99 protein-coding genes, 1 pseudogene and 2 riboswitches (1 of these 102 cut by a window edge) are annotated in these 111,844 nt (G+C 73.7%); of the genes and pseudogenes, 44 read left to right on the forward strand and 56 right to left on the reverse strand.

Annotation, left to right across the window (positions count from 1 at the left end; genetic code table 11):
- Positions 1-80: 80 nt before the first annotated feature.
- Positions 81-1,727, forward strand: a complete 1,647-nt coding sequence (gene abc-f / locus ACX9I7_RS11505; RefSeq protein ID WP_459387240.1) for a ribosomal protection-like ABC-F family protein — start codon at positions 81-83, stop codon at positions 1,725-1,727.
- 13 nt (positions 1,728-1,740) lie between these two features.
- On the opposite strand, the gene ACX9I7_RS11510 is transcribed toward abc-f, so the two are convergent.
- From ACX9I7_RS11510 to ACX9I7_RS11530, 5 genes are all read right to left on the reverse strand, one after another.
- A complete protein-coding gene (locus ACX9I7_RS11510; protein WP_387567597.1) occupies positions 1,741-2,937 on the reverse strand; it encodes a cytochrome P450 in 1,197 nt (398 codons plus the stop codon).
- Positions 2,938-2,984: 47 nt separating this feature from the next.
- Positions 2,985-4,205, reverse strand: a complete 1,221-nt coding sequence (locus ACX9I7_RS11515; protein WP_459387241.1) for a cytochrome P450 family protein — start codon at positions 4,203-4,205, stop codon at positions 2,985-2,987.
- Positions 4,202-7,336 (reverse strand): amino acid adenylation domain-containing protein, encoded by a 3,135-nt coding sequence (locus ACX9I7_RS11520; protein WP_459387242.1) that lies wholly within the window; start codon positions 7,334-7,336, stop codon positions 4,202-4,204. The genes ACX9I7_RS11515 and ACX9I7_RS11520 overlap by 4 nt, the downstream gene beginning before the upstream one ends.
- Positions 7,337-7,421: 85 nt before the next feature.
- Positions 7,422-7,901 carry a pyridoxamine 5'-phosphate oxidase family protein gene (locus ACX9I7_RS11525; protein WP_387567603.1) on the reverse strand — a complete coding sequence of 160 codons (480 nt, stop codon included), beginning with the start codon at positions 7,899-7,901 and terminating at the stop codon, positions 7,422-7,424.
- Positions 7,902-8,021: 120 nt separating this feature from the next.
- Positions 8,022-9,566: an MFS transporter gene (locus tag ACX9I7_RS11530; protein ID WP_387567605.1), complete on the reverse strand. Its 1,545-nt coding sequence runs from the start codon at positions 9,564-9,566 to the stop codon at positions 8,022-8,024.
- A gap of 158 nt (positions 9,567-9,724) precedes the next feature.
- Between ACX9I7_RS11530 and ACX9I7_RS11535 the strand changes: the two genes are divergently transcribed.
- From ACX9I7_RS11535 to ACX9I7_RS11545, 3 genes are all read left to right on the forward strand, one after another.
- Positions 9,725-10,243, forward strand: a complete 519-nt coding sequence (locus tag ACX9I7_RS11535) for an EF-hand domain-containing protein (protein ID WP_387567607.1) — start codon at positions 9,725-9,727, stop codon at positions 10,241-10,243.
- A 95-nt stretch (positions 10,244-10,338) separates the two neighbouring features.
- A complete protein-coding gene (locus ACX9I7_RS11540; RefSeq protein ID WP_459387243.1) occupies positions 10,339-11,145 on the forward strand; it encodes a MerR family transcriptional regulator in 807 nt (268 codons plus the stop codon).
- Positions 11,142-12,359, forward strand: coding sequence for a glycosyltransferase (locus ACX9I7_RS11545; protein WP_459387244.1), 1,218 nt, complete (start codon positions 11,142-11,144; stop codon positions 12,357-12,359). Before ACX9I7_RS11540 ends, ACX9I7_RS11545 begins: the two co-directional genes overlap by 4 nt.
- Before the next feature lie 119 nt (positions 12,360-12,478).
- Here ACX9I7_RS11545 and ACX9I7_RS11550 read toward each other — a convergent pair whose 3' ends face one another.
- Genes ACX9I7_RS11550 through ACX9I7_RS11560 form a run of 3 tightly spaced genes read right to left on the reverse strand, consistent with a single transcriptional unit; the run spans position 12,479 to position 16,713 of the window.
- Positions 12,479-12,982, reverse strand: coding sequence for an AAA family ATPase (locus ACX9I7_RS11550; protein WP_459387245.1), 504 nt, complete (start codon positions 12,980-12,982; stop codon positions 12,479-12,481).
- A gap of 39 nt (positions 12,983-13,021) precedes the next feature.
- Positions 13,022-14,887 (reverse strand): ABC transporter ATP-binding protein, encoded by a 1,866-nt coding sequence (locus ACX9I7_RS11555; RefSeq protein ID WP_387567614.1) that lies wholly within the window; start codon positions 14,885-14,887, stop codon positions 13,022-13,024.
- On the reverse strand, positions 14,884-16,713 hold the full coding sequence (locus ACX9I7_RS11560; protein WP_459387246.1) for an ABC transporter ATP-binding protein: 1,830 nt from the start codon (positions 16,711-16,713) through the stop codon (positions 14,884-14,886). The genes ACX9I7_RS11555 and ACX9I7_RS11560 overlap by 4 nt, the downstream gene beginning before the upstream one ends.
- Positions 16,714-16,895: 182 nt before the next feature.
- Here ACX9I7_RS11560 and ACX9I7_RS11565 point away from each other — a divergent pair, with 182 nt between their 5' ends.
- Positions 16,896-17,846, forward strand: coding sequence for a phosphotransferase family protein (locus ACX9I7_RS11565; protein WP_459387247.1), 951 nt, complete (start codon positions 16,896-16,898; stop codon positions 17,844-17,846).
- 34 nt (positions 17,847-17,880) lie between these two features.
- Here the strand turns inward: ACX9I7_RS11565 and galE are convergent, their stop codons facing one another.
- Positions 17,881-18,843 carry a UDP-glucose 4-epimerase GalE gene (galE, locus tag ACX9I7_RS11570; protein ID WP_459387248.1) on the reverse strand — a complete coding sequence of 321 codons (963 nt, stop codon included), beginning with the start codon at positions 18,841-18,843 and terminating at the stop codon, positions 17,881-17,883.
- Positions 18,840-19,403: a D-glycero-alpha-D-manno-heptose-1,7-bisphosphate 7-phosphatase gene (locus tag ACX9I7_RS11575; RefSeq protein WP_459387249.1), complete on the reverse strand. Its 564-nt coding sequence runs from the start codon at positions 19,401-19,403 to the stop codon at positions 18,840-18,842. The genes galE and ACX9I7_RS11575 overlap by 4 nt, the downstream gene beginning before the upstream one ends.
- Before the next feature lie 73 nt (positions 19,404-19,476).
- Between ACX9I7_RS11575 and ACX9I7_RS11580 the strand changes: the two genes are divergently transcribed.
- Positions 19,477-20,613: a glycosyltransferase family 4 protein gene (locus ACX9I7_RS11580; RefSeq protein WP_459387250.1), complete on the forward strand. Its 1,137-nt coding sequence runs from the start codon at positions 19,477-19,479 to the stop codon at positions 20,611-20,613.
- A gap of 74 nt (positions 20,614-20,687) precedes the next feature.
- Here the strand turns inward: ACX9I7_RS11580 and ACX9I7_RS11585 are convergent, their stop codons facing one another.
- The 13 genes from ACX9I7_RS11585 to ACX9I7_RS11645 form a co-directional block, all read right to left on the reverse strand.
- The gene (locus ACX9I7_RS11585; RefSeq protein ID WP_387567626.1) at positions 20,688-21,548 is read right to left on the reverse strand and encodes a galactose-1-phosphate uridylyltransferase; all 861 of its coding nucleotides are present in this window, start codon (positions 21,546-21,548) and stop codon (positions 20,688-20,690) included.
- A 29-nt stretch (positions 21,549-21,577) separates the two neighbouring features.
- On the reverse strand, positions 21,578-22,594 hold the full coding sequence (locus ACX9I7_RS11590) for a zinc-dependent alcohol dehydrogenase (RefSeq protein WP_459387251.1): 1,017 nt from the start codon (positions 22,592-22,594) through the stop codon (positions 21,578-21,580).
- A 10-nt stretch (positions 22,595-22,604) separates the two neighbouring features.
- A complete protein-coding gene (locus tag ACX9I7_RS11595) occupies positions 22,605-23,219 on the reverse strand; it encodes an SIS domain-containing protein (protein WP_358624872.1) in 615 nt (204 codons plus the stop codon).
- A 65-nt stretch (positions 23,220-23,284) separates the two neighbouring features.
- Positions 23,285-24,061, reverse strand: coding sequence for a phytanoyl-CoA dioxygenase family protein (locus ACX9I7_RS11600; RefSeq protein ID WP_459387252.1), 777 nt, complete (start codon positions 24,059-24,061; stop codon positions 23,285-23,287).
- Positions 24,062-24,077: 16 nt separating this feature from the next.
- Positions 24,078-25,229, reverse strand: coding sequence for a DegT/DnrJ/EryC1/StrS family aminotransferase (locus ACX9I7_RS11605; protein ID WP_387567630.1), 1,152 nt, complete (start codon positions 25,227-25,229; stop codon positions 24,078-24,080).
- Complete coding sequence (locus tag ACX9I7_RS11610) at positions 25,226-26,167, reverse strand: NAD-dependent epimerase/dehydratase family protein (protein WP_459387253.1); 942 nt, start codon at positions 26,165-26,167, stop codon at positions 25,226-25,228. Before ACX9I7_RS11610 ends, ACX9I7_RS11605 begins: the two co-directional genes overlap by 4 nt.
- A complete protein-coding gene (locus tag ACX9I7_RS11615) occupies positions 26,167-27,138 on the reverse strand; it encodes a radical SAM protein (RefSeq protein WP_459387254.1) in 972 nt (323 codons plus the stop codon). The genes ACX9I7_RS11610 and ACX9I7_RS11615 overlap by 1 nt, the downstream gene beginning before the upstream one ends.
- Complete coding sequence (locus ACX9I7_RS11620; RefSeq protein ID WP_387567636.1) at positions 27,135-28,034, reverse strand: glycosyltransferase family 2 protein; 900 nt, start codon at positions 28,032-28,034, stop codon at positions 27,135-27,137. Before ACX9I7_RS11620 ends, ACX9I7_RS11615 begins: the two co-directional genes overlap by 4 nt.
- A complete protein-coding gene (locus ACX9I7_RS11625) occupies positions 28,031-29,026 on the reverse strand; it encodes a GHMP family kinase ATP-binding protein (RefSeq protein ID WP_459387255.1) in 996 nt (331 codons plus the stop codon). Before ACX9I7_RS11625 ends, ACX9I7_RS11620 begins: the two co-directional genes overlap by 4 nt.
- Positions 29,019-30,281, reverse strand: coding sequence for a 2-deoxy-scyllo-inosose synthase (locus ACX9I7_RS11630; protein WP_387567640.1), 1,263 nt, complete (start codon positions 30,279-30,281; stop codon positions 29,019-29,021). Before ACX9I7_RS11630 ends, ACX9I7_RS11625 begins: the two co-directional genes overlap by 8 nt.
- A 5-nt stretch (positions 30,282-30,286) precedes the next feature.
- Complete coding sequence (locus ACX9I7_RS11635) at positions 30,287-31,120, reverse strand: DNA methyltransferase (RefSeq protein WP_387567642.1); 834 nt, start codon at positions 31,118-31,120, stop codon at positions 30,287-30,289.
- Between the two features lie 68 nt (positions 31,121-31,188).
- Entirely contained in the window at positions 31,189-32,433 is a 1,245-nt protein-coding gene (locus ACX9I7_RS11640; RefSeq protein WP_459387256.1) for a DegT/DnrJ/EryC1/StrS family aminotransferase, read from the reverse strand.
- Between the two features lie 365 nt (positions 32,434-32,798).
- The gene (locus tag ACX9I7_RS11645) at positions 32,799-33,680 is read right to left on the reverse strand and encodes a peptidoglycan-binding protein (protein ID WP_459387257.1); all 882 of its coding nucleotides are present in this window, start codon (positions 33,678-33,680) and stop codon (positions 32,799-32,801) included.
- 216 nt (positions 33,681-33,896) lie between these two features.
- On the opposite strand from ACX9I7_RS11645, the gene ACX9I7_RS11650 reads away from it, so the two are divergent.
- From ACX9I7_RS11650 to ACX9I7_RS11660, 3 genes are read left to right on the forward strand one after another with little or no spacing between them, the layout of a single operon-like run.
- Positions 33,897-34,787: a CAP domain-containing protein gene (locus ACX9I7_RS11650; protein WP_459387258.1), complete on the forward strand. Its 891-nt coding sequence runs from the start codon at positions 33,897-33,899 to the stop codon at positions 34,785-34,787.
- Positions 34,788-34,818: 31 nt separating this feature from the next.
- Complete coding sequence (locus tag ACX9I7_RS11655; RefSeq protein WP_459387259.1) at positions 34,819-35,730, forward strand: peptidoglycan-binding domain-containing protein; 912 nt, start codon at positions 34,819-34,821, stop codon at positions 35,728-35,730.
- A 38-nt stretch (positions 35,731-35,768) separates the two neighbouring features.
- The gene (locus ACX9I7_RS11660) at positions 35,769-36,818 is read left to right on the forward strand and encodes a basic secretory protein-like protein (RefSeq protein WP_459387260.1); all 1,050 of its coding nucleotides are present in this window, start codon (positions 35,769-35,771) and stop codon (positions 36,816-36,818) included.
- A 33-nt stretch (positions 36,819-36,851) separates the two neighbouring features.
- Here ACX9I7_RS11660 and ACX9I7_RS11665 read toward each other — a convergent pair whose 3' ends face one another.
- Complete coding sequence (locus ACX9I7_RS11665; RefSeq protein WP_387567654.1) at positions 36,852-37,337, reverse strand: hypothetical protein; 486 nt, start codon at positions 37,335-37,337, stop codon at positions 36,852-36,854.
- A gap of 42 nt (positions 37,338-37,379) precedes the next feature.
- Here ACX9I7_RS11665 and ACX9I7_RS11670 point away from each other — a divergent pair, with 42 nt between their 5' ends.
- From ACX9I7_RS11670 to ACX9I7_RS11685, 4 genes are all read left to right on the forward strand, one after another.
- Positions 37,380-38,099 carry a response regulator transcription factor gene (locus ACX9I7_RS11670; RefSeq protein WP_459387261.1) on the forward strand — a complete coding sequence of 240 codons (720 nt, stop codon included), beginning with the start codon at positions 37,380-37,382 and terminating at the stop codon, positions 38,097-38,099.
- Entirely contained in the window at positions 38,096-39,502 is a 1,407-nt protein-coding gene (locus ACX9I7_RS11675) for a sensor histidine kinase (protein WP_387567658.1), read from the forward strand. Before ACX9I7_RS11670 ends, ACX9I7_RS11675 begins: the two co-directional genes overlap by 4 nt.
- Before the next feature lie 88 nt (positions 39,503-39,590).
- The gene (locus tag ACX9I7_RS11680) at positions 39,591-40,583 is read left to right on the forward strand and encodes a lytic polysaccharide monooxygenase auxiliary activity family 9 protein (protein ID WP_459387262.1); all 993 of its coding nucleotides are present in this window, start codon (positions 39,591-39,593) and stop codon (positions 40,581-40,583) included.
- A gap of 169 nt (positions 40,584-40,752) precedes the next feature.
- On the forward strand, positions 40,753-42,972 hold the full coding sequence (locus ACX9I7_RS11685) for an NADP-dependent isocitrate dehydrogenase (protein ID WP_459387263.1): 2,220 nt from the start codon (positions 40,753-40,755) through the stop codon (positions 42,970-42,972).
- Between the two features lie 124 nt (positions 42,973-43,096).
- On the opposite strand, the gene ACX9I7_RS11690 is transcribed toward ACX9I7_RS11685, so the two are convergent.
- Entirely contained in the window at positions 43,097-43,414 is a 318-nt protein-coding gene (locus tag ACX9I7_RS11690; RefSeq protein ID WP_189448138.1) for a hypothetical protein, read from the reverse strand.
- Positions 43,415-43,604: 190 nt separating this feature from the next.
- On the opposite strand from ACX9I7_RS11690, the gene ACX9I7_RS11695 reads away from it, so the two are divergent.
- The gene (locus ACX9I7_RS11695) at positions 43,605-46,286 is read left to right on the forward strand and encodes a SpoIIE family protein phosphatase (RefSeq protein WP_387567664.1); all 2,682 of its coding nucleotides are present in this window, start codon (positions 43,605-43,607) and stop codon (positions 46,284-46,286) included.
- A gap of 3 nt (positions 46,287-46,289) precedes the next feature.
- Here the strand turns inward: ACX9I7_RS11695 and ACX9I7_RS11700 are convergent, their stop codons facing one another.
- From ACX9I7_RS11700 to ACX9I7_RS11710, 3 genes are all read right to left on the reverse strand, one after another.
- The gene (locus ACX9I7_RS11700) at positions 46,290-47,150 is read right to left on the reverse strand and encodes a TauD/TfdA dioxygenase family protein (RefSeq protein WP_459387264.1); all 861 of its coding nucleotides are present in this window, start codon (positions 47,148-47,150) and stop codon (positions 46,290-46,292) included.
- Positions 47,151-47,188: 38 nt separating this feature from the next.
- Positions 47,189-48,202 carry an L-tyrosine/L-tryptophan isonitrile synthase family protein gene (locus ACX9I7_RS11705; RefSeq protein ID WP_387567668.1) on the reverse strand — a complete coding sequence of 338 codons (1,014 nt, stop codon included), beginning with the start codon at positions 48,200-48,202 and terminating at the stop codon, positions 47,189-47,191.
- Positions 48,203-48,384: 182 nt separating this feature from the next.
- The gene (locus tag ACX9I7_RS11710) at positions 48,385-48,525 is read right to left on the reverse strand and encodes a hypothetical protein (RefSeq protein ID WP_358624821.1); all 141 of its coding nucleotides are present in this window, start codon (positions 48,523-48,525) and stop codon (positions 48,385-48,387) included.
- Positions 48,526-48,693: 168 nt separating this feature from the next.
- Here ACX9I7_RS11710 and ACX9I7_RS11715 point away from each other — a divergent pair, with 168 nt between their 5' ends.
- Positions 48,694-49,662 carry a LysR family transcriptional regulator gene (locus ACX9I7_RS11715; RefSeq protein WP_387567670.1) on the forward strand — a complete coding sequence of 323 codons (969 nt, stop codon included), beginning with the start codon at positions 48,694-48,696 and terminating at the stop codon, positions 49,660-49,662.
- 7 nt (positions 49,663-49,669) lie between these two features.
- On the opposite strand, the gene ACX9I7_RS11720 is transcribed toward ACX9I7_RS11715, so the two are convergent.
- Positions 49,670-50,521: an alpha/beta hydrolase gene (locus tag ACX9I7_RS11720; RefSeq protein WP_387567672.1), complete on the reverse strand. Its 852-nt coding sequence runs from the start codon at positions 50,519-50,521 to the stop codon at positions 49,670-49,672.
- A 169-nt stretch (positions 50,522-50,690) separates the two neighbouring features.
- On the opposite strand from ACX9I7_RS11720, the gene ACX9I7_RS11725 reads away from it, so the two are divergent.
- Together ACX9I7_RS11725 and ACX9I7_RS11730 are read left to right on the forward strand one after the other, a co-directional pair.
- Positions 50,691-51,251, forward strand: coding sequence for an NADPH-dependent FMN reductase (locus ACX9I7_RS11725; RefSeq protein WP_358215017.1), 561 nt, complete (start codon positions 50,691-50,693; stop codon positions 51,249-51,251).
- A gap of 301 nt (positions 51,252-51,552) precedes the next feature.
- Positions 51,553-52,383: a hypothetical protein gene (locus tag ACX9I7_RS11730; protein ID WP_459387265.1), complete on the forward strand. Its 831-nt coding sequence runs from the start codon at positions 51,553-51,555 to the stop codon at positions 52,381-52,383.
- 33 nt (positions 52,384-52,416) lie between these two features.
- On the opposite strand, the gene ACX9I7_RS11735 is transcribed toward ACX9I7_RS11730, so the two are convergent.
- Positions 52,417-52,779: a helix-turn-helix domain-containing protein gene (locus ACX9I7_RS11735; protein ID WP_387567677.1), complete on the reverse strand. Its 363-nt coding sequence runs from the start codon at positions 52,777-52,779 to the stop codon at positions 52,417-52,419.
- A 439-nt stretch (positions 52,780-53,218) separates the two neighbouring features.
- On the opposite strand from ACX9I7_RS11735, the gene ACX9I7_RS11740 reads away from it, so the two are divergent.
- From ACX9I7_RS11740 to ACX9I7_RS11750, 3 genes are all read left to right on the forward strand, one after another.
- Entirely contained in the window at positions 53,219-53,872 is a 654-nt protein-coding gene (locus ACX9I7_RS11740; RefSeq protein WP_387567679.1) for a DUF4360 domain-containing protein, read from the forward strand.
- Between the two features lie 240 nt (positions 53,873-54,112).
- Positions 54,113-54,700 (forward strand): ATP-binding protein, encoded by a 588-nt coding sequence (locus ACX9I7_RS11745; protein WP_387567681.1) that lies wholly within the window; start codon positions 54,113-54,115, stop codon positions 54,698-54,700.
- 162 nt (positions 54,701-54,862) lie between these two features.
- Complete coding sequence (locus ACX9I7_RS11750; RefSeq protein ID WP_459387266.1) at positions 54,863-56,971, forward strand: SpoIIE family protein phosphatase; 2,109 nt, start codon at positions 54,863-54,865, stop codon at positions 56,969-56,971.
- On the opposite strand, the gene ACX9I7_RS11755 is transcribed toward ACX9I7_RS11750, so the two are convergent.
- The 3 genes from ACX9I7_RS11755 to ACX9I7_RS11765 all read right to left on the reverse strand — a co-directional run bounded on the left by ACX9I7_RS11755 (position 56,943) and on the right by ACX9I7_RS11765 (position 58,420).
- The gene (locus ACX9I7_RS11755; protein WP_387567685.1) at positions 56,943-57,428 is read right to left on the reverse strand and encodes a DUF2267 domain-containing protein; all 486 of its coding nucleotides are present in this window, start codon (positions 57,426-57,428) and stop codon (positions 56,943-56,945) included. The two genes, ACX9I7_RS11750 and ACX9I7_RS11755, sit on opposite strands and share 29 nt — an antisense overlap.
- A gap of 65 nt (positions 57,429-57,493) precedes the next feature.
- On the reverse strand, positions 57,494-57,889 hold the full coding sequence (locus tag ACX9I7_RS11760; RefSeq protein WP_387567687.1) for a DUF2267 domain-containing protein: 396 nt from the start codon (positions 57,887-57,889) through the stop codon (positions 57,494-57,496).
- 99 nt (positions 57,890-57,988) lie between these two features.
- Positions 57,989-58,420, reverse strand: coding sequence for an Hsp20/alpha crystallin family protein (locus ACX9I7_RS11765; RefSeq protein WP_459387267.1), 432 nt, complete (start codon positions 58,418-58,420; stop codon positions 57,989-57,991).
- A 126-nt stretch (positions 58,421-58,546) separates the two neighbouring features.
- Between ACX9I7_RS11765 and ACX9I7_RS11770 the strand changes: the two genes are divergently transcribed.
- Complete coding sequence (locus ACX9I7_RS11770) at positions 58,547-59,179, forward strand: type III effector protein (protein ID WP_387567691.1); 633 nt, start codon at positions 58,547-58,549, stop codon at positions 59,177-59,179.
- A gap of 83 nt (positions 59,180-59,262) precedes the next feature.
- Entirely contained in the window at positions 59,263-59,679 is a 417-nt protein-coding gene (gene panD / locus ACX9I7_RS11775) for an aspartate 1-decarboxylase (protein ID WP_459387268.1), read from the forward strand.
- 9 nt (positions 59,680-59,688) lie between these two features.
- Here panD and ACX9I7_RS11780 read toward each other — a convergent pair whose 3' ends face one another.
- Entirely contained in the window at positions 59,689-60,462 is a 774-nt protein-coding gene (locus ACX9I7_RS11780; protein WP_387567693.1) for an alpha/beta hydrolase, read from the reverse strand.
- Entirely contained in the window at positions 60,459-60,908 is a 450-nt protein-coding gene (locus tag ACX9I7_RS11785) for a helix-turn-helix domain-containing protein (RefSeq protein WP_189448109.1), read from the reverse strand. Before ACX9I7_RS11785 ends, ACX9I7_RS11780 begins: the two co-directional genes overlap by 4 nt.
- A 266-nt stretch (positions 60,909-61,174) precedes the next feature.
- Here ACX9I7_RS11785 and ACX9I7_RS11790 point away from each other — a divergent pair, with 266 nt between their 5' ends.
- Together ACX9I7_RS11790 and ACX9I7_RS11795 are read left to right on the forward strand one after the other, a co-directional pair.
- Positions 61,175-62,173, forward strand: coding sequence for a ParB/RepB/Spo0J family partition protein (locus ACX9I7_RS11790; RefSeq protein ID WP_387567695.1), 999 nt, complete (start codon positions 61,175-61,177; stop codon positions 62,171-62,173).
- 10 nt (positions 62,174-62,183) lie between these two features.
- Positions 62,184-63,086, forward strand: a complete 903-nt coding sequence (locus ACX9I7_RS11795) for an AfsR/SARP family transcriptional regulator (RefSeq protein WP_459387269.1) — start codon at positions 62,184-62,186, stop codon at positions 63,084-63,086.
- Between the two features lie 191 nt (positions 63,087-63,277).
- Here ACX9I7_RS11795 and rbsK read toward each other — a convergent pair whose 3' ends face one another.
- The 4 genes and pseudogenes from rbsK to ACX9I7_RS11815 form a co-directional block, all read right to left on the reverse strand.
- Positions 63,278-64,192, reverse strand: a complete 915-nt coding sequence (rbsK, locus tag ACX9I7_RS11800) for a ribokinase (RefSeq protein WP_459387270.1) — start codon at positions 64,190-64,192, stop codon at positions 63,278-63,280.
- A 10-nt stretch (positions 64,193-64,202) separates the two neighbouring features.
- Positions 64,203-66,103: pseudogene (locus tag ACX9I7_RS11805) on the reverse strand (ABC transporter permease/substrate-binding protein).
- Positions 66,093-67,643 (reverse strand): sugar ABC transporter ATP-binding protein, encoded by a 1,551-nt coding sequence (locus ACX9I7_RS11810; RefSeq protein ID WP_459387271.1) that lies wholly within the window; start codon positions 67,641-67,643, stop codon positions 66,093-66,095. The pseudogene ACX9I7_RS11805 and the gene ACX9I7_RS11810 overlap by 11 nt, the downstream one beginning before the upstream one ends.
- Positions 67,644-67,674: 31 nt before the next feature.
- On the reverse strand, positions 67,675-68,664 hold the full coding sequence (locus ACX9I7_RS11815) for a LacI family DNA-binding transcriptional regulator (RefSeq protein ID WP_392755318.1): 990 nt from the start codon (positions 68,662-68,664) through the stop codon (positions 67,675-67,677).
- Positions 68,665-69,062: 398 nt separating this feature from the next.
- On the opposite strand from ACX9I7_RS11815, the gene ACX9I7_RS11820 reads away from it, so the two are divergent.
- Both ACX9I7_RS11820 and ACX9I7_RS11825 read left to right on the forward strand, forming a co-directional pair.
- On the forward strand, positions 69,063-69,851 hold the full coding sequence (locus ACX9I7_RS11820) for a sigma-70 family RNA polymerase sigma factor (protein WP_459387336.1): 789 nt from the start codon (positions 69,063-69,065) through the stop codon (positions 69,849-69,851).
- Between the two features lie 78 nt (positions 69,852-69,929).
- Entirely contained in the window at positions 69,930-70,109 is a 180-nt protein-coding gene (locus tag ACX9I7_RS11825; RefSeq protein ID WP_459387272.1) for a hypothetical protein, read from the forward strand.
- A gap of 63 nt (positions 70,110-70,172) precedes the next feature.
- Here ACX9I7_RS11825 and ACX9I7_RS11830 read toward each other — a convergent pair whose 3' ends face one another.
- Positions 70,173-70,412: a chaplin gene (locus ACX9I7_RS11830; RefSeq protein ID WP_189448090.1), complete on the reverse strand. Its 240-nt coding sequence runs from the start codon at positions 70,410-70,412 to the stop codon at positions 70,173-70,175.
- A gap of 344 nt (positions 70,413-70,756) precedes the next feature.
- On the opposite strand from ACX9I7_RS11830, the gene ACX9I7_RS11835 reads away from it, so the two are divergent.
- Positions 70,757-72,310 (forward strand): SDR family NAD(P)-dependent oxidoreductase, encoded by a 1,554-nt coding sequence (locus tag ACX9I7_RS11835; RefSeq protein ID WP_387567708.1) that lies wholly within the window; start codon positions 70,757-70,759, stop codon positions 72,308-72,310.
- 25 nt (positions 72,311-72,335) lie between these two features.
- Here the strand turns inward: ACX9I7_RS11835 and alaS are convergent, their stop codons facing one another.
- On the reverse strand, positions 72,336-74,984 hold the full coding sequence (gene alaS, locus ACX9I7_RS11840) for an alanine--tRNA ligase (protein WP_459387273.1): 2,649 nt from the start codon (positions 74,982-74,984) through the stop codon (positions 72,336-72,338).
- Between the two features lie 42 nt (positions 74,985-75,026).
- A complete protein-coding gene (gene tsaD / locus ACX9I7_RS11845) occupies positions 75,027-76,100 on the reverse strand; it encodes a tRNA (adenosine(37)-N6)-threonylcarbamoyltransferase complex transferase subunit TsaD (RefSeq protein ID WP_459387337.1) in 1,074 nt (357 codons plus the stop codon).
- Between the two features lie 140 nt (positions 76,101-76,240).
- On the opposite strand from tsaD, the gene cbiE reads away from it, so the two are divergent.
- Both cbiE and cobM read left to right on the forward strand, forming a co-directional pair.
- Positions 76,241-77,455: a precorrin-6y C5,15-methyltransferase (decarboxylating) subunit CbiE gene (cbiE, locus tag ACX9I7_RS11850; protein WP_387567714.1), complete on the forward strand. Its 1,215-nt coding sequence runs from the start codon at positions 76,241-76,243 to the stop codon at positions 77,453-77,455.
- Between the two features lie 106 nt (positions 77,456-77,561).
- The gene (gene cobM / locus ACX9I7_RS11855) at positions 77,562-78,341 is read left to right on the forward strand and encodes a precorrin-4 C(11)-methyltransferase (protein WP_387567715.1); all 780 of its coding nucleotides are present in this window, start codon (positions 77,562-77,564) and stop codon (positions 78,339-78,341) included.
- Here cobM and ACX9I7_RS11860 read toward each other — a convergent pair whose 3' ends face one another.
- Complete coding sequence (locus tag ACX9I7_RS11860) at positions 78,342-78,935, reverse strand: TetR/AcrR family transcriptional regulator (protein ID WP_387567717.1); 594 nt, start codon at positions 78,933-78,935, stop codon at positions 78,342-78,344.
- 70 nt (positions 78,936-79,005) lie between these two features.
- Here ACX9I7_RS11860 and ACX9I7_RS11865 point away from each other — a divergent pair, with 70 nt between their 5' ends.
- Positions 79,006-79,920 carry an NADP-dependent oxidoreductase gene (locus tag ACX9I7_RS11865; RefSeq protein WP_459387274.1) on the forward strand — a complete coding sequence of 305 codons (915 nt, stop codon included), beginning with the start codon at positions 79,006-79,008 and terminating at the stop codon, positions 79,918-79,920.
- On the opposite strand, the gene ACX9I7_RS11870 is transcribed toward ACX9I7_RS11865, so the two are convergent.
- Positions 79,917-81,062 (reverse strand): cobalt-precorrin-5B (C(1))-methyltransferase, encoded by a 1,146-nt coding sequence (locus ACX9I7_RS11870; protein WP_387567721.1) that lies wholly within the window; start codon positions 81,060-81,062, stop codon positions 79,917-79,919. The two genes, ACX9I7_RS11865 and ACX9I7_RS11870, sit on opposite strands and share 4 nt — an antisense overlap.
- Before the next feature lie 77 nt (positions 81,063-81,139).
- On the opposite strand from ACX9I7_RS11870, the gene ACX9I7_RS11875 reads away from it, so the two are divergent.
- Positions 81,140-81,913 carry a cobalt-precorrin-6A reductase gene (locus ACX9I7_RS11875; RefSeq protein WP_387567722.1) on the forward strand — a complete coding sequence of 258 codons (774 nt, stop codon included), beginning with the start codon at positions 81,140-81,142 and terminating at the stop codon, positions 81,911-81,913.
- Positions 81,914-82,005: 92 nt separating this feature from the next.
- Here ACX9I7_RS11875 and ACX9I7_RS11880 read toward each other — a convergent pair whose 3' ends face one another.
- The 3 genes from ACX9I7_RS11880 to ACX9I7_RS11890 are packed head-to-tail and all read right to left on the reverse strand — an operon-like array spanning position 82,006 to position 85,597.
- Positions 82,006-83,556 carry a precorrin-2 C(20)-methyltransferase gene (locus tag ACX9I7_RS11880; RefSeq protein ID WP_387567723.1) on the reverse strand — a complete coding sequence of 517 codons (1,551 nt, stop codon included), beginning with the start codon at positions 83,554-83,556 and terminating at the stop codon, positions 82,006-82,008.
- A complete protein-coding gene (locus tag ACX9I7_RS11885; RefSeq protein ID WP_189448071.1) occupies positions 83,553-84,206 on the reverse strand; it encodes a precorrin-8X methylmutase in 654 nt (217 codons plus the stop codon). The genes ACX9I7_RS11880 and ACX9I7_RS11885 overlap by 4 nt, the downstream gene beginning before the upstream one ends.
- A gap of 47 nt (positions 84,207-84,253) precedes the next feature.
- The gene (locus ACX9I7_RS11890; protein WP_459387275.1) at positions 84,254-85,597 is read right to left on the reverse strand and encodes a cobalamin biosynthesis protein CobG; all 1,344 of its coding nucleotides are present in this window, start codon (positions 85,595-85,597) and stop codon (positions 84,254-84,256) included.
- A gap of 92 nt (positions 85,598-85,689) precedes the next feature.
- Positions 85,690-85,821: riboswitch (cobalamin riboswitch) on the forward strand.
- A 33-nt stretch (positions 85,822-85,854) separates the two neighbouring features.
- Here ACX9I7_RS11890 and cobN point away from each other — a divergent pair.
- Positions 85,855-89,538 (forward strand): cobaltochelatase subunit CobN, encoded by a 3,684-nt coding sequence (cobN, locus tag ACX9I7_RS11895; protein WP_459387276.1) that lies wholly within the window; start codon positions 85,855-85,857, stop codon positions 89,536-89,538.
- A 69-nt stretch (positions 89,539-89,607) separates the two neighbouring features.
- Here cobN and rox read toward each other — a convergent pair whose 3' ends face one another.
- Entirely contained in the window at positions 89,608-91,077 is a 1,470-nt protein-coding gene (gene rox / locus ACX9I7_RS11900; RefSeq protein ID WP_459387277.1) for a rifampin monooxygenase, read from the reverse strand.
- A 191-nt stretch (positions 91,078-91,268) separates the two neighbouring features.
- On the opposite strand from rox, the gene ACX9I7_RS11905 reads away from it, so the two are divergent.
- Both ACX9I7_RS11905 and ACX9I7_RS11910 read left to right on the forward strand, forming a co-directional pair.
- The gene (locus tag ACX9I7_RS11905; RefSeq protein WP_459387278.1) at positions 91,269-92,522 is read left to right on the forward strand and encodes a VWA domain-containing protein; all 1,254 of its coding nucleotides are present in this window, start codon (positions 91,269-91,271) and stop codon (positions 92,520-92,522) included.
- On the forward strand, positions 92,522-93,235 hold the full coding sequence (locus tag ACX9I7_RS11910; RefSeq protein WP_387567733.1) for a hypothetical protein: 714 nt from the start codon (positions 92,522-92,524) through the stop codon (positions 93,233-93,235). The genes ACX9I7_RS11905 and ACX9I7_RS11910 overlap by 1 nt, the downstream gene beginning before the upstream one ends.
- Before the next feature lie 154 nt (positions 93,236-93,389).
- On the opposite strand, the gene ACX9I7_RS11915 is transcribed toward ACX9I7_RS11910, so the two are convergent.
- A complete protein-coding gene (locus ACX9I7_RS11915; protein WP_459387279.1) occupies positions 93,390-94,364 on the reverse strand; it encodes a trypsin-like serine peptidase in 975 nt (324 codons plus the stop codon).
- A gap of 268 nt (positions 94,365-94,632) precedes the next feature.
- On the opposite strand from ACX9I7_RS11915, the gene ACX9I7_RS11920 reads away from it, so the two are divergent.
- The gene (locus ACX9I7_RS11920; protein WP_459387280.1) at positions 94,633-95,019 is read left to right on the forward strand and encodes a hypothetical protein; all 387 of its coding nucleotides are present in this window, start codon (positions 94,633-94,635) and stop codon (positions 95,017-95,019) included.
- Positions 95,009-97,129: a hypothetical protein gene (locus tag ACX9I7_RS11925; protein WP_459387281.1), complete on the forward strand. Its 2,121-nt coding sequence runs from the start codon at positions 95,009-95,011 to the stop codon at positions 97,127-97,129. The genes ACX9I7_RS11920 and ACX9I7_RS11925 overlap by 11 nt, the downstream gene beginning before the upstream one ends.
- 30 nt (positions 97,130-97,159) lie before the next feature.
- On the opposite strand, the gene ACX9I7_RS11930 is transcribed toward ACX9I7_RS11925, so the two are convergent.
- Positions 97,160-97,777: a TetR/AcrR family transcriptional regulator gene (locus ACX9I7_RS11930; RefSeq protein WP_459387282.1), complete on the reverse strand. Its 618-nt coding sequence runs from the start codon at positions 97,775-97,777 to the stop codon at positions 97,160-97,162.
- Positions 97,778-97,843: 66 nt separating this feature from the next.
- On the opposite strand from ACX9I7_RS11930, the gene ACX9I7_RS11935 reads away from it, so the two are divergent.
- Both ACX9I7_RS11935 and ACX9I7_RS11940 read left to right on the forward strand, forming a co-directional pair.
- Entirely contained in the window at positions 97,844-98,365 is a 522-nt protein-coding gene (locus ACX9I7_RS11935) for an SRPBCC family protein (RefSeq protein ID WP_459387283.1), read from the forward strand.
- Positions 98,366-98,373: 8 nt separating this feature from the next.
- On the forward strand, positions 98,374-99,036 hold the full coding sequence (locus ACX9I7_RS11940) for a hypothetical protein (protein ID WP_387567745.1): 663 nt from the start codon (positions 98,374-98,376) through the stop codon (positions 99,034-99,036).
- Here the strand turns inward: ACX9I7_RS11940 and ACX9I7_RS11945 are convergent.
- Positions 98,922-100,688: a hypothetical protein gene (locus tag ACX9I7_RS11945; protein WP_459387284.1), complete on the reverse strand. Its 1,767-nt coding sequence runs from the start codon at positions 100,686-100,688 to the stop codon at positions 98,922-98,924. The two genes, ACX9I7_RS11940 and ACX9I7_RS11945, sit on opposite strands and share 115 nt — an antisense overlap.
- Positions 100,689-100,975: 287 nt before the next feature.
- Here ACX9I7_RS11945 and ACX9I7_RS11950 point away from each other — a divergent pair, with 287 nt between their 5' ends.
- The 4 genes from ACX9I7_RS11950 to ACX9I7_RS11965 all read left to right on the forward strand — a co-directional run bounded on the left by ACX9I7_RS11950 (position 100,976) and on the right by ACX9I7_RS11965 (position 104,753).
- Positions 100,976-101,464, forward strand: a complete 489-nt coding sequence (locus tag ACX9I7_RS11950; RefSeq protein WP_189448053.1) for a helix-turn-helix domain-containing protein — start codon at positions 100,976-100,978, stop codon at positions 101,462-101,464.
- Positions 101,461-102,111: a hypothetical protein gene (locus ACX9I7_RS11955; protein WP_358621821.1), complete on the forward strand. Its 651-nt coding sequence runs from the start codon at positions 101,461-101,463 to the stop codon at positions 102,109-102,111. Before ACX9I7_RS11950 ends, ACX9I7_RS11955 begins: the two co-directional genes overlap by 4 nt.
- Positions 102,104-103,324: an MAB_1171c family putative transporter gene (locus ACX9I7_RS11960; protein WP_459387285.1), complete on the forward strand. Its 1,221-nt coding sequence runs from the start codon at positions 102,104-102,106 to the stop codon at positions 103,322-103,324. The genes ACX9I7_RS11955 and ACX9I7_RS11960 overlap by 8 nt, the downstream gene beginning before the upstream one ends.
- A gap of 214 nt (positions 103,325-103,538) precedes the next feature.
- Entirely contained in the window at positions 103,539-104,753 is a 1,215-nt protein-coding gene (locus tag ACX9I7_RS11965) for a cytochrome P450 family protein (protein ID WP_459387286.1), read from the forward strand.
- 112 nt (positions 104,754-104,865) lie between these two features.
- On the opposite strand, the gene ACX9I7_RS11970 is transcribed toward ACX9I7_RS11965, so the two are convergent.
- Positions 104,866-105,456, reverse strand: coding sequence for a YIP1 family protein (locus ACX9I7_RS11970; RefSeq protein ID WP_387567753.1), 591 nt, complete (start codon positions 105,454-105,456; stop codon positions 104,866-104,868).
- A 72-nt stretch (positions 105,457-105,528) separates the two neighbouring features.
- The gene (locus ACX9I7_RS11975; RefSeq protein WP_387567755.1) at positions 105,529-107,148 is read right to left on the reverse strand and encodes an APC family permease; all 1,620 of its coding nucleotides are present in this window, start codon (positions 107,146-107,148) and stop codon (positions 105,529-105,531) included.
- A gap of 148 nt (positions 107,149-107,296) precedes the next feature.
- Positions 107,297-107,507, forward strand: a riboswitch (cobalamin riboswitch).
- Between the two features lie 31 nt (positions 107,508-107,538).
- On the opposite strand from ACX9I7_RS11975, the gene nicT reads away from it, so the two are divergent.
- Positions 107,539-108,705 carry a Nickel transporter NicT gene (gene nicT, locus ACX9I7_RS11980; protein WP_387567757.1) on the forward strand — a complete coding sequence of 389 codons (1,167 nt, stop codon included), beginning with the start codon at positions 107,539-107,541 and terminating at the stop codon, positions 108,703-108,705.
- On the opposite strand, the gene ACX9I7_RS11985 is transcribed toward nicT, so the two are convergent.
- From ACX9I7_RS11985 to ACX9I7_RS11995, 3 genes are all read right to left on the reverse strand, one after another.
- Positions 108,659-108,871: a hypothetical protein gene (locus ACX9I7_RS11985; RefSeq protein WP_126916992.1), complete on the reverse strand. Its 213-nt coding sequence runs from the start codon at positions 108,869-108,871 to the stop codon at positions 108,659-108,661. The two genes, nicT and ACX9I7_RS11985, sit on opposite strands and share 47 nt — an antisense overlap.
- Before the next feature lie 160 nt (positions 108,872-109,031).
- Positions 109,032-110,162 carry a sensor histidine kinase gene (locus ACX9I7_RS11990; protein WP_459387287.1) on the reverse strand — a complete coding sequence of 377 codons (1,131 nt, stop codon included), beginning with the start codon at positions 110,160-110,162 and terminating at the stop codon, positions 109,032-109,034.
- Positions 110,155-110,841, reverse strand: a complete 687-nt coding sequence (locus ACX9I7_RS11995; protein ID WP_387567761.1) for a response regulator transcription factor — start codon at positions 110,839-110,841, stop codon at positions 110,155-110,157. The genes ACX9I7_RS11990 and ACX9I7_RS11995 overlap by 8 nt, the downstream gene beginning before the upstream one ends.
- 97 nt (positions 110,842-110,938) lie before the next feature.
- Here ACX9I7_RS11995 and uvrA point away from each other — a divergent pair, with 97 nt between their 5' ends.
- A protein-coding gene (gene uvrA, locus ACX9I7_RS12000) for an excinuclease ABC subunit UvrA (protein WP_459387288.1) crosses the window boundary here: on the forward strand, positions 110,939-111,844 show its 5' end (the start). 1,500 nt of this gene lie beyond the right edge of the window; 906 of the gene's 2,406 nt are visible here — the first part of the coding sequence; its start codon is at positions 110,939-110,941; its stop codon lies off the right edge, out of view.

The raw sequence follows: 111,844 nt of genomic DNA on the forward strand, positions 1-111,844 counted from the left end.
CGCCGCCGTCAGTGGTTTCGTTGTCGTTCCGCTTTTCCACTTCCCCTTGTCTGTCACTGCGCTCTCACGAGGTCACCTTCATGTCCGGCGTCTCCGGCGTTTCCGTCGTCTGCTCGAACCTGTCCTTCGCCTGGCCCGACGACACCCCCGTCTTCCAGGACCTGTCCTTCACCCTCGGCCCCGGCCGCACCGGTCTCGTCGCGCCCAACGGTGCCGGCAAGAGCACCCTGCTCAAGATCGTCGCCGGTGAACTGCGCCCCGCCACCGGGTCGGTCTCCGTCACCGGCACCCTCGGCTACCTGCCGCAGAGCCTCCCCCTGACCGGCGAGCTCACCGTCGCCGAGGTGCTGGGCGTCGCCGCGATCGTCCGGGCCATCGACGCGGTGGAGTCCGGGGACGCCGACGAGAAGCACTTCACCACCATCGGCGACGACTGGGACATCGAGGAACGCACCCGCGTCCAGCTCGACCGCCTCGGCCTGACCGACGTCACCCTGGACCGCACGCTGAGCACCCTCAGCGGCGGACAGGTGGTCTCCCTCGGCCTCGCCGCCCAGCTGCTGAAGCGCCCCGACGTGCTGCTGCTCGACGAGCCCACCAACAACCTCGACCTCGACGCCCGGCACAAGCTCTACGACGTACTGGCGAACTTCACAGGCTGCCTGCTCCTCGTCAGCCACGACCGCGCCCTGCTCGACCGCATGGAACGCATCGCCGAACTCGACCCGCGCGGCGAACTCCGCTTCTACGGTGGCAACTTCACCGAGTACGAGGACGCCGTCCGCGCCGAGCGGGAGGTCGCGGAGAAGAACGTCCGCAACGCCGAACAGGAGCTCAAGCGGGAGAAGCGCGAGATGCAACAGGCCCGCGAGCGCGCCGAACGCCGGCAGAGCAACGCCGCCCGCAACCTCAAGAGCGCCGGCCTGCCCCGCATCTTCGCCGGCAACATGAAGCGCGGCGCGCAGGAATCCGCCGGACGGGCCGGCCAGATGCACGCCGGCCGCGTCAGCGAGGCGAAGGCCCGGCTGGACGAGGCCGGGCGCGCGCTCCGCGACGAACAACGCATCACGCTGGACCTGCCCGACACCAACGTGCCCGCCGGACGCAACCTGTTCCTCGGCGAACAGCTCCGCGTCCGGCTCGGCGGCAAGGACGTCTTCGCCGGGAACGGCCTCGACCTGACCATCCGGGGCCCGGAACGCATCGCGCTGACCGGCCCCAACGGCGCCGGGAAGAGCACCCTGCTCCGGCTGCTCGACGGCGGCCTGGCCCCGGAGAGCGGCGCGGTCAAGCGGGCCGACGGGCGCGTCGCCTATCTCTCGCAGCGCCTCGACCTGCTCGACCCGGACCGTACGGTCGCCGAGAACTTCGCCGAGTACGCCCCGGAGCGGTCCGAGGCCGAGCGGATGAACCTGCTCGCCCGCTTCCACTTCCGGGGCGCCCGCGCCCATCTGCCCGTCGGGGTGCTCTCCGGCGGCGAGCGGCTGCGCGCCACCCTGGCCTGCGTCCTGTGCGCCGAACCGGCCCCGCACCTGCTGCTCCTGGACGAGCCGACGAACAACCTCGACCTGGTCAGCGCGGGCCAGCTGGAGAGCGCGCTGAACTCCTACCAGGGCGCGTTCGTCGTGGTCAGCCACGACGAACGGTTCCTGTGGGAGATCCGCGTCGACCGGTGGCTGCGGCTGGCCGACGGCGAGCTGACGGAGACGGGGGCTCCCGAGGTGTGAGCCCCCGGCCTCGCTACCAGGTGACCGGCAGCCCCGCCAGCATGATCGCCATGCGGTTGGGGTGCCAGGGCACCTCGTCCACCGGTACCGCCAGGCGGATGCCCGGCAGCCGGTCGAGCAGGACGCCGAAGGCGGTCTCGGACTGCCGGCGGACCAGGTGGGCGCCCGGGCAGTGGTGGCGGCCGTAGCCGAAGCGGAGATGGGGGTTGGGGGAGCGGGTGGGGTCGAAGGTGCCGGGGTCGGGGAAGGCGGCGGGGTCGTAGTTGGTCGCGTCCAGCGAGAGCAGGACGAGGTCGCCCCGCCGTACCTCCGCCGTGTCCAGTTTCGTGTCCTCGGTGACGAAGCGGGGGATGGCGTTGCCCAGGACGACGCTGTGGCGCAGCAGCTCCTCCACGCACTGCGGCATGGTTTCCGGGCGGGCGCGCACGGCGTCCATCGCCTCGGGGCGCTGGAGGAGGGTGAGCGCCGCGACGCCCAGGAAGCTGGCGAAGTCCTCGTAACCGCTGACGAACAGGACGGAGACGATGTTCGACAGCTGCTTGTCGGTGAGCCCCTGCCGCTCCGCGTTCAGGTCGGCGAGGCGGTCGGCGAGGCCGCGGGGCCGGCCGGGGCGGCGGGCGGCCATGTGTTCGTGCATGTAGACCCGGATCTCCTCCCAGTTGCGGGCGAGCTCCTCGTGGGTGGGTGTCACCATGGTCAGGTCGAGGTCGGCCCGTACGGCGAGCCACTCGTGGTCCTCGAAGGGCAGCCCGAGGACCCGGCACATGCACTGGGCGGCGACCCATTCCGCGAAGTGGCGCTGGAGGTCGCCCGGGCTGCCCTGCCGGACCATGGCGTCCAGGCCCTCACGGGTGACCTCGGCGACCCAGTCGGCGGGGAGCTCGGGCTGGTTGCGGCCGAGCGCCTTGAGGACCTCGTCCCGCAGTCCGGCCTGCTGGAGGTGGTTCATGGCGTCCAGCAGCTCGGGTGCCAGGATCGGGGTGTCCTGGGTGGGGCCCTCGGGGTCGGCCAGTACGGACCGGGCGAACTTCCGGTCGCGCAGCACGTGCTGGGCGGTCTCGTAGCCGGTGACCAGCCACGCCTCGCCGCCGGAGTTGGTGCTGACCCTGGCCACCGGGCAGCGGCTCCGCAGCTCGTCGAGTTCGGGGGCGAGACGGACGCCCTCGGTGCTGAAGGGGTAGTGGGGGAGCTCCGCGTTCGGTGCGGTCACTGTCTCGGGCCTTTCTCGTCCGGTCGTCACTTCGTCGGAGGGGTGCGTCACCAGCGCACCGGGAGCCGGGCGGGGGCCCGCAGCGGGGTGGACTCGTCCCAGGGGATCGACTCCGCCGGCACGGCGAGCTCGATGCCGGGCAGCCGCTCCAGCAGCACCTCGATGGCGATGGAGAGCTGCAGCCTGGTCAGGTGCCCGCCGGTGCAGGCGTGCGGCCCGTGGCCGAAGGCGACGTGCGCGTTGGGGGCGCGGGTCAGGTCCAGGCGGTCGGGGTCGGTGAACGCGGCGGGGTCGCGGTTGGCGGAGGCGGGCACCGGGATGACCGCGTCCCCGGCCCGGATGTGCTGCCCGTGGAGGGTGAAGTCCTCCTGGGCGACCAGGATGTTGATGGCGTTCATCAGCGGGACGTGGCGCAGCAGTTCCTCCACCGCCGTGCCCATCCGCTGCGGCGACTCGCGCAGCTCCGTCAGCTGGTCGGGGTGGGTGAGCAGGGTGAACAGCGCGTTGCCGGTGTGCTGGATGTTGGTCTTGTAGCCGGCCATCAGCATGGTGACGACGAAGCTGACCACGTCGTCCCGGGTCATCCCGCCGTCCGGGCGGCGGCTCTCCGCCAGCAGGAGGTGGATGTAGTCCTCGCCCTCGCCCTCCTTCTCCTTGCGGGAGATGAGGTCCTCGGCGTAGTCCTGGAGCGCGTACAGGGCCGCCAGCACCTCGTCCATCGACAGCCCGGCGGCGCCCAGCAGGGTGAGGGTGTGGGGGAGGTAGATCCCGTGGTCCTCGTGCGGGATCCCGGTGGTCTCGCACAGCACGCGCAGCGGCAGCGGATCGACGTAGGCGGCGACCAGGTCGGCCGTGCCGCCGTCGGCGGACGCCACCATGGCGTCGATCAGCTCCCCGGCCATGGCCCGGATCCGGGACTCCATGAACTCCAGGCGGCGCCTGCCGAAGAGCGGCAGCACGGTGCGCCGTACCCGCTCGTGGTGCTCGCCGGTCATCTCCAGGAACGTCGGCAGGCACGGCGGCGGGGCGTCGGGGCCCTCGCGGGGCGGCCAGGCGGAGAGCAGCGGCCGGACGAGCCGGGGGTCGGCGAAGGCGGCCCGCACGTCCTCGTAGCGGCTGAGCAGCCATCCCGTCTCGCCGTTCGGCAACTCCGCCTTGACCACGGGCTGTTCGGCGCGCAGCCGGGCGTAGCCGCACGGCGGGCCGGCGGTGCCCGGCTCCACGGCCGGGACCTGGACGAGCGTGGAGAGGTCCTCGGGCTCGGTCATGCTGTGTGCTCCGTTCCGGGAAGCGACGGGTGTCCGGGGGTGGGGCGCGGGATGTAGCCGGACGAGAAGAAGAACTCCAGGTACCGGTCCAGCAGCGCGGTGTCGACGGGCGGGCAGTCCAGCCCGCTGCCGTCCAGGGCCTCCTCGGCGTTGCGGCGGCCCAGGACCGGGAAGACGCCCTTGAGGTACATCTCCTTGACCGACATGTCGGCGTTGCGGCTGCGGTCCACGCACAGGGAGACGAACGGGGCCGTCGCGCTCTTCGGGTTGCGTGCGACGTGGCGCACCAGCTCGCCCACCCACTGGTCGTAGGGCAGCGTGCGGATCGCGAAGCCCGCCGCGCGCATCCGGTCCAGGACGTCGGAGAGCATGGCCGGGCGCGGGTTGGTGAGGTGGTGGACCCGCCAGCCGGCCGGGCGGCGGGTGGCGATGTGGACCACGGCCTCGGCGAGGTGGTCGACGGGCACGAAGTCCATCGGCAGCTCGATGTCGGGGGCCAGGCCCGTCTCGGCGATCGTCTTGAACAGGGAGCAGATGGCCGTCTCGGTGTTGCACGCGCCGGTCACCCGGTCGCCCGTCACCTCGTACGGCCGGTGCACCGCCACCGGCAGGCCCTGTTCGGCCGCCCGCCGCAGCACCTCCTCGGCGACCCACTTGCTCTCCGCGTAGCCCATGGTGAGCCCGTCGGCGTGCGCCAGCGGCATGTCCTCGTCGACCTTGTCCACCCCGGCCGTGCCGAATCCGGCGACGACGGCGACGGTGGAGATGAAGTGGACGGGCACGCGGCGGGGTGCCGCCAGCTGGACGACCCTGCGGGTGCCCTCGACGTTGGCCGAGCGCAACTCCTCATACGGGTAGAGGAAGTTGACGCGGGCCGCGTTGTGCACGATCAGGTCCAGGCTGCCGGACAGTTCGGCGGCGTGGTCGGGGGAGAGGCCGAGACCGGGTTCGGACAGGTCGGCGGGGAAGCACTCCACTCGCCGCCAGGCGGCCTCGTCGAGGCTCAGCCCGTAGCGGGCGAGGGTGTTGCGCACCCGCCGGTCGGCGTGCGCGGCGCCGGACGCCCGTACGGGGCAGTGGACGCGCGCGGACGTCATGCGCAGCAGCCGGTCGAGCAGGAAGGCGCCGACGAACCCGGAGGCGCCGGTGAGCAGGACGTTCCGGGGGTCCTCGGGGCGCGGGGCCGGGCCCTGGGCGGGCGGCAGCTCGAAGCCGAGCTCGCTCTCGCGCTCGAAGTCGACCGCCGGTTCGTTCCGCGCCGGGCCGCCGGCGCCGCCGCGCAGTTCGCGGACGGCCGTGGCGAAGCCCTCCAGGGTGGGCGCCGCCAGCAGGGCCCTGATGAGGGCGGAGCCCAGCGCGGCGTCGAGGCCCAGCACCGCGAGGGTGCGGGTGACGGTCTCGGAGGCGAGCAGCGAGTCGCCGCCGAGCCGGAAGAAGTCGTCCTGGGGGGTGGGGCGTACCCGGAGCACCTGGTGCCACACCTCGGCGAGGGCGTCGAGCACTCCCTCTACCTTGGACGGGTCGGCCTCGCCGGGCTCCCCGGTTCCCCGGGGCCGGGGTGCGAGGGCCTTCAGCCGGGCGCGGTCGACCTTGCCGCCGCTGGTCACCGGCAGGTGGTCCATGGCCACCAGCGTCGGGACGGTCTGGGGCGGCAGCCACTCGGCGCAGTAGGCGCGGATGCCGGGCAGGTCCAGGGGGCCGCCGGGCGCGGCGGCGGTGACATAGGCGGTCAGGGCGCCGGATTCGAGCTGGACGACGGCCTCGCCGACCTCGGGGTGGGCCCGCAGCCGGGCCTCGATCTCGTCCAGCTCGACGCGCACACCGCGCAGCTTCACCTGGCGGTCCAGCCGTCCCCGGTACTCCAGCAGCCCGTCGGCGTGCCGGACGACCAGGTCGCCGGTCCGGTACAGCGGCCCGTGCGGCTGGTGGGCGGGCAGGTCGACGAACCGCTCGGCGGTCAGGCGGGGATCGCCGAGGTAGCCCAGGGCCAGTCCGTCCCCGCCGACGTACAGCTCCCCTTCCTCGCCCGGTGCCGCGGCCGTGCCGTCGGGGCGCAGGACGTGGCAGACGGTGGCGCCGAAGGGGCGGCCTATGGGGACGTGCGTGGCGTCGGCGGGCAGTTCGCGCACCACGTGCGCGGTGGAGACGACCGAGTTCTCCGTCGGGCCGTAGAAGTTGACGACGGTGGTGCCGGGGCAGGCGGCCAGTACCTCGTTCGCCAGGCGGGGGTCCATCGCCTCGCCGCCGGCGGAGGCGAAGCGCAGGGGCGCCAGGGCCTGGGGGCGGGTGCGGGCGACGAGGTGGAAGACGCTGGTCGTCAGGTAGGCGACGGTCACGCCCCGGGCGCGGAACAGTTCCTCCAGGGCGGTGGGCGAGAGGAGTTCCTCGCGGTCCGCCAGGACCAGGCAGGCGCCGGTCAGCAGCGCGCCCCAGATCTCGATGGTGGAGGCGTCGGAGGACAGTCCGTAGGCGTGCAGCACGCCGTCGCCGGGGCCCGGCGGGGGTAACTCGCCGTCGGAGAGGACGAGACGGGCCACGCCCCGGTGGGGTATCGCCACCGGCTTGGGGCGGCCGGACGAGCCGGAGGTGAACACCACGTAGGCGCAGTCGGCGGGGTCCGCGGCGTGCCGGGTGCCCCGGGGACGGTCGACGGCGTGCTCGACCGTGTCGGACGTGTCGAACTCCACGCGGACGGGCAGCCCGCGCACCGGGTCGGCGCTGCCGGGCAGGACGACGGCCGCGCGCAGCCCGGCGTCCTCGGCCATGGCCCGCAGCCGGGCCGGCGGGAGGTCCTCGTCGAGCGGGACGTAGGCGCAGCCCGCCTTGAGGATGCCCAGCAGCGCGACCAGCGCTTCCAGGGAACGGCTGCCGCACACGCCCACCGGCGTGCCCGGCTCGACGCCCCGGTCGAGCAGGTGGGCGGCCAGCGCGTCGGAGCGGGCGCCGAGTTGCCCGTAGGTCAGGGTGCGGTCCCCGTGCCGGGCGGCGAGGGCCTGTGGCCGGGCCGCCGCCTGTTCCTCGAAGAGCTCGGGAAGGCTCCGGTCACGCGGGTAATCGCGCGTGCCGCTCGCGCCGGCCGCCCCGGGGCGGGCGGTGGGAGCCGGCCGGGCGGAAACGTCGATGTCTGTCATGGAGACCTGTTCGTTCTGTTTCGGGGGGTGTGGGTGTCATGTCGTCCGTGCCGTGTGAGGTGTGTGGTGGGTGGGGGAGTGGGGCTCAGCCGTCGGAGTCGCTCTTGCCCTGTTCGGCGAAGTCGGCGGCGAAAGCGGCGAAGTTCGCGGTGCGCCAGTGCCGCGGGCGCATGCGGAAGGTGATGTCGCCCTGGAGCTGGTGCGCCGTCGCCTTGAGGTAGGCGCGCGCCTCCTCGGGGTCCAGGTAGCGGTGGGCCATGGCCTCGCGCATCTCGGGGTCGGCCGGGTCGGTGACCGAGGTGACGGGCCCTTCGACGCTGACGTACCGGTAGGGGCGGTTGTCGTCCTGGGCGCAGAGGCTGAAGCGGCCCGCCTCCAGCAGGAGCTTGGTCTTCACCATCTCCCGGCCGGTCTGGACCACGACCTCCCCTCCGGGCTCGTAGTGGTACCAGACCGGCACCAGCAGCGGGGCGCGTTCGCCCCGGGGGTCGGTGACGCCCAGCACGCCGACGCGCGGCTCGGCGAGGAAAAGTTCACGTTCGTGGTGCGGCATCGTGGGCAGCATGAAGCGGCTCCCTGTGTCGTAAATCGACCATAATCAAGAGGTTTTGCGGGACTTAACGCCAATAGTCAGGCTATGGCTGGCTGTTCGGCTGAACGAGACTGGACGGTTCTCTTCCGTCTGTCAATCACCAACATCATTTCCGGTCAGCCGACCGGTCGGGGTTACGCCCGGTTCGGCGGGGAGGAGGAAGGACGCGACGAGTGTGATCGCGAGCAGCCCGGCTTCCGCGCCCAGAGTGATCTCCATGGCCCGTGACCAGTCGAGGCGGGCCGCCGTCCCGGAGGCGTCCGTCCCCGTCGCGCCCGTGCCCCGGCCGGCGAGCGCGGAGAAGAAGACCGTGCCCAGCACCGCGCTGCCCAGCGCGCTGCCGAACTGCTGTACCGCCGTCAGCGTCCCGGCGGCCGAGCCCGTCTCGTGCGGCTCCACAGTGCCCAGCACCGTCTCGAAGAACGGGCCCATCACCAGACCCAACCCCAGCCCCACGACCGCCAGCGCGGGCGCGCCCTGCCACACCGTGACGTGCGCGCCCGCCCAGCGCAGCGCGCAGGCGAACGCCCCGGCACCCAGTGCCATCACCACGACGCCGGTCCGCACCAGCGCGCGCCCGTACCGGCGCAGCGACCCCGCGCTGTCCAGCACCTGCACCACCACGAAACCGATGACCGTACCGGCCGACCAAGGCAGCACGGCCAGCCCCGCCTCCAGCGGCGAAGCACCCAGCCCCGACTGGAAATAGAGGCTGAGCGCCAGCGAGAACCCCGCCACCGCGGCGAACAGCGCCGCGCCGGTCACCAGACCGCCCGAGAAGGCCCTCTTGCGGAACAGCCCCGGCACCACCAACGGGTCACCGCCACCGCGTGACACCCGGTCCTCGTACCAGCCGAAAGCCCCGAACAGGGCCACTCCGGCCGTCATCGACACGAACGCCCACATCGGCCACCCCAGTTCGCGCCCCTGGACCAGCGGGAAGACGACCGCCAGCGCGGCGGCCGAGGCGAGCGCGGCACCCACCAGATCCAGCCTGGTCCTCGCCGTGGGGGCCGACGCGGGCAGGAACCGCCACCCGCCGAGGAACGCCAGCCCCCCGAGCGGCAGGTTGACCAGGAAGACCATGCGCCAGCCGGCCCCGAACCAGTCGGCGCCCACCAGCCAGCCGGCCAGCACCGGACCGCCCACATAGGACAGCGCCATCACCGGTCCGTACATCCCCAGCGCCTTGCCCAGCTCCCGGCCGTGAAACATCTCCTTGATGATGCCGAGCCCCTGCGGGATCATCACCGCCCCGAACAGCCCCTGGAGCCCGCGCGCCCCGATCAGGAACCCCGGCGACACGGCCACCGCGCACAGCAGCGAGGCGCCGGTGAATCCCGCCGTGCCGATCAGGAACGTCCGGCGACGCCCCACGACGTCCCCCAGCCGCCCGCCCGTGATCAGCCCGACGGCCATGGCGAGCGCGTAGGCGGCCGCCAGCCACTGGGTGACGCCGGCCCCGCCGCCCAGCTCGGCCCGGACCGACGGCGCCGCGATGGTGGCCACCAGCGAGTCGAGCATGTCCATCGCCTCTCCGGCGAGGATCACCCACAGCGCCGCCCAGCGCCACCTGTAGGGCGGCGGCGCGGGGGAGTCGGACAGGACCACGTCATCGGCGCGGGGGACATCGGACATGGAAAGGATCTTTCCCAGAAGATCGGGAAGCGAGTCCGGCACGGCGACGGTTGGCGGGAAAACGAGCCCGGCCGCGGCCGCATGGGACACGCGGTTCGCTGGGTATGCACGACGGGACGAACTCTCGTCGCTCCGCAGCGAGCAGGAGGAAGACCGCGTTGGACCGTACGACCACCACAGCCGCCGCCCCCACCCCCACGTGGCGCGTCTTCGCCATGATGGACGCGGACGGGGACGGCGTCATCTCGGCGCACGACTACCTCTCCCGCATCGACCGGGTGGTCGAGGCGACCGGACGCTCGGAGGACGACCCGCTCGTCGTCACCGCCCGCGCGAAGGGGCACAAGGCCTGGGAGGTGATGGACGCCGACGCGGACGGCCGGCTGACCTTCGACCAATACGACGCGTGGGTGGACGGCGACAAGTTCGACAACGTCTGCCAGTACGCCCTCGGCTCGCTGTTCGACCTCGTCGACGCTGACGGGGACGGCGCCCTGGACCGGCCCGGGTTCACCACCCTGCGCACCGCGCTCAACAACCCGCCCGGCAACGCCGAGGCCGCGTTCGACGCGCTCGACACCGACGGCGACGGGCGGATCACCCGCGCCGCGTACCTGGCGGCGATCCGCGCCTACGTCGTCGGCGAGGACTCCCCGATGGGCGACGCCCTGTACTGACCCGCGAGCGCCGGCCGCTCCAGGGCACCACCCACCCGAGTTGACCCTCCCCCTACGTCAGGCCCGAGGCTGGACGCCGACGAAAGGGCAGGTGGATGAGTTACTCCGTGGGACAGGTCGCGGCATTCGCCGGGGTGACGGTGCGGACGTTGCACCACTACGACAAGGCGGGGCTGCTCTCGCCCAGCGAGCGCAGCCCCGCCGGGTACCGGCTCTACGGCGACGCCGACCTCGCCCGGCTCCAGCAGATCCTGTTCTACCGCGAGCTCGGCTTCTCCCTCGACGAGATCGCCACGATCCTCGAGGACCCGCAGGCCAACGCCCTGGAGCAGTTGCGGGCCCGGCAGCGGCGGCTCGGGGAGGAGATCGAGAGGCTGCGGCGGCTGGCCGAGGTGGCGGAACGGGCCATCGAGGTGCAGCAGACCGGGGTGGCCCTGACCCCCGAGGAGCGCTTCGAGGTCTTCGGCGAGATCACCTTCGATCTGAGCTACGCCACACAGGCGGAGCTGAAGTGGGCCCACTCCGACGGCCGGCGCGAGGCGATGGCGCGCGCCGCCGCCCACACCAAGGACGACTGGCGGCGGCTCATGGGCGAGGCCGCCGCCTGGCGCGCGGAGCTGCTCGCGGCCTTCGACGAGGGGGAGCCGAGCGACGGCGAGCGGGCCATGGACCTCGCCGAGGAGCACCGGCTGCACATCTCGCGCTGGTTCACCTCCTGCCCCGTCGACATGCACCGGCGCATCGCGGACGACTTCGTCAGCGAGCCGCGCGCCTTCGCCCTGGTCGTACCGCCGTCACAGCAGCGCCCCGGGCTGGCCGCCTACGTGGGCAGGGCGGTCCACGCCAATGCCGCCCGTCACGACGGCGGCCGTACCCCCTCCCTCTCCGAGGAGCATCGATGAGGATCCTGATCGCCGCGGCCGGATCGCGCGGCGACGTCGCCCCCTACACCGGCCTGGGCGCCGAGCTGCGCCGCGCCGGGCACGACGTCACACTGGCCGCCACCGACGCCTACGCCCACCTCGTACGCGCCGCCGGGCTGGAATTCCGCGGCCTCCCCGCCGACACGCGGGGGCGCGGCGCCGGTACGGGCAGACGCGATCTGATGCGCACGGCCGCCGCGTTCGTCACCGAACTGGGCCGGGGATTCGCCGACGTGGTGGGCGACGACACGGACCTGCTGCTGCTCTCGGCCACCACGGCCCCGCTCGGCTGGCACCTCACCGAGGCCACCGGCACCCCGAGCCTCGGCGTGTACCTCCAGCCCACCGCGCCGACCGGCGACTTCCCGCCCGCCGTCACCGGCACCCGCTCACTGGGCCGCCTCGCCAACCGCGCCGCCGGACGCTTCGCCCTCCGCATGGTCGACCGCCTCTACGAGCAGGCGGCCGGCGAACTGCGCGACCGCCTTCAGCTGCCGCCCCTGTCCCCCTCCGCCATGCGCCGCCGGCAGGAACAGGCCGACTGGCCCGTCCTCCACGGTTTCAGCACGGCCCTGGTGCCACGCCCCGCCGACTGGCGGCCCGGGTTGAAGGTCGTGGGGACCTGGTGGCCCCACCACGAGCCCGCCGAACCGCTGCCCACCGAGCTGGAGGACTTCCTCGACGCCGGATCCCCGCCCGTCCTCATCGGCTTCGGGTCCATGGCGAGCGGGGACGGGGAACGGCTCAGCGAGATCGCCGTGCGCGCTCTGCGCCGCGCCGGGCTGCGCGGCATCCTCCAGTCCGGCAGCGCCGGCCTCGCGGCCGACGGCGACGACGTCCTGACCATCGGGGACGTGCCGCACGCCCCGCTGTTCCCACGGCTGGCCGCCGTGGTCCACCACGCCGGGGCCGGCACCTCGGCGGCCGCGCTGCGCGCCGGGGTCCCGGCGGTCACCGTGCCCGTCACCGGCGACCAGCCGTTCTGGGCCGGACGGCTCGCCGCCCTCGGCGCCGCCACGGGGCCGATCCCCTTCCCCTCGCTCACCGCCGAGCGGCTCGCCGACGCGCTCTCCCGGGTGACGAACGAGGGGGCGTATGCGCGGGCCGCGGCGTCGGCTGCGCGGCTCATGGGGAGCGAGGACGGAGCCGGGGAGGCCCTCAAGGCGATCGAGGAGCTGACGGGGTCCGCGTGACGTCGTGTGCGGGCGCGTCGTGGCTGGTCGCGCCCACGCGGCGGTAGCCGCAGATCGACACTGCCCCGCGCCCCTTTGGGGCGCTCAGCAGCCGATCCATTCCCGCCCCTTCGGGCCGCTCAGCAGCCGACCCACTTCGCCAGGGCCGCCGCCGTCCCCGCCGCCGAGTGGCCGCTGGTGGTGAACTCCCGGTCGACGGCGCGGCGGAGTTCCGCCGCGTCCTCGACCGCGTCCTCGATGCGGCCGTCGTCCCAGCCGCGCGCGGCGAGGCGCGCGCGCCGGTCGGTGTCGGAGCAGTCGAGGCGCGCCCAGGCGGCGGCCTCCGGCACGGCCGCCGAGGCGGCCGAGGCCGCGCGCCGCCATTCGTCCGGTGCCAGCGGGCACATGACCAGCACGGGCCGGTCGCCGCGCAGCAGCAGGGCGACGATCTCCGCCCACAGCTTGTTGTAGCCGGGCCACACCCGGCTCGCCGCCGAGGACCTGACGTCCACGCCCAGCAGCTCGCCGATGGGCTCGATCAGCTCGTCGAAGTCGACGGCGACCAGCGGATACGCCGTCAGGTGCGCGATCAGCGTGGACTTCCCCGCGCCCGGGGCGCCGGTCAGGAGGTGGAGCGTCGGCATGCCGGGCATCGTATGCCCGGCATGCCCGCTCCGGCAGCGTCAATCCTCGCCCACCGCCGCGATCCACGTGCGGTACATCCGGCTGAACGGCCCCGACGCGTCGATGAGCCGCGCGGGCGGCCCGTCCTCCACGATGCGGCCGGCGTCCATGACGAGGACGCGGTCGGCGGCCAGGACCGTCGAGAGCCGGTGGGCGATGATGAGGGCCGTGCGGTCGGCGAGCACCTTGGCCATGGCGGCCTGCACGGCGCGTTCGGTGGGGATGTCCAGGCTGGACGTGGCCTCGTCCAGCAGCAGCACGGTGGGGTCGGCCAGGAAGGCGCGGGTGAGGGCCACCATCTGGCGCTGGCCCGACGACAGCCGGCTGCCGCGCTTGCTGACGTCCGTGTCGTAGCCGTCGGGCAGCGCCTCGATGAACGCGTGGGCGCCGACCGCGGCCGCCGCCGCGCGGATGTCGGCGTCGGTCGCGTCGGGCCGGGCCAGCGCGACGTTCTCCGCGACCGTGCCGCTGAACAGGAAGTTCTCCTGGGTCAGCAGTGTCACCTCGCGGCGCAGGTCGCCCTCGGCGAGGTCCCGCAGGTCCACCCCGTCCAGCAGCACCTCGCCGGCCGTCGGGTCGTAGAACCGGGCGAGGAGTTTGGCCAGGGTGGACTTCCCGGCGCCCGTCTCCCCGACGAGGGCGACGGTCTGCCCGGCGGGGACGGTGAGGTCCAGGCGTGGGAGGACGAGCCGGCCCGTCGGGGTGTAGCGGAACTCCACGGCCCGGAGCCGGAGCCGGCCGCGGCCCGGCCGGTCGGCGTCGAGGGCGGCGGGAGCGGCCGGTTCGGGCACGGAGGACCGTACGGCCAGGAAGCCGGAGATCTTCTCCAGGGCCGCGGCGGCCGCCGCGTACTTGTTGGTGAACGTCGCGAGCTCGTCCAGCGGGTCGTAGAACTTGCGGAGGTAGAGGACGAACGCGGTCAGCACGCCGAGCTGGAGGGTGTCGTTCGCCACCCGCCAGCTGCCGATGGCGAGCACCAGGGCCAGGCAGACGTTGCCCACCAGCCGGACGCCCGCCGTGTACCGGGCCACCACGTGGAGGGCGTCGGTGTGGGCGTCGCGGAAGTCGTCGTTGAGCCGGTTCATCCGGTCGGCCGCGCGGGCTTCGGCGCGGAACGCCTGGACGGCCCTGATGCCGCCCAGCGTCTCGCCCAGCTCCACGAGGATCTCCGCGACGGTGTTGCGGGCCCTGCGGTACGCCTGCCGCGACCGCTCGCGGAACCAGCGGGTCATCAGGACGAGGGGGACGGACGTCCCGAGGACCACCAGGGCCAGCGGCAGGTCCAGCCACAGCAGCAGGACGGCGATGCCGCCCACCGACAGCAGCGAGGTCAGCAGGCCGTCCAGGCTCGTCTCCACCAGGTCGCGCACCGCGTCGACGTCCGAGGTGAGCCGGGAGACGACGCGACCGGAGGTGTAGGCGTCGTGGAAGGCCACCGGGAGCCGCTGCGCGTGCTCGAAGATGCGGGTGCGCAGGTCCAGCAGGACGGCCTGGCCGACGCTCCCGCTCAGCCGGAAGAAGCCGTAGCGCGCCCCGGCGGCGACCAGGGCGCACGCGGTGAAGCCGGCCACGCACCACACGAGCGCGCCGGGCCGCCCCGCGACGGCCCCCGGCACCCCGACGTCGATGGCCCGGGCGATCAGCAGCGGCCCGGCCAGCTGGCCGAGGTTCTCGGCCACGAGGGCGGCCAGCGCCAGCAGGGACCGGCGCAGCCAGGGGCGCAGCAGGGAGCCGAGGAGCTTCCGCGAACGGGCGTGGACGCGTGCCTGGGTGGCCTTGTCGAGGACGGGGGCGTCCTCGGCGGAGAGGGCGCCGGTGAAGTCCGGGGCCTGCTCGTCGGGCTTGGCGTACGTGGTGTCGCTCACGGGGTCACCGCCTTGCCGGCCGGCCGCGGATCGGCCCCTACCGCTTGCGCGGCGCCGGGCTCGCCGGGGGTCGCCATCAGGGTGCGGTAGTGGGGGCAGGAGCCCAGGAGCTCCTGGTGGGTGCCGACGGCCAGGACGCGGCCGTCGGCCAGGACGGCGACCCGGTCGGCCATGCGCGCGGTGTTCGGCCGGTGCGCCACCACGAGCGCGGTGGCGTCGCGCAGCACCTCGCGCAGCGCCCGTTCCACCTCCGCCTCGGTGTGGAGGTCGAGTGCGGAGAGCGGGTCGTCGAGCACCAGCAGGGCGGGCCGGGGCAGCACCGCGCGTGCGAGGGCGAGCCGTTGCCGCTGTCCGCCGGACAGCGACATGCCGCGCTCGCCGATCCGGGTGCCCGGCCCGTGGGGGCGGAGCGCGTCGACGAACCCCTCGGCGCCGGCCACCCGCAGCGCCGCGCGGATGTCCGCGTCGGAGGCGGCGGGGACGCCGAGGGCGACGTTCTCGCGCACGGAGGCGGAGGAGAGCAGCGCGTCCTCGAACGCGCAGCCCATCATCGCCCGCAGCTCGGCCAGGGGCATGTCCCGGACGTCCACGCCGTCGACGGTGACGCGGCCCGCGGTGACGTCCGCGAGCCGGGGGACGAGGGCGGCCAGGGTGGTCTTGCCGGATCCCGTCGCGCCGACGAGCGCCATCGTCTCGCCGGGGCGCACCTCCAGATCGACGCCGCGCAGCAGCGGGCGCGGCTGGTCCGGGTACTGGAAGTGGACGTTCTCGAAACGCAGTCGGCCCCGCGCGGGGCGGGCCGGGGAGACGGGCCGGGCGGGGTCGGTGACCGTCGGCGGGCAGTCCCTGATCTCCCAGTAGCGGTCGCAGGCCGCGGCGGCCGTGCTCGTCTCCGACAGCGCCCAGCCGATGCACTCGGTGGGCCAGCGGAGATAGGTGCTGATCGTGATCGCGGCGACGAGCTGACCCAGCGTCAGCCTGCCCTCGGCGATGCCCCAGCCGCCCACCGCGAGCTGACCGGCGATGCCGAGTTCGGGCAGGATGAGCAGGCCGGTCGACAGCCCGCCGAGGATGCGGACGATGCGCAGCTCGGTCGACCGCAGCCGGCGGGCCTGGGCCACGAACTGCCGGGTGCGCTCGGCGGACCGGCCAAACGCCCTGATGACGCGGGTGCCGAGCATCGTCTCCTCGACGATGGTGGTGAGGTCCCCGGACTGGTCCTGCGCCCGGCGGGCCACCTTCTTGTAGCTCGTCTCGTAGAAGTATGTGATCAGCAGTAGTGGCGCCGCGCTGATCAGCCCGACCAGGGCGAGTTCGGGCGCGATGGTGAACAGGATGCCCAGGCCCACCACGAGGGTGAGGGAGTTGACGACGAGGAAGACCGCCGCGAAGGCCAGGTACTTGCGGAGCGTCACCAGGTCGTTGACCGCGCGGGACATCAACTGGCCGGATTGCCACCGGTCGTGGAAGGCGACGGGCAGCCGGAGCAGATGGGCGAAGAGGTCGGCCCGCATCCGGGACTCCACCAGCGCGGTGGGGCGGGCGATGAGCTTGCGGCGGGCCCACAACAGGCCGGCCTCCGCCGTGCCGAGCACGGCGACGAGGGCGATCAGCCAGGGCAGCCGGCCGAAGTCGCCGGAGCCGAGCGGGCCGTCGATGACGCGCTGCACCACCAGGGGAATGCCGAGCCCGCACAGCAGGGCTCCGAATGTGGCGGCGGCCGCCCCGGTGACGGGGAGCCATACCGGCCGTAAATACGGGCCGAGCCGGCGGAGTACGGCGAGAGAGGAAGCGTTCGTCGGGATCGGGGCGCCCTCGACGTTCAATGCGCACACCTCGCAATGACGGGTCGAATGGCCGGGCTTCACCGTTGCCCGGCAGGCCGACCATGTTATCCTGAACCGAATTCGATAGGGCATCACCACACGCAGAGAATCGCCACACGCGGAGAAATCGGGGACCTGCCGTGCCTGAGAATGCTGTGCCCAATAAATACCCCGCACAGCCGATGGAAATTACATCGGACGAAACCTACGCGAAACTCCGGAACGACCTGGAATTCTGGGAGCCCTGGGGCCGGCGGGCGCTGGCCGCGGTCGGCCTCCCCGCCCCGGGGGCCTTACGGGTCCCGGGGGAGAGCACCAACCCCGTACTGATCGCCGACACCGGCGCGGTCGTCAAGCTCTACGGCGAGCACTGGTGCGGCCCGGAGAACTACGCCTCGGAAGCCGAGGCGTATGAAGTGCTGGCGGGCCAAGGTCTGCCGGTTCCCCCGCTGTTGGGGCGAGGCGAGCTGTTCCCCGGCGGTGACGGCTGGCCGTGGCCGTACCTGGTGATGGCCGCGGCCCCCGGGCTGACGTGGCGGGAGGCGACGGCGCGCGCGGACCGGCCGACGCGGCTCGCGCTGGCCCGGCGGTTCGGCGCGGTACTGCGCCGGCTGCATTCCGTTCCGCTGACCGGCGGCGGAGCGCTGCGACCGGATTCCCCGGTCTTCGCCGAACTGCTCGAGGAACGCCGCGCGGCCACCGTCGAGGACCATCGGGAATGGGGTTACCTCTCCCCGCGACTGCTCGACGCGGTCGATGACTTCCTGCCCCCCGTCGACGCCCTGCTCGACGGCGTCGAACCCGTATTCGTGCACGGCGACCTGCATGGCACCAATCTTTTCGTCGATGCGGGGAACGTGTCGGTGACCGGTCTGATCGATTTCACCGACGTATACGCGGGCGACCCCCGGTACAGCCTCGTCCAATTGCACCTCAACGCGTTCCGTGCCGACCGTGGACTGCTCGCCGCGCTGCTCGAAGGGGCGGAATGGCAGGTGACCGACACCTTCGCCGAGGACATGCTCCGGTTCACCTTCCTCCATGACTTCGACGTCCTGGAGGAAGTGCCCCTGGACCTCTCCGGCGTCGACGACATCGGGGAGCTGGCCCGGCTCCTGTGGGACGTACGGTAGCGGAAGCGGAACCCCTCCGTCGGGCGCGCGGCCGTCATGGGCGCGCCCGGCGGAACCGCGACGCGTCCTCGATCATCCCGTCGAGGCCCGGGCGCGCCGGCTTCCAGCCCAGTTCGCGCAGGATCCGTTCGCCGGAGGCGACCAGCACGGCCGGATCGCCCGGGCGCCGAGCCGCCGGCCGGGTGGGTACGCGCCGGCCGGTGACCCGGGCCACCGCGTCGAGCACCTCCCGCACCGAAAAGCCCCTGCCGTTGCCGAGGTTGTAGGCACGGTGCTCGCCCGGGACCGCGCCGGCCAGCGCGGCCAGGTGGGCGTCGGCGATGTCCGCGACGTGGATGAAGTCGCGTACACAGGTGCCGTCGGGGGTCAGGTAGTCGTCGCCGAACACCGCGAACTCCCCGCCCCCGCCCAGCGCGGCGTCCAGGGCCAGCGGGATGATGTGCGTCTCCGGCTCGTGCCGTTCGCCCGAATCGCCCAGCGCGCCCGCCACGTTGAAGTAGCGCAGGCTCACGGAGGCGAGACCGTGGGCCCGGGCGTACGCCTCCAGCGCCAGGTCGACGGCGAGCTTCGACGCGCCGTACGGGTTGGTGGGCACGGTGGGCGCGCTCTCCTCGATCGGCACCCGCTCCGGCTGGCCGTAGACCGCGGCCGTGGAGGAGAAGACGAGCCGTCCCACTCCCGCGCTCAGGACGGCGTCCAGCAGGGTCAGGCTCTCCACCGTGTTGTTGCGCCAGAACCGCTCCGGGTGGCGCACCGAGTCGTCGATGAGGGCCCGCGCGGCGAGGTGCAGCACCGCGTCGAACGGGCCCCGGTGGCCGGTCAGGACGTCCAGCGCCCGGGCCATCGTGCCCCGTACGAGCTCGGCGCCGCGCGGGACCGCGTCGGCGAAGCCGGTGGACAGGTCGTCCAGGACGACGACCCGGTGCCCCTCCTCCAGGAGCCGGCGCGTCACCACGCTGCCGATGAAACCGGCGCCGCCGGTCACCAGGATCTTCACACGCGACCGCCTTTCGAGACGCAACCGTTTTTCGACGACATGAGCAGAAGCCCCACGGCCGTTCGTAAATCCGTTGCGACAAGGTCCGCCGAGGTATTGTCCGGCGGTTTTCCCGGGCCCTGGAGAAGAACCGTTCCGGTGCCGGCCGCCCGGCCCGCCAGAACGTCCGACTCGGAGTCGCCGATCGTCACGGAATCCGCCGGGTCGATGTCAGGGAAATCCCGCATGGCCGCCTTGAGGAGCCCGGGCAGCGGTTTTCGGCAGTCGCATGCGCCCACCTCGTGCGGGCAGACGTAAACGGCGTCCAGGAACGCCCCGTGCGCGCGCAGCAGCGCGGCGAGCCGCGCGTGCACGGCGGTCAGGTCCGCGCTGGTCATGAGGCCCCTGGCCACGCCCCGCTGGTTGGTCACGAGCACCACGCGCCGTCCGCTCGCGTTCAGTTCGCGCACGGCCCCGGCGGCACCCGGCAGCAGGACCAGCTCCGCGGGATCCGTGATGTAACGGCCTTCGGGCGGCTTCGCATTCAAGGTGCCGTCCCGGTCCAGAAAGAAAGTGCGCACTTCTGCGTGACCCGCTTTCACTGTTATGGTCTTTTCGGCTCCCCAAGGGGGCCGGAATGGAGGCAATGCGAGAATGGGCACCGCCGATCGAGCACGACTCCGTATTCTTTTCGTCTCCGCGAACGAGACGGCGCCATGGGGTCCCAGCGAGACGAACTGGGCGCTGGCCGCGCGGCACTGGACGGACCGGGGCGCCGAGGTCCACGCGAGCGTCAAGGGCTGGGACGAGGTCCCCGCCGAGCTGGCCGCCGCCGAGCGGGCCGGGGTCGTCGTCCACCGCCGCTGGGAGCAGCCCCCCTACGACCTGCGCCCCGTCCATCAACTCCCCTGGTCCGAACACCGGTCGAGCACCCTGGACAAGGTCCGCCCCGACCTCGTCGTCGTGTCCCAGGGCGACAACTACGAGGGGCTCGGCTGGATGGAGGAGTGCCGGACGCGCGGCTACCCGTACGTCGCCTACTCCAACTCCGCCGCCGACTTCGAATGGCCGGCGGACGACGTGGCGCAGCGCCTGGCCGTGGCCTACGGCGCGGCCCGCGCGTCGTTCTTCGTGTCCGAGGCCAACCGGGAGATCACCGAACGCCAGGTCGGCACGCGCCTGCCCAACGCCCGGGTGGTCCGCTGCCACTTCAAGGTCGACTACGACGCGGCCCCGCCGTGGCCGGGGGACGCCGAGCCGCTGCGGCTGGCCTGCCCGGCCCGGCTCGACCCCATCAGCAAGGGCCAGGACGTGCTCTTCGAGGTCCTCGCCCGCCCCAAGTGGCGCGAACGCCCCCTGACCGTCTCCCTGTTCGGCTCCGGGAGCCACGCGTGGGTGCTGCGCAACCTGCGCGACCGGTTCGCCCTCGACAACGTCGAGTTCGCCGGGTACACCACGGACGTCGAGGCGATCTGGCGCGAGCACCACGGCCTGGTCCTGTGCTCGCGGGCCGAGGGCCTGCCCACCGTGATCATCGAGGCGATGCTCTGCGGCCGGCCCGCGATCGTCAGCGACGTGGCGGGCAACGCCGAACTCCTCGAGGACGGGGTCACCGGCTTCGTCGCGGCCGCCCCGGCCGCCGCCTGCCTCGACGAGGCCCTCGAACGGGCCTGGCGGGCGCGCGGCGAGTGGCAGGAGATGGGCCGCCGCGCGGCCGTGGCCGTCCGCAAGCAGATCCCGCCGGACCCCATCGCGGTCCTCGTGGACCAGCTGACGGAACTGGCCTCCTGACCCCGCCGTCCCCGGGCGCCCGGCGCCCGGGGACGGACGCCGGCCCGGCCGGGGCGGGCGCCGCCGCCGGGCCATCACACCCCCCTCAGCGTCTCGGCGGCCCGCTCCGGCTCCAGCGGCGTGAAGTACATCCCGCTGCCCAGTTCCCCCGCCGCGATGTACCGGGGCGTCCCCGGAGCCCGCCAGACCACGTTGATCTCCAGATACAGATGCGCCCACGGCCACTCCCCGCCGTCGACGGGCCGCTGGTGGACCCACAGCAGATACGGCGCCGGGCGCCCGAACAGCGCGTCCACGCCGCCCAGGACCCTCGTCAGGAGCGCGGCCAGCTCCCGCCGCCCGGCCGCGCCCGCGCCCGGCAGGTCCGGCAGGTGGACGCGCGGCGCCAGCCGCAGCGCGTACGGGAACAGCGGCGCCTCGGGAACCCACGCCCGCCAGCCGCCCTCCTCCGCCACCACCAGCTCCTTCGCCGGCCCCTCGCACAGCGCGCAGCGGCCCAGCGCGCGGCTGCGCTCCAGCTGTGTCGCGGGGGCGGGCGGGACACCGGGCAGGCCGAAGGCCTGCCCGTGCGGATGGTCCACGGTCGCGCCCGCGTCGGCGCCCCGGTTCTCGAAGAGCAGGACGTACCCCACATCGGGCCGCGCGCCGAGCTCCTCGGTGCACCCGCTCCACAACTCCACCGCGTGGACCGCCTGCTGGATTCCCATCGTCGCCCAGGAGGCGCCGTGCTCGGGCGCGTACAGCAGCACCTCGCACCGGCCCCCGTCCAGCGCGGGCCAGCGGTTGGGGAACCGCCGCACCCGGTACTCCTCCGGCGCCTCCAGCCCGCCCGGGCAGAACGGGCAGTCCGCGCTCCGCGCGCGGGGCCGGGCCTGGCGGCGGCCGTCGACCGCCACCGTGAGGCCGGTCAGCGGATCCGTGCGCAGCTCAGCCACCCCTGCCGCCCTCCCCTCCCGCCCCGTGCTCAGCCGTCGGCACGGATCGCCACCCGGATCACGTCCGGGCCGGGCTGGTCGGCGAGCCGGAACGCCTTGTCCGCCTCCGACAGCCCCAGGACGTGGGTGATGACCCGGTCGGTGCGCACGGCACCGTCCGCGAGCAGGTCCGCCGCCCGGCGCATGAACCGGCCCGGTCCCATCACCCCGATCGTCGACATCAGCTTCAGCGGCCACTGCGCGGCCGGCATCTCGACCCGCTTGCCGACCTTGTAGCCGATCAGCCCGACCCGGCCCCCGGGCCGCACCAGCTCGGTGGCGAGCCGGATCGCGTCCGGTTCGCCGCAGGCGTCCAGGACGACGTCCGGCAGCCCGGCGGGTCCCACGTCCTCGATCCACCGGGCGACCTCCTCGGCGTCCGACAGCGCGGTCCGCGCGCCGAGGGATCCGGCCACGGAGGCGCGCCGTTCGACCGGGTCGACGGCGAGGACGACCCGGCCGCCGGACGCCCGGGCCGCCTGGAGCACGTTCAGGCCGATGCCGCCGCACCCCAGCACGGCGACACTCTCCCCGGCCTCCAGCCGCACCCGGTCCAGCGCGTGGAGGGCCACGGCCAGCGGCTCCGTCTGCGTGGCCGCCAGCAGGTCGAGCTCCGGGGGGAGCCGCACCAGGTTCGTCGCGGGCACGGCGATGAACTCGGCGCAGCCGCCCGGGTCGGTGAACCCGAACTCGCGCAGCTCCGGGCACATCACCACCTGCCCCGCACGGCACCACGGGCAGTGCCCGCAGGTCAGCGCGATGTCCCCGGCCACCGTGTCCCCGGGGGACACCAGGGGGCTGCGGGTCTCGGCGACCGTACCGCTCCACTCGTGGCCGGGTACGGCCGGGAGGGCGGCGCCGTGCCACACGTCGTTGTACAAGGAGACGTCGCTGCCGCAGATCGCGTTGTAGGCGACGCGGACCAGGGCCCACCCCTCGGGGAGCACCGGGTCGGGTACGGTCCCGACGGTCAGGTCGCGGGGGCCGTTGAGCGTTGCTGCACGCATGGGAGACCTCTCAGCCCTGGTGGGAGTGGGGGGTGCTGCCGCTGTTGTCCCGCAGGGACTGGGTGACGAAGTGGAAGATCATGCTGTGCATGGCCTCGGCCATGCCGACGTCCTTGGTGGGGGCGTTGACCTCCGCGTCCGCCAGGTCGCGCAGGATGCCTCCGGTGCCCGCGGTCACCGCGATCACCCGCAGCCCGGCCTCCTTGGCCCACCGGGCCGCGGCCACCACATTGGGGCTGGTGCCCGAGCAGCTGATCACCAGCAGCCGGTCGCCGGGGCGGGCCATCAGCCGCAACGGCTCGACGAACACCCTCTCGTACCCGCAGTCGTTGGCGTAGGCGGTGAGCATGGACAGGTTGTCGGTCAGGGCGATCGCGCGCAGCGGCGGGTTCTGCTCGGCGGAGGTGCCCTTGAGGAGGTCCTGGGCGAGGTGGGAGGCGGCCGAGGCGCTGCCGCCGTTGCCCGCCAGATAGACCGTGGCCCCGTCGCGCCGTACCTCGTCGAGTTCGCTGATCAGTCGGTGCACCTGGTCGCCCATGGCCTGGAGGAGGGGGCCCGCGGTGTCCAGGTACTCGTCCCACGGGCCACGGGCCGGTCGGCCGGCGGCGGTGGAGTCCTGCGTCATCTCTGCGTACCTGCAATCGTGTCGGGGAGCGCCGGGGTGCGGTGGACACCACGGTCGTTAAGGGGTCAGCGGACGAAGTCCTCTTCGACGTCGTGGTCGACGTATCCGGTGCCGCGCAGGTCGCCGGTCTCGCCGTTCCACTCGCTCCAGTCGGCCATGTAGGTCGGCCCGTACCCGAAGGCGGCCAGGAGGCGGTCGCCGGGGGTGCGCTTGCGGCGGGTGCCGTGCATCAGCGCCTCGTTGAGGATCAGCAGGTCGCCGGCGCCGACGAAGACGTCGGTGAGAGTCGGGAAGCCCTCGTCGATCAGCGAGGCGCGCTCGCCGCGCTCGGCGCGGTGGCGCAGCAGGGGGTAGTTGGCCTTGTGCGAGCCCTGGATGTAGCAGAACGAGCCGTCCTCGGGGGAGCGGATGTCGCTGAGGTAGATCAGGGCTTTTACATAGGGGCAGAACAGTTTGCCGTCGTGGTAGGTGTGGGTGATCGACAGGTCGCGGCCCACGGTTCCGCCGTCGAGGTCGAGGAGTTCGGAGTTGCCGCCGTGGAGGTAGAGCACGCTGTCCCGGCCGCGGCGCAGCGCGTAGCCCTCCAGGATGCGCAGCGGCTGGTTGACCACTTCGCGGACCCGGCCGACGATGCGCTCGTCCCGGCCGAGTTTCGCGAAGAGCTCGCTGGTGGTGGGCAGGTCGTCGTAGCGCCGGGTGTTGGCGAAGCCGGGGTCGACGGGGTGGAGCCGGTCGAGTTCCGCGCGGAGGCCGGTGACCTCCGACGGGTCGAAGGCGCCCGGCACGACCAGGAATCCGGTGGTGTCGAAGAGGTACAGCTCTTCCGGTGACAGGGCGGGCACAGGGGTTCCCTTTCCGTCAGTGCCTCGGGGGCAGGGTCACGTCCTCCTCGGCGAGGGCCTTGTCGAGGGCGCGCAGCACGGTGTCGGTGTCGTCGTCGCTCATGCGGGTGTGGAGGGGCAGGCAGATGTGCCGGGCGCACAGGTCCGCGGCCACGGGGTGCTCCCCGGGCGGGAACCGGCCCTCGAACACCGGCTGGGCGTCCAGCGGCATCTCGTAGATCTCGCCACCGAGTTGCACCCCGGCGTCCCGCATCCGCTCCCGCAGCCGCTGCCTGTTCACACCGGGGTCCAGTACGACGACGTACTTGTACCAGCTCGCCGGCGAGTGCCCGGGCAGCAGCGGGCGGACGCCGCGCATCCCGGCCAGGCCGTCGGTGTAGCGCCGGGCGAGCCGGTCGCGGACGGCCAGGAACGCGTCCAGGCGACGGAGCTGGGTGCGGCCGACGGCGGCGTGGAGCTCGCTCATCCGCGCGTTCTCGCCGAGCACGGTGTGGATGCTGCGCCAGGGTTCGGGCTTGCCCAGGTTGCGGTACAGGCGGACGAGCCGGGCGAGTTCGTCGTCGTCGGTGGTGACCATGCCGCCCTCGGCGGAGGTGATGACCTTGGTGGCGAAGAAGGAGAACGCCCCGGCCGCGCCGAACGTCCCGGCGTGGCGCCCGTCCAGGCGGCTGCCGTGGGCGTGGGCGCAGTCCTCGAACAGCCACAGCCCGCGCCGGGCGCACCAGTCGGCGATGTCCTCGACGTCCGGGGTGACGATGCCGCCCATGTGGACGATCAGGACGCCCGTGGTGGCGTCGGTGACGGCCTGTTCCAGCTCGCGGACGCCGGGCGCGAGGGTGGCGGCGTCCACGTCGGTGAGCCGCACCCGCAGCCCGGCGAGCAGGGGCGCGGCGGCCGTGGAGTAGAAGGAGTTGGCCGGTACGAGCACCTCGCCGCCGGCCTCGCCGGCCAGCGCCCGCAGCCCGCAGACCAGCGCGGCCGTGCCGGAGGCGACGGCGACCGCGTGCCGGGCGCCGGTGTAGGCCGCCATCTCCGCCTCGAAGGCCTCGACCTGCGCGCCCTGGGTGAGCTGCCCGGTCTCCAGGCCGGTGCGCACGGCGGCGAGCACCTCGGCGATGTCCTCGGCCGGGAAGTCGGGCTTGACGGGCACCACCCGCGCCTCGGTCATCGGCCGCCCACCTCCGCCGTGCCGCTGCGGTCGGTGCGGTGCTCCAGCTCCATGCGCAGCCCCTCGTCGATGGTGATCCTGGGGGCCCAGCCGAGCTGGGCGCGGGCCTTGGCGGTGGAGACGAAGCGCTGGGAGTAGACGAGCTCACCGCGCCGGGTGGGCTCCTCGCGGTAGGTGATGGGCACCCCGCCGAACAGCGCGGAGACCCGCTCGGCGAGCTCCCCGGTGGTGAGGATCTCGGGCCCCTCCAGGTTGTAGACCTGGCCCGCGGCTATGGGCGCCGTGGCCCGGTGGAAGGCGTCGGCGAGGTCGTGGACGTGGAGGAACGCGCGGCGCTCGGTGCCGTCGCCGAAGACCGTCAGCTCCCGGCCCTCGGCCGCCGCGCGCAGGAACGCGGAGACGACGAGGCCGGGCCACATGCCGGGGCCGTAGATGGGGCTGTAGCGCAGGACGGTGGAGGCGAGGCCGTGGAGCCGGGCGTAGTCGCGGGCCAGCAGCTCCTTGGCGATCATCGATGTGGTGTAGAAGTGGCCCGCGCCCGTGGGCAGGAACGGTTCGTCCTCGTCGATCGCCTCGATCCGCATGGCGTTGTACACCCAGCAGCTGCCCGCGAGGACGACGCGGGAGACACCGGAGGAGGCCGAGGCGTCGAGCACCGCGGTGGTGCCGGTGACGTTGACGTCCATCGCGGTCACCGGGTCGGCCAGCACGGCGCGGGCGTCGGCGACGCCCGCCAGGTGGAGGACCACGTCCGGCCGCCAGGAGGCGAACAGGTCGGTCAGCTCCCGCCGCGCGGTCACGCTCAGCGCCGCACCCGGGAACGGGTCGTCGGGCGTCCACCGCGTGTCGACGACGAGGACCTCGTGGCCCTCCTCGTGGAAGCGACGGGCCACATGGCGGCCGATGAAGCCGGAGCCGCCGGTCACCAGAGCTCGCATCAGGTCCCCTCGGGGGTGTGGTGGGTGGTGGAGGCGGAGGCCGGGCCCGCGGCGGTCCCGCTCAGCCGGGAGCGCCATTCCGCCGCGCTGTCCACGGCGCAGCCGTCGTCCGCGTCGGGGGTGCGGTCCAGCAGCTCCAGGAACGCGCGGTCGGTGAGGTCCTCGGTGGGGTGCCGCTGCGGCAGCCGGAAGTCGCGCCGGGTGCGCTGCTCGTGCGGCATCAGCCGCCCGGCGCTGCCCAGGCAGTTGCGGCAGGCCCGCAGGGGCTCGGGCGACCGGAGGTAGGCCAGCAGCCGGTCCGCGAACCCCGGGTCGTCCGTGATCTCCAGCGCGTCCTCCCACGGGTCCGCGACGTCGTCCAGGACCCGGGGGAGGAACACGGACTGCGGGCACTTGAAGAAGTGGCCCTCGAACACGGTGTGGCAGCGCCACACGTGCGCGATCTGGCACGTCGAGTAGATCCGCCGCACCAGCCGCTCGTCGCCGGTGCCGAACTCCGAGTAGGAGTAGCGGAAGTGCGAGTAGTGGAGGAGGGTCAGGGTGACCCCGTGGTCCGCCGCGAGCTCGCGGACGCGGGCCATCTTCTCCTCGGGGATCTCCTTGCCGGGGTAGACGGAGATCTCCACCTCGTCCACCGCCGCCCAGAAGTCCTCGCGCATGCGCGGCAGCAGCATGCCGTTGGTGCACACGACGATGCGCGGCGCGATGCCGCTGGCGCGCACCGAGTCCAGGATGGTGACGAGCTCCCGGTGGAGCAGGGGCTCGCCGCCCAGGACCTTCACGAACTGGGCCCGGAAGGACTTCGCCAGCAGGGCCAGGTCGCGGGCCGCCGTCTCGGGCGCGATGAAGGACCTGGTGAAGACGGGGGAGAGGTGGCTGCACGAGGCGCAGCCGAGGTTGCAGTGGTGGGCGACGTTGAGCTCGCACCCCTCGGGGGTGACCACCCTTCCGTTCTCGATGTGGTACGTCATCGGACCGCCTCGGGTTCCCCGGAGTCCCGCCAGGAGAAGGTCGGGTCGAAGGGGAGGGAGAAGTTGTTGGAGTAGCCGCCGAGGTAGTAGCGCAGGGTGGCCCTTCCCGTGCAGGACACCGGCTCGGCGCGGGTGCGGAGGTCCATGGCGAGCTTGTCGTCCTCGCCGATGGACTCGGCCTCGTCGTGGGCGTCGTAGACGTCCCGGAAGGGCACCTCCAGGAGCAGCTCGCGGGCCAGCAGCCACTCGCCGGTGTCGACGGAGACGACCGGATCCTCCGTACCCGGCGGGTCGAGGCGGTCCCGCCGCACACAGTCGCCTGGGGACACGACGCCCTTGGCGCGCATCCGCGCCCACTGGGCGCGGCCCTCCACCGGGTCGCGGGCCCAGGGCTCGCGCGGCTCCAGATAGGGGCTGCCGTCGGCGTTGAGCATCCGCAGGTGGGAATGGACCGCGCGGTGGCCGGTCCGCCCGGCGCACTCCAGCAGGCTGCTGAGGTGGTCCGGTTCCCATTCGTTGTCGTCGTCGAGGAAGCCGATCCAGGGGGCGCGGCTCGCGCGGACGGCCATGTTGCGCAGCCGTGCCGAGCGTCCCGGCCCGGAGACGTCACCGGGGCCGCGCCCGGCCAGCAGCCAGCGGACGTTGGCGGGCAGCGGCTCGCGGGAGCGCAGGAACGTATAGGTCTCGTGACAGTCGTCGATCACGACGAGGTGCCGGAAGGGGGCGTCGAGGTCCTGCCGCTGGACGCTGCGCAGGGCGCGCTCCAGCAGGTGGGGCCGGTTTCGGGTGAGGGTGACGACGGTGACCAGCACGGCTGGATCGCCCTTCGCTCGGTGTGCGTTCGTGTGGCCGATGGGGGCGGTGGGAGCGGTGGTGTGGTGGTGGGCGTGGTTCACAGGGGCAGGGCGACGGCCCGGGAGCCGTGCTCGGTGAAGCGGAAGCGCAGTTCCACAAGGCCCGCGCCCGTCATGGCCCGGCGCACCGCCTGCCGCCGGTCGGGGGCGCAGACCAGCAGCAGGAACCCGCCGCCGCCGGACCCCAGCAGCTTCCCGCCGGCGGCGCCGGCCGCCAGCGCCCGGTCGTGGAGGCCCTGGAGCCAGGGGCTGCTGACACGCGTGCCGAGCCGTGACTTCAGCCGCCAGTGCTCCTCGACGAGGGGGCCGACGCCGTCGAGGTCGCCCTTGCGCAGGCAGTCGGCCATGTCGTCGGCGATGCGCCGGATCGCGTGGAGGCGCTCCAGCGCGTCGCCGTGGCCCGCCAGGGTACGGCGGTTCTGCTCGGAGAGGATGTCCCCGGCGTCGCGGCTGATGCCGGTGTAGAAGAGCAGCAGCCGCTCCTCCAGCTCGGCGCGCACGCCCGGGTCGAGGTCGAGGCGTTCGGTCTCCACCTGCCCGGAGGGGGCGAAGCGGAGCAGCCGGACGCCGCCGTGGGCCGCCATGTAGTGGTCCTGTTTGCCGACGGCCCGGCCCAGGTCCTCGATCTCGATCCGGCTCGCCGTCTCCGCGAGCGCGTCCGCCTCCGGGGCGTGGGGGTGGGAGGCGGCGTGGAGCACGGAGACGGCCAGGGCCGCCGAGCCGCCCAGCCCGCTGCCGCTGGGCACGTCGCCGAAAACCGTGACCTGGCGGTCCCGGAGCAGCCCCGCGCGCGTAAGGCAGGCCCGCAGCATGGGGTCGGGGTGCCGCGCCGCCTCCGCCACGGTCTCGCAGGAGTCCGTGGCGGTGCGCAGCCGGCCCCGGAACTCCCGGGGGTGGACGGTGACGCCGACGTAGCGGTCGATGGCACAGGCGATCACCAGTCCGCCGTGGCGGGCGGAGTAGCTGGGGATGTCGGTGCCGCCGCCCGCCAGGGAGATCCGCAGGGGGGCGCGGGCCGTGACGATCTCAGCCATGGGCATCGTGCCCCCGGTCGTGGCCCCCGCCGCACTCGCGGCCCCGGCGCAGCAGTTCGTCCACGGCGGCCCGGACCTCCCGGCGGGGGACGGGGGTGAGGTAGTGCTGGCCGAGGCCGAGCGGGACGCCCAGCGCGCCCAGCAGCACCATCGGCACGTCCGAGGAGGTGTGGGCCTCGTAGCCGCGCTTGTTGTCGAAGCCGATGTGGTGCATCACCGTGTCCGTGTCCAGCCCGGCGGTCAGGCAGCGGCACACGCCGACGCGCTCGATGAGCTCCTCGTGCGTGGCGACGGCGTCCGTGCCCAGCGCGCCGAGCCGGTGGGCGACGTCGGCCGCGACGGCCATGCCGAGGGCCACCGCCTCGCCGTGCTTGACGGGGACGGCCCCCGAGCCGGGCGCGGCGCTGGCGAGTTCGAGGGCGTGGCCGACGGTGTGGCCGTACTCCAGCAGCACGCCCGAGTACTTCTCGTGGGGGTCCTCCAGCAGCAGCCGGCTCTTGACCGCCAGGCTCAGCTCGAAGATCTCCTCCAGGTCGGAGGCGGTGTAGTCGGCCCGGGGGCGCAGCAGCCGGCGCAGGGTGGGGATCTGGCCGGGGTCGATGGCGAGCGCGTTCTTGACGGTCTCACAGGTGCCCGACCGCATGTCGCGCGGGGACCCCATGGCCACCACGCCGAAGTCGACGACGATCAGCTCGGGCGGGTGGTACAGCCCGACGGTGTTCTTGGCGTGCGCGGTGTTGACGGCCTGCTTCGCCGAGATCACCGAGTCACAGGCGGCGATGACGGTGGTGGGGACGTGGACGAGCCGGATGCCCCGGAAGAGCAGCCCGGCCAGCAGCCCGGCGATGTTGCCGGGGATGCCGCCGCCGACGGCCACCACGACGGAGCGGCGGGTGACCTTGAAGTCCAGGGCGAGGTCGATGAACCGGGAGAGCGTGGCCAGGTTCTTGTGCGCCTCGCCGGGCGGGTGGGAGAGCAGCAGGGCGGGCGCGGTCTGCTCGACGACCCCCGCGAGCTTGCTCGCCACCACGCCCTGGACGGTGTCGTCGGTGACGAACACGAAGCGGTCCGCGTCCAGTCCGGTGAGCGCCTGGGCCACGTCGTCGAGGCAGTCGTGCCCGAGCAGCACCCGGACGCGCCGGTCCCCGAGGGAGAAGTGCCGTTCGGTCAGGGGCGGCGGGGAGTCGTGGGAGCCGTGGGGGCCATGAGGGTCGCGGGGGTCGGCCGGGGCCGGGGGAGGGAGCTGGGAGTCCATCACCATCACCTTCGTAAAGCGTCGATGCGCCGCTCGGCGATCCCGGTCGCCTCGTCCGAGAAGTCGTTGCACGCCCAGGCGCGGCCGGTGGCCTCGGCGGCCAGGGCCGTGGCCCCGGTCCCGGCGAAGGGATCGACGACGAGTTCGCCTTCCCGGGTGAGCAGGCGGATGAAGTACTCGGGCAGCGCCACCGGGAAGCGCTCGGCGTGGGCCCGTTCCCGCTCGCCGGACGGATCGCCGGACGCGTCGCCGGGGCCGCGGTCGTCGGCCGCGGAGTCGCCCAGGACGAGGAAGTTGCCGTACGCCCGGGTGAGGTGGTTCTGGAAGCCGCGCACCCCCCGGACGTCCACCGGTACGTCGGGTGTCCTGGCCAGCCAGAACCACGTGCTCACACAGTCGTCGAAGCGCTCCCGGCGCCGGTCGGACCACGCCACGTCGGTGTCCAGGAAGCCGGGGTTGTACCAGTAGAACTCCTGGAGCAGGTGCCAGTCGCCGCCGGCGAGCAGGCCGGCGATCGCGGAGAAGTTCTGCACGGTGCGCACCGGGGCGTCCTTGGCCCAGCAGCAGCCCAGCTCCAGCACGAGACTGCCGTCGGGCCGGAGCACCCGGGCGATCTCCGCCACGAACGGGTCGAGCCACTTGGCGAAGCCGGGGCTGGTGGGGTCGGTGGAGGAGGGCGTGAAGGGGCCGGTGAACCAGGGGGAGGTGACCACCAGCCGGGCGGTGGCGTCGGGCAGGGTGTGCAGGAAATCGACGGCGTCGCCCTGGGTGAGGGTGCCGCTGCCGGTCGCCGTCACCGTGCGCACGGCGGCGGCGCCCGGCGCTGTACGGGAGTTCATGGCGTGCCCTTTCTACGTGGGGCTGCTGCGTGGGGCGGGGCTGCCGGGGACGTGGACCCCGCGCGGCGTCAGACGACGCCGAGCCGGGTCCGGGCCGTCTCCAGCGCCGCGGCCACGAGCTCCATGCGCTCCGGCGGGGCGAGGAACATCCAGTGCGGGAGGACGACGGCGTTCTCCCCCGCGGCCTCGGCGACGGGCAGCTCGAACCGCGCCGGGTCCAGCTCCCGGGCCCGCCGGGGGGCGGCCCCGGCCCTGACCCAGCCCGAACTGAGCGGCTGGTAGAGGTCGTTGCGGTTCAGTGCCGAGTCGACGGGCTCGATGTGCGCCCCGAGCTGCTGGGAGAGCAGCGCGGCGACCTTGTGCTTGGCCCCGTGGCCGAACACCTCGGGACGCAGCCGGACACAGAACTGGTAGGCGGCCTCGGCGGTCAGCGAGGCGGGCCGGACGAGCGGGTACACGCCCTCGATGTCCTTGATCAGCTCCTCCAGTCGCCGCATGGAGGCTCTGCGCCGGTCGTTCTCCTCGTCGAGCCGGCCGAGCCCGTCCAGCGCGACGGCCGCGTTGAACTCGCTCATGCAGTAGTTGTACCCCTGCACGCCGGGCAGCTCCTCCAGCTCCAGCTCACCGGGCGGGGTGCCCGTCCGGTGCCGGCGGCCGTCGGCCCGTTTGCGGTAGAGGCGGGAGTGGATCTCCGGGTCGGAGGTCACCGCGACGCCCCCCTCGCCGGAGGTGAGGAGCTTGGTCTGCTGGAGGCTGAACGCCGCCGCGTCACCGAAGCTCCCCAGGCGACGCCCGTCCCAGGTGGCGCCGTGGACGTGGGAGCAGTCCTCCAGCAGCGCCAGGCCGTGCCGGCGGGTCAGCTCCCCCATGGCGTCGAGGTCCACGGCCGACCCGTACAGATGCACCGCCATGACCACCTTGGTCCTGGGGGTGAGCGCCGCCTCGGCCGCCGCGACGGACATGCACAGGGTGTCCGGATCGACGTCGACGAGCACGGGGGTCGCGCCGACGCGCAGGACGGAGGAGGCGCAGGCCACCCAGGTGATGCCGGGGACGAGCACCTCGTCGCCGGGGCCGACGTCCAGCGCCTCCAGGGCGACGGTCAGCGCCGCCGAGCCGTTGCAGGTGGGGACCGCGTGGGCGGCGCCGAGATACTCGGCGAAGGCCCGCGCGAAGGACTCCTCGAACGACCGCTCGCCGGTGTAGGCGCCGCTGACCGTCCAGCGGCCCGACCGCAGCGCCGCGAGCAGGCGCTCCTCGGTCTGCGGGGTGTACCTGGGCCACGCGGGCCATGAGTGGGTATGTGTCTTCAAGCTGCCGGACCTCCGTGTTCACCGGGCCACGAGCGTGGGGAGTGGGCCGAACGCCAACGGTGTCGCGCGCACGCCGGTCCGCTGAAGCGGAACGGGATTATTGAGAAGCGTACGCATGTGCGTGTGGCAGGCGTCAACGACCAGTAGGTGGTTGGCGCATTGACTCGCCTCGGCTCCGATGGCCCCGGGACGTGCGGGAAGCTTGATTGTCCTGCGTATGGTTGAGGGAGGGGACAGTTGACGCTTGTCTCAACTGGACTACGGCTATTGGACCTTGACCGGAATTGTGCACCGGCGCCGGTGATCCGGCGGGGTGCCGCGGCGGGCGGGGCGCGTCGCCTCGCGGCGATGCCCCGCCCCGCGGCTCAGCGGCCGTACTCCTCGATCAGCCGGGCCAGCTGCCGGGGGCCCGGGACGCCGTCCGCGTCGGCCCCCGTGTCACCGATCATCCGCTGGTAGCGGCGCACCGACTCGGTGTCGGCCTCCGTCCACTCCGGGCCCGGCCCCACCCGGTAGGCGCCGCAGCCGGCCCGCACCAGCATCTCTCCCAGGCGGGTGATGTGCTCGCCGCTGCTCCCCGGGCCGTAGGCCAGGCCGTCGATCACGACCTGGCGGGGGTCGGAGTCGGTCGGCTCCCGCTGTTCCTCTTCCCGGTCCTGCTGTTCCTCTTCCCGGGCCTCCTCGCGGGGCGCGGGGGCGCCGCCGCCGGCCGGGATGTCGGACTCGTCGGCCTGCTCGCCGAAGTGGACGATGCCGGGGCGCCCCTTCCAGTCGGGGTCGGCCACGACGGCTCCCTCGGGGAACTCCGGGACGCCGTACCCATAGACGTAGGAGGACTTGCGCGGCCGGGTCTTGAGGTAGACGCCGTCGCCCTCGGCCGAGCCGGAGTCGTTGGTGTTGCCCTCGATGGTGGTGATCTCGTCGTCGGTGTAGCCGACGCAGATGCCGGTGTGGTTGCCGCCGCCGGGGCCGAAGAAGACCACACTGCCGACGGCCGGGTACTCGCTCCAGCGACCGCGCTCCTGGAACCACTCCACACCCGCCGGGCACCACGCGTAGCGCGGCACTATGTCGCCGTTCCCGCTGCGGTCCGCGACCCAGCTCACGAACATGCCGCACCACGCCTCTTCGTTCATGCCGTACCAGCGGCCGAACTTGTTGTCGTTGTCCCAGTGCCCGTCGGAAAAGCCCTCCTGGTATCCGATCTCTTCCCGGGCGACGCTGATGAATTCCCTGGCTCCGGCCATGGTTTATCTCTCCTGGATTCGGTGAATGCTCGCCGACACGCCCTGACGTGGGGTGACGCGCTGTTGATCACCATGCCACACAAAAAATCGACGAATCGTGAACGTGTCGTCGAGCATTCTCCTATTTCCTGTCGATCGGCCGTTGATCCGCCCTCGGCAACATGAGTGGAGCAGAAACGCAATTCACCGCGACAAAGATCGGTTGGCACAGAGAAAATGTCTCCGCAGAACGGTCAGATATACGTCCTCCGCTCGGCGACCGGCGTGGTCGCCGACGTCGACCACAGCAGCACGGCGCCGGGCACGAGGATCCAGGGCTGGTCGGCCAATGGCTCCCGCGCCCAGAGCTGGGTCTTCTGGGCCAAGGCCGACGGCTCGTGGCTGCTGGAGACGGGCCTGACGCAGGGCACCCACGGCCCCGGCGAGGCGATGGTCCTCGACTACGACTTCTCCAACTGGCGGGCCCACCTGGTCAAGGAGCACGGGCAGGCCAACCAGCTGTGGCGGCTGGAGGACGCCGGTGACGGCTGGGTACGCCTCAAGAGCCTGCGCACGGAGGACGGCGACGCCTACCTGACCGCCGACGGCGCCGGCCGCTTCCTGGGCGTGTGGAAGTCCGACTCCGGCAGCGACGCGCAGCGGTGGCGGCTGGAGAGCGTCTCGTCCTCCGGCCAGGGCGGGCAGGCCGGCGGGCAGCCGCAGCCGCAGCCCCAGCCCCAGCCCGGCGGTGGTGGTTCCGCCGTCGAGCTGATGCTGAGCCTGGTCAACCAGGAGCGGGCGAGGGCGGGCGTGCCGCCGCTGCGGCTCGACGACCGGCTGTCCCTGGCGGCTCAGCGGCACTCGGAGGACCAGGCGCGCAACAACTTCCTCGGCCACAACGGCTCGAACGGCAGTTCGTTCTTCGACCGCTTCCGGGAGGCGGGCGTCCAGAACCTCTTCGGCGGAGCCGAGAACGCGGCGCCCGTGACGGACGTGCGCCAGGCCATGGACATGCTCATGAAGAGCGAAGGTCACCGCAACAACATCCTGGGCCGGGGATACAGCCGCTTCGGCGCCGGCTTCGCCCCCGGCAACGGCGGCCGCTGGACCCAGGCCTTCGCCAACTGACACGCCCGCGAGCACGAGGAGCACACCCCCCATGGGCATCACCTGGATCCCCGGTGCCGAACGCCTGGGCGAAGGCGACATCGGCGGCGACATGGACACCCCCGACGAGCCGGCCCGCGTCGTCTGGCACACCACCGAAAGCGGCGCGGGCGACGCGGAGTTCGACTCCACGGCCGACTACCTGATCGAGATCGGCGCCGAGCCGCACCTCCTCTACGACCCCACGACCGACCGCCTCGGCCAGTTCGGCCCGCTGGACCAGAGCGCCCGCGCCCTGCGCAACGACGGCGACGACCGCACCAACCGCACGGGCCGCGTCTGCGTCCAGGTCGAGGTGCTGGCCCGGGCGGGCGAGCCCTTCACCGGCTACTGGCAGCCGGGCCCGAACTTCGCCGCGCTGCTGGAGGCCGTCCGCTCCTGGGGCGTCCCGGACGTCTGGCCGGCGGGCGACCTCGCCTCCGACGGCTCGGAGGCCACCAGCCGCGACAGCGACACCTGGCACGACGAGGGCGGCCACTACGGGCACGCCAACGTCCCCGGCAACGACCACTGGGACCCGGGCGCCATCTCGCGGTCCGCGCTCCTCGCCGCCGGTCCGGGCGAGGGTCTTGTCGCGCGCGACGACGCCGACGATGCCGATGACGCCACCGACGTCCCCGACGTCAGCCTCGCGAACGTGATCGCCGCCGCCGGGACCGACCCCGACGCCCCGCAGGGCGCGACCACCCACCGCGACGACGTCCTCGTCGTCGAGCGCGCCCTGCGCGCGGAGGGCCTGCTGGCCGCCGAGTGGCTGGACGGCTCCTTCGGCACCAGCACACGGGACGCCTACGCCGAGTGGCAGAGCCGCTGCGGCTACGAGGGCGACGACGCCGACGGCGTCCCCGGCCGGACCACCCTCGAGAAGCTGGGCGCGGAGCACGGCTTCCGCGTCACCGACTGAATCCCCACCAACCCCCCATTATCGAAAGGCACGGAAGCATGCCCGCCACACCGCAGAACGGCCAGGAGTTCACGCTCCGGTCCGGCAACGGCCTGACCGTCGACGTCAACTCCAGCCAGATCACCACCGGCAACCGCGTCCAGGGCTGGAAGCCCAACGGCTCCAAGGCCCAGAGCTGGGTCTTCTGGGCCAAGGAGAACGGCTCGTGGCTGCTGGAGACCGCCCTGACCCGGGGCACGCACGCCCCCGGCCACGGCATGGCGCTCGACTACGACTTCAGCGCCGGGGTCACCCACCTGTTCCCCGAGCACGGCGACGCCAACCAGCGCTGGCTCTTCGAGGACGCCGGCGACGGCTCGTACCGCGTCAAGACCGCGCGCGGCGACGAGGGCGACCGCTATCTGACGGCCATCGGCGAGGGCATCGCGCTGGGGCTGCGGAGCCCGGACGGGCGGGACCCGGGGCAGCGCTGGGAACTGGTGCCCGTCGGCACCTCCCGGCCGCAGCCGCAGCCGGGCCAGGACGTGCGGATCACCCTGGACGCCGGGCAGGCCCCCGACCTGGCCGGCTGGCTGGAGGAGCGGAAGCCGGTCCTGGAGGCGTGGTTCCCCAAGACGGTCGCGCTGATCATAGGTGACGCCCACGCGGCCCCCGCCGGGTACCGGATCGTGTTCGACCGGTCCAACACCGGGGTGGCCTACGCCATGGGCGACATGGTCAGCGTCAACCCCGACTATGTCCGCCGCAACCCGGGCGACACGGGCTTCCTGATCCACGAGCAGGTCCACATCATCCAGCAGAACCGCGTCCTCCCGGGGCACTTCGTGGAGGGTGTCGCCGACTGGGTGCGCAACTACCACTTCGAGAACGGCGGACTCGCCTCCGTCGGGTCGTCCGACAAGTACACCGACGCCTACCGGACGACGGCGTACTTCCTCAACCAGGTCGCCACGCGCTACGACGGCGACATCGTGCGCAAGCTGAACGTCGCCGGGCACGACGGCTCGTACGACGGCGACGACCAGTGGTGGCGCGCCCGCACGGGGAAGACCGCCCAGCAGCTGTGGGACGAGATCCCCAAGCGCTGAGGCCGTACCGCGCCCCGCAAGGGGCGCGGGCGCCTAGTTCTCCACCGTGCGGACCAGCGGAGGGTGGCCGTTCCAGGTGACGAAGAGCGAGCTGGCGCGTGGGCCGGCCGTGAAGTCGACGCGGATCCAGCCGTCCTGCTTCCACACCCGCATCCGCCAGCCCTCGTCCGGGGCGGCGGAGACCAGCGCCGCCGAGGTCTCCCCGAGGGCGAACACCGCCCGGCCGCCCCGCACCGGAAAACTCCGCACCGCGCCGCCGGCGGGGGAGGCCGCGACGGGCGGAGGAGCGGGCGGGGACGGGGACGGCGGGGACGGCGAGGGCCGAACGGCCGAGGCGGCCGGCGGCAGCGGCGGGAGCGGCGGGGGTGACGGGGGCGGGGTGGGGTCCGGGGCCGGGAGGGCGCGGGGCGGCTCGTGGGCCGTGTCCGTCAGCACCGTGCGGACCCCGTACCAGGACAGCGCCATGGCGACCGCCGTCGCCAGCGCCCACGCCAGGAAGTGCAGGATGCCTCGCCTCATCCGGCTCATGCTGCCTCACCCGTATGGCGTACGGTGCGGCCCATGGCAAGACTGCTCGTCGTCGAGGACGATCCGTTCGTGCGCTCCGCGCTCATCCGCCAGTTGACCGAGGCCGCGCACACCGTGCGCAGCGTGGGCACGGCCCTGGAGGCGTTGCGGGAGGTGGCGCAGGTCGGCTTCGACGCCGTCGTCCTCGACCTCGGGCTGCCGGACCTCGACGGGGCGCAGGCGCTGAAGATGCTGCGCGGCATCACCGACGTGCCGGTCATCGTGGCCACCGCGCGGGACGACGAGGCCGAGATCGTCCGCCTGCTCACCGACGGCGCCGACGACTATCTCGTCAAGCCCTTCTCCGGCGCCCACCTGACGGCCCGGATCGCCGCCGTGCTGCGCCGGGCGGGCGGGGGCGGTGGCGGCGGGGCGGGCGAGCCCGAGCCGCCGAGGGTGCTGCGGGTGGGCGGGCTGACGGTCGACCCGTTACGGCGCCACGCCGAACTCGACGGCGTCGTACTCGACCTGACCCGGCGGGAGTTCGACCTGCTGGCCTACCTCGCCGGCCGGCCGGGCGTCGTCGTACCCCGCAGGGAACTCCTCGCCGAGGTGTGGCAGCAGTCCTACGGCGACGACCAGACCATCGACGTGCACCTGTCCTGGCTGCGGCGCAAACTGGGCGAGACCGCCGCCCGGCCGCGCTACCTGCGCACCGTCCGGGGCGTCGGGGTGAAGCTGGAGGCGCCGCCGGCGGCCGTGGAGCACGCGTGAGATGGGCGCTGATCCGGGTCTCGCTCGCCGTCACCGTGATGGTGGTGCTCGCCTTCGCCGTGCCGCTCGGGCTGGTGGTCAGGGAGCTCGCGCGCGACCGGGCGTTCGCCGACGCCGAGCGCCGCGCCGCCCAGATCCGGCCCGCGCTCGCCATCACCACCGACCGAGGCCAGCTCGAACGGGCGGTCGCCAGCTCGCAGGCCGGGGGAGAGGGCCGGCTGGCCGTCCACGTGCCGGGCGGCACCGCCGGCGCGGGGGCCCGTGAGGCGTACCGCATAGGCCGCGGCCGCGCAGCCGCGCGCGATGTGGAGACGGCCCGGAGCGGCCGGTCCGCCGTCGCGCCGGTGCCCGGCGGCTACGTCCTGCTCCAGCCGACGGCCCTCGCGGCGGGCGAGTTCGCGGTGGTGGAGGTGTACGTGCCGCACGAGGCGGTGGGCGCCGGTGTCACCGGCTCCTGGCTGATCCTCGCCGGGGTGGGCCTCGGCCTGGTCGTCGGCTCGGTCGCCGTCGCCGACCGCCTCGGGACGCGCCTGGTGCGCCCGGCCGAGCGGCTCGCCGAGGCGGCCGGCGCGCTCGGGGAGGGGCGGCTGGAGGTGCGCGTCCGCGAGGACGGCCCCGCCGAACTGCGGGCCGCCGCCGCGTCGTTCAACTCCATGGCCGACAAGATCGAACGGCTCCTGGAGGACGAACGGGAGTTGGCCGCCGACCTCTCCCACCGGCTGCGCACCCCGCTCACCGTCCTCCGTCTCAACGCCGCCTCGCTCGGCGACGGCCCGGCCGCCGAACAGACCCGCTCCGCCGTCGCCCAGCTGGAACGCGAGGTCGACCAGCTGATCCGCACGGCCCGGGCGCGGGGCGAGCGGCAGGCGCGGCCCGCGCCCGGCTGCGACGCCTGCGAGGTGATCCGTGACCGGATGGCCTTCTGGTCCGCGCTCGCCGAGGACGAGGGTCGCACGGTACGGCTCGCCGGCGCCGGCGCGACGGCCCGGGTCCCGGTGCCCCGCCCCGAACTCGTCGCCGCGCTCGACGCGTTGCTCGGCAACGTCTTCCGCCACACCCCCGAGGGCACCGCCTTCGCGGTCGACGTCCACCACGGCGAGGACGCCGTGATCGTGCTCGTCTCGGACGCCGGCCCGGGCATCGCCGACCCCGGCGCCGCCCTCCGCCGGGGCCACGGCGCGGGCGGCCCCGGCTCCACCGGCCTCGGCCTGGACATCGTCCGCCGCGTCGCCGAGTCGACCGGCGGGGACATCCGCGTCGGCCGCTCGGTACTCGGCGGCACGGAGGTCCGCATGTGGCTCGCCCTGAACGACGGCCACCCGCGCCGCTCGGCCCGCCGCCGGCGGCGGGGCCGGGGCGCGCGGCCTGAGCGCCGTCTCAGGGGCGCCTTAAGAGGGCCATAAGGATCGGCCGTCACCGCCTCTGGCGGGCGTTTGCGCAGGCCGGCGCGGCTAGCGTGCGGGGCGTTCCGCTTCACGAAGGAGACCCCCCATGCATGTTCGTCGTACGACCGCGCGCCGTGCCGCACGGGTCGGTGTGCTCGCCGCCGGGCCGCTCGCGCTCTCGCTCCTGGCCGGCGGCCCGGCCGACGCCCACGGTTCGATGTCGGACCCGGTGAGCCGGGTGGCGGCCTGTTTCGCGGAAGGGCCCGAGCATCCGCGCTCGGCCGCGTGCAAGGCGCTGGTGGCGGCCGGCGGTACCCAGCCGCTGTACGACTGGAACGAGGTCAACATCGGCACCGCCGCCGGCCGGCACCGGCAGATCATTCCCGACGGCAAACTGTGTAGCGCCGGACGCGCCAAGTACCGGGGGCTGGACCTGCCGCGCGCGGACTGGCCCGGGACGCGGCTCGCGCCCGGCGCGCACACGTTCCGCTACCGGGCGACCGCGCCCCACCGCGGCACGTTCGAGCTGTACATCACGAAGGACGGGTACGACCCGAAGAAGCCGCTGAAGTGGTCGGACCTGGAGGCGAAGCCGTTCGCCAAGGTCACCGACCCGACGCTGCGGAACGGGAGCTACGTCTTCGGCGGGACGCTGCCGAAGCGGTCGGGCCGCCATCTGATCTACAGCGTCTGGCAGCGCTCGGACAGCCCCGAGGCGTTCTACACGTGCTCCGACGTGGACTTCGGCCGGTCCGCGAACGCGAAGACGCCCCTCGCCGCCGCCCCCGGCGAGCAGCAGATCGCCGCCGACGCCCACAAGTCGACCGTCTCCCATGCCGGGCACGGTGGTGACGGTGGGCACGCGGCCGCCGCCCCCGCCCCGCACACCGCCGCGGGGGACGGGAACCCCGGCGCCGCCGCAGCGCCCGCCGCCGTGAAGGCCGCGAACGCTCCCGCCGCCCAGGGCGGGCAGCTCGCCGAGACCGGCGGCGACGACCGCACCGCCCTGATGGCCCTGGCGGGCGCCGGCACCCTGGCGGCCGGCGGCACCGCGATCGTCCTGGCCGCGCGCCGCCGGCAGGCCCGCGACCGGGCCTGACCTCCCGGGCGGCGGGCCGGCGGCGTACCGCCGGGGTGGGCATCGGTGCCGCCCCGGCGGTACGCCGCGTCCCGTCCCGGTGCTCCGGGGACGGGGTCCTGTCGAAGAGACGCCCGGTACGAGATATCTTGATGTCAAGCAATGTTATAGACGTGGAGCGGAGCACCCGGTGACTGACTCGACCATCATCTATACCCACACCGACGAGGCCCCGGCCCTGGCGACGCATTCCTTCCTGCCCGTGGTCAAGGCCTACGCCGCGCAGGCCGGGGTCACTGTGGAGACCCGTGACATCTCCCTGGCGGGCCGGATCATCGCCGGGTTCCCCGAGTACCTCGAGGAGGGCCAGCGCGTCGCCGACGCCCTCGCCGAGCTCGGCGAGCTCGCCAAGACGCCCGGCGCCAACATCATCAAGCTGCCGAACATCTCGGCCTCGATCCCGCAGCTGAAGGCCGCGATCGCCGAGCTCCAGGAGCAGGGCTACGCGCTGCCGGACTACCCGGACGACCCGAAGACCGACGAGGAGCGCGACATCCGCGCCCGCTACGACAAGGTCAAGGGCAGCGCCGTCAACCCGGTCCTGCGCGAGGGCAACTCCGACCGGCGCGCCCCCGCCTCGGTGAAGAACTACGCCAAGACCCACCCCCACCGCATGGGCGCCTGGTCCGCCGAGTCGAAGACGAACGTCGCCACCATGGACGCCGACGACTTCCGCTCCACCGAGAAGTCCGCGATCATCGCCGAGGACGGTGCCCTGCGCATCGAGCTCGCGGGTGACGACGGCTCCACCACCGTCCTGCGCGAGTCCGTGCCGGTGCTCGCCGGCGAGGTCGTCGACGCGTCCGTCATGCGCGTCGCCGCGCTGCGCGAGTTCCTCACCGCCCAGGTGGCCCGCGCCAAGGCCGAGGGCGTGCTGTTCTCGGTGCACCTCAAGGCCACGATGATGAAGGTCTCCGACCCGATCGTCTTCGGCCACGTGGTCCGCGCCTTCTTCCCGAAGACCTTCGCCGCGCACGGCGGCGCCCTGGCCGCGGCCGGCCTCACCCCGAACGACGGCCTCGGCGGCATCTTCAAGGGCCTGGAGGCGCTGCCCGAGGGCGACGCGATCAAGGCGTCCTTCGAGGCCGAGCTCGCCGAGGGCCCGGCCCTGGCGATGGTCGACTCCGACCGCGGCATCACCAACCTCCACGTCCCCAGCGACGTCATCGTCGACGCCTCCATGCCGGCCATGATCCGCACCTCCGGCCACATGTGGGGCCCGGACGGCCAGGAGGCCGACACCCTCGCCGTGCTGCCCGACAGCAGCTACGCGGGCGTCTACCAGGCCGTCATCGAGGACTGCCGCGCCCACGGCGCCTTCGACCCGGCCACGATGGGCAGCGTGCCCAACGTCGGCCTGATGGCCCAGAAGGCCGAGGAGTACGGCAGCCACGACAAGACCTTCGAGATCCCGGTCACCGGCACCGTCCGCCTGGTCGACCAGGCCGGGAACGTCGTCCTGGAGCAGACCGTCTCCGCCGGCGACATCTTCCGCGCCTGCCAGACCAAGGACGCCCCGATCAAGGACTGGGTGAAGCTCGCCGTCACCCGCGCCCGCGCCACCGGCGACCCGGCCGTCTTCTGGCTCGACGCGACCCGCGCCCACGACGCCAACCTGATCGCCAAGGTCGAGCAGTACCTGGCCGAGCACGACACCGAGGGCCTGGACATCCGCGTCCTGTCCCCGGTCGAGGCGACCAAGCTGTCCGTCGAGCGCATCCGCCGCGGCGAGAACACCATCTCCGTCACCGGCAACGTGCTCCGCGACTACCTCACGGACCTGTTCCCGATCCTGGAGCTGGGCACCAGCGCCAAGATGCTGTCGGTCGTCCCGCTGATGGCGGGCGGCGGCCTCTTCGAGACGGGCGCCGGCGGCTCCGCCCCCAAGCACGTCCAGCAGCTGGTCAAGGAGAACTACCTGCGCTGGGACTCGCTCGGCGAGTTCTTCGCGCTGGTCCCCTCCCTGGAGCACTTCGCGAAGACCACGGGCAACCGGCGCGCCCAGGTCCTCGCCGACGCCCTCGACCGCGCCACGGCGACCTTCCTCAACGAGGACAAGTCCCCGACCCGTCGCGTCGGCGGCATCGACAACCGCGGCAGCCACTTCTTCCTGTCCCTGTACTGGGCCCAGGAGCTGGCCGCGCAGACCGACGACGCGGACCTGGCCAAGGCCTTCGCCCCGCTCGCCGAGACGCTCGCCGCGAACGAGCAGAAGATCGTCGACGAGCTGAACTCCGTCCAGGGGCAGCCGGCCGACATCGGCGGCTACTACCAGCCCGACGTGACCAAGGCCGCGGCCGTCATGCGCCCGTCCGCGACCTTCAACGAGGCCATCGCGACCCTGGCCTGACGCGCCCGGCCCGGACGGCTCACCGCCGTCCGGCCGTACGCACGCCACACCGCCCCGACCGGCACCTGCCGGTCGGGGCGGTTTTTCACGCCGTTTCCACGTCGGCTGCTACATCGGCGTCGGCTCAGCGCGGGTTGAAGATCACGCTCTGGAAGCCGACGCCCTGCGGCGCCTGCTGCCCCGGGGCGATCCGGGTCGCGTCCCCCTTGCACTTCTTCTTGGAGTAGACGACGAGCGGCGACTTCGTCTCGTTCCGGGCGGCGCGGGCCTCCTGGCCCATGTCGTAGCACTTGTTGTCCGGCGGGTTCTGGATGGAGTAGGCCTTCCCCTTCGGGCCCACCCAGAGGAACTGGCCGTTCGCGGCGAACGCCGTGCTGCCGGGCAGCGCGACGGCGAGGAGGAGGCCGGCGAGGGCGGCCACTGCGGTGCGGATGAGGCGCATCACGGATCCTTGGTCTCGATTGCGGGACAGGAGGGCGATTGGGCCCAATACGGTCAACGACGCTCGGCGCTTCCCGACACGCGCCGGGGCGCGCCTGACCGCCTCCGGACCGGCCGGTACGTGGCCGGTGGGCGCCCGGCGTGGCCGCGTACCGTTCGCGCGGCGGGGGGCGGCAGGGTAGACATGGGGTATGGCCCGAAGCCAGGGCCGCTCCTGGAGGCCCTCGGGCCGCTGGTTCGCCGTGGCGAGCACCCGCAGCGTCGCCGGACAGATGTTCGTGCTGCAGGTGCTGATCGTCGTGCTGCTCGTCGTGGCCGCGGCGGTCACCCTGCTGCTCCAGGCGCGGAGTGACAGATTCCAGGCGGCGCGCGACCGCTCGCTCGCCGCCGCCGAGGCATTCGCCCACGGCCCCGGCATGGTGTCCACGCTGCGTGGCCCCGACCCGGCCGCCGTGCTCCAGCCGCTGGCCGAGGACGCCCGCCGCGAGGGCGGCGTCGACTTCATCGTGGTCATGAACCGGCAGGGCATCCGCTATTCCCACCCCGACCCCCGGCTCATCGGGAAGAAGTTCGTCGGCACCATCGGGCCCTCCCTCCAGGGCCACGTCACCGTCGAGGAGGTCAACGGCCCCCTCGGAGAGGAGCTCCAGGTCGTCGTCCCGGTGACCGACCGGGGCCGGGTCGTCGGCATGGTGGCGTCCGGGATGAAGGTCAGCCGTGTGAGCAGTGCCGCCGACCGGCTGCTGCCCGTGGTGCTGGTCGCCGGTGCCATCGCGCTGCTGCTGGCCACGGGCGGTACCTGGCTGGTGAGCAGACGGCTGCGACGCCAGACCCATGGCCTGGGCCCGGCCGAGATGACCCGGATGTACGAGCACCACGACGCCGTGCTCCACGCCGTGCGCGAGGGCGTGGTCATCGTCGGCGGGGACGGCCGGGTCATGCTCGCCAATGACGAGGCCCGCCGTCTCCTCGGCCTGCCCGAGGACGTCGAGGGCCGGGCCGTAGACGGCCTCGGCCTCGACCCCCGGATGGCGGAACTGCTGGTCTCCCGCCGGGTCGCCACCGACGAGGTGATCCCCGTCGGGGAGCGGCTGCTGGCCGTCAACAACCGGCCCACCGACCGCGGGGGCGGCCCGCCCGGCAGCGTCGCCACGCTGCGTGACTCCACGGAGCTGCGCGCGCTCGCCGGCAAGGCCGAGGTCGCCCGTGAGCGGCTGCGGCTGCTCTACGACGCGAGCGTGGCCATCGGCACGACCCTGGACGTGCGGACCACCGCCGACGAGCTCACCCAGGTGGCCTCCCCGCGCTTCTCCGACTACGCCACCATCGATCTCGCCGAGCCCGTCCTCCACGGCGAGGAGCCCCGCCCCTCGACGGCCGGCGCCCCGGAGCTGCGCCGGGTCGCGCTCAGCGGCGTCCGGGACGACCACCCCCTGTACGGGGCGGGCGAGGTCCACCGGTTCGCGGCGCCCACCCCGCAGGCCCAGGGCTTCATGAGCGGGCGCCCCGTGCTCGTGGCGGACCTCTCGGAATCCGTGGGCTGGCGCACCCAGGACCCCGCGCGGACCCAGCAGATCCTGGACTACGGCTTCCACTCGCTGATCACCGTGCCGCTGAAGGCGCGCGGCGTGCTGATGGGCATCGTGAACTTCTGGCGCGCCGAGGGCAGCGAGCCCTTCGAGGAGGAGGACCTGTCCCTGGCCGAGGAGCTGGCCGCCCGTGCGGCCGTGTGCATCGACAACGCCCGCCGCTTCACCCGCGAGCACGCGATGGCCGTCACCCTCCAGCACAGCCTGCTGCCGCGCGGCGTCCCCGAGCAGGGCGCCCTCGACATCGCCTACCGCTATCTGCCCGCCCAGGCCGGCGTGGGCGGCGACTGGTTCGACGTCATCCCGCTGCCCGGCGCCAGGGTGGCCCTCGTCGTGGGCGACGTGGTCGGCCACGGACTCCACGCAGCCGCCACCATGGGGCGGCTGCGCACGGCCGTGCAGAACTTCTCCTCCCTCGACCTGCCCCCGGACGAGCTCCTCGGGCACCTCGACGAGCTGGTCGCCCGCATCGACCAGGAGGCGGCCGAGGCGGCGGAGGCCGGCGGGGAGGCCGCGATCGCGGGTGCCACCTGCCTGTACGCCATCTACGACCCCACCTCCGGCACCTGCTCCCTGGCCCGCGCGGGCCACCCCCTGCCGGCCGTGGTCGGCCCCGAGGGCGACGTCACCTTCCCCGAGCTCCCCGCCGGGCCGCCGCTCGGGGTCGGAGGCATGCCCTTCGAGGCCATGGAGCTGACCCTGCCCGAGGGCAGCAGCCTGGTGCTCTACACCGACGGCCTCGTCGAGGACCGCCGCCGCGACTTCGACGCCGGCCTGACCATCCTCGCCCACACCCTGGCCCGGCCCGGCCGCACGCCCCAGCAGACCTGCGAGGCCGTCCTGGAGGCGCTGCTGCCCGCCGAGCAGACCGACGACATCGCCCTCCTCGCCGCGCGCACCCGGATCCTGGAGCCCGGGCAGTCGGCCGAGTGGGAGCTGCCCGCCGACCCGGCCGTCGTGGGCCGCGCCCGCTCCGACGTCACCCGGCAGCTGGAGGAGTGGGGGCTGGAGGAGGCGCTGTTCACCACGGAGCTGATCCTCAGCGAGCTGATCACCAACGCCATCCGGCACGCCTCCGGCCCCATCCGGGTACGGCTGCTGCGCGAGCGGGCCCTGATCTGCGAGGTGTCCGACACCAGCAGCACGGCCCCGCACCTGCGGTACGCGGCGGCGGAGGACGAGGGCGGCCGCGGCCTGTTCCTCGTCGCCCAGCTCGCCGAGCGCTGGGGCACCCGCTACACCCCCGAGGGCAAGGTCATCTGGGCCGAACTGCCGCTGACCTGAGCACTACCCGTACACCAGCGCCGTGTTCTCCAGCGGCGGGGTGCCGAGCACGTGGACGCGCCGCAGATGGCGCGGCGAGCGGCTGGTGAAGGCCTCCCGGCCGTGCAGCAGCGTGTAGTTGTCGGCGACGACCACGTCCCCGTCCCGCCAGGCGTGCGCGTACAGGTGGCGCGGGTCGTGGAGGGCCGCCTGCAGCGTGCGGTGGAACTCGGGCAGGAGCTCCCCGGGCACGCCGGTGAACTCCAGGTCCGGGTGGTTGAGGAAGACCTCGCCCGCCGGGACCGGCTCGTTGTAGCGGATCACCGCACGGCCGCCGGGGCGCGTGGTGACGACCGGCGAGACGCACTCGCCCGCGTACTCCGCGGCCGCCCGGCGGTAGCGGCCGGTGACCCGCTCCCACAGCTCCCGGTGCTCCGGGGCGGCGTCGCGGAGCACGGCCTCGGTCTGCGAGAACGTGGTCCGGCCGCCGTCGCCCTCGCCGGGTGCGGAGACGCACTGGAAGATCTGGAACTCGGCGATCTGCTCGCGGTACATGCCGTCCCAGTGGAGCGGTACGTAGCGGTGGTCGAAGATGTGGTCGTCGGGCTCGTCGTGCTCGACGAGTTCCAGCACGGGCCCGTAGGGCCACATGCCGATCTCGCCCCAGCGGGCGCTCCACCCGGTGAGCGCCCCGGCGTCCTCGAAGGCGTCGAACCCGCGCAGCACCACCAGGTGGTGACGGAGGGTCAGCTCACGCAGCCCGGCTATCGACAGGTCGGTGACATCGGCGCCGGGCGAGGCGGCGTCGACGCGGACCCCGAACGGCTCCAGCGCGGTGACGGGGTGACCGGAGAGGCGGTCGGTGGCGTGGGGAGTGCTGGTCATGACGGGCCCTTCGGTGGATACGGGGGTGGGGTGCCCGGTCAGGCGGCGGAGGCCGCTGGGGCGGGCGCGGCGGCGGTGACGGGCCTGGCGGCGGTGACGGGCGCGGGCTGCGCGTAGTGGCTCGGGCGGCCGTCCACCAGGACCGGCTCGGCGCCCCGCTCCTCGGCCTCGCTCCGCTTGACCAGGACGTACCGGCCGCCGCCGGTGTCCAGCGCCACGCTGTGCCAGGGCGTCAGCCAGTTGTCCGGGGTGTCCACGAGGTGGATGCCGAGCTTCTCCGCGCCGCAGGGCTGCGGGTGGATGGACAGCCGCACGGCTCCGGGGAACCGCTCGGCGAGCAGGTCGCCCCATGCCTTGCTGCGCTGCATCACGGTGTACGCGCGGTTGCGGGCGTCGCGCTGGAGGGCGGCCCTGCTGCCGGTGCGGCCGGGGGTGTCGGCGTCCTCGAACAGGAAGCGCGTCATGGCCCGGTAGAGCGCGACCTCCTCGCCCGCCCGCACCCGCTCCCGGAGCGAGTCGAGGGGCTCGGCGTACCGCTCGGCGAGGAGCTCTCGCATCCGGTCGTGGCCGAGCCCGGCGAACTCGGGGACGTCCTCCAGGTTGAACAGGCCGATGCCGCTCGGCTCCGGAAGCGCGTCGATGAGTCGCTGCATCTCCCGCTGGTAGCCGGTGATGTGGGCGTCCGGGATGCCGACCGCGTCACTGAAGACCCGGCCGTCGGAGCAGATGAGGATCTCGGCCCCCGGCGCGTACACCGCGCGGATCCGCGCGGTCAGCCCGGCGAGGAAGCCCAGCGCCAGCCGCTCCGCCATGTCGGGCAGCGTCCCGAGCACCTTGGCGGTGTTGGGGGACTTGCCGGGAAAGGCCGGCAGCACGAACCGCACCGGCTCGCCGGCCTCGACGTACCGGGTGACGCGGGCGAGATGGGCGTCCCGGCAGTCGGGACAGGGGGTCCGCGCGCAGCCGCCCGTCCGCTGCCCCTTGCGCTGATGACGCAGGACCAGCTCCATGACTCGGCGCGCGATGAGCGCGTCGTCGCCCCTGTCGGCCATCGGTGTCCTCCCAGGATGTACGGATCCACGGATCCGTGTTCGGTGCGGGTGCGAGGTCACCCATCCTGGCAAGAGCTAGAACTTTCAAGTAATCACATTCGGGCATAGGGCAGGGGTTATGAAAGGAGATGCGTCAGCGGTCCAGCGGTGCGAGGGTGGAAAGGCAAGGGAAAGGCGTGATGTCAATGCCTGCCGATTCTGAGATCTTCGCCGAGCTGGACGAGGCCGAGGCGCGTCTTCGAGAGGTGCACGAGAAGGCCCGCCTGCAACTGCCGGGGGACGATGGTGGCGGCGACGGGAGCACTCGCTGCTTCAAGTGCCACTGCCCCTTCTTCGAGCAGCCTGCCTCCGGGCACTCGATCTTGTGCTCTCGTTCCACGTGCCGTCATAGTTTCTTCTCCCATGACGTTTTCTAGGTGAGCTGTGCGGGCCTCGCGGCCCGGGCGGGAGACCTGGAAGGGGGCACGTTCCCGCGCCATAAGATGCGGGTTATGGACCTCGAAGTGCGCCACCTCAAGGTGGTCTGCGCGATAGCCGACGCCGGCAGCATCACCCGCGCGGCCGCCGCGCTCGGTGTCTCCCAGCCCTCCCTCACCGCCCAGATCCGGCGGATCGAACGGGTCCTGGGCGGCGCCCTGTTCGCGCGGTCCAGGCAGGGCGCCGCGCCCACCGCGCTGGGTGAGTTCGTGCTCGCCAGGGCGCGTTCGGTGCTGCCGTCCATCGAGGCGATCCAGCGCGAGTCCGCGCTCCACGCCGGCTCCACCGAGGGCCGCCGGCCCCTGCGGTACGTGGCCACGCCCGGCCCGCTCGCGGTGGGTCTGGTGCGCGAGCTCCAGGAGCTCTTCCCCGGGGCCCTGCCCACCCTGCGCACCGAGCCCAACCTCGCCACCGCCGCCGACCTCGTGGTCAGCGGCCAGCAGGACCTGGCCGCCGTGGCCGAGTACGTCCGGCCGTCCTCCGAGCTGCCACCCGGCCTGGGCTCGGCGACCGTCGCCACCGAACCGGCCTTCGTCCTGCTGCCCCAGGTCCACCCCCTGGCCGCCCGGCCGGAGCTGCGGCTGGCGGAGCTGGCCGAAGCGGAGTGGACCCTTCCGGCCAGTCAGGGCAACGGCCTGTTCGACTCCTTCACCGCCGCCTGCGCCCGCGCGGGCTTCACCCCCAAGGTCCGGCACGACGCCGAGGCCGGGGCGGCCCGCGAACTCATCGCCGACGGCCAGGCGGTGGGCCTGGGCCAGGCCACCTTCCGCGCCACCCCGGGCATCGTCCCGCGCCCCCTGGCGGGCACCCCGCTACGGATCCGCCACCTGCTGCTGTGGCACCGGCAGGGCGCGCTCAGCGCGCACGCCCCCGCCATCGCCGCCCGCGCCGACCGCGTCTACGCCACCGCCGTGCGCCGCAGCCCCCACTACCTCGACTGGCTGGCCGAGAACCCGCCGCTGGAGGAGGGACAGCCGCACTGACGGCGCCCTATCGCGCCGGCTCCGCCAGCCCCGCCAGTGCCGCGAGGACCTCCGGCCAGGCGGCCGAGCGCGGGTCGATCAGCGCGAAGTGCTCCACGCCCGGCAGTTCGACCAGCGACACCGGATCCCCCAGCCGCCGGGCCCGGGCGGTGAACGTCCGGCTCATCGCCACCGGAATCTGTTCGTCCGCCGTGCCGTGCACCAGCGTCACCCGCACCCCGGTGGGCAGCAGCCAGCCCGGATCGGCGGCGGCGTAACGTTCCGGTACGCCCTCGGGCGTCCCGCCGAGCAGTGCCCGGGCCGCGCCCTCGTCGAGGTCCCACAGCGCCGCCAGGGTCGGCGAGGCGCAGCCCGCCAGGCAGAGCACGGCCGCCTCCGGGCGTGCGGCGTGCCACGGCGAGCCCCGCGGCAACCGATGCCGCGACGCCGCCCACAGCGCGAGATGGCCGCCCGCCGAGTGCCCGACCCAGACCTGCCGGCGCGGATCCGCGCCGAGGCGCGCGGCCAGCCCGGGCATCGCGTCCGCCACCGCCGCGATGTCGTCGAACGTGCCCGGCCAGCCCCCGCCGGGCGTCCCGGTGCGCCGGTACTCGGCCGCGGCGACCGCGTACCCCGCCGCGGCCAGGGCGTTGGCCATGGGACGGACGTGCCGGCGGTCGTACGCGGCCCGCCAGAAGCCGCCGTGGACGATCAGCACCAGGGGGGCGCCGTCCCGGGGCGCGGGCCACAGATCGACGACCTGGTCCCGGTGGGTGCCGTAGGCCAGGGTGCGATACGGGCGCGGGGCCTGCCGGAAGAGCACCTCCCGGCTCATGGCGCGCCCCGGCTCACGGCGCACCCGCCGGACCGTCCCATTCATGGCACTTCACCGCATTCCTCCCGGTCGTCGCGGCCGTTGCGGAGCAGGTCACGGCCCATCCGAGGCGGGCCGCGGCCGTGCGGGTGCTACGTTCCCTGGTTGACAGATCCTCAGTACGTCAAGCCGTCGTCCAGGCGGCGTTTTTGTCACTTCAGGAGAACTTGTTTACATGACCGCCATCACCACCGAGCCCGTCCGCGTCCTCGCGATATCCGGAAGCACCCGTACCGCCTCCGTCAACGCCGCCATCCTGCGCGCGGCCGGCGAACTGGCGGGCGCCGAGGTGAAGCTGGAGCTGTGGGACGGCCTCGCCGCCGTCGAGCCCTTCAACGAGGACGACGAGGCCGCGCCGGGCGCCGGTGTGCGCGCCATGCGCGAGGCCATGCTCGCCGCCGACGCGCTGCTGTTCGCCACCCCCGAGTACAACTCCTCCCTGCCCGGCCAGCTGAAGAACGCCCTCGACTGGGCCTCCCGCCCCTACCAGGCCAGCGCGCTCCACGGCAAGACCGCCGCCGTCATCGGCGCCAGCCCCAGCGGCTACGGTGCCAAGTTCGCCCAGGCCGAGCTGCGCAAGGTGCTGACCGCCTGCGGCAGCGACGTCGTCGGCGACGAGCTGTGCGTGGCCAAGGCCCACACCGCCCTCGGCGAGGACGGCCTGCCCGTCGACGAGGAGCTGCGCGCCGCCCTGACCGCCCTGGTCGCGGCCGTCGTCGCCAAGGTCCGCGGCTGACCCTCCGGTCGGCCGGACGCCGCCGGGCCGGGCACCCGCTCCGGTCCCGGCCCGACGGCGTCCGCCGGGCCGAAATGGCGTGAATCGTTCGGTCGCCCCCAGAGGTTGACCGGATCATCGCACGCCGTAACGGGCGTGGTGGGAACATCATCGGGTCGTCGCGGTGCGCGCTGAGTGAAAACTGTCGAGCCGAGTGGGACAAGCGCTCGGTCCGGCGCCGCCGCCCGTGCTTCTCGGCGCAGGTGTGCAGGTGTCACGAAGGCGCGGCCGCCCCCCTCGAGTTCGAAGACCGGGAGCCGATGTGGCACTGGACCAGGCGTCCGTCATCTCCGAGTGGGTCCTGCCCGCCGTCGTCTGCGCGCCCGTCACCTGGATCTGCCTGGTCTTCCGCTTCCGGGAGGACGGCAGGCTGCTGGGGACGGCGCGCTCCTCGGCGCTGGCACTGTGCGTCGTGCTGTGGACCTCCGGAATGGCCGCCCTGGCCAGTGGAGTCCTGCTGCCGCTGACCCCCAGCGTGCCCCCGATGGCCGTGGGCGTCGCCACGGGCTGGGGCGTGAGCCCCCGGGGCCGGGGCGGCGAGCGCAACGGCGGCGGCCCCGCCATGGCCGTCCTCACCCTCGGCAACTCCCTGCTGCTCCACCAACTGGCCTTGCGCCTGCGGGCGGACCGGGCCGACTGGTGCGAGCGGATGGCCGAGGGCTTCCGGGACTGCTGGCACCTCGACTACTACGCTGACGACATCAGGTCCCACCTGCTGCTGCGGGTCGACGTCCAGGGCCGTACGAGCCGGGCCCGGGCGCTGGCCAAACGCGAGATCAACGAGCGGCACAAGGAGGTGCGGGCCGCGGCACAGAAATGGATCACCGTGGAGACGAAGGTCAAGAAGGCCGCCCGGCTCCAGGACCGGCTGCCCGAGCCCGATGAGCTCCGCCAGGTCAAGCGGGCGTTCGGGGAGGCCGAGCAGTATCTGCGGCATCTGCTGGAGCTCGCGCACACCCACGGCAAGCGCAGCGACGGGGTGAAGATCCTCGGCATCAAGGAGCGCTATCTGGTCCCCCCGGGCATGGACGAGGCCCTGGGCGGCGGGCCCGGCGCGCCGGACACGGACCCGCGGGGCGTCTCCCGGCGCTGATGCCCTGATCGCGCCGATGCCCCGACCGTCGGGTCAGCGATGCCGCGAGCGGGTGGCCAGGGGAGAGGCGGGGGCCGTCTCCAGACGGCCGGAAGCGGCGGTGTCGTCCGCCGGGTGGTGCGTGGGGGCGCCGGAGGCGTCCCGGAAGGTGATCTCGACGGTGGCGTCGAGGGATTCGGCTACGGCGGCCAGCGAGCGGAGGGTGAGGTTCTCGTCGCCCGAGAGGATCTGACTGACCCGGCCCGGTGAGACGCCGAGCTGCTCGGCCAGCTCCTTGCGGGTCATGTCCCGTTCGGCGAGGAGGCCGGCCAGCGAGGCCGTCGTCTGCCGGGCGAGCCGGGCTCCCGCCGGCGCCGCGCCGTGTCCGCCTTCGTGACCGCTCCTGCGCCAGGCCATGTCGTCCCCCCACCAGCTGTCTTCCGGGCGTTCCTTGGGTGCAGCATGCCACCTTTAGCCCTGACTAAAAGACCAGTCTGGCGCAAAGGCCCGCGCACGACAACCGGGCGGGACCGGTTCCCGCCCGGTGACCAGGGGATACGCGGTTGACGACAACTTTCGGCCAGATCCGGGGAATTCACCCCGGCGGAGGCGTCGCGGGGGCCGCCGCCGGGCGCGGGCGGAGAGTCTGGCCAACCCCCTTCCCGCCGCCTACGATGCGAACGCTCCCGGTCCTACGGGCCCCGGAAGAGGGCTGGATTGTCATGCGCATGGCTTTCTTGGGTCGTGTCGCGAGTGTCGCGACCCGCACCGCCGCCCGCCCTCCCGGCCGTCCGGCACATGAGTCACCGGCACATGAGTCAGTCGTCACTCCCGCCGCCCCACCGATTGGAGCGCCATGCCCACCGGTCTTCTCACCGCGGGTGCCGTCGCGACCCTCCTCGCGGCCCCGCTGTCCACGCACAACCCCTCCGTCATCACCAACCCGCCGCCGGACAAGATCGTGATCGAGGTCGCCACGGTCAACGGATCGGGATGTCCGGCCGGGACCGCCGCCGTCGCGGTCTCGCCCGACAACACCGCCTTCACCGTGACCTACAGCGACTACCTCGCCCAGGTGGGCGTCGGCTCCAAGCCCACCGACTTCCGCAAGAACTGCCAGCTCAACCTGAACGTCCACGTCCCCCAGGGCTTCACCTACGCGATCGCCGCCGCCGACTACCGCGGCTACGCCAAGCTCGAGTCCGGCGCCTCGGGCACCGAGAAGGCGTCGTACTACTTCCAGGGCTCGCCCGTCACCACCCCGAGCAGCCACACCTTCAAGGGCTCCTACGAGGACAACTGGCAGTCCACCGACTCCGTGCCCATCGCCGCGCTGGTCTGGGCGCCCTGCGGTGAGCTGCGGAACTTCAACATCAACACCGAGCTGCGGGTCAACGCGGGCACCTCCGACCCCACCAAGACCACCAGCTTCATGACCATGGACTCCACGGACGGCAGTCTCAAGACCATCTACCACCTGGCGTGGAAGGAGTGCCCGGCCAGATCCTGACGGGACGCCCCGCCGGGTCCCGTGCCACGCGGGCCCCGGCGGTCGACGTGCCCGAGGCGTCGTGTTCTCGCTCACATCGACTTTGCACCCCGGACACCCACTACGACCTGCGGTTATCGCACTCCGTGCGAAGGTGGTAACTCAAAGGGTATAGACCTGTGGCGGAAACGGGGCGAATGTTGGGGGAATCCCCCGCCCGGCGCCCTCGCGCTCCCTCGAACGTCCCAGAGCCAGAGCCAGATGCCTGCATTCCGACGCGACACCCTGAGTCCCTCGCATACGGCAGACGCCATTCCCAGTGCCCACGAGCCGATCGCCGCGTGGACGACCCGCCCCTGGGGAGTCCTGGGCGAGCGGGGCCACGGCGTCCCCTGGTGCGTGCACAGCCCGCCGGCCCTCGGGGCGGCCCGCCGGACGCGCCCGGGACCGCCGCCCTCCGGGGCGGTCTCCCTGCCCGCCTCGCCCCGCTCCGTCGCGGCCGCCCGCCGCTTCTCCCGGGGCCTGCTGGCCGAGTGGGGCCTCGACGAGCTCGCCGACGACGCCGTCCTGCTCCTCTCAGAGCTGGTCACCAACGCCATCGTGCACGTGCCCGGGGGCGCCGGAGAGGTCCGGCTCGCCCTCAGCCGCACCCCCGCCCAGCTGGTCGTGCAGGTCACCGACGGCGGCGGCCGGCTGCCGCTGTGCGCCGAGGCCGGCCCGGACAGCGAGAACGGGCGCGGCATGTGGCTCGTCGAGCAGCTGGCCGCCGAGTGGGGCCATCACACCTCCGGCGGCGGCAAGACGATCTGGTTCACCCTCCCGCTGCCCGGAGCCGCGCCCCTCCGCTGACCTCCGGCCGCGTGGCCGTGGGCTGCGCGGTGGGCGGGTTCGGGGAGAACATGGAAGACGCTGCGGCGTGACGGCGAGACGTAGGAGGACCGGGACAGGGGCCGGGCGCACACCCGGGCGAGGCCGCCGCACCACCCCGAGCGGGCGGAAGGAGGACCTCGGATGGGTACGACCGACGCGTTCCGGCCGGACCCGGGCCGGGCCAGGGGCACCCCCTACGCGCCCGGCAGCCTGCTGGACGTGCTGAGCGTCGCCGCGGTGGTCCTCGACCAGGACGGCCGGATCGTCCTGTGGAGCCCGCAGGCCGAGGAGCTCTTCGGCTGGACCGCCGCCGAGGCCCTCGGGCGGTACGCCGCCCAGCTCCTGGTCGACGAGGAGAACCTCGACGAGGTCCTGCGCCTGTTCGCCAAGGTCGTGGGCGGCGGCGGCAGCTGGGCCGGGGTCTTCCCCGCCCGGCACAAGGACGGCACCACCCGGCTCCTCGAATTCCGCAACATGCGGCTGGAGGACAAGGACGGCCGGGTCTACGCCCTCGGCATGGCCACCGACCAGGAGATCCTGCGGGACGTCGAACGGGATCTGGCCCTGTCGCTGCGGCTCGTGGCCCAGTCCCCGATCGGGCTCGCGATCCTCGACACCGGGCTCCGGTACGTCATGGTCAACCCGGCCCTGGAACGCATCCACGGCCTGCCCGCCCGGGCCTACGTGGGCCGGCACGTGCGCGAGGCGCTGCCCTTCCTGCCCGACCGCGAGGTCGAGGCGGTGGAACGGGCCATGCGCCGGGTGCTGGCCACCGGCGTCCCCCTGGTGGACCACTTCACCGTGGGTCCCACCGCCGACGCCGCCGCCGGGGAGCGGGCCCGGCTCGTCTCCTGCTACCGGCTGGAGGACCCCGCCGGCCGGCCGATGGGGCTGGCCACCTCGGACGTCGACATCACCGACCGGCACCGGACGGCCACCGAGGCCCGCCGCAGACTGGCCCTGATCGCCGACGCGTCCGTGCTCATCGGCACCACGCTCGACCTCGACCAGACCGCCCGGGAACTGGCCGGGGTCGTCGTCCCCGACCTGGCCGACGTGGCGGCCGTCGACATCCTCGACACCGCCCTCCACGGCCACGTCACCCCGCCGGACGAACGGGCCGCCGTCTTCCGGGCCCTCGCCGTCGCCTCGGCCGGTGGCGGCGACGGCGAGGGCCCGGTCACCGACGCCATCACCGACGCCGTACGGGCCGCCGACCCGCCCGGGGAGATCGCCAAGTACGACCCCGACCGCCTGGTCGCCCAGTGCGTGAACACCGCCCGGCCCGTCCGGCTGAGCCGCGTGGCGCCCGGGGACCTGTCCCGGATCGCCCGCGACGCCCCGTCCGCCGAGCTCCTCGGTCGCGCCGGGCTCCACTCCTACCTGGTCGTACCGCTGATCGCCCGGGGCGAGGTGCTCGGCGCCCTGGACCTCAAGCGGATCACCAACCCCGAGCCCTTCGGCGAGGACGACGTCGTCCTCGCCGGCGAGCTCGCCGCCCGCGCGGCCGTCTGCATCGACAACGCCCGCTGGTACCAGCGTGAACGCGCCACCGTCCTCACCCTCCAGCGGAACCTGCTGCCCCAGCGGCCCCAGAACCTCGTCGGCCTGGAGGTCGCCTACCGCTACCAGCCCGCCGGGGTGGCCGTCCAGGTCGGCGGCGACTGGTTCGACGTCATCCCGCAGGAGGGCGACCGCAGTGCCCTCGTCGTGGGGGACGTCATGGGCAGCGGCATCAACGCCGCCGCGGCCATGGGCCAGCTGCGCACCGCCGCCCGCACCCTCTCCGGCCTCGGCCTCGACCCCGGCCGGGTGCTCCACCACCTCGACCGCACCGCCAGTGGTCTCGACCAGACCATCGCCACCTGCGTCTACGCCGTCTACGACCACCAGGAGGCGTGCTGCCGCGTCGCCAACGCCGGCCATCTGCCCCCGGTCCTGATGCGGCCCGGGCTCCGGCCCGTCCTGCTGGACCTCCCCACGGGCGCGCCGCTGGGCGTGGGCGGCGTCCCCTTCGAGAGCGTCGGCGTGGAGCTCGCCCCCGGCGACCAGCTCGTCCTCTACACCGACGGGCTGGTGGAGACCCGCGACGAGGCCATCGACACCCGCCTCGCGGTCCTCGTCGACCTCCTCGACCGGCACCGGCTCGACCTGGAGGCCATGTGCGACCTGCTGCTCACCGAGCTACGCGAGGACAACGACCAGGACGACGTCGCCCTGCTCATCGCCCGGGTCCGGGGCTCGTCGTAGCGAGGTCCGTCCGGCTACGCGGCCTGGGTAGTTCGGCGCGGCCGAACAGCAGGGCGTAGCCGCTGGGGAGCCGGTGGAGGATGCGGGTGATCAGGTCGGAGCCGGCATGGGCGGCGACGGCGGAGAAGACGGAGCCGGTGTCCCAGCGGGTGGTGGCCAGCGAGGCCCCGGTGCGGGCGGCGAGGTCCTTGACGAAGGCCCAGCCGGTCAGCTGTCGGGTGTCGGGGATCTGCGTGGTCAGCACGCGTGCGGCTTCCAGGGGCAGGCAGCCGGCCAGCTCGACGCGTTCGTCGCCGGTGAGCTGGCGCCCCAGCCCGGCGAGAACCAGACGGACGGCTTCATCGGCCCGCTCGCGGGTGGGGTAGGCGCCTTGGTAGCGGACCTTCTCCAGCATCTGCTCGTACGCCGTCCCGTACGGCCGCTGGTGCTCAAGCGGTACGCGCGCGTCGGAGATCACTGCGGTGCATGCCTTTCGTGGTCCAGGGCGGGGGCGGTGCCGGGGTGCGGCACCGCCCGTCGTGGTCAGATGGGCCGGGGGCGGCCGAAGAGGAGGTCGTAGCCGGCGGGGAGCTGGAGGAGGATCTGGCCCAGCAGGTCCTCGCCGGCCGCGTCGGCGACGGTGGACAGCACGGCGCTGACGTCCCAGGCCGCGGTCTGCTCGGTGGCGCCCTCGATCCACGCGGCGGTCGCGCGGACGAACCGCTCCGGGGACAGCGGCTCGGCGCTCTGCAGAGGGTTGAGCAGGATCAGGGCGAACGTCTCGGGCAGGCGCGCCGCCAACTGGGCGCGGACGTCGCCGACCAGGTGTGCGCCGAGGAGCGCGAGCACCACACGGGCCGCGCGCTCGGCTTCCTCCAGGGTGTTGTATTCGCCGCGTTCCCTCACGTGGCCGAGGAACGCTTCGCGTCGCAGGGTCATCTCAGCCGCCACCCCTTCTCGCTCGGGTTGCGAAGGGGGGTGCGGAGAGCGGGTCGGGGGGAGGACAGGTGCCCGCTCTCCGCACCCGTCCGGCCGGTGTCAGCCGGAGATCTCCTTGTGTCCGGATCCGACGCCGATGGAGATCTTGCGCGGCTTGGCGCGCTCGGCGATCGGGATGCGCAGGGTGAGCACGCCCGCGTCGTAGTCGGCCTTGATGTGCTCGGTGTCGAGGGTGTCGGCGAGCACGATCTGGCGGGAGAAGACGCCCAGCGGCCGCTCGGACAGCTCCATCTGCACGCCGTCGGCCTTCGCCACCGGTCGCCGCTCGGCCCTGACGGTGAGCATGTTCCGCTCGACGTCGATGTCGATCGCGTCCGCGGCGACGCCGGGGAGGTCGAAGGCCACCACGTACTCGTCGCCCTCGCGGTAGGCGTCCATCGGCATCGCCGACGGGCGGGACCACGTGCCCGGGCCCATCAGCTGCTGCGCCAGCCGGTCCAGCTCACGGAAGGGGTCAGTGCGCATCAACATGGTGAAACACCTCCAGTGGGTTCGGGCAGTTGCTGCCAATGCGCCTCACTGACTCCGTTGTAACATGTCATCCAATGGATGACAAACATGATGTCGTCCAGGTGATGACAACAGCGGGAGGTGCTCGTGACCACAGCCGACCAGCCGTCCACGACCGGCGCGGATGCCCACGGCCCGGCGTCGTTCCTCGCCGCCGCGGCCGCCCTGCGCGCCATAGACGACGCCCTGCGCGACGCCCGGCGAGAGCCCCCGGACACGCCCGGAGGCGCCGGTCCCGGGCCGGAGCAGGCGCTGGCCTCCCTGATGCTGCTGCGGCAGGTGCGCGAGCAGCTCGCCGGGTGGGAGACGGGCCTGATCGAGACCGCCCGGGACGCGGGGGCCAGCTGGGCCGATCTCGCCCATCCGCTCGGCGTCGCCAGCCGCCAGGCCGCCGAACGCCGCTACCTGCGCGGCCGCCCCGGCCCCGCGGGCACCACCGGCGAACAGCGCGTGACGGCCACCCGTCAGGCCCGGGCCGCCGAGCGCACCACCGCCACCTGGGCCCGCGCCAACGCCGCCGACCTGCGCCGCCTCGCCGGCCAGATCACCGCCCTCACCGACCTTCCCCCGGCCGCCCGGGGCCCGCTCGGCGAGCTCCACGCGGCCCTCGCCCACGACGACCCCACCGACCTCATCGCCCCCCTGGCCGCCGCCCGCGCCCACCTGGCCGCCGCCCACCCCGACCTCACCGCCCGGATCGACACCCTCACACCCCCCTGAACCGCGAGGGCCCTGTAAACTGGCGATACAGCCCTTGACCTGCAAAAACGCAGGCAGGGAGCCTACCTTTCGGGAGTACCTCGATGTATCGCACCATGATGAAGTCGAAGATCCATCGCGCCACCGTCACCCAGGCCGACCTCCACTACGTGGGTTCGGTGACCATCGACGGGGATCTGATGGAAGCCGCCGACCTGCTGCCCGGCGAGAAGGTCGACATCGTCGACATCGACAACGGCGCCCGCCTGTCGACCTACGTCATCGAGGGCCCGCGCGGCTCCGGGGTGCTCGGCATCAACGGCGCGGCGGCCCGGCTCATCAGCCCCGGCGACCTCGTCATCATCATCGCCTACGGCACGATGGACGACGCCGAGGCCCGTGCCTTCCAGCCGCGCGTCGTCTTCGTCGACGAGCGGAACCGGGCCGTCGACCTGGGCAGCGACCCGGCCGCCGTCCCCGAGGGGTCGGGGCTCTCCCGGGGGGACCGGGTCACGGTCTGAGGGCCGCCCCTACGCCCTGCCGGCGGCCCGGACGATCGCCCGGGCCGTGGTCCGGCCGGCCGCCAGTACGCCAGGGTCCTCGCTCGGACGGCAGCGGCCCGCCGCCGGGTCGTACTCCGTCATGATCACGCCCGCGTGGTCCGTCGCCGGTTCCTCCAGGAGGACCGGCCGGTCGCGCGCGGCCAGGGCGTCCCGCACGTCCCGCGAGCGCTCGGCGGGGATCAGGGTGTCCGCGGTGCCGTGCACCAAGGTGATCGGTACGGCGGACGTCTCCGGGGCGCCGGCCGGGTCGGTCAGGTCGGTCAGCGGGACCGTGCCCGTCGTCCGGTTCGGGAGGTCATAACGCGAGGCGATGCTCACCACGGCCGCCGGGCGCCGGCCGCCGGCGACGTCCGGCCGCAGCGCGACACCCACCGCGGCGGACCCGCCGGCCGACCAGCCCGCCAGCACGAACCGCTCCGGATCGCCCCCGAGCCCCGCCGCCCGCGCACGGGCGAACTCCAGCGACGCCAGCAACTGCGCCCGGCCGCCGTCCGGCTCGTCGGAACGCCAGTCCGGTACGAGGACGAGCACCCCCTCGCGCGCGACCGCCTCGGCCAACGGCCGCATGACGTCCCGCTCGTCGGGCCCGACACCGTGCCAGAGCAGCACGACGGGCGGCGGGGCCGTACCCCACGGGCCGGCGCCCGGCGCGGGGCGGTGGACGTCGATGAGCTTGCCGTGCGGCATGGTGATCGTCTCTACCGTCGCGGCGCTCGTGCCGGGGCGGGTGGTGGCGGTCACGGTGCCTCTCGTGGCGGGGTGGCGCGGTTCGTCGGGAGGCCCTCCAACTCGCGTACGCGCTCGATCACTTCGTTGATGGAGTGGAGGCTCTCCGCCGACAGCCCGGCCGCGCGGAGCGCGACCCGCTGGACCTGCGGTTCGCGCAGCGCCACCAGGAGGCCCAGGTCGGCGTTGACCGTCTCCGTCACCTGGTCGTCGAAGAAATAGGCCGGGGGCACGCCGAAGAACTTCGCCAGCGCCTCCACGTGTCGCAGCGTCGGATTGCTGCGCTGCCCCTTCCGCAACAGCCAGATGTAGCTGCCGGAAATCGACACACCCCCGGCGGTGATCGCACGCGCCACTTCCTCCGTGGTGTACGGCTCCCGGCCGTCCGGCACCACCGTGCGGAAGAGGTGGTTGAGCTTGTCCGCCAGTGTCCGCGCGGCTCTGGCTTCGGAATCGTTCATGATCGCACCTCCCTCCCGCGGTCAATCTAGCTTACGGGCCGATACGGACGGTCAAGTGCCGAGCCGTGCACGGTCATGTGCCCCGGCGCATAACACGGTTGACAGCGAGCGCGCTCGCTGCCTAGCGTCCTCGGTGTCGGCGGATCGACTGGTGTTGGACGGCCCGGCAGGGCGGTCGGTCACCAGTTGGCGGGGGCGGGGCCTTGGGCCCCGTGCCCACCGGGCGCGGTCCGCCGTCGGCCGGAGGTTCTTCTGGAGGGGGTTTCGTGACGGTTTCAGGGCCGGAACAGCGGCACACCGTCGTGCTCCCCCTCACGTCCCTGCTGCCCGCGGCGTCACCGCGGCTGGCGGGGGAGGACCCCCGCCACGTCCAGGCCATCGCCCGGCTGGACAGCCCCCTGCCGCCCATCGTCGTCCACCGCGCCACCTTGCGGGTCGTCGACGGAATGCACCGGCTGCGAGCCGCTCGTCTACGGGGGGATGAGCGGATCGCGGTCCGGTTCTTCGAGGGCAGCGAGGAAGACGCGTTCGTCCACGCTGTCCGGGCGAACACCCGGCCGGGTGGCCTTCCCCTCACCCGGGCGGACCGGTCGGCCGCCGCCGAGCGCATCATCCGGAGCCATCCGCACTGGTCGGACCGGCTGATCGCGTCGGCGGCGGGCCTGGCCGCCAGCACGGTGGCCTCCCTGCGCCGCCGCGCCGGCCACCCCGCCGCCCCCACCACGACCCGCACCGGCCGCGACGGCCGCGTCCGCCCGCTCAACGCGGCGGACGGCCGGCGCCGCGCCGGAGCGCTCATCGCCGCCCGGCCCGAGGCCAGCCTCCGCGAGATCGCCCACGACGCCGGCATCGCCGTCGGCACCGCGCGCGACGTCCGGCTGCGGCTGGCGCTCGGGCAGGACCCGGTGCCCAAGAAACTGCGGGACGCGGAGCGGCGGGACACGGGGGCCGTCCCCTCCATGGGGGCTGTCCCTTCCATGAGAGACGGCGCGTCGGCCGTCGTCGCACCGGTCGCCGTCCCCTCCCCGGCGGGTGACGGTTCGTCCTCCTTGTCCAGGCTCCGCACGGATCCCTCGCTCCGGCTCACCGAAGGCGGCCGCGTCCTGCTGCGCCTGCTCAACGCCCACGCCATGGGCGGCGACCGCTGGCGCCGGCTCCTCGACGCCGTGCCCGCCCACCGTCGGCAGACCGTGGCCCAGGCCGCCCGGCACTGCGCCGCCTCCTGGCTGCGCTTCGCCACCGAACTCGAGCGCCAGGCCGGGTGATGGCACGGTGATGAGCGCTGTCACGGTGACCGGTACGGCGACCCCTGCGGGGGCACAGGGCGGGTTTCCCGGCGCCGCCGCCGCTCCTGTCACCCTCGCCCTGCTGGGTCCCGTCGCCGCCGGCGTCGGCGGGCGGTCCGTGGCCGTCGACGGGCGCAGACAGCGCGTCGTGCTGTCCCTGCTCGCGCTCGCCCGGGGTCGCGTGGTCTCCGTCCGTACCCTCGCCGACGCGATCTGGGGCGAACGGCCGCCCCTGTCCGCGCGCCCTCAGATCGCTTTGTGCGTCCGGGCGTTGCGCGCGGCGTTCCGGGGCGCCGGGCATGGGGAGCCGCTCATCGTCGGTGCGGCCTCGGGCTACCGGCTGTGCGTCGAGCGGGTCGGTGTCGACGTGGTCGACTTCGACGCGCTCGTCGACGCGGCGGCCTGCTCGGCCGCCGCCGGGGCCGGTGGTGCCGAGGAGGCCGGTGAGCTGTATCGGCGTGCCCTCGGTCTGTGGCGTGGGCCGGCGCTGGACGGGGTGGGCGGGCGCGTCACCGAGGGCGAGGCCGCCCGGCTCCACGCGCGGCGCGCGGTCGCCGCGCGGGCGCTGCTCGATGTGGGGGAGACGCTGCTGGCGGACGGGCTCTTCGACGAGGCGGAGGGGGCGTTCGCGGACGCGTTGAGCGCCGGTGAGGCGCTCGACGATCTGCCGCTGGTCGGTGAGGGGGCGCTGGCGCTCGGCCGGTTGTGCCGGATGCTGCGCCGGACGGGGAGGGCCGGGCGGTCTCTCGCGGCGGCTCGCGTCGCGTTCCTGCGGGTGGGGGACGCCGGGGGTATGGGCAGGGTCTCGGCGGAGATCGTGGCGCTGGCGGAGTGCGTGGCGGAGGCGCCGGGGGCGGTCGATCTGGTGCCGCGTCAGGGGCGGCGGGCGTAGGCCGTTCGTCACGCGCCACCACGGTGCCCCGTAGGGGCGCGGGGCCGTGACACCGTGCGGCTCCGCCGTGTGGGCGCGACAAGCCACGGCGTGGCCGCGGATTTCCCGGGTCCCGGGTGGGCGTGTCGGCTGCGGGCCGTCGTCGGCCGATCGCGCAGTTCCCCGCGCCCCTATGGGGCACCGCATGATCCCTACGCCAGTTCCACCGCCGTCGGGTACGACGGTTGCGCGCCCGGGCGCGTCACCGATGCCGCGCCGACCTTGACCGCGAAGCGGGCCGCCTCCTCCAGGGTCGCTCCCCGGGCCAGGCGGAGGGCCAGGGCGCCGGTGAAGGCGTCGCCCGCGCCCGTTGTATCGATCACCTCAACGGGGACGCCCGGGATCCGGATGCATTCCGCTGCCTCCGTGTCCAGGATCAGCGCTCCTTCGCCGCCCAAGGTGATCACCACTGAACGGGCGCCCCGCTCGCGCAACGCGTGCGCCTGGTCGGTCGGGGTCCCGTCGGGCAGGCCCGAGAGGAGTGCGGCCTCGTGTTCGTTGACCACCAGGGGATCGGCTGCCGTCAGGAGGTCCGTGTCCAGGGATTCCGGGGTCGGGGAAGGGTTGAGGACGACCCTCGTGCCCGATGCGGTCGCGGTTTCCACCGCCGTTCTCACCGTCTCCGTGGCGATCTCCAGTTGGAGCGAGACCACCGCCGACGCGGCCACCACCTCCCGCGCCGCGCGTACGTCGGCGGGGGAGAGGCGGGCGTTGGCGCCGGGGGAGACCACGATCGTGTTGTCCCCGTCCGGCCCCACGACGATCATCGCGGTGCCCGTCCGGGCGCCCTTCTCCACCAGTACGTGCCGCAGTTCCGTGCCCGCCGCGTGCTGGGCCTCCAGCAGCAGTCGCCCGAACGGGTCGTCGCCCACCCGGGCCAGCAGTGCCGTGCGGGCGCCGAGTCTGGCGGCCGCCGCGGCCTGGTTGGCGCCCTTGCCGCCCGCGGACTCGACCAGGTCGGTGCCCAGCACCGTCTCGCCCGGGCCCGGGCGGCGGGCCACGCGGACGGTCAGGTCCGCGTTGGCCGAGCCGATCACCAGGACGTCGTAGCTGTACCTGTCGTTCATCTCGTCACCGTCATTCGAAGTCCGCCGCGTTCCCGCGGGTCACCAGCACCACCGGGACCTTCACCCGGTCCGGCAGCCGTTCGCCGTGCGCGGCCCTGACCGCCCACTCCACCGCCTTCTTGCCCAGCAGCCTCGGCTGCTGGGCCACCGTCGCCGTCAGCGTCCCGTCGCGTACGGCCCTGACGCCGTCCGGGGTGCCGTCGAAGGCCACGATCTTGACGTTCTTGTGTCCCAGTGTCTTCGCCGCGCCCAGGGCCATCTCGTCGTTGGCCGCGAACACCCCCGTGATGTCGCGGTGCGCCTGGAGCATGTTGGCCATCACGTCCATGCCCTTGGTGCGGTCGAAGTCGGCCGGCTGCCGGGCCACGACCTCGATGCCCGGGTACGTTCCGATGCCCGCCTCGAAGCCCTTGGCGCGTTCCCGGGCCGCCGACGTGCCCGGGCGCCCCTCCAGGAACGCCACCTTGCCGTGGCCTCCCAGCGCGTCGGCCAGGGCCTTCGCCGCCTGGCGGCCGCCCTCGACGTTGTCGGACGCGATGGTCGTGCCGACCGTGCCGCCGTTGACGCCCCGGTCGATGGAGACCACCGGCACCTCGGCCCGGTTCGCCACGCCCACGGCCGGGACGGCCGCGTCCGAGTCCACCGGGTTGATCACGGCGGCCTTGACGTTCTGGCTGGTGAACGTCTCCATCTGATTGACCTGCTGGACCGGGTCGTTCTGGGCGTCCGTGATGTTGATCTTCAGGCCGCGTGCCCTCGCCTCGGCCTTCGCGCCCTCCTTGATGCCCACGAAGAAAGGGTTGTTCATCGTGGAGAGGGCCAGGCCCAGGTCCGTGTCGCCGCCCCTGTCGCAGCCTGTCAGGGTCGTCAGGAGGACGGCCGCCGCGAGGGCGTACGCGCGGCCCCTCATCACGCGCCCCCTCAGCGCGCGCCCCCTCATCGCGTCGCCCTGCGGCGCAGCGTGTCCAGCAGCACCGCCACCGCGATCACCGCGCCCGTGGCCACCTGCTGCCAGAACGCCGAGACGCTCAGCAGGTTGAGGCCGTTGCGCAGCACCGCGAGGATCAGCGCGCCGACGAGCGTTCCGGACGCCTTGCCGGAGCCGCCCGACAGGCTCGCCCCGCCGATCACCACGGCGGCGATCGCGTCCAGTTCGTACCCCGCGGCCGCCTGCGGCTGGGCCGAGGTGAGCCGGGCGGCGAGGACGACGCCCGCGACGGCGGCGAAGAGCCCGGACAGCGCGTAGACGGTGAGCTTGCGGCGGCGTACGTCGATGCCGGACAGCCGGGCCGCCTCCTCGTTGCCGCCGATCGCGAACATCGCCCGGCCCGCGGGGGTGCGTGTCAGGACCAGCGCCGTCAGCAGGCCCGCCGCGGCCATGACCAGGACGGGCACCGGCAGTCGGCCGGCCAGCGTGTCGCCCAGGTGGGCGAGGGAGGACGGGAAGGCGATCGGGGAGCCGCCGGAGATGACGAGCGCGAGGCCGCGGGCCACCGACAGCATCGCCAGCGTGGCGATGAAGGAGGGCAGCTTTCCGTAGGCGACCAGGGCGCCCGAGACCAGGCCCGCGACCGCGCCCGTCCCGAGGCCCAGCGGCAGGGCCAGCCACACGGGCAGGCCGTGGCCGGTGGCGGCCCAGGCGACGACCGTGGCGGACAGCGCGGCCACCGAGCCGACGGACAGGTCGATGCCCGCCGACACGATCACGAACGTCAGGCCGAAGGCCAGGATCGCCGTGACGGACGCCTGTACCCCGACGTTGAGGAGGTTCCGCCCGGTCAGGAAGTCCCGGGAGAGGACGGTCATCGCCGCGATCAGCGCGAGCAGCCCGCCCAGTGGTCCGTTGCGGAGCACCGCCCGGGTGAACCACTGCCCGGTGCTCCCGGGCGTTCGCAGCACCTCAGCCGACATCGGAGCCCTCCATCGCGCTCTCGTCCTGGATGTTCTGCCGGACCGCCAGTTCCATCACCGCGTTCTGGGTGGCCGTCGCGGCCGGGAGTTCGCCGGCCAGGCGGCCCTGTGCCATCACCAGGACGCGGTCGCTCATGCCCAGGACCTCGGGGAGGTCGCTGGAGATCAGCAGGACGGCGTGGCCCGCCGCCGTCAGTTCGTTGACGAGCCGGTAGATCTCGACCTTCGCGCCGACGTCGATGCCGCGCGTCGGCTCGTCGAGGATCAGCAGCCGGGCGCCCGCCAGCAGCCACTTGCCGATGACGATCTTCTGCTGGTTGCCGCCCGAGAGGGTGCGGGCCGCGCGGTCCAGACCGCTGTGCCGCACCTTCAGCCGGTCGGCGACGCCGGTCGCCGCGCGGCGCCGGGCCCGGCGGTCGACCAGGCCCAGGCGGGTGTCGCGGTCCAGCCGGGCCAGGGTGAGGTTGTCGTCCAGGGAGGCGCCGAGGACCAGGCCCTGGCCCTTGCGGTCCTCGGGGACGAGCCCGATCCCGGCCCGCATCGCCGCCCGGACGTCGCCCGGGGGCAGCCGCTCGCCGTCGATCTCGACCGTGCCCGTGTCGTAGCGGTCCGCGCCGAAGACCGCTCGTGCCACCTCCGTGCGGCCCGCGCCCACCAGTCCCGCCAGGCCCACCACCTCGCCCGCCCGGACGTCGAAGCCGACGTCCGTGAAGGCCCCGCGCCTGGTCAGGCCCCGGACGCGCAGCAGCGGCGCACCGGGCTCCGCGGGGCGTTCGCGGGGGTAGCGGTCGGTGACGTCGCGGCCCACCATCAGCCGGATGAGCTCGTCCTCGGGTGTGGAGGCGGGCACCTCGGCCACCGAGCGGCCGTCGCGCAGGACGGTGACGCGGTCGCCCAGGGCGGTGATCTCCTCCAGGTGGTGGGTGATGAAGACGATGCCCGTCCCCTCGGCGCGCAGCTCGCGCACGATGCCGAAGAGGGTGCGGGTCTCCTCGGCGGTGAGGACGGCGGTGGGCTCGTCCATGATCAGGACGCGGGCGTCCAGGCTCAGGGCCTTGGCGATCTCCACCATCTGCCGCTGGGCGACGCCGAGCCCGGCCACGGGCGTGGTGGGCGGCACGTCGAGGCGGACCCGGCGCAGCAGCGCCGCGGCCCGCGTCCGCAGGGCGCGCCGGTCGATCAGGCCGAGGGCGGTGCGCGGCTGGCGGCCGAGGAAGAGGTTCTCGGCGACGGTGAGGCCGGGGACGAGGGTGAGTTCCTGGTGGATGGTGGCGATGCCGAGGCGTTCGGCGTCCCGGCCGGAGCGGATCGTCACCTCCGCGCCGTCGGCCAGGATCCGGCCGGCGTCGGGGCGGTGGGCTCCGGCGAGCATCTTGATGAGCGTGCTCTTGCCCGCGCCGTTCTCGCCCAGCAGGACGTGCACCTCGCCCGCGCGCACGCTCAAGGACACGCCGTCCAGGGCGCGCACGCCGGGGAAGGACTTCACCACGCCTTCCACGCGCAGCAGTTCGCGTGGCGCGCCGTCGTCGACGCCCGTCATGCCTCGCCCCTCTCGGCCGGCGGTGGGTGGGTCACTCGCCGCAGGAGCGGCGGCGTACGAGCCGGGCGGGCAGCAGGACCGAGCCGGCGGGGCGGCCCGCGATCCGTTCCAGCAGGGTGTGCACGGCGGCCCGGCCGAGGGCCCCGGTCGGCTGGGCGACGGCCGTGAGCGGCGGGTCGAGGTGGGCGAACCAGGGCACGTCGTCGAAGGCAACGAGCGCCATGTCGGCGGGGACGCGCAGGCCGCGCGCCCGGAGCTCGTCCAGGGCGCCGAGCGCCATCAGGTTGTCGGTGGCGAGCACGGCGTCCGGCGGCTCGGCCGTCTCCAGCAGCCGGCGCATCACCTGGCGGCCGCCGGCGGGGCTCGGGTCCGGTGAGGCGCCGACGCGGCCGGCCGGCAGGGCCACGCCGTGCGCGGCGAGGGCCGTACGGAAGCGGGCGAGCCGTTCGTCGCCGGTCGGGGTGCCCGCCGGGGCGACGATCACGGCGGGCCGCCGCCTGCCCAGCGCGGCCAGGTGCGCGGCGAGTTCGGTGAGCGCGGCGCCGCCCTCGGCCCGGACGCAGGGCGCGGCGACGCCGGGGACGGCGCGGTCGAGGAGGACGAGCGGGGTGCCGGCGTCCACCGCCTCGCTCAGCATCGGGGAGCCGGTGCCGGCGGAGCTGACCATCAGCCCGTCGATACGGCGGTCCAGGAGGGTGCGGATGTAGTCGTCCTGCTGCTCGGGGCTCTCGCCCGCGTTGCCGATGATCAGGCTGTAGCCCAGCCGCCGGGCCTCCTGTTCGACGGCGTCGGCGAGTTCGGTGAAGAACGGGTTGCGCAGATCGCTGACGACGAGCCCGAGGGTGCGGGTCCGGGCGGTGCGCAGGGCGCGGGCGACGACGTTGGGGCGGTAGCCGAGCTCCTCGACGGCGGCCAGGACGCGTGCGCGCGTCTCGGCCACGGGGGAACGGCCGTTGAGGACGCGGGAGACGGTGGCCGTGGACACCCCGGCCCGCTCGGCGACGTCCTTGATGTTCGCCACGGTTCCTCCCCCCCGTCCCGACGCGATCGGACCACGTTCCGTGCAATCGATTTCGCGCCCACAGGAAATCGATTGCACGGATCGGGGGTCAAGATGCCGCGGGTGTGACGCCCGTCACCGGGTAGGCGTCACCCGTTCGACCCATGGCCCGGACGGGCGCGGTGAGCCGGGGCGCGGGCGCCCGCGCACCCGGGCGGCATTGCTCTGAGTGACGCACGGGAGCTCCGAGTCGCGAGTGGCGCGAGCCGGGGTCATGCTGGGACGACCGTGGCCGACACCGGCCGGCCCGGCCCCCGGAACCGGCCCGGCCACGGGCGGCCCCCTGGGGCGGTCGCGCCCCCGACGGCGCCCGGCCGGCAGGCACTCCTTGACGCACGAGCGAGGGGACAACTGTGACCATGGCCGAAACCGAGCACCCTCCCCGCGGGCGCCGACCCGACGCGCCCGGCACCGAGGACGCCTTCCGCCGGCTGGCGACCCTCCCCGACGGACCGGAGCGCGACCGGCTCCGGCACGACGTGATCGCCGCCTGGCTGCCCATGGCCGAACGCGTCAGCCTCCGCTTCCGCAAGTGCGGGGAGAGCCCGGCGGACCTGCGCCAGGTGGCCGCGCTGGCCCTCGTCCACGCCGTGGACCGCTACGACCCCGGGCTCGGCTACGCCTTCGAGTCCTTCGCCATCCCCACGATCAGCGGCGAACTCAAACGGCACGTCCGCGACCACGTGTGGTCCCTGCACATCCCGCGCCGGGACCAGGAGCTGCGGGCCGCCGTCCGCGCCGCCCGCGCCCGGCTCGAACAGCAGGGCGCGAGCAGTGCGGTCACCCCCGCCGAACTCGCCGCCGAGACCGGCCTGTCGGAGGAGGAGGTGCTGCGCGGGCTCGACGCGGACGGCGTGCACCACACGCTCTCGCTCGACCACTCCGTCGCCGGCGCCGACGACCTGCCCCTCGCCGACACCCTGGGCCTGGCCGACCGGGCGCTGGACCTCATCGTCGACCGGCAGTCCCTGCGCCCCCTCCTGGACGCGCTGCCCGAGCGCGAACGCTACGTCCTGTACTGGCGCTTCTTCGGCAATCTCACCCAGAAGCAGATCGGGGCGCGCCTGGGCGTCTCCCAGATGCAGATCTCCCGCATCCTCAGCCGCACCTGCGACCGGCTCCGCCGGCAGCTCCTCGCCGCGGCCTGACCCGCCAGGGTCCCCGTTCCCGTCCCATCGCCCCGGTCTCCCCGACGTGCGGGAAGACGTGAGGGAAGGCTCACCGCCATGACGTCAGAGCACTCGCGGCTGACCCCCGACCTGCCGCCGATCGTCGAAATACCCGACCTGCCCGGCGCCGCCGTCGGCACCGAGGCCTCGGTGCCGACGGGGTCCGGACATGGCAGTGGCGCCCATCAGGAGGGAGATGGGCGCCACGAACGCGCGGGGGACGGGTCCGGCGGCTGACTGTGACCCGGGCCCCGGCGCTGCGCGGTCCGGCTGAGACGCGCGCAGAAAGGGGGGTGGTGATCAGCTGTTCACGCAGACGTTGCCGAAGGTCGGGTTCAGCAGGGCGATGATGTCGATCGAGTTCCCGCAGAGGTTGATCGGGACGTGGATCGGGACCTGGATGACGTTGCCCGAGATGACGCCCGGCGAGCCCACGGCCGCACCCTGCGCCCCGGAGTCGGCGGTGGCGACGCCGGCGATACCGGTCACCGCGGTGCCCACGGCGGCGGTCAGGACAGCAGCCTTGGCGATACGCGACATGGCTAAACCTTTCTAAGGGGTGTTGAGAGACGATTGTGACTGCCGTTTCGGTGGGAATTGGGCAAATGTGCTGGATAACCCACCCAATTAACCCGGAAAGATCAATAAGTCGTATGTGATGCACGGCGGTTGGGGGAGTGGATCGCGGCAGTTCGCGAGGGCGGCCGGCCCGCTCGCCCGGGGGCTCCGGGCGGCGCCGGGGCGGGGGAGGGGCGCCGTCGGCGAAGGCCCGGCGCGCGGCCCGGCCACAAGCCCCCGGGGCAGCGGTTTGGCGCTGCCGCACTTGGCTACGTACAGTTTCCTGGAAGACTTGTCGAACAAGCGGACTGGGAAACACAGCGGCCATGACCGTCACTGAAGAGAACCGCGACGGTGCAGGCCACCTGTCGATCACCGATCTCCCGGAGATCACGGACGCCGGCTCGCCCGGCGAGGGCGCGGACGCCGAGGGCGTCGAGGGCATAGCCCCCGAGCGCATGGCCGTCCTCCTGAGCGTGCTCGAGGAGCTCGACCGGCTGCCCGTCGACCACCCCGACGCGATCGCCGTCCGGCGCGCCACCTCCGGCGTCTACCGCACGGTGAAGCAGCGCCGCCGCCAGGAGCGCCGGGCCGCCAAGACCGCCAACGACCGCATGGTCACCGAGGCCACCGCCACCGGCTCCGCCGCCCGGATCGACGACGAGACCGAGGGCATCCTGCCGTCCTCGGTCACCGAGGCCGGCCGGATCGCCGGGATCCTCCAGCGCCCGCGCTCCTGCTACGTCTGCAAGACGCGGTACGTCGAGGTCGACTACTTCTACCACCAGCTCTGCCCGAGCTGCGCGACCGAGAACCGCGCCAAGCGCGACGCCCGCGCCGACCTCGCGGGCAAGCGCGCGCTGCTCACCGGCGGCCGGGCCAAGATCGGCATGTACATCGCGCTGCGGCTGCTGCGCGACGGCGCCCACACCACGATCACCACCCGCTTCCCCAAGGACGCCATCCGCCGCTTCAAGGCGATGGAGGACTCGGCGGACTGGATGCACCGCCTGGAGGTCGTCGGCATCGACCTGCGCGACCCGGCCCAGGCCGTCGCGCTCGCCGAGCAGCTCACCGAGGCCGGCCCGCTGGACATCCTGATCAACAACGCCACCCAGACCGTGCGCCGGCTGCCCAGCGCCTACGCCGCGCTGGTCGAGGGCGAGGGCGCCCCGCTGCCCGCCGGCGAGCTGCCCGCCCACCACGTCATCGGCGCCTTCAACTCCGGCGCGGTCGACGGCCTGGCGGCGCTGCCGCTGGGCACGAGCGGCCTGGACGCCCAGAAGGTCGCCGACCTCGCCCTGGTCGCGGGCAACGCCAGCCTCGAACGGCACCTCGACGGCACCGCCATCGACGCCGGCGGCCTGCTGCCGGACGTCGTCGAGACCAACACCTGGGTGCAGACCATCGACCAGATCTCCCCTGTGGAGCTGCTCGAGACCCAGCTGTGCAACTACACCTCGCCGTTCATCCTGATCAGCGCGCTGCGCCCGGCGATGGCCGAGGCGGCCCGGCGGGCGGCCAGCGGCCGCGCGTACGTCGTCAACGTCTCCGCCATGGAGGGCGTCTTCAGCCGCGGCTACAAGGGCGCGGGCCACCCGAACACCAACGCCGCCAAGGCCGCGATGAACATGGTGACCCGGACCAGCGGCCAGGAGATGTTCGAGACCGACAAGATCCTCATGACCTCCGTCGACACCGGCTGGATCACCGACGAGCGCCCCCACTACGACAAGCTGCGCCTGGCCGAGGAGGGCTTCCACGCCCCCCTCGACCTGGTCGACGGCGCGGCGCGCGTCTACGACCCGATCGTGCGGGGCGAGGCGGGGGAGGACCTGTACGGGTGCTTCCTGAAGGACTACGACAAGGCGAACTGGTAAGGGGTAGCGGCGCGGAACCAGTCGGCTACCGCCCCCCGGGGCCCGACAGCAGCCCCGCCACCCCCGCCAGCGTCGGCGCCAGCGAGTCCGCCGGCAGGCCGCCTCCCTGGGCCACCTCCGCCGTGCCGCCCCCGCGGCCGGCGAGGAGGGTCTTGACCAGGGAGGCGGCCGACAGGCCGGTGGCCGTGGCGGGGGCGTTCAGGGCGAGGGCCAGGACCGCCCGGCCGCCGTCCGTCGGCGCGCCGATCGCCGCCACGCCCGGCCGGTCCGCCGGCAGGCGGTCGCGGACGGCCAGGGCCAGCGCCCTCGCGTCGCCGTCCGTCGTCGCCGTGACCACGAGCGTGCCGTGGACATCGGCCGCCGCGCCCGCGAGCTCCGTCGCGCGATCCAGCGCGGCGCGGCGCCGCAGCTCCTCCGACCGCTGGTCGGCGGCCTTCAGCCGCTCCAGCAGCGTCGCGACGCGGTCCGGCAGCTGCGGGCGCGGGGCCTGGAGCTGCTCCGCCAGCCGCGTCACCAGGTCGCGCTCGCGCGCGAGGTAGCCGAAGCCCTCGAAACCGACCGCGGCCTCCAGCCGGCGCATGCCCGCGCCCACCGAGGACTCGCCCGTGAGGGCCACCACCCCCACCTGCGAGGCGTGCTCCACATGCGTGCCGCCGCACAGCTCGCGCGACCACGGGCCGCCGATCTCCACGACCCGCACCCGCTCGCCGTACGTCTCGCCGAAGAGGGCCAGCGCCCCCAGCTCCTTCGCCTCGGGCAGCGTCATCCAGCGCACGTCCACCGGCAGGTCCCGGCGCAGCGCCCGGTTCGCCGCCTCCTCGACCTCGCTCCGCGCCGCCGGCCCGAGGGCGCCGCGCCACGGGAAGTCCAGGCGGAGATAGCCCGGCCGGTTGTACGAGCCGGACTGCAGGGCCGTCGGGCCGAGGATCTGCCGCAGGGCCGCGTGGAGGACGTGGGTGCCGGAGTGCGCCTGCCGCGCGCCCAGCCGCCACTCCGGGTCGACGGCCGCCCGTACCGTGTCGCCCACCGCCAGCTCGCCCGCCGTCACCCGCACCTGATGGACGATCAGCCCCGGCAGGGGCCGCTGGACGTCCAGGACCTCCGCCTCCACCGACGAGCCCGTCAGCGCGCCCGCGTCGCTGTCCTGGCCGCCCGACTCGGCGTAGAACGGGGTGCGGTCCAGGACGGCCGTGGCGAGCTCCCCGGCCGGGACGGATCGGACCGGGCCGGACGGCCCCAGCAGGGCCAGGACCGTCGCGTCCGTCGTCAGCGCCTCGTACGCCCGCCAGTCCGTCGGCCCGTGCGCGTCCAGCACCGTCCGCAGCGCCGAGGTGTCGAGCGCGCCGCCCGACTTGCGGGCGCGGGCGTCGGCGCGGGCGCGTTCGCGCTGTTCGGCCATGAGGGCGGTGAAGCCCTCGCGGTCGACCTCGACGCCCTGCTCCTCCGCCATCTCCAGGGTGAGGTCGATGGGGAAGCCGTAGGTGTCGTGGAGCAGGAACGCCTTCGGGCCCGGCAGCAGCCGGCCGCCCTGGGCCTTGACCTCGGCGACCGCCGTGTCCAGCACGGTCGTGCCCTGCCGCAGCGTGGCGCGGAAGGCGTCCTCCTCGGCGTACGCCTGCTGGGCGATGCGGCCGAACTCCTCGGCCACCTCCGGATAGCTGTGCTTCATGCAGTCCCGGGCGGCGGGCAGCAGCTCGGGCAGCGCCGGGTCCTGGTACCCCAGCAGCCGTACCGAGCGCACGGCCCGGCGCAGGACGCGCCGCAGCACGTAGCCACGCCCCTCGTTGCCGGGGGCGGTGCCGTCGGCCAGCAGCATCAGGGCCGTGCGGACGTGGTCGGCGACGACGCGCAGCCGTACGTCCGCCCGGTGGTCGGCGCCGTAGCGGACGCCCGTGAGTCCGGCGGCGCGGTCGAGGACGGGCCGGGTCTCGTCGGTCTCGTAGAGGTTGTCGACGCCCTGGAGGAGGGTGGCCATGCGCTCCAGGCCCATGCCGGTGTCGATGTTGCGGCGGGGGAGTTCTCCGAGGATCGGGTAGCCGGTCTTCCCGGCGCCCTCGCCGCGCTCGTACTGCATGAAGACGAGGTTCCAGAACTCCATGTACCGGTCCTCGTCCACGGCCGGGCCGCCCGCGCGGCCGAGGGCGGGACCCCGGTCGTAGTAGAGCTCCGAGCAGGGGCCGCAGGGGCCGGGGACGCCCATGGACCAGAAGTTGTCCTCGTCGCCCCGCCGGACGATCCGCTCCTCCGGCAGCGCGGCCACGCGCCGCCAGATCGCCGCGGCCTCGTCGTCGGAGTGGTGGACGGTGACCCAGACGCGGTCCGGGTCCAGGCCGAAGCCGCTCTCGGAAACGGACAGCTCCCAGGCGTAGGCGATCGCCTCCTCCTTGAAGTAGTCCCCGAAGGAGAAGTTGCCGTTCATCTGGAAGAACGAGCCGTGCCGGGTCGTCTTGCCGACCTCCTCGATGTCGAGGGTCCGCACGCACTTCTGCACGCTCGTCGCGCGCGGCCACGGCGCCGCCGCCTCGCCCGTCAGGTACGGCTTGAAGGGCACCATGCCCGCGTTGACGAAGAGCAGCGTCGGGTCGGGCGTCGGCAGCGGCGCGCTGGGGACGACGGTGTGGCCGCGCGCGGCGAAGAAGTCGAGGAAGCGGCTGCGGATGTCGGCGGTACGCACGGGGCGGCTCCGGACGGGTCGGGCGGCTCGGGGCGGGGCGTTTCAGAGGGCTCGGGCGGCTCGGGCGGCTCGGGCGGTGCGGGCCACGGGGTGGAGGGCCGCGTACGTGAGGGGCGCGGACGGATCGACGGACACATCGAGCGGCGCGGGCTCGGCCCCCGCCCGCACCAGCAGATCGCCGACGGCGGCGATCATCGCGCCGTTGTCGGTGCACAGCCGCAGCGGCGGTACGCGCAGCTCGATGCCCGCAGCATCGCAGCGTTCCCGCGCGAGGGCCCGCACCCGCGAGTTCGCGGCCACGCCGCCCACGACGACGAGCGTGCCCACCCCGTGGTCGGCGCAGGCGCGCACGGCCTTGCGGGTGAGGACGTCGGCGACCGCCTCCTGGAGGGAGGCCGCGCCGTCCGCGACGGGCAGCGGCAGACCCGCCTGCCGGTGCTGCTCGGCCCAGCGGGCGGCGGCCGTCTTCAGCCCGGAGAAGGAGAACGCGTACGGGTCGTCGCGCGGGCCGGTCAGCGGCCGGGGGAGGGGGACCGCGCGCGGGTCGCCCTCGCGCGCCGCCCGGTCGACGGCCGGGCCGCCCGGGTACGGCAGCCCGAAGACCCGCGCGACCTTGTCGAAGCACTCGCCGGCCGCGTCGTCGAGCGTGTCGCCGAGATGGACGATCGGATCGCGGGCCAGATCCCGGACCAGCAGCAGCGAGGTGTGGCCGCCGGAGACGATCAGCACCATGCACGGGTTCGGCAGCGGGCCGTGCTCCAGGGTGTCGGCGGCCACGTGCCCGGCCAGGTGGTGGACGCCGTAGAGGGGCACGCCCAGCGCGTAGGCGATGCCCTTCGCCGCCGCGACGCCGACCTGGAGGGCGCCGGAGAGCCCCGGGCCCGTCGTCACCGCGACCGCGTCGATGTCGCTCATGGCCAGCCCCGCGTCGGCCAGCGCCGCCCGCACCACGGGCGCGGCGGCGTGCACGTGCGCGCGGGCCGCGATCTCCGGCACGACGCCGCCGAAGCGCGCGTGCTCGTCCATGCTGGACGCCACCGCGTGGCCCAGCAGCCTTCCGTCCCGGACGAGACCGGCGCCGGTCTCGTCGCAGGACGACTCGATACCCAGCACCACCGGCGAACGCGCCACGGCGACCCTCCTGCCTGTAAGTAGTAATTGCACAGTCTATGCAACAAGGTCCCGGTCGTGTCCCCGTCACCGCAGGTCAGTAGAGTTCCGGTGCCCCTGATCACCACCTCCTCAAGGGACCTCCTGTGACACCAGCCCCCGTGACGGTCGTCGGCATCGGCGCGGACGGCTGGCCCGGCCTCGCCCCCGCCTCCCGGGAGGCCCTGCGCCACGCCGACGTGATCATCGGCGGCCCGCGCCAGCTCGGCCTGCTGCCCGGGGACTGCGCCGGCGAGCGCGTCGCCTGGCCCTCGCCCCTGCGCCCCGCCGTCCCCGGCCTCCTCGCCGCGCACGAGGGGCGTCGCGTCTGCGTCCTCGCCAGCGGCGACCCCATGTTCTTCGGCATCGGCCGCACCCTCGCCGAAATCGTCGGCGAGCAGCGGCTGAACGTCCTCCCGCACCCCTCCTCCGCCTCCTACGCCTGCGCCCGGCTCGGCTGGGCGCTCCACGACACCGAGGTCGTCAGCCTCGTGGGCCGCCCGCTCGCGGCGCTCACCGCCGCCCTCCACGACGGCCGCCGGCTGCTGCTGCTCAGCGCCGGCGCCGGGACGCCCGCCGAGGTCGCCGCCCTGCTGCGCGAACGGGGCTACGGGCCGAGCGCCCTCACCGTCCTCGAACAGCTCGGCGGCGAGCGCGAACGCCGCGTCGAGGGCACGGCGGACGCGTGGCCCCACCCGCCCGGCGACCCGCTCAACGTCATCGCCGTCGACTGCCGCCGCGCCTCCGGCGCGCCCCGGCTGCCCCTCACCCCCGGCCTGCCCGACGACTCCTACGACCACGACGGCCAGCTGACGAAGCGCCACGTACGCGCCGTGACCCTCGCCACCCTCGCCCCCGCGCCCGGCGAGCTCCTCTGGGACGTCGGCGGCGGCTCCGGCTCCATCGGCATCGAATGGATGCGGGCCCACCCCTCCTGCCGGGCCGTCAGCGTCGAGCGCGACCCGGTGCGGGCCGGGCGCGTCGCCCGCAACGCGGAGGCCCTCGGCGTGCCGGGGCTTCGTGTGGTCACCGGCACCGCGCCGGGCGCGCTCGCCGGGCTGCCCACGCCGGACGCCGTTTTCGTCGGCGGGGGGCTCACCGCGCCCGGGATGCTGGAGGCTTGCTGGGAGGCGCTCCCGAGCGGGGGGCGGCTGGTGGCCAATACGGTGACGCTCGAGTCGGAGGCGCTGCTCACGGAGTGGTACCGCGCCCATGGGGGAGAGCTCACGCGACTGGCTGTCTCCCACGCGGTGCCCGTGGGCGGATTCACCGGGTGGCGGGCGGCGATGCCGGTTACGCAGTGGGCCGTCGTCCGGGCGTGACGTCTTCCGCGCCTTCGGCGCGGGTTTCGCCCACCCTCCCCCAGCTACCGCTGGGAGGTGCCCCCAGCCCGATTACCCGGAACGTCGTCCCCTAGGAGAGACCTCTATGACCGTCTACTTCATCGGTGCCGGGCCCGGTGCCGCCGATCTCATCACCGTGCGCGGCGCGCGGACCCTCGCGCGGTGCGGTGTGTGTCTCTACGCCGGCAGCCTCGTCCCCACCGAGCTCCTCGCCGAGTGCCCGCCCGGTGCCCGGCTCGTCGACACCGCCCACCTCGACCTCGACGAGATCACCGCCGAGTTCGTCCGCGCCCACGAGGCCGGCCAGGACGTGGCCCGGCTGCACTCCGGCGACCCCGCCGTCTTCAGCGCCGTCGCCGAGCAGATCCGCCGCCTCGACGCCCACGGCATCCCCTACGAGATCGTCCCCGGCGTCCCCGCCTTCGCCGCCGCCGCGGCCGCCCTCGGCCGGGAGCTGACCGTTCCCACCGTCGGGCAGACCGTCATCCTCACCCGCGTCGCCCAGCGAGCCACCCCCATGCCCCCCGGCGAGGACCTCGCCACCCTCGGCCGCAGCGGCGCCCTGCTCGTCCTCCACCTCGCCGCCCGCCACGCCGACCGCGTCGTCGAGGAACTCCTCCCGCACTACGGCGCCGACTGCCCGGCAGCCGTCGTCGCCATGGCCAGCCGCCCGGACGAGATCGTGCTGCGCGGTACCCTCGCCGACATCGCGGGGCAGATGAAGGCGGCAGGCGTCGTCCGCACCGCCGTCATCCTCGTCGGCCGCGCCCTCGCCGCCGGGCAGTTCCCCGACAGCTTCCTGTACTCGGCCGAGCGCGACCGGGACCACTGCGGCCGGACGGTCCCGGAGCCGGTCGAGTCCTGACTACCGTTCCGCCGTGCCGCCGGTGACCTCCCAGGCCGCCTCGATCATCCGGAAGACCTCGTCCACCGCGGCCTGTGGCTCCGCCGCCTCGCGGGCCAGCGCATAGGCGTCGACCACGAACCTCGCGATCGCCCGGCAGGCCGTCGGGGACCGCGACAGGGCGGGATCGGCGGCGATGGCCGTCGCCAGTGATTCCGCGTGGCGCAGCCGCATCGACTCCTCGTACTCCCGCAGGGCGGGTGACGCGTCGATCATGCGCCATACCGGTGCGGCGCTGTCCGCCGTGCAGTGCCGCACCAGGGCCCGGACCTCGTGACGCAACGCGGGGACGATCGGCTCGCCCGGCGCCCGGTCGGTGACCGCCCGCGTGAGGCGCTGCTCGAAGCCCTGGTCCTGCGCGAAGACCAGGGCCTCTTTCGAGGCGAAGTGGGAGAAGAGCGTGGTGACGGCCACGTCTGCCTCGGCGGCCACGTCACGGATGCCCACCGCGTCGTATCCGCGTTCGAGGAACAGCCGCAGGGCGGTGTCGGCGATCTTCTGGCGGGTCGCGGCCTTCTTGCGCTCACGGCGTCCGGTCGGCGGAAGCTCGGTCATGCCCGCACGCTATCAGGTGCGAATTCATAACGGGTTCAAAACCCTAACCGTTAGTGTTACGGTCGGCCGCATGAAGAAGGTGAGCTTCGCCGAGTTCGGCGGTCCGGACGTCCTGCGAGTCATAGACGCCGAGGAGCCCCACGCAGGCCCCGGCCGGATACGCGTCGCCGTGCGGGCGGCGGGCGTGAACCCCGTCGACTGGCGGATCCGCGAAGGGCAGGTCCTCGGTGCCCATCCGGTCGAGCTGCCCTCCGGGCTCGGGCTGGACGCGGCCGGGGTGGTGGACGAGGTCGGTGACGGCGTCGAAGGGGTCGAGGTCGGCGACCACGTGTTCGGCGAAGGGTCCAGCACCTACGCCGAGTTCGCCGTGCTGTCGGCCTGGGCCCGGATGCCCGAGGGCCTGACGTTCGAAGAGGCGGCCGGCTACCCCTCCGTGGTGGAGACCGCGCTGCGTATCATCCGCGAGAGCGGTGTGCGGTCCGGGCAGACGCTGCTGGTCAGCGGCGCGTCCGGGGGAGTCGGATCGGCGGTGCTGCAGATCGCCCGCGACCGCGGCATCACGGTGATCGGCACGGCCGGGGCCGCGAACCAGGACTATCTGCGCGGCCTGGGCGCCCTCGCCACGATGTACGGCGAGGGCTGGGTCGAGCGGGTGCGGGAGCTCGGCCACATCGACGCGGCCCTCGATCTGGCGGGCTCGGGCGTGATCCGCGAGCTCGTCGAGCTGACCGGGGACCCGCGGAAGGTGATCTCCATCGCGGATCTCGACGCGCCGAAGCTCGGTGTCCGGTTCTCCGGCGTGGCCGGGAGCGTGCCGGACGCGCTCGCCGAGGCCGTCCGCCTCATCACGCGGGACGCGCTCCACATCCCGGTCGAGAAGTCGTACCCGCTCGCCGAGGCCGCGCTCGCGCACATCGACAGCCAGGCCGGGCACACGCGCGGACGCCGGGTCCTGATCGTCCGGCAGCCGGCCTCGGGCCGCTAGCCGCGCGGTCCCTTAGGCTCCGCGCGCCCCACGATGACACCCGCGCGGTCGATACAGATGACATCGACCGCGACGGGCGCCCCGCGCAGCACGGCCAGCGCCTCGTCGCGGGCGGTCACGGCGACGAGGTCGCCGAGGGGGACGCCCGCGGCCTCGCACAGGCGCAGCGCCTCCAGGCCCGTATTGGCGCTGGTGACGGCGGCCGCGAGGGCGTCGTCACCGCCGCCGTGCCGGGCGAGTTCCGCGAGGAACTCCTTGTTCACCTGCGAGCGGGCCGAGTGGAGATCGAGGTGGCCGGCCGCCAGCTTGGAGAGCTTGGCGAAGCCGCCGGCGACGGTCAGCCGGTCCACCGGGTGGCGGCGGATGTACTTGAGCACCGCGCCCGCGAAGTCGCCCATGTCCAGCAGCGCGTCCTCGGGCAGCCCGTGCACGGCCACCGCGACCTTCTCCGACGTCGACCCCGTACAGCCCGCCACGTGGGTACGGCCCGCCGCGCGAGCCACGTCCACACCGCGCCGGATGCTGTCGATCCACGCCGAGCAGGAATAGGGGACGACGATGCCGGTCGTGCCCAGGATCGAGATCCCGCCGAGGATGCCCAGCCGCGGGTTCCAGGTGGAGCGGGCGATCTCCTCGCCGTGGTCCACGGACACCTCGATCTCCACGTCCCCCGTGCCGCCGTGCCGGGCGGCCACTTCCGCGACGTGGTCGCGCATCATCTGCCGGGGCACCGGGTTGATGGCGGGCTCGCCCACGGCCAGCGGCAGCCCCGGCCGGGTGACCGTGCCCACGCCCGGACCGGCCCGGAAGACCACCCCGGAACCGGGCGGCGACAGCCGGACCGTGGCCCGGATCAGCGCGCCGTGGGTGACGTCCGGGTCGTCACCGGCGTCCTTGACTATGGCGGCCATGGCCCACCCGTCGCCCCGCTCCTCCACCGCGAGCGCGAAGGCGGGCGTCTGCCCCTTGGGCAGCGTGATCCCCACCGGATCGGGGAACTCGCCGGTGAGCAGCGCTGTGTACGCGGCCGTGGTGGCGGCGGTGGCGCAGGCGCCCGTCGTCCAGCCGTGCCGCATCCCGGTGTGCTGGAGCTGCGCGGCGCGGCCCCCGGTGGCCGGGCCGGCCGCCGTGCCGTCAGCCATGCCGGCCACCGCCCGTAGGCTGGGCCGACGTCCGGACGACGACACGGGGCCGGGCGACGACGGAAGGGCAGTGGATCGTGAACGCCGGCGCCGAGCGCCACATCCTCATCCTGGGCGGTACGACCGAGGCGCGACGGCTCGCGGAGGAGCTGGCCGCCGACCCGGCGGTCCGGGTCACCAGTTCGCTCGCGGGGCGCGTCGCCGCGCCGCGGCTGCCGGCGGGGGAGGTGCGGATCGGGGGGTTCGGAGGCCCCGAGGGCCTCGCCCACTGGCTGCGTGAGCAGCAGGTGGCCGCGCTCATCGACGCCACCCATCCTTTCGCCGGCACGATCAGTTTCAACGCGGCGCGGGCCGCCGCCGCGGCCGGGGTGCCCCTGCTGGCCGTCCGCCGGCCCGGCTGGGTGGCGGGGCCGGGCGACGACTGGCGGGACGTCGCCTCCCTGGCCGACGCGGCGCGGGCCCTGCCGGCGCTGGGCGAGCGGGTGTTCCTGACCACGGGCCGGATGGGCCTGGGCGCCTTCGCGCACCTTGAGGATATGTGGTTCCTGGTCCGCTCCGTGGACGCGCCCGAGCCGCCGGCGCCCCCGCGCATGGAAGTCCTCCTCGACCGGGGCCCGTTCACGCTGGACGGCGAGCGGGAACTGCTGCGGCGCCACGCGATCGACGTCCTGGTGACGAAGGACAGCGGCGCGGCGGCGACGGCGGCGAAGCTCACCGCCGCGCGCGAGGCGGGGATTCCGGTGGTGGTCGTCCGCCGGCCGCCGGTGCCGGAGGGAGTGGCGGAGGTCGCCGGTGTGGAGGCGGCCGTGGGGTGGCTGAGGGGGCTCTGCCCCGGACCCCGGACGGACTGAATTCAGCCCGTCCGGCGCTTGAGGACCGGGGGTCCGGGGGCGGAGCCCCTGGAGGAAACGGTGAAAGGGCGGGACTGGGGCCCTTCCACGCGTCAGCCCTCCGGGTAACGCCTCGGCGTCCAGACGATCCGCTCCGCGCCGTCCGCGCCCCGCCGCGCGGTACGCGTCTGCGTGGAGCCGACGATGAGAAGCGTGCGCATGTCGACCTCGGCGGGATCCAGTTCGCCGAGGCGGACGACGCGCACGGACTCCTCGGGGCCGCCCACGTCCCGCGCCATGACCACCGGGGTTTCCGGAGCGCGGTGCTCCAGCAGCACGTCGCGCGCCTTGCCGACCTGCCACAGGCGGCTGCGGGAGCCGGGGTTGTACAGGGCGAGGACCAGGTCGGCCGCGGCCGCCGCGCGCAACCGCCCGGCGATGACCTCCCACGGCTTGAGCCGGTCGGAGAGGGAGACGACGGCGTAGTCGTGGCCCAGCGGGGCGCCCGCCCGGGCGGCCGCCGCGTGGGCGGCGGTCATACCGGGGACCACCCGCACCGGGACCTCGCGGTAGGGGTCCTCGGCGGCGACCTCCAGCACGGCGGAGGCCATCGCGAACACGCCCGGGTCGCCCGAGGACACCACCGCGACGCGACGGCCCTGCCGGGCCAGGTCGAGGGCGAACTCGGCGCGCTCCGACTCCACCTTGTTGTCCGACGCGTGCCGGCACTGCCCTGGCCGCACGGGCACCCGGTCCACGTACGTGGTGTAGCCGACGACGTCCTGTGCCGCCGCCAGCGCACCCCGCGCCTCCGGCGTCAGCCACAACGGCCCCGCCGGGCCGAGCCCGACGACCACGACCTCGCCCCCGCCCGTCTCCTCCGGACGGTCCGGGAGGGCCGCCACCCGGCTCGGCAGCACGGCCAGCGAGAAGTACGGCACCGACTCCGGGTCGACGTCCGCCACCCGGCCCGTGCGCTCCCCGGCCATCGTCGCGCGCTCGACGTACCGCGCCTCCGCCAGCCGCCCGGAGCGCTCCAGCGCGCCCCGCACCGCGGGGAACGTCCGGCCGAGCTTCATCACCACGGCGGAGTCGGCCTGGGCCAGCCGCGCGGTCAGCTCCTCCTCGGGCAGCGTGCCCGGCAGGATCGTCAGCGTCTCCTCGCCCTCCACCAGCGGGCGGCCCAGCCGGGCCGACGCCGCGCTGAACGACGTCACCCCCGGCACGACCTCCGTCGGATAGCGGTGCGCCAGCCGCTTGTGCATGTGCTGGTACGAGCTGTAGAAGAACGGGTCGCCCTCGGCGAGGACCGCCACCACGCGCCCGGCGTCCAGGTGCGCGGCGAGCCGGGCCGCCGCCTCCTCGTAGAACTCCTCCAGCGCGCCCCGGTAGCCGCCGGGGTGGTCGGTGGCCTCCGTCGTCACCGGATAGACCAGCGGTTCCTCGATCTGGCCGGGGCGCAGATGGCGTTCCGCGATGGAACGCGCGATGCTGCGCCCGTGCCGGGCGCTGTGGTAGGCGACGACGTCCGCCGACGCGATGACCTCGACGGCCCGGACGGTCAGCAGCGAGGGGTCGCCGGGCCCCAGCCCCACCCCGTACAGCCGGCCGGTGGGCGTGGGCGCCGACGGGGGAACCGGCGTGGGCACGGTCTTCTCGTTCACTCTTCCTCGCTCGCTATCGCGTTGATCGCGGCCGCGGCCATGGCGCTGCCGCCGCGCCGGCCCCGCACCACCAGATACTCCAGCCCCAGCGGGCTCTCGGCCAGCGCGTCCTTCGACTCCGCCGCGCCGATGAAGCCGACCGGGATGCCCAGCACGGCGGCCGGGCGCGGCGCGCCCTCCTGGATCATCTCCAGGAGGCGGAACAGCGCCGTGGGGGCGTTGCCCACCGCGACCACCGCGCCCCCCATCCTGTCGCGCCACAGCTCCAGCGCCGCCGCGCTGCGGGTCGTGCCCATGCGCCGCGCCAGCTCCGGCACGGCGGGGTCGGCGAGGGTGCACACCACCTCGTTGTCCGCGGGCAGCCGCTTGCGGGTGACGCCGCTGGCGACCATGTTCGCGTCGCACAGGATCGGCGCGCCCGCGAGCAGCGCCTCGCGGGCCCGGGCCACGACCCCCGGCGAGTACGCGAGGTCCTGGACCAGGTCGGTCATGCCGCAGGCGTGGATCATGCGGACCGCGACCCGGCTGACGTCGGGCGGCAGCCCGCCGAGGTCCGCCTCGGCGCGGATGGTGGCGAAGGACTGGCGGTAGATGGACGCGCCGTCCTTGTCGTAGTCGAACACTGTGCCCTCGCTCGCTGGGTGATGCATGTCGCTGGGTTCTGCTCTGTGTTGGGTCGGCCGCCGCCGCGGTGCGCTCAGCCGCGCGGGCCGTCGGTCGTCGTCGTGGCCGGCGTCGTCGTGGGGGTCGGGTTTCGTGCCGCCGTCACGGCCTCCGCCGTGCCTGAACGGGCGGCCACGGCGACCGTCGCCTCTTCCGCCCCGTGCCGCACGGCGACCCGGTAGCCGTCGCCGGTCGCCAGGACGTCGACCCACCGGCCGCCGGGGTGGCCGCAGCGCCGCTCGCACCCGGACCAGTACACGGGCAGCGTCCCGGGCCCGCCAGGGCGCGCGGCCGCCAGGGAGGCGGCCGCGTCGGCCCGTACATCCGCGAGGGACTTGACGCACCCCGGTCGGCCGGTGCAGGCGCCCGCGCCGTGCCAGGGGGAGGCGGCGGAGACGACCAGTCCCGCGTCCCCGAGTCCGGCGAGGCGCGCGGCGGCCACCGGGGCGGTGAGCCCGGGGACGACGACGCCGCGCCAGGGCGTCACCCGGAGTTCACCGTCGCCGTCCTGACCGGCCGTCCGGGCGAGGAGCCGCCACTGGGCGGAGGTCAGCCGGCCCAGGGGCGCGGCCACCGACAGGGCCCACCGCCCCCCGGGACCCTGAACCGCTCCGGGGGCGGCCGGGGCACCGAGGGGGAGCGTGGCGCTCGGCGCGGGCGCGGAGCCGATGCCGGCCGCCGCCAGCCGGTCCGCGAGCCGCTCCGGGCGCGGCCGCAGCGCGGGGGCCAGTTCGTGGACGCGCCACGCCTTGCCGCCGTTCTCGCGCAGCGCCGCCAGGAACTCACGGGCCGCCAGAACCGCCGCGCGCGGCGCGTCCTCGGCGGCGACGCGCAGGGCGTCGGGGCCGGGGCCGAAGCACAGGAGGGCCTGGTGGCCGCCCTCGGTTGCGATCAATGTCACATCGGGTGCGAGGGCGGCGATGTCGCCCCGGCCGTCGTCGAGTCCGAAGAGGAAACGGCCCGAGAGGTCCGTGAGCTCGTCCGACGAGCAGAGCAGGCCGTCGAGTTCCCGCACCCAGGGCCGAATGTCCGTGAAGCCCTTTCCGTCCAGGCCGGACAGGGGGGAGGCCGCGACATTGCGGATGCGGTCGTGCCGGTCCGAGGGCAGCAGCCCGGCCTCGCGCAGCCGGGCGCCCAGGGCGGCGCCGCAGCCGTCGGGAAGGGCGCGCAGCTGGACGTTGCCACGGGAGGTGAGGTCGAGGCGGCCGTCGGACAAGTCGTCGGCGAGGTCGGCGAGTACGTCGGCCTGACGTGCTGTCAGCAGCCCGCCGGGCAGGCGCACGCGGGCCAGCGCCCCGTCATCCGCCGTGTGCAGCCGCAGCGCGCCGGGGCAGGCGTCGCCGCGCTCGCGACCAGGGGGTTCGGGGGGAGTGGACATGGCGGCGAGCATACCGACGGGGGAAGAAGTCAGCCCCTCCGGCGTTTGAGGAGCGGGGGTCCGGGGGCAGAGCCCCCGGAAGGAACGTCCTGGCTACTATGACTCTCGCCAGCGACGGCGACAGGGGAGGAAGCCGGTGTGATCCCGGCACGGTCCCGCCACTGTGTGCCCGGCAGCGCGAGCGCGCGGCCGCGGTGAGTCAGGAACTCCCGCCGTCCTCCCACCGCCCGGGGCGCGGACCCCGAGGAAGGCATGCTGTGATCCTGCTCCTGTCGACGTCCGACACCGACCTGCTCAGCGCCCGAGCGGCCGGCGGTCCGGTCCCCTACCGGCTCGCCAACCCCGCCCGGCTCGCCCTCGACGACCTCCCGGCCCTGCTGGACGGCACCGACCTCGTCGTCGTGCGCCTCCTCGGCGGGCTGCGCGCCTGGGAGGAGGGGCTCGACCAGCTGCTGGCCGGCCCGCGCCCCGTCGTCGTCCTCACCGGCGAACAGGCCCCCGACGCCCAGCTGATGGAGGCGTCCACCGTCCCCGTCGGCATCGCCGCCGAGGCCCACGCCTACCTCGCCCACGGCGGCCCCGCCAACCTCGAACAGCTGGCCCGCTTCCTCTCCGACACCGTGCTGCTCACCGGCCACGGCTTCGAGCCGCCGGCCGCCGCCCCCGCGTGGGGCGCGCTGGAGCGCACGCCCGAGCCCGGCGCGTCCGGCCCGCTCGTCGCCGTGCTCTACTACCGCGCCCACCACATGAGCGGCAACACCGCCTTCATCGAGGCGCTGTGCGAACAGATCGAGCGGGCCGGCGGCCGCGCCCTCCCCCTGTACGTGGCCTCGCTGCGCGCCCCCGAGCCCGAGCTGATCGACGCCCTGCGCGACGCCGACGCGATCGTCACCACCGTCCTCGCCGCCGGCGGCACCCGGCCCGCCGACGCCTCCGCCGGAGGCGACGACGAGTCCTGGGACGCCGGCGCGCTCGCCGCCCTCGACGTGCCCATCCTCCAGGCCCTCTGCCTGACCGGCACCCGGGAGGCATGGGCGGAGAACGACGAGGGGCTCTCCCCGCTCGACTCCGCCACCCAGGTCGCCGTGCCCGAGTTCGACGGCCGCATCATCACCGTCCCCTTCTCCTTCAAGGAGATCGACGCGGACGGCCTGCCCGCGTACGTCCCCGACCCCGAGCGCGCCGCCCGCGTCGCCGGAATCGCCGTGCGCCACGCCCGCCTCCGCCACATCCCCGCCGCCGAGAAGCGGCTGGCGCTCGTCCTCTCCGCGTACCCCACCAAGCACTCCCGCATCGGCAACGCCGTCGGCCTCGACACCCCCGCCAGCGCCGTCGCCCTGCTGCGCCGGCTGCGCGAGGAGGGCTACGACTTCGGCGACGAGGAGGTCCCCGGCCTCGCGTCCGGCGACGGCGACGAGCTCATCTACGCCCTCATCGAGGCGGGCGGCCACGACCAGGACTGGCTGACGGAGGAGCAGCTGGCCCGCAACCCCGTCCGCATCCCGGCCGCCGACTACAAGCGCTGGTACGACCGGCTCCCCGCCGAGCTGCGCGAGGCCGTCGAGGAGCACTGGGGCCCGGCGCCCGGCGAGATGTTCGTCGACCGCAGCCGCAACCCCGAGGGCGACATCGTCCTCGCCGCCCTGCGCCGCGGCAACCTGCTGATCCTCATCCAGCCGCCGCGCGGCTTCGGCGAGAACCCCATCGCCATCTACCACGACCCCGACCTGCCGCCCTCGCACCACTACCTCGCCGCCTACCGCTGGATCGCCGCCTCGCGAGAGGACGGCGGCTTCGGCGCCGACGCGATGGTCCACCTGGGCAAGCACGGCAACCTGGAGTGGCTGCCCGGCAAGAACGCCGGCCTGTCCGCCGCCTGCGGCCCCGACGCGGCCCTCGGCGACCTGCCGCTGGTCTACCCGTTCCTCGTCAACGACCCCGGCGAGGGCACCCAGGCCAAGCGCCGCGCCCACGCCACGCTCGTCGACCACCTCGTGCCGCCCATGGCCCGCGCCGACTCCTACGGCGACATCGCGCGCCTGGAGCAGCTCCTCGACGAGTACGCGCAGATCTCCTCGATGGACCCGGCCAAGCTCCCCGCGATCCGCGCCCAGATCTGGACGCTCATCCAGGCCGCCCGGCTCGACCACGACCTGGGCATGGAGGAGCGCCCGGACGACGACGGCTTCGACGACTTCCTCCTGCACGTCGACGGCTGGCTCTGCGAGGTGAAGGACGCCCAGATCCGCGACGGCCTCCACGTGCTGGGCGGCGCGCCCACGGGTGAGGCGCGGGTGAACCTCGTCCTGTCGATCCTCCGTGCCCGCCAGATCTGGGGCGGCACGACGGCCCTGCCGGGCCTCCGCGAAGCCCTGGGCCTGGACGAGTCGGCGGCGACCCGCACGACGGCCGACGAGGCGGAGGCGGAAGCCCGCGCGCTGGTCGAGGCGATGGAGGCGGCGAACTGGGACCCGGCCGCCATCCCGACCGTTGTGGGCAATCGTCCCGCAGGGCGATGGGGGTCCCCCCTGCTCGAGCGAAGCCGAGAGCTTGGGGGAGGGCGGGCACAACCCACGGTGCCGGGCACCGATCCGGTGTCGGCCGTCCTGGACTTCGCGGCCCGCGAGGTCGTCCCGCGCCTGGCCGGTACCACGGCCGAACTCGACAACGCCGTCAAGGCGTTGGCGGGCGGCTTCGTCCCGGCAGGCCCCTCCGGCTCCCCGCTCCGCGGGCTGGTCAACGTCCTCCCCACCGGCCGCAACTTCTACTCCGTCGACCCCAAGGCCGTCCCCAGCCGCCTCGCCTGGGAGACCGGCCAGGCCCTCGCGGACTCCCTCCTGGAGCGCTACCGCACGGACAACGGCGAGTGGCCGGAGTCCGTGGGCCTGTCCCTGTGGGGCACGAGCGCGATGCGCACGGCGGGCGACGACGTGGCCGAGGCGCTGGCGCTGCTGGGCGTCCGCCCGGTCTGGGACGAGGCGTCGCGCCGCGTCACGGGCCTGGAACCCATCCCGCCGGAGGAGCTGGGCCGCCCCCGCGTCGACGTCACGCTGCGCATCAGCGGCTTCTTCCGCGACGCGTTCCCGCACGTCATCGGCCTGCTGGACGACGCCGTACGGCTCGCCGCCGGCCTCGACGAGCCGCACGACCGGAACTTCGTCCGCGCCCACGCCCAGGCCGACCTCGCCGCCCACGGCGACGAACGCCGCGCCACCACCCGGATCTTCGGCTCCCGCCCGGGCACGTACGGCGCGGGCCTGCTCCAGCTCATCGACAGCCGCGACTGGCGCACCGACGCGGACCTGGCCGAGGTCTACACGGTCTGGGGCGGCTACGCCTACGGCCGGGGCCTGGAGGGCCGCCCGGCCCGCGAGGAGATGGAGACGGCCTACAAGCGCATCGCGGTCGCGGCGAAGAACACCGACACCCGCGAGCACGACATCGCCGACTCCGACGACTACTTCCAGTACCACGGCGGCATGGTCGCCACGGTGAAGGCCCTCAAGGGCACGGCCCCCGCCGCGTACATCGGCGACTCCACCCGCCCCGAGACGGTCCGCACCCGCACCCTCGTCGAGGAGACGTCCCGCGTCTTCCGCGCCCGGGTGGTCAACCCCCGCTGGATCGAGGCGATGCGCCGCCACGGCTACAAGGGCGCCTTCGAACTCGCCGCCACCGTCGACTACCTCTTCGGCTACGACGCCACCACGGGCGTCGTCCCCGACTGGATGTACGACAAGCTCGCCCAGACCTACGCCCTGGACCCGGAGAACCGGGCCTTCCTGGAGGAGGCCAACCCCTGGGCCCTCCACGGCATCGCCGAGCGACTCCTGGAGGCCGAGAGCCGCGGCATGTGGGCCAAGCCGGACGCGGAGACGCTGGAGGCGCTGCGGCAGCTGTTCCTGGAGACGGAAGGGAACCTGGAGGGCGGCGACGACTGAGCCGGCGGGCCGGAGCAGGCCGGTTCCGGCCCGGAGCACCCGGGCCGGAACCGCGCGCCGACCGTGCGCTCAGCCGACGGGCGCGCCGAACCACTCGGGCAGGTGGGCGAGCAGGTCGTCCTGGTCGTCACCGGCCCATGCCACGTGGCCGTCCGGCCGCAGCAGCACGGCGGGCGCGTCCAGTTCCTCGCTGACGTCGACGACGTGGTCGACCCGGTCCGCCCAGCCCGCCACCGAGAGCCGGCCGGTCTGGTCGAGCAGCAGACCGCGGCCGCCGCGCGTCAGCTCGTACAGGCGGCCGTTCTTCAGCCGCACGTCCCGCATCCGCTTGCCGAGCAGCTCGTGGCCCTCGCCGAAGTCGTAGCGGACCCCGACCGCCGTGATCTTCTCGATCAGGTACCGGTTCACCTCCTCGAAGTCCATCAGCTCCGACACCAGCCGCCGCACGGACCGGCCGCCCGCGTCGGTGGACATCAGCAGCATCTGCGCGCGGGTGTTGTCCAGCACGTCGGCGCCCACCGGGTGGCGTTCGGCGTGGTAGGTGTCCAGCAGCCCCTCGGGGGCCCAGCCGGCCACCTCGGCGGCGAGCTTCCAGCCGAGGTTGAACGCGTCCTGGACGCCGAGGTTGAGGCCCTGCCCGCCGGTCGGCGGGTGGATGTGCGCGGCGTCGCCGGCCAGCAGCACCCGGCCCGCGCGGTAGCGCTCGGCCTGCCGGGTGGCGTCGCCGAACCGGGAGAGCCAGCGCGGCGAGTGCACACCGAAGTCGGTCCCGGCGGTCGCCCGCAGCCGCAGCTGGAACTCCTCCAGGGTCGGCGGGACCGTCCGGTCCTCGGCCACCCCCTCGGCGGGCACGATGACGCGGAACGTCCCGTCCCCCAGCGGCATGGCGCCGAACCGCTGCTGGGTCTTGCGGACTTCGGCCATCACGGCCGTCAGCTCCTCCATCGGCGTGGTGAGCTCCATCTCGCCTATCAGCGTCTCCACCCTGCTGGGCTCGCCGGGGAAGGCGATGCCGGCGAGCTTGCGGACCGTGCTGCGGCCGCCGTCGCAGCCGACGAGGTAACGGGAGCGCAGCCGTGTGCCTCCCCCGCCGGCTACGCCCTCATTGGCGGGGGTGCCCCCATTCGCCAGTTCGACCGTCACCCCTTCGTCGTCCTGGCTCAGCCCGACGAGCTCGCAGCCGCGCCGGATCTCGGCGCCGGCCGCGGTGGCGTGCTCCTCCAGCAGGCGGTCGGTGACGGTCTGCGGGATGCCGAGGACGTACGGATGCGCGGTGTCCATCCCCGCCGGCCACGGCTTGCCGATGCCGGCGAAGAAGCCGCCGACCCCTTCGTGCTTCGTGCCGTTCGCGAGGAACGTCTCCAGCAGGCCCCGCTGGTCCATCACCTCGATGCTGCGCACGTGGAGGCCCATCGCCCGGACCATCGCGGCGGGCCGCGGTTCCTTCTCCAGCACGACCACGCGCACGCCGTGCAGCCGCAGCTCACTCGCCAGCATCAGGCCGGTCGGTCCGCTGCCCACAACGATCACGTCGATCATCACACATCTCATTTCCGCAGATCCTGGCTTCGCCGGGTGATTGTGCGGTATGACCGGGGCCTTGCGGCAAGGCCCCCGGTGCGCTATATGTTGAGCATGGCGAGGAATGGTTGCGTTCCTCGCCTTTGTCATGCGCCGGGTGCGCCGGTACGCCGGCGACGGCCCCTCCGCGGGGCACTAGGATCCTTTGGATGATCATCAGAAAACGGCTGGCGGCCGGGGCCTGCGCCCTGCTCGCCGCCCTGGCCCTGGGCGTCACACCGGCGAACGCCGCCGACGGGCCCTCGAAGGATTCCCCGAAGGTCGAGCTGGTCCTCGACGTCAGCGGTTCGATGCGCGCGACGGACATCGACGGGCAGTCGCGCATGACGGCCGCCAAGGAGGCGTTCAACGAGGTCATCGACGGGACGCCGGAGAGCGTCCGGCTCGGCATCCGCACGCTCGGCGCCTCCTACGCCGGTGAGGACAAGACGCTCGGCTGCCGCGACAGCCAGCAGCTGTACCGCGTCGGCAAGGTGGACAGAGCGGACGCCAAGGAGGCCGTGTCCAAGCTCCAGCCCACCGGCTGGACGCCCATCGGACTCGCCCTGCGCGGCGCCGACCAGGACCTGGGGACGGACGGCGGATCCCGCCGGATCGTGCTCATCACCGACGGCGAGGACTCCTGCGGCCTGCCCGACCCCTGCGACGTGGCGCGCGAACTCGCCGCCAAGGGCACGCACCTGACCATCGACACCCTCGGTCTCGCCTCGGACGACAAGACCCGCGAGCAGCTCAGCTGCATCGCCGAGGCCACCGGCGGCACGTACACCACCGTGCACCACCGCAAGGAGCTCTCCGGGCGCATCAAGCAGCTCGTCAAGCGGGCCGACACCCCCGTCGAGACGCCCAAGGCCGTCTCGGGCACCGAGGAGTGCCGGACCGCGCCCGAGATCGGCGCCGGCATCTGGACCGACCGCGAGACCTTCGCCCAGCACCGCGTCTACAAGGTCAAGGTCAAGCCCGGCCAGGAACTGCGCGTCGCGGCCAGCGTGGGCGCCGACCGCCCCGTCGACCGCGACTACGGCGTGCTCGTCCGCGCGATGGGCGAGAACGGGCAGGAGCTCGTGCGCGGCAGCGACGCGGGCAGCGGCCGCACCGACGTGATGGCCTCCGGACTGCGCTACCCCGTCGCCGAGGACGACGACGACAAGGCGCCGCGGACCGTCTGCCTGGAGGTCTCCAACTCCTTCTCCGCGCCCGCCTCCGTCAAGCGCGACCCCGGACTGCCGGTGGAACTGGCCGTCGACGTGGTCAAGGGGCCCGACGACCCCTCCGACCTGGCCGCCTTCGGCCTCGGCCGGGGCTGGGTGCTGCTCCTCGTCCTGGGCCTGACCGGACTGCTCGCCGGCCTGCTGTTCGGCTGGCTGGCCCGCTGGCGCATCGCCGTGTGGAGGGAGAACTGATGCGGAAGAAACGCATGTTGACCGCCGTCCTGCTCGCGGGAGCGGCCCTGCTCGCCCCGGCCGGGACGGCCGTCGCCGACGACACCCCCAGTGAGGCCGGCACCGCCTTCCGCACCGCCGTCGCCATCGAACAGGGGCAGAAGGCCACGGCCAACGGCTCCACCGGCGACTACCTGTACTGGCAGTTCCCGGCGGGCGCCGGGCAGCGGCCCACGGTGAAGGCCACCGTCACCCTGCCCGACACGGCCACCCGGACCGGCGCCGCCACCTGGCGGCTCGACGTCTACGACGGACTGCGCCGCCGCCAGGCCTGCACCGCCGGCGAGCAGGCCGCGACGGCGGGCCAGCAGGCCGCCACCGTGGCCCTGACCTGCACGCTGCGCACGGTCCGGCCCTGGTCCGAGCGCTGGTCCAACGACCCGCTGCCGGGCGCGTACTACGTGCGGCTCACCGTCACCGACGCGCCCGACCGCGACCTCGGACTTCCGGTGAAGGCCGAGGTCGAGGCCACGTCCGAGGACATGGGCGGCGCGCACGCCGAGGGCGGCTCGCTCGGCAAGCCGCTGCACGCGACGGCCCTCGCCGAGCCCGACGGCGGCTGGAACGGCAGCTGGTGGTCCGGCCGTTGGGGCTGGACGGTCGGCGGCGCCGCACTCTGCGCCCTGGCGGCCATAGGCGGCTACACCCTGACCCGCCACCCCCGACGGCGGTAACCAGGGCCCCGTAAGGGGCGCGGGGCCGGGCCGATATGCGGCTACCGCCGCGCGGGCGCGACCAGCCCCCACCGGCCCGCAGTGGACCGGTACACCCGGCGGTGCCCCCGGACGCGAAAGGCGTCCGGCGGCACCGCCGCCCGCTTCGCCGGCGTCAGCGCCCGCCGCCAGGCTCGGCCGGCGCCGCCCCCTCGACCGCGTCCGCGAACAGGTCGACCAGATCGTCGCCGAAGTACGAGCTGTAGGAGATGTCGGGGGTGTCACCACCGGTGTGATAGCCGCCGATGACGCCGATCACGTCGTACCCGTCGTCGTCGCGCACCAGGAACGGCCCGCCCGAGGTGCCGCCGACGTACCCCGCGCAGGCGATCTCCAGGAAGTCGCCGGGAGCGGCCGGATCCGTACTGGTGTAACGGTGCGTGGAGGACGTGCAGTCGAGCGGCTTGGGGTAGACGGCGTCGCTGCTGCCCGGGTAGCCGATCAGCCGGACCACGTCGTGCGCGTACCCCGGCCGGACGCCCAGGCCGAAGCCGCCGACGGCCCGCTGGACGGGAGTCCCGTCGGCGCGGTCGCCCAGCCGCACCACCGCGTAGTCCCAGCGCGCCCCGCCGTCCGTGCCCAGGTCGTAGTAGCGCTGGTCGAGGTAGATGTCCTCGACGGGGAAGACGCCGTGCGGCTTGAGGCCGTCGTGGTACTGCGGCACGAACGAGAACTGCTTCTTGGGGTCCGGCGAGCGCAGGCAGTGGGCGGCGCTGACCACGAGATCGCGGTGTGGGCTGCGGACGACCGTCCCGCCGCAGAACCGGCCGGTGTTGTGCCCGTCGGTCCAGAAGAACGTCCCCACCTGCGGCAATCCATCGAAAGGATGACTGGGCGGCACGGGCCCGGCGACACCGGCCGGGGCGCCCGCCCGTCTGCCGCCGTCCACGGCCGGGACGGCCGCCCGCATCCGCGCGGGCGTCCAGTAGGCGTCGGCCGCCGCGGCCGACGCACGGTGCCCGGCGGGCCGGGCGCCCGCCGCCAGCGCCGGGCCCGGCAGGGCGACGGACGCCGCCACCGTCATCAGGCCGGACAGCAGCGCCACGACGCCGCGGCGTATGGCGAACGGTCTGGATCCGGGTCTGTCCATGAGCGGTTCCTCCCTGATGCGCGTAAGGCACGAAGGGCACGTACGAGGTGAGCGTGTCATCGTCCTACGGCGGGGGCGCGAGGGGTGAGTCGCCGACGCGACAGGATTCACCGGGACGCCGGACAGACGCCGGACAGTCGCCGGACAGACGCCGCGCAGTGAACCCGGACACGTCGGGCACGACTGTCGGAGCGTGGCGGTAGCCTGTCGCGGACGGGCGGACGTCCGGTCCACCCGCTCACGAGGGACACGAGGGGGGAGTCGACTGATGGTCGATCCGGTGTCGTTGGGGGCGATCACGAGCGCGGTCACGGCCGCGGCGGGATCCGTCGGTACGGAAGCGGGACGGCAGGCCTGGGGCTCGCTGGTGGGAATGGTCCGCCGGGCGTTCGGCAGGGGCCGAGCCGGTGAGGACGAGGAGGGCACGGTGGCCCTGCCGGTCGACCCCCGGGACGAGCAGCAGGTCCAGTCGCTGGCAGCGCTGATCTTCGGGCGCGTCTATCAGGACGCCGCCTTCGCCGAGGAGTTCCGGCAGTGGGCCGAGGAGGCCCGGTCGGCGACGCTGTCCGTGGACAACAGCACGGTCAACAACACCTTCTCGGGAGGCCACGCCACCAACCTCTACCAGGGCAGGGACTTCACCATTGGCCGGTGAGCCGACGGCGGGCGGGGCGACGGCGGGTGAGACCAGTAATCACTTCGCGGGGCGGGCCGAGACGGTCATCCAGGCCCGGAAGGTGACGTACCACCACCATCACGCGCCCGAGCCGCCGCCCGTCACCGTCCCGCACCAAGTGCCGCCGAGCACGCCCCGGTTCGTCAACCGGGTGGACGAGCTGGCCGACATGGACGGCTGGCTGGACCCGGACGCGGGCGGGCCGCCCCGCATCGCCGTGCTCAGCGGGCTGCCCGGCGTCGGCAAGAGCACCACCGCCCGGCGCTGGGCCGAGACCGCGCGCGGCCGCTACCCCGGCGGCGAGCTCTACGTCGACTTCGCCGAACTGCGCGGCCCCACGGGCGGCGGCGCCGACGTCTCCGCCGGGCTCGCCCGCTGCCTGCGCGCCCTCGGCGTCGAGGACCGCTACCTCCCCGCCACCCTCGGTGAACTCGCCGGGCTCTACCGCAGCCGCACCGCCGAACAGGGCGTCCTCGTCGTCCTCGACGACGTCACCCACCCCGCCCACGTCAGCGCGCTCCTCCCGGCCGCGCCCGGCAGCGCCGTGCTCGCCACCAGCGGCCGCCGCCTCGGCGAACTGGTCCTCGACGGCGCCCGCCTGCTGCCCCTCGACCCCCTGGACGCCGACAGCGGCAGCAGACTCCTCGCCGAGCTCTGCGGCCCGGCACGGATCGCCGCCGAACCCGAGGCGGCCGCCCGGCTCGTCGAGGGCTGCGGCGGCCTGCCCGTCGCCCTCCACCTCGCCGCCGCCCGGCTGCTGACCCACCGACGCCTCACCGTGGCGGCCCTCGCCGCCGAACTGGAGGCGGAGAGCGGCGGCCTCGCGGCCCTCTCCCTGGACCCCGCGAACGGCATGTCCGCGCTCCTCGGCATCGCCTGCCGCGACCTGCCCGCCGACGCGCTGCGTCTCTACCGCCGTCTCGGCCTGCTGCCCGGCCGCGGCTTCGACGCGGAGACCGCCGCCGCGGCCGACGGCAGCGACCCCGCCACCGCGCGGCGGCTCCTCGACGTCCTCGACGCCGCCAGCCTCCTGGAGGACGCCGTGCGCGACCGCCACCGGCTGCACGACCTCGTCCGGCGGCACGCCCGCGACCGCGCCGAGTCCGACGAACCCGCCGCCGAACGGGAAGCGGCCCTCGGCCGGATCGTCGACCACTACACCGTCCGCGCCGCCTTCGCCGACCGGGCCGTCATGGGGAACCGGCTGCGCATCACCGACCACGACGAGCTCCTCACCGGCCACGAGGACCCCTTCACCGGGCCCGGCGCGCGCGACACCGCCCTCGACTGGCTGGAGGCCGAACGCGCCGACGCCCTCGCCGTACTGCGGGCCGCCGCCGCCCACGGCCTCGACCGCCGCGCCTGGCAGCTCGCCGAGTCCCTCACCGCGCTCTACCTCCACCACCGGCACCTCGCCGACTGGATCGAGTCCGGCACCCTCGGCGCCGCGGCCGCCGCCCGCACAGGCGACCGGGCCGCCGAGGCCCGCCTGCGCAGCCTCCTCTCCCGCCCCCTCATGGACACCGGCGCCCACGACCGGGCCCGCGAGGAACTCGAAACCGCCACCGTCCTCGCCGACGCCTCCGGCCACCCCGTGCTGCGCGCGTCCGTACGAGAGTTCTCCGGCCGCTACTGGGACCGCTACGACCCGGCCCGCGCCGTACGGGTCTACGAGGACTCCCTCGCCCTCAACGTCGCGGCGGACGAGCCGCGCGGAGCCGCGTTGGCGCGCTTCTTCATGGGCGGAGCGCTCATCGCCTCCGGCGACCGCGAGGCCGGTCTCGCCGCCCTGACGGCGTCGTACGAGGCGCTGAGCGCGCTCGGCGACGTACGCATGGCGGGGCGGGCGTTGGCGGCGCTGGGCCGCCACGCGGGGAGCGCGGAGGCGCTGGAGCGGGCGGCGGAGATGCTGCGCGAGACGCGGGCGGGGCATTACGAGGCGGAGGTGAGGGAGGAGCTGGCGGGCCTGCTGGAGCGGTCCGGGGACGCGCAGGCCGCGCGGGGACACCTGTCACGGGCGGTGGAGCTGCTCGCGGCCGGGGGCAGCCCCCGGGCGGGGGAGCTGCGGGAGCGGCTGTCGGCCCTTTAGGCGGTTGTTCGGGCCGGGTGTCGCCCTGCGTCATGGCCGGGTCCGGGCCCCCGCGGAAACCGCCAGCCCCCGAAGCAGGTCGATCGCGCCGTCCTGCGCGAGATCCTCGGCGAACTCGGGCAAGGGTGTCCGGCCGCGCAGATGTCTGCGCACCAGCGCCAGTGGCAGGTCGACGGCGGCCAGTACGACGCGCTCGACGTCCGCGGCCGCGGTGGCGCCGAGCTGGACGGCCAACGCCGACAACCTCTCGCGAACCCGCCGGTTGCTGTCCGCCAAGCGGCGCGCATGTGGTTCGGGCCACTCGTCCTGGCTGAAGGCGTCGGGTCCGTGCAGCAGCACGGCGGCCTGCTCGGGATGCGTCCGGCTCCACGCGACGACGTGGCGTGCGGCCGCGCCGCCCGCTTCGTGCGGCTGCGGATGGGAGTCGAGCGCGGCGAGATAGCCGGCCTGGAACTCGTCGACCGTGCGCAGCCACAACTCGGCCAGCAGGACGGCCCGCTGCGGGAAGCGGTGGTAGACGGAGCCGCTGGGAGCGCCGCACTCGCGGGCGACCGCCGACATGGTGACCGCGGCCGGCCCGTGGGCGGCGGCCAGGCGCAGGGCGGCGTCGAGGAGGTCTGATTCGTCATAGCGGGGTGGCCGGGCCATGAAATGGAGAGTACCCTCTATTTCAATTGGAGAGTGATCTCTAATATCTCTGGAAAGGGGCACGCCATGGCCGTGCTGAACGTCCACGAGCGCCGGCTCCCGGCATCGCCCGAGCAGGTCGGTGCCCTGATCGACGGTCTGGCGGGCGCCGACGACCCGCTGTGGCCGAGCCCGGCCTGGCCGCGGATGGTGCTGGACCGGGGCCTGCGCGTCGGCTCGCGGGGCGGTCACGGCCCGATCGGCTACACCGTCGCGGCCTACGTGCCCGGCCAGTGGGTCAGGTTCCGGTTCTCGGCCCCGCGCGGCTTCGAGGGCATCCACGAGTTCACCGTCCAGCCCGCCGAGGCGGGCGGCGCCGTACTCCGCCACACCATCGTGGTGCGGCTGCACGGCAGCGCCCGGCTCTGGTGGCCGTTGGCCTTCCGCTGGTTGCACGACGCGCTCCTGGAGGAGTGCCTGGACCGGGCGGCGCACGCCTTCGAACCGGCGAACAGCGCACGTGCGCGGAGGACTCCGTGGGTGCGGCTGCTGCGCCACCTCACCGCGCAGACGCCCGCTCGGGGGCGCCGCGACCGGAATGAACGATGACGCGAAGGATGTCCGACGGCCCCGCGCCGGGCGGTGCGGGCAGCACGGTCACCTGGGTGGCGGTCGCGGGGGCCGTCGGGGCTCTCCCGTACGTGGCGATGAAGCTCTACTGGTCGTGGGGTGGCACCGCGGGCAAGCCCCGCGGGCTGAACCTCGCCGACGAATTCGCCAGGAACGGGGCTCCCTGGCCTCTCGTGTGGCTGGAGCGGCACGGCATCGACTTCACCGCCGTCGGCATCGTCCTGGGCATCACGCTGCTCGGCGCACTCATCCGGCCATGGGGTCAGGTGTTCCCGCGCTGGGTGCCCGCGCTCCGGGGCCGACGGGTCCCGCGACGGCTGTTGCTGGCGCCCGGCTGGGCGGCCGCGGTGACCCTCACGCCGTACGGGAGCCTCGGTCTGGCGGTCATCGTGACCGGCGGCCTCCCCACGGCGAACCTGGCCGGCATGTCCCCCGCGGTGTTCGTCGTCGGGTTCCTCAACTTCTTCGCGATCGGTGTGTCCCTCGGCATCTGCTCCCTGTCCTATCAGCGCCGGACCAGGGCCGCCCATGCGCGTCATGCACAGGGGAAAGGGCGGGGCCGGGGCGCAACCACCACGTCCTCCTCCCGCGCCCCCACCCGCACCGTGAACACCCCGTCCAACTCCCGCCCCGCCCGCAACAGCCCGTAGACGACGGCCGCGTGCACCCCCGGCTCCAACGCCGCGCCCGTCGCCCGCGTCTCCACCACCCGCCCGTCCCACAGCGCACTCACACACCCACCCGCGAACCCCGCCGTCGCCAGCCGGCACCCCGGCCACCGGGCGAGCGTCTCGCGGGCCCGGGCCGAGGCCGTCGCAGCCCCCGGGGCCGGCCCGGACGTGATCACGGACGCGCTGCCCAGCAGCCGCAGGTCCTGCTCGTCCTCGTCGCACGCGAGGTGGACGAACACACCGTCACCCTCCTCCGGTTCGGCCGCCACGACCGGCAGCCTGTCCACCGCCACCATCCCCTCGGCAGTCACCTCCGTACGCACCCACAGGGCCGTCACCCGCCCGCCCTCGGCCCGCGGCTCGGGCGCCGCGTACAGGGGCGGTGGGCCGGAGGCCGCCGGTTCAGGCAGGTGGAGGAGCTCGTAGACCAGCGACCGGAGCCGCTCCAGCGCCCGCCCGGGGTCGATGAAGGCGCCGGACGTCACCTTGACCACGCGCTCCGCGTCGTGCTCGGCCACGGCCCGCTCCAGTTGGGGGCCGAACGGCGCGTACGGGTCGAGGCGCGGGACGACGCGTCCCAGCTCGCCCATCGGCGTCCCCGGCACCGACTCCTCGCCGAACGCGGCGAGGAGCAGCGGCGTGCCGAGGGCCGCGCCGTAGAAGGTCACGGAGCCGTGGTCGCCGACGAGGACGTCCGCCGCGACGAGCGCGGCCTGCCAGCCGCGCTGCGGCGGCACGATCAGCAGCCCGGCGTCCAGGGCCGCCGCCTCCACCTGGCGGACGTGCCAGGAGCCGTGCGCCGACCAGACGTTGGGGTGGACGACGGCGGCGACGCGGTGGTCGTCGGGGGAGAGGGCGGCCGCCAGCCGGGCGGGCAGCCCGGGGTCGGTGCCGAGCAGGGACTGCGGGCCCCACGTGGAGCTGAGCAGCACCAGCCGCTGTCCGTCCCGGACCCCCAGCGCCGCGCGGTAGCGGTCGCGCAGCGGCCGGGACGCCAGGATCTGGTCGTGGCAGGGGTCGCCGATCAGCCGGGCGCGGGCCGCGAGGGCCGGGTGGTGCTCGGCGAGCTGGGTGATCTGGTCGGGGTGGGAGACGGTGTGCCAGGCGCGCTCGTCGTCCATGACCCCGGAGAGGCGCCGGCCGGTGCCGCGCGCGTCCGGTACGAGCTTGTGGAAGCCCACGCCGTGCGGCAGGACGAGGACGGGGCAGGCGGCGGGGACGGGCGTCAGGTCGATGTTCTCGCTGGCGGAGACGACGAGGTGGCATTCCGTACGGGCCAGTTGACCCCAGGGCATGATCCGGACGCCGGCGGCGCGGAGGAGGTCGTGGACGCCGTCGCCGAAGGCCGAGGTGGGGTCGAAGGCGAAGACGACGTCGAGGCGGGGGTCGGAGCGGCAGAGCGCCGGGAGGGTGTCGAGGAGGCGGACGGTGGAGGTGACGGTGCGGGCCGCCGCCACCAGGAGCCGGCGGCCCGGGAACGTCCGCCACCGCCGGGCGTCCGGCCCCACCGGAACGCGCAGATCACCCGGTTCGCCCGGAGAGCCCGGCTCCCGGCTCCCGGCTCCCGGCTCCCGGCTCCCGGCTCCCGGCTCCCGGCTCCCTATGCTCCCGCCGCCCTTACCGCCTGCCATGCCGCCCCCGCAACCTTTTCGCGCCACTGCGCCCCCACATCCGCTGATGCCCCCACCGTAGGCGAACCCACCCCGGCCCGAGCCACCTCAACCCGTGGTTAAGTCCGTCACCCGCTCGTAACCGCCGACGGACTAGTGCTCGGCGCTTCGGGCATGACAGGATGCCCATCGAAGTCTCCAAGGGCTCACCACGGACTTAACTGGCCGTGAAAGGCAGTAATGAGTCGTATGTCGTACCGGGCCCTGCGGCCGCGGTGCGACGCAACACGCGTGAAGGAACGGGGCAGATGGCAAACGGGGGGGACAGGCCGGCATCGGCTGGTGACGTGGGCAGCCCGCTCGCGCAGCGGCTCAACTACCTGTTCGCGAACATGCACCCGCCCGGCGCGCCGTACACCAACGGCCACGTGGCCGAGGAGATCAGCCGCGGGGAGGAGTACGGCGACGTCACGCTCACCGAGCAGTATCTGTCGATGCTGCGCAACGGAAAGCGCGCCAACCCCAGCCCGGACGTCCTGCGGGCGCTGGCGAAGTTCTTCGCCGTGCCGGTCGGGTACCTGATGGGCGATCTGTCGGACTCCCAGGCCGAGCGCGTGGAGGAGGAGGTCCGCTTCCTCGTCGCGATGAGGGACCAGCGCGTCCGGGCCATCGCCCTGCGCTCGGTGGGCCTGCCCCCCGAGGTGCAGGACAGCCTGACCACGATCATCAGCCAGTTCCGGCAGCAGATGAACCTTCCGTCCGACCCGCCCGACGCGGGGGGTGGAAAGCGACCGTGACCGTGACAGCGGAGGACGGCCTCTTCACCAACTGGCGGCGTACCGAGGACGAGGACGGTGCAAGCATGCGCGTGGGACGGATACGTCGCCGGTGCAAGCAGCTCATCCAGGAGCTCGCCCTGCCCGCGTCGACCGATCTCCAGGGCATGTGCGGCGCCGTCGCGCGCCATGTGGGCCGGCCCATCCATCTGGTGCCCATGAGCCTGGACGGCGTGGTCTCCGGCATGACGGCCACCACGGACGACGCGTACTGGGTCATCTACGAGCAGAAGACCTCCCCGTGGCACCAGGTCCACATCGTGCTCCACGAGATCGGCCACCTGCTGCTCGGTCACGACCAGGACCCCGCCGTCACCGAGGACGCCCTCAAGGTGTGGACGCCCTCGGTCGACGTGGCCACCGCCATGCGGCGCATGGGGCTGACCATGGGCCTGGCCCGGCACCACTGCTACGACAACCTCACCGAGCGCGAGACGGAGATCCTCGGCACCCTCCTCATGGCCAAGGTGGTGCCTCCGCCGCCGGGCCAGGACGTCCTGCTGGAGGGGCAGGCCGCCGAGCTCGCCGCGTCGCTGGGGCCCGCGCTCCAGCACGTCCGGCAGAAGATCCAGGACGGGTCCGCCGACGGAAGGGGCGCCGGTGTTTGACGCCTTCGACGCCCTCTACCTGAGCTTCAGCGCCGTCACCTGGGCCATCGTCGGCTACAAGGCCCGGGCCTGGTTCCGCGACCGCGGCAACGTCGACCTGGGCCTGACCGCCCTGATGACCTCCGGCGTGCCGATCGTCTTCCTGTTCTCCGCGCCCAGCGTCTACCGCGCCTTCGACCGGCTGACGGGCGTCGCGAACCTGGCGATGGTCTTCCTCTACTCGGCCGTCGTGCTGTTCGCCTCCGGCGCCACCGTGCTGCTGCTGCGCTGGACCAGCCGGGGCGACGAGGGGTCCCACTCCCGCGCCGCCGCGCGCAGCCGCCTCGCGGTGTGGGCGGTGGGGCTGACCTGGGCCGTGGCCATCGGTTGCTTCCTCGTCGGCCGCCCGGACGACGTGGAGCACCCGCGCGACTTCAGCACCGCCTACGCCGACGCCCCGGGCGTCGTCGCGTTCCTGGTGCTCTATCTGCTGATCTTCGGCGTGAGCCTCGCCGGGCTCGGTACGCTCTGCCCCCGCTACGCCGCCCAACTGGGCCGCTCCTGGCTCGCCAAGGGGCTGCGGACCCTGGCGGCGGGCTGCTGGCTGGGCCTGGTGTACTGCGCCTGCAAGCTCGCCGGGTTCGTCCTGAGCTGGGCCGGCCACGAGCAGTACTGGCTGTCCAACGGGGTGGCGCCGATGACGGCCTCGGTGGCCGCGCTCCTGGTGCTGCTCGGCTTCTCGCTGCCGGCCGTCGGCCCCCGGGCCGCCGCCTGGCGCCGGCTGCGCCGGCTGGAGCCGCTGTGGCGGGAGGTCACCGCCCACGCCCCGGAGGTCACCATCCCCGAGTCCCGCTGGACGGCCCGCTGGCCGCTCGCGGACCTGGAGTGGCGGGCCAACCGGCAGATGGCCGAGATCCGTGACATCCAGCGCGGCGTCCGCCGGCACGTCGAGCCCGTCACCCTGGAGATCGCCCGGGAGAAGGCCGGCGCCGCCGCCCTCGACGAGCACCGCACCGCCGCCGTGGTGGAGGCCGCCGCGCTCCGCAGGGGCCTGGGCAACCAGACCGTGGGGCACGTGGCCCGGCCGTCCGCCGACAGCGTGGTGATGACGGTGAGCGCCGACCCGGCGGAGGAGCACGAGCACTTGGCGCGCGTCGCCGACGTCTTCCACGATCCGCTGGTCGACGCGGTGCTCACCGAACTACGGGAGATCAGCGCGGCACGCCGTCCCTGACGGCGCGCGGCCCATGGACGAGGCGGCCCTGGACGGGGGTCAAGGCCGCCTACGACACAGGCCGGCGCCGGATCCCGGTGGATCGAACGATCCGCCGGGATCCGGCGCCGCTTGTGCGATGACCGGCCTGCCTTTCCCCGGTGTCCCGATCGAGATCTCCGGCATTCCGATCCAGGACAAAAGGACCGGACGGTCCGGTCTAGAGTCGGATCCCATGCGACCGACCGACACCCCACCTTCGACGGCCGACCTGATATCCGACCCCTACGGCACCTACGCCCGGCTCCGCGAGAGCGGCCCCGTGCACCGGTTCGAGGGCCCCGACGGCAAGCCCGCCTGGCTGGTCACCCGTTACGACGACGTACGGGCCGCCCTCGCCGACCCCCGGTTCTCCCTCGACCGGAGCAACGCCCTCCCCGGCAACTACAGCGGCTTCTCCCTGCCCCCGGCGCTCGACGCCAACCTGCTGAACATGGACCCGCCCGACCACACCCGGCTGCGCCGGCTGGTGGTGAAGGCGTTCACCCCGGGCCGGGTGGAGAAGCTGCGCGGCCCGGTGCGGGCGTTCGCCGATGAACTGCTGGACGCCGTCGAGCCGGCGGGGCGGGCGGATCTGCTGGCGTCCTTCGCGGGCCCGCTGCCGGTCCACGTGATCTGTCATCTGCTCGGCGTCCCCCAGGCGGACCAGGTGGACTTCCGGGCCTGGACGGACGCGATGATCACCCCCGACCGTTCGCGGCCCCATCTGATGAAGGAGGCGGTCGCCTCCCTGATGGCCTTCTTCACCGCGCTCATCGAGACCAAGCGCGCCGAGCCCGGCGACGACCTGCTCTCGGACCTGATCGCGGTGCAGGAGGCCGGGGACACCCTCTCCCGGGACGAGCTGACGTCCCTGGCGTTCCTCATCGTGTTCGGCGGCTACGAGAACGTCACCCACCTCATCGGCAACACGGTGCTCGCCCTGCTGGACCGTCCGGAACTGCTGCGGGCGGTGCGTAAGGATCCGGACGGTCTCGCGGCGGTCGTGGACGAGGTCAGCCGGTGGGACGGACCCGTTCCGCTGGCGATCCGGCGCTTCCCGGTGGAGGACGTGGAGATCGGCGGAGTGACGGTCCAGGCGGGTGAGACGGTGCTGCTGTCGCTGGCCTCGGCCAATCGCGACCCGGCCCGGTTCCCCGACCCCGACCGCTTCGACCTGGGACGGGACCGCTCGGGGAACCTCGCGCTGGGCCACGGCATCCACTACTGCCTGGGTGCCGCGCTGGGCCGGATGGAGACGGAGACCGCGCTCGCCGCGTTGCTGGAGCGCTTCGAAAATCTGGAACTCGACGTTCCGAGGGACGAGCTGACCTGGCGTCCGGCCATCCGCGCACGTGGCCTGAAATCGCTCCCCGTCCGGTGGTCTTCGGTCGGCCGAACAGGTTTTTGATGCATAACCCATCCTTGATGAGGTAGAACTGTCCTCGAGCCCGCCCGGTGTGCATCCCCCGTCGCACCGGGCGGGCCTTCGTCGTCACGTCACCTCGTCGACGCGGATCCGCTCAGGCGCTGCCGGGCGGGAACTTGAGCAGCGTCACCGCCGCCAGCATCTGGAGGCTCACCGCCGCCACCGCCCTGTGGGTGGGCAGATGGTGCTGACCCCGGATCAGCAGCGTGGCGAGCGCGTAGCCGAAGGCCGCCGTCACCGACGCGGCGGCGCGCACCGGCACCGAACCCGCGGGCAGCCAGGTGTCGAGTATCAGCCGGGGCAGATCGCTCGCCCAGAACAGCACCACGAACAGGCTCGCCGTGGGGGCGAACTTGCCGTTGCCGCCCAGCCGGCGGGCGATGGCGTGGGTGGCGGCGCCCAGCAGCAGGCTGGCGAGCATCATCACCAGCGAGCCGATGGCCATGGCCTCCAGCGCCAGCAGGGGGCTGACCCCCCACTGCACCCAGAAGGAGTCGTTGGCCAGCGTCCCCAGCGCCCCGCACAGCAGGGACAGGAAGGCCGCCGCTCCCCAGACGCTCCGGTCCCGCGCCTCGTCGAGGACTTCGACGGGCCGGTACCAGAGCCCGAATATGAGGCGGTGCCAGAGCAGCTTGCGCTGCCGGGCATCGGGGGCGCGTGGGGGAGGGGCAGTGGTCACAGGCATGGGTGCCGTTTTATCACCGTTCGGCCGGACCGCAGGAGTCCGGGCGGCCCGGCCGGTGGAGCCGACGCCCCGTCAGGCCGGGGTGGGCGCCACACCTCCGGGGCCCGTACCGGGGTCCGTGCCGGGGCCCGTGCCGGGGTCCGGATCGTCGTCCCCCGCGTCGACGACGGGCCTGTCCTCGACGGCGGTCACGGGCGCCGCGAGCCCCCGCGCCGAGGCCCCGCCCGGCAGATAGTCCTCGCTGATCTCCCGTGGCCCGAACGGCCACACCTTCTCCTTCGCCGCCCACAGCGTGAACGCCACGCACCCGGCGCCCACCCAGGCCAGCGACCACTCGATGGGATGGCGGCCGGGGGAGCCGCGGTCCGCGAAGCCGTAGATCACCAGCCAGCCCGCCAGCGCCACCAGGCTCGGCAGCGGATAGAGCCACATCCGGTACGGGCGCGGCAGCGCCGGCTGCCGGCGCCGCAGCACGGTCACGGCCAGCACCTGCGACAGCGCCTGGAGGATCACCATGACCGCCATCAGCAACTGGATGATCGTCGCCAGGTCGGTGTGACGGCCGATCAGGAAGCCCACGGCCGAGACGACGCCCATCGTCGTCAGCGGCAGCACGGGGAAGCGCAGCCGGGGGTGGAGGGCGCCGAAGCGGCGGAAGAAGACGTTCTCCCGCGCGGCGTCCACGGGGATGCGCGAGCCGCCGAGGAGCCCGGTGAAGACGGACGCGAAGGCCGTGATGAGGATCAGCACGGTGACGACGTCCGCCGCGCCCTTGCCCCAGGTCTGCTCCAGCACCGCCGAGGCCACGGAGGACCCGGCCGTGGAGTTCGGGTCCAGCATCTCCCGCCAGTCGACGACGCCCAGGGTGCCGATCTGCAGCAGCAGGTAGATGGCCATGATGCCGAGGATCGAGTAGATGATGGACCGCGGCATGGTCCGTCCGGGGTCCTTGATCTCGGCGCCCATGTAGGCGACGGTGCTGTAGCCCCCGTAGTCGTAGATGCCGATGGTCAGGCCCGCCGCGAAGCCCAGCCAGAACTGACCCGTCGTGAGGTCGAAGGCGCCCGCCGGGTAGGTGAAGGCCCGGTCCGGGCTGAAGTGGGTGAACGCGGCCACGATGACCAGGACGACGGAGACGATCATCACGCCCCACAGCACCGCGGTGATCCGCGCGATGCTCTCCACCCGCCGCCACAGCAGCCCGACGACCACCACGACGAACGCCAGGCCCGTCAGATCGCCCTGGGTCTGTGTCATCCCCGGCCAGAGATAGCCCAGGTACTGGACGAACCCGATCACACCCGTGGCCATGGCCAGCGGGATGAAGAGCATCGCCGTCCACACGAACAGGAACGGCACGAGTCTCCCGGTCCGGTACTGGAACGCCTGCCGCAGATAGACGTAGCTGCCGCCCGCGCCGGGCATCGCCGCGCCCAGTTCGGCCCACACCAGCCCGTCGGCCAGGGCCAGCACCGCCCCCGCGACGAAGCCGATGACCGCGTGCGGCCCGCCGAAGGAGGCCACCATCAAGGGGATGGTGACGAACGGTCCTATGCCGCACATCTGGCTCATGTTGATGGCGGTGGCCTGGAACAGCCCGATGCGGCGGACGAACGCCGCCCGCTCCTCCGGCACCACCGGCTCCCCCGGTTCCCCGGGCCTCCGCTCGACGTCCCCTGCCGTGTCCGCCATTGGCGCTCAGCCCTCTCGCGTCCGTCCCTGGAGTCTTCCTGCACTCGTACACCGGGCCGACCCGCGCGTCCATCACCTGCGAAGTGTCGGTACCTGCTGCGAAGAGATGGCAAGTGCCACATTTTTGCCCCGGGGCTCGGCCGGGACGTTATGGTTGCCCGGCCGTGGTGTTCGGGAAGACCGGTGAGGCCCTCGTGGGCCGATTCCGGAGCGGCCCTCGCCACTGTGATCGGGGAGTGACCGTCCTCTTCCGCGTGCCCCGGCACGCGGAGCCACTGGCAGCGTCCGGCTGCCGGGAAGGCGGGACGGTAACGCCATCACCCGTAAGCCAGGAGACCGGCCACGGCATTCTCGAAATGATCCACGAGGTGCTGGAGCGTTCACCCCAAGATGTCCATATCCACAGAACCGTCCGCGGGTCCGTCCGCGGAACCGTCCGCGCCCGCCTTCCGCTGGCGCCGCGAGGACACCGTGCGGACCGCCGGCCTGCTGGCCGTCGTCGTCGCCCTCCACGTCGTCGCCTTCGGCGTGCTCTTCCTGCTGGTCGTGCCGAACCACTACACCGTCGGCTCCAAGGTCTTCGGCGTCGGCCTCGGCGTCACCGCCTACACCCTCGGCATGCGGCACGCCTTCGACGCCGACCACATCGCCGCCATCGACAACACCACCCGCAAGCTGATGGCGGACGGCAAACGCCCGGTCTCCGTCGGCTTCTGGTTCGCCCTCGGCCACTCCAGCGTCGTCGTCCTGCTGACGCTGCTGGTCTCCGGCGGCACCCGGCTGGCCGGGACGCTGATGAACGAGGAGTCCACCACCCATCAGACCCTCGGTGTCGTCGGCACCACGGTCTCCGGCGGCTTCCTCTACCTCATCGCCGTCCTCAATCTCATCGCCCTCGCCGGCATCATGAGGGTCTTCCGCGCCATGCGCGAGGGCCGTTACGACGAGGCGGAGCTGGAGAAGCAGCTCGACTCGCGCGGCTTCATGAACCGCGTCCTCGGCCGTTTCACCCGTTCCATCAGCCGCCCCGGCCAGATGTTCCCGCTGGGCTTCCTCTTCGGCCTGGGCTTCGACACCGCCACCGAGGTCACGCTGATGGTCATGGCGGGCAGCGGTGCCGCCGCCGGGCTGCCCTGGTACGCGATCATGTGCCTGCCGCTGCTGTTCGCCGCCGGCATGAGCCTGTTCGACACGCTCGACGGCACGTTCATGAACTTCGCCTACCAGTGGGCGTTCTCCAACCCCGTCAGAAAGGTCTACTACAACCTCACCATCACCGGGCTCTCCATCGCCGTCGCCTTCCTCATCGGCACCATCGAGCTGGTGGGCGTGCTCCACGAGAAGCTCGATCTGGACGACGCGGTGACCGGCTGGATCGCCGGGCTGAACCTCGACAACGTCGGTTTCGTCATCGTCGGACTGTTCGTGCTGGTCTGGGCCCTCGCCCTCGGCTACTGGCGCTTCGCCAAGGTCGAGCAGCGCTGGGCCGCGCGGACGGCTGCCGCCGGGGTCACGGGCGCTCACAGCCCTGGTTCGCGCACGCCTTCCGGGCGCTGATCACCGGCGGGCTGTTCCCGGCCGACTCCTCCCGCACCACCACGAGGGCCGGGCCGCCGCAGGTCAGGCACGTCCGGGTCGAGGGATCCCGCTCCCGCTCGATCGCCGCGGCGATCCTGCGCAGGGGGTCGGCGTCGACATCTGACTCGCCTCCGGTGTCGGACATGGGCCATCCCGCTCCACGGTCGTCGCTGCTCGCTCTGCCGGCGGGTGCATCGTGACGCACGACCCCTGATCACGTCAGCGTGTTGGGCCGTGATCACCCTTCACGGGGTGGCGCGGGCCGACGGGCTGACGCTCAGGGGACGGGTGTTTGCTCATGTTGTTCATGGGCCGGCCGCCGGGAGCGTCACCTCGAACCGGCAGCCGCCGGGCACGTTGTGGACCGACGCACGGCCCGCGTGGGCCTCGACGATGCCCCGGACGATCGCCAGGCCCAGCCCCGCGCCCCCGGGCCGGGTCCGGGCCGCCGAGCCCCGCCAGCCCGTCTCGAAGACCCGGGGCAGATCCTCCTCCGGGATGCCGCCGCAGCCGTCCGTCACCGACACCACCACCGCGTCCGCCTCGCGCCGCGCGGCCACCGCGACCGTGCCGTCGGGCGGGGTCCGCCGGATGGCGTTCACCAGGAGGTTCCCCAGGACCCGGGTCATCTCCTTGCCGTCCACCTCGACGGGCACGGCGGCCACGCCGTCCCCGTCCCCGTCCCCGTCCCCGACCAGCTTCACCCCCTGCTCGCGCGCCAGCGGCCCGGCGCCCGCCAGGGCCTCGTCCACCAGGTCGTACACCGACATCCGGCTCGGGCGCAGCGGCAGGGCGCCGGCGTGGATGCGGGAGAGCTCGAAGAGGTCGCCCACCATCGTGTTCAGCCGGTCGACCTCGGTGCGGATCTGCCGGTGGTAGCGCGCGGGGTCCTCGGCGACGCCGTCCTCCAGCGCCTCGGACATGGCGCGCAGCCCCGCCAGCGGGGTGCGCAGATCGTGGGAGATCCAGGCCACCAGCTCGCGCCGCGAGGCGTCCAGGGAGCGCTCCCGCTCCCGGGACTCGGCGAGCCGGGCACTGGTGGCGGCGAGCTCCCGGGAGAGCGCGTCGAGTTCCGCCGTGGCACCACCGCCGGGGGCGGCGAACGTGCCGCCCTCGCCGAAGGACCGGGCCGCGCGGGTCAGGTCGGCGCTGCGGGCCACCACCCAGCGGCCGAGCAGCAGGGCCGTGGCGAGCGAGACCACGGCGGCCATCGCGCACACCGTCGTCACGACCGTCAGGTCGTGCGCGGACAGGAACATCGCCCGGGCCACGGCCAGCGTCCCGGCCAGCATCGCGGTTACCGACACCGCGGCCACGACGGCGAGGGAGACCGTCACCGAGCGGTGGCGCAGGGCGCGCAACGCCAGCGCGCCCAGGAGGCCGGCGGCGGCCGCGCCGAGGAAGGCGAGGAGGGCGATGAGCAGCGTGTCACCCATTCCCGGCCGCCTCGAATCGGTAGCCGACGCCCCACACGGTCCGGATCAGGGCGGGGTTCGCCGGATCGTCCTCGATCTTGGCGCGCAGCCGGCGGACGTGGACGGTCACCGTCGACACGTCCCCGAAGTCCCAGCCCCACACCTCGCGCATCAGCTCCTCACGGGTGCAGGCGCGCCCCGGGTGGCGCAGGAGGAAGGCGAGCAGGCCGAACTCGCGGAGGGTGAGGGCCAGGTCGGTGCCGTTCTTGGTGGCGCGGCGAGCCGTGGGGTCCAGGACCAGCCCCGCCGCCCGCAGGGGCGGTGCGCTCGTGGGTGCCGAGCGGCGCAGCACGGAGTCCACGCGGAGGACGAGCTCGCGGGGGCTGAAGGGCTTGGTGACGTAGTCGTCCGCGCCCACTTCGAGGCCGAGGATGCGGTCCTCTTCGTCGCCCCGGGCGGTGAGCATGATGACCGGGAGGCGGTCGTGCGTCGCGCGCAGGGCGCGGCAGACGTCGATGCCGTCGATGCCGCCGGGGAGCATCAGGTCGAGGACGACCAGGTCGGGGCGGCGGCGGGCCGCCTCGGCGAGCGCGGCCTCGCCGGTGGCGGCGTGGGTGACGGTGTGGCCGGCGCGGGTCAGATAGCCGGTGACCACTTCGGCGACGGTGGGGTCGTCGTCGACGACGAGGATGTGGTGCATGGCGTCCAGCTTCGCACCCGCCCGGTGGTCGGGTTGTGCCCACCCGTCCCGCCTTGCGGGACGATTGCCCACAACCTGGGCCGCTAATATCGGGCTGATGCACGACCCCCTCGTTCGCGTGCGCGGAGCGCAGACGCACAATCTCAAAGGCGTCGACGTCGACATTCCCCGCGACGCCCTCGTCGTCTTCACCGGTGTCTCCGGGTCCGGCAAGAGCAGCCTCGCCTTCGGGACGCTGTACGCCGAGGCCCAACGCCGCTACTTCGAGTCCGTCGCCCCGTATGCCCGGCGGCTGATCCACCAGGTGGGCGCGCCGAAGGTGGAGGAGGTCAGCGGGCTGCCGCCCGCCGTCGCGCTGGAGCAGCGGCGCTCCGCGCCGACCTCGCGGTCCTCCGTCGGCACGGTCACCACGCTCTCCAACTCCCTGCGCATGCTCTTCTCCCGTGCCGGGACCTACCCCGAGGGCGCCGAGCGCCTCGACTCCGACGCCTTCTCGCCCAACACCCCCGCCGGGGCGTGCCCCGAATGCCACGGCCTGGGCCGGGTCCACACCGTCACCGAGGACTCCCTCGTCCCCGACCCGTCGCTGTCCATCCGCGACGGCGCCATCGCCGCCTGGCCCGGCGCCTGGCAGGGCAAGAACCTCCGCGACATCCTCGACACCCTCGGGTACGACATCGACCGGCCCTGGCGCGAGCTGCCGCGCGCGGACCGCGACTGGATCCTCTTCACCGACGAGCAGCCCGTCGTCACCGTGCACCCCGTCCGGGAGGCCGAGCGCATCCAGCGGCCCTACAAGGGCACCTACATGAGCGCCCGCCGCTACGTCCTCCACACCTTCGCCGACTCCAAGAGCGCCGCCCTGCGAGCCCGCGCCGAGCGGCACCTGGTGAGCGCGGACTGCCCGGTCTGCGCGGGGCGGCGGCTGCGCCCCGAGGCGCTCGCCGTCACCTTCGCCGGGCGCGACATCGCCGAGCTCGCCGCCCTGCCGCTGGCCGCGCTG

The sequence above is a fragment of the Streptomyces sp. L500 genome (genome assembly GCF_054551825.1).

Bases quoted from the DNA above. Each gene is read 5' to 3' on its own strand.
- ACX9I7_RS11945 (WP_459387284.1), bottom strand. From the start codon at position 100,688: ATGGCAGGCGGTAAGGGCGGCGGGAGCATAGGGAGCCGGGAGCCGGGA.
- ACX9I7_RS11630 (WP_387567640.1), bottom strand. From the start codon at position 30,281: ATGGACTCCCAGCTCCCTCCCCCGGCCCCGGCCGACCCCCGCGACCCT.
- ACX9I7_RS11995 (WP_387567761.1), bottom strand. From the start codon at position 110,841: ATGCACCACATCCTCGTCGTCGACGACGACCCCACCGTCGCCGAAGTG.
- ACX9I7_RS11885 (WP_189448071.1), bottom strand. From the start codon at position 84,206: ATGCATCACCCAGCGAGCGAGGGCACAGTGTTCGACTACGACAAGGAC.
- rox (WP_459387277.1), bottom strand. From the start codon at position 91,077: ATGATCGACGTGATCGTTGTGGGCAGCGGACCGACCGGCCTGATGCTG.
- ACX9I7_RS11615 (WP_459387254.1), bottom strand. From the start codon at position 27,138: ATGACGTACCACATCGAGAACGGAAGGGTGGTCACCCCCGAGGGGTGC.
- ACX9I7_RS11935 (WP_459387283.1), top strand. From the start codon at position 97,844: ATGGCCGTGCTGAACGTCCACGAGCGCCGGCTCCCGGCATCGCCCGAG.
- ACX9I7_RS11810 (WP_459387271.1), bottom strand. From the start codon at position 67,643: ATGACGGGCGTCGACGACGGCGCGCCACGCGAACTGCTGCGCGTGGAA.
- ACX9I7_RS11660 (WP_459387260.1), top strand. From the start codon at position 35,769: ATGCCCGCCACACCGCAGAACGGCCAGGAGTTCACGCTCCGGTCCGGC.
- ACX9I7_RS11820 (WP_459387336.1), top strand. From the start codon at position 69,063: ATGGCCGAAACCGAGCACCCTCCCCGCGGGCGCCGACCCGACGCGCCC.
- ACX9I7_RS11590 (WP_459387251.1), bottom strand. From the start codon at position 22,594: ATGCGTGCAGCAACGCTCAACGGCCCCCGCGACCTGACCGTCGGGACC.
- ACX9I7_RS11650 (WP_459387258.1), top strand. From the start codon at position 33,897: ATGTCTCCGCAGAACGGTCAGATATACGTCCTCCGCTCGGCGACCGGC.
- ACX9I7_RS11695 (WP_387567664.1), top strand. From the start codon at position 43,605: ATGGCCCGAAGCCAGGGCCGCTCCTGGAGGCCCTCGGGCCGCTGGTTC.
- ACX9I7_RS11525 (WP_387567603.1), bottom strand. From the start codon at position 7,901: ATGCTGCCCACGATGCCGCACCACGAACGTGAACTTTTCCTCGCCGAG.
- ACX9I7_RS11700 (WP_459387264.1), bottom strand. From the start codon at position 47,150: ATGACCAGCACTCCCCACGCCACCGACCGCCTCTCCGGTCACCCCGTC.
- ACX9I7_RS11740 (WP_387567679.1), top strand. From the start codon at position 53,219: ATGCCCACCGGTCTTCTCACCGCGGGTGCCGTCGCGACCCTCCTCGCG.
- ACX9I7_RS11520 (WP_459387242.1), bottom strand. From the start codon at position 7,336: ATGACAGACATCGACGTTTCCGCCCGGCCGGCTCCCACCGCCCGCCCC.
- nicT (WP_387567757.1), top strand. From the start codon at position 107,539: ATGTCCATATCCACAGAACCGTCCGCGGGTCCGTCCGCGGAACCGTCC.
- ACX9I7_RS11950 (WP_189448053.1), top strand. From the start codon at position 100,976: ATGGCAAACGGGGGGGACAGGCCGGCATCGGCTGGTGACGTGGGCAGC.
- ACX9I7_RS11745 (WP_387567681.1), top strand. From the start codon at position 54,113: ATGCCTGCATTCCGACGCGACACCCTGAGTCCCTCGCATACGGCAGAC.
- ACX9I7_RS11715 (WP_387567670.1), top strand. From the start codon at position 48,694: ATGGACCTCGAAGTGCGCCACCTCAAGGTGGTCTGCGCGATAGCCGAC.
- ACX9I7_RS11750 (WP_459387266.1), top strand. From the start codon at position 54,863: ATGGGTACGACCGACGCGTTCCGGCCGGACCCGGGCCGGGCCAGGGGC.
- ACX9I7_RS11580 (WP_459387250.1), top strand. From the start codon at position 19,477: ATGGGCACCGCCGATCGAGCACGACTCCGTATTCTTTTCGTCTCCGCG.
- ACX9I7_RS11795 (WP_459387269.1), top strand. From the start codon at position 62,184: ATGAGCGCTGTCACGGTGACCGGTACGGCGACCCCTGCGGGGGCACAG.
- rbsK (WP_459387270.1), bottom strand. From the start codon at position 64,192: ATGAACGACAGGTACAGCTACGACGTCCTGGTGATCGGCTCGGCCAAC.
- ACX9I7_RS11735 (WP_387567677.1), bottom strand. From the start codon at position 52,779: ATGGCCTGGCGCAGGAGCGGTCACGAAGGCGGACACGGCGCGGCGCCG.
- ACX9I7_RS11610 (WP_459387253.1), bottom strand. From the start codon at position 26,167: ATGCGAGCTCTGGTGACCGGCGGCTCCGGCTTCATCGGCCGCCATGTG.
- ACX9I7_RS11665 (WP_387567654.1), bottom strand. From the start codon at position 37,337: ATGAGGCGAGGCATCCTGCACTTCCTGGCGTGGGCGCTGGCGACGGCG.
- ACX9I7_RS11930 (WP_459387282.1), bottom strand. From the start codon at position 97,777: ATGGCCCGGCCACCCCGCTATGACGAATCAGACCTCCTCGACGCCGCC.
- ACX9I7_RS11825 (WP_459387272.1), top strand. From the start codon at position 69,930: ATGACGTCAGAGCACTCGCGGCTGACCCCCGACCTGCCGCCGATCGTC.
- ACX9I7_RS11765 (WP_459387267.1), bottom strand. From the start codon at position 58,420: ATGTTGATGCGCACTGACCCCTTCCGTGAGCTGGACCGGCTGGCGCAG.
- ACX9I7_RS11545 (WP_459387244.1), top strand. From the start codon at position 11,142: ATGAGGATCCTGATCGCCGCGGCCGGATCGCGCGGCGACGTCGCCCCC.
- ACX9I7_RS11870 (WP_387567721.1), bottom strand. From the start codon at position 81,062: ATGGCTGACGGCACGGCGGCCGGCCCGGCCACCGGGGGCCGCGCCGCG.
- ACX9I7_RS11705 (WP_387567668.1), bottom strand. From the start codon at position 48,202: ATGGCCGACAGGGGCGACGACGCGCTCATCGCGCGCCGAGTCATGGAG.
- ACX9I7_RS11865 (WP_459387274.1), top strand. From the start codon at position 79,006: ATGAAGAAGGTGAGCTTCGCCGAGTTCGGCGGTCCGGACGTCCTGCGA.
- ACX9I7_RS11725 (WP_358215017.1), top strand. From the start codon at position 50,691: ATGACCGCCATCACCACCGAGCCCGTCCGCGTCCTCGCGATATCCGGA.
- ACX9I7_RS11540 (WP_459387243.1), top strand. From the start codon at position 10,339: ATGAGTTACTCCGTGGGACAGGTCGCGGCATTCGCCGGGGTGACGGTG.
- ACX9I7_RS11785 (WP_189448109.1), bottom strand. From the start codon at position 60,908: ATGAACGATTCCGAAGCCAGAGCCGCGCGGACACTGGCGGACAAGCTC.
- ACX9I7_RS11910 (WP_387567733.1), top strand. From the start codon at position 92,522: ATGCGGAAGAAACGCATGTTGACCGCCGTCCTGCTCGCGGGAGCGGCC.
- ACX9I7_RS11915 (WP_459387279.1), bottom strand. From the start codon at position 94,364: ATGGACAGACCCGGATCCAGACCGTTCGCCATACGCCGCGGCGTCGTG.
- ACX9I7_RS11720 (WP_387567672.1), bottom strand. From the start codon at position 50,521: ATGAATGGGACGGTCCGGCGGGTGCGCCGTGAGCCGGGGCGCGCCATG.
- ACX9I7_RS11655 (WP_459387259.1), top strand. From the start codon at position 34,819: ATGGGCATCACCTGGATCCCCGGTGCCGAACGCCTGGGCGAAGGCGAC.
- ACX9I7_RS11985 (WP_126916992.1), bottom strand. From the start codon at position 108,871: ATGTCCGACACCGGAGGCGAGTCAGATGTCGACGCCGACCCCCTGCGC.
- ACX9I7_RS11635 (WP_387567642.1), bottom strand. From the start codon at position 31,120: ATGAACTCCCGTACAGCGCCGGGCGCCGCCGCCGTGCGCACGGTGACG.
- abc-f (WP_459387240.1), top strand. From the start codon at position 81: ATGTCCGGCGTCTCCGGCGTTTCCGTCGTCTGCTCGAACCTGTCCTTC.
- ACX9I7_RS11975 (WP_387567755.1), bottom strand. From the start codon at position 107,148: ATGGCGGACACGGCAGGGGACGTCGAGCGGAGGCCCGGGGAACCGGGG.
- ACX9I7_RS11670 (WP_459387261.1), top strand. From the start codon at position 37,380: ATGGCAAGACTGCTCGTCGTCGAGGACGATCCGTTCGTGCGCTCCGCG.
- ACX9I7_RS11690 (WP_189448138.1), bottom strand. From the start codon at position 43,414: ATGCGCCTCATCCGCACCGCAGTGGCCGCCCTCGCCGGCCTCCTCCTC.
- ACX9I7_RS11625 (WP_459387255.1), bottom strand. From the start codon at position 29,026: ATGGCTGAGATCGTCACGGCCCGCGCCCCCCTGCGGATCTCCCTGGCG.
- ACX9I7_RS11760 (WP_387567687.1), bottom strand. From the start codon at position 57,889: ATGACCCTGCGACGCGAAGCGTTCCTCGGCCACGTGAGGGAACGCGGC.
- ACX9I7_RS11860 (WP_387567717.1), bottom strand. From the start codon at position 78,935: ATGACCGAGCTTCCGCCGACCGGACGCCGTGAGCGCAAGAAGGCCGCG.
- ACX9I7_RS11565 (WP_459387247.1), top strand. From the start codon at position 16,896: ATGGAAATTACATCGGACGAAACCTACGCGAAACTCCGGAACGACCTG.
- ACX9I7_RS11595 (WP_358624872.1), bottom strand. From the start codon at position 23,219: ATGACGCAGGACTCCACCGCCGCCGGCCGACCGGCCCGTGGCCCGTGG.
- ACX9I7_RS11920 (WP_459387280.1), top strand. From the start codon at position 94,633: ATGGTCGATCCGGTGTCGTTGGGGGCGATCACGAGCGCGGTCACGGCC.
- ACX9I7_RS11680 (WP_459387262.1), top strand. From the start codon at position 39,591: ATGCATGTTCGTCGTACGACCGCGCGCCGTGCCGCACGGGTCGGTGTG.
- panD (WP_459387268.1), top strand. From the start codon at position 59,263: ATGTATCGCACCATGATGAAGTCGAAGATCCATCGCGCCACCGTCACC.
- ACX9I7_RS11515 (WP_459387241.1), bottom strand. From the start codon at position 4,205: ATGACCGAGCCCGAGGACCTCTCCACGCTCGTCCAGGTCCCGGCCGTG.
- ACX9I7_RS11645 (WP_459387257.1), bottom strand. From the start codon at position 33,680: ATGGCCGGAGCCAGGGAATTCATCAGCGTCGCCCGGGAAGAGATCGGA.
- ACX9I7_RS11550 (WP_459387245.1), bottom strand. From the start codon at position 12,982: ATGCCGACGCTCCACCTCCTGACCGGCGCCCCGGGCGCGGGGAAGTCC.
- ACX9I7_RS11890 (WP_459387275.1), bottom strand. From the start codon at position 85,597: ATGTCCACTCCCCCCGAACCCCCTGGTCGCGAGCGCGGCGACGCCTGC.
- ACX9I7_RS11970 (WP_387567753.1), bottom strand. From the start codon at position 105,456: ATGCCTGTGACCACTGCCCCTCCCCCACGCGCCCCCGATGCCCGGCAG.
- ACX9I7_RS11965 (WP_459387286.1), top strand. From the start codon at position 103,539: ATGCGACCGACCGACACCCCACCTTCGACGGCCGACCTGATATCCGAC.
- cobM (WP_387567715.1), top strand. From the start codon at position 77,562: ATGACCGTCTACTTCATCGGTGCCGGGCCCGGTGCCGCCGATCTCATC.
- ACX9I7_RS11830 (WP_189448090.1), bottom strand. From the start codon at position 70,412: ATGTCGCGTATCGCCAAGGCTGCTGTCCTGACCGCCGCCGTGGGCACC.
- ACX9I7_RS11605 (WP_387567630.1), bottom strand. From the start codon at position 25,229: ATGACCGAGGCGCGGGTGGTGCCCGTCAAGCCCGACTTCCCGGCCGAG.
- ACX9I7_RS11530 (WP_387567605.1), bottom strand. From the start codon at position 9,566: ATGTCCGATGTCCCCCGCGCCGATGACGTGGTCCTGTCCGACTCCCCC.
- ACX9I7_RS11835 (WP_387567708.1), top strand. From the start codon at position 70,757: ATGACCGTCACTGAAGAGAACCGCGACGGTGCAGGCCACCTGTCGATC.
- ACX9I7_RS11905 (WP_459387278.1), top strand. From the start codon at position 91,269: ATGATCATCAGAAAACGGCTGGCGGCCGGGGCCTGCGCCCTGCTCGCC.
- ACX9I7_RS11990 (WP_459387287.1), bottom strand. From the start codon at position 110,162: ATGGGTGACACGCTGCTCATCGCCCTCCTCGCCTTCCTCGGCGCGGCC.
- ACX9I7_RS11940 (WP_387567745.1), top strand. From the start codon at position 98,374: ATGTCCGACGGCCCCGCGCCGGGCGGTGCGGGCAGCACGGTCACCTGG.